This window comes from Nocardioides marinisabuli (assembly GCF_013466785.1).
Lineage (GTDB): Bacteria > Actinomycetota > Actinomycetes > Propionibacteriales > Nocardioidaceae > Nocardioides > Nocardioides marinisabuli.
Genome location: NZ_CP059163.1, coordinates 2,766,482 through 2,881,554 on the forward strand (window position 1 = coordinate 2,766,482; position 115,073 = coordinate 2,881,554).

Consider the following 115,073-nt stretch of genomic DNA (forward strand, 5'->3'; position numbering starts at 1 on the left):
GCTGGGCGTCGGCGCGCTCGTCCTGCTGACCGCGCACCGCCTGGCCGGCCCGCTCGAGGACGACATCGACGCGGCCGACGTGACGCAACCGTCCACGCCGTGAAGGCCTGCAGGACGCGTAAAGATCGCTAGGCTCCTGCTGTGGACGGGTCCGGGGAGTGGCGCTTCCTGGTCGTCGACGACCAGGAGGACATCCGCGACATCATGGTCCGGATGCTCACCCGCCTCGGGCACGTCGCCGACGAGGCCGCCGACGGCCAGTTCGCCGTCGAGGCGCTGGCCGCGTCGACGTACGACGTGATGCTGCTGGACCTGTCGATGCCTCGGATGAGCGGCGAGGACGTCGTGCGCTGGCTGCGCGAGCACCCCGACGTGGCCCCCGGCCTGCGGGTCGTGGTCGTCAGCGCCTGGGCGGGCGACAAGCGACCGGTGCTGCACGAGCTCGGCGTCGACGCCGTGCTGCCCAAGCCGTTCCGCAAGCAGCAGCTGCTCGACCTGCTCGACGAGCTCGCGCAGCCGCGCTGAGCCCACCGGAGCGCTCGATTCCGTGGTCGGGGTGAGCCCGGCCTCACTAGGATGAGGCCAGCCGCAGGGACGGGAGGGTCCAGGCGGTCGTTCTCGGGACCTCCGAGGACCCACTCTAGGGAGGGAGCACACCGATGTTGAAGCTGATCCAGAAGCGTCGTGCCGCACGCCAGGTCTCGGCGTTCTACATGTGGCGTCCGGGCCGCTGACCGCGACCCGACGCCGGACGGCAGGCGGATGACGTCTGTCCTCGAGCGCGGCACCGAGCAGGCCGACGGCCGGCTCGGTGCCGTGCTGCGTGCGGTGGGTCGCCCGCAGCCGGTGGCGCTGGGCCGCCACGGGCCCTGGGTGGTCACCACCCTCGAGCACGCGCGCTCGGTCCTCACCGACCCGGGCGCCTTCGACTTCCCGGTCGACGTGAGCCGTCGCTCCCTGCCCCGGGGACAGGAGCGCGACCGCGACGCCGGCTTCGTGCCGCTGCCCCGCGCCCGGACGGCGGTCGCCGCCGACGTCCTCGTCGACGAGCTGCGCGCGGCCGTCCGATCGGGCGCGGGCGCCGAGCACGACGCCATGCGGCTGCTGCGCCGTCCGGTCGCCCGCGCCACGGCCGCGGCGGTCCTCGACGGCGTCGCCGACCCCGAGCGCGACGCGGTCGCCGACGCCGTGCTCGCCTGGATCGACGCGCTGGCCCCGGTCATCGCGGCCGTGCGCCCCCCGTCTCGCTGGTCGCGGGTACGCCGCCACGAGGACGCGGCGCGCACCCGCCTCGAGTCGCTGCTCCGGGCCCTCGACGACCCGGAGCCGGCGCGCACGGCCACCATGCTGGCGGCCGGCACCCAGGTCCCCATCGCCGCCGGGGCGTGGCTGCTGGTGGCGCTGGCCGAGCGACCCGCGCTGCAGCAGCGGCTCGGCACCGGTGACCTCGAGCCGTCCTCGGTCGTCTGGGAGGTGCTGCGGCTGGCCCCGCCGACCTGGGTCACCGCCCGGGTCGCCCGTCGCGCCGTCGTGCTCGGGGGCGAGCGGGTGCCCGAGGGCGGGGTGGTGCTGGTCAGCCCCCTGCTGCTGGGTCGGCTCGCCGAGCTCGTGCCGGCCCACGAGCAGGAGTCCGGCGACACCCGAGGTGCCTTCGCCCCCGACCGGTGGCAGGACCCGCACGCCCGGCCCGGGGCCTGGCTGCCCTTCGGTGCCGGCCCGCACGCCTGCCCGGGCCGCAGCGTGGGCCTGGCCCAGCTGGTCGCGCTCATCACGTGGGCCGGTGGCGTGCACCTCGAGCTGGCCGCACCGGTACGCCTGGACCAGTCCCGCGGTATCTTTCCGCGACCGGCACGGTTGGCCGTCACGGCCCGCGACGAGGTGGAGGGGTGAGCAGCACGATGGAGCCCGCCCTCCAGGAGGTCGCCGAGGATGCCCGGCCCAGCGCCTTCGGCGTCCGCCTGGCCCAGCAGGTGCTCCTGGCCGAGACCGAGCTCGTCGCGGCGCTCGAGCAGCTGGCCGAGGTCGTCCTGGAGGACCCGCGCGTCGAGGTGCTCGCGGTCGCCCTGACCACCTTCAGCCCCACCGACCCCGAGCAGTGGTTCCACCTGGGGGAGCGTGCCTGGCTGCGCCAGTGGCAGCGCCCCGGCGCCCGGTGCACCGTGCTGCCCGGAGGCGCCCGCGACGCGCAGGACGCGCTCACCATGCCGTGGCTCTCCCAGCGCTCGCGGCGCGAGGCAGTCGTGGTGCGCGACGCCGAGCTGCTCCCGCCCGAGGCCGCCCAGGACGCCCGCGAGATGGCGCGCTGCCACGTGCGCGCCACCGTCAGCACCGCGATGCTCTCCGGCGGCTCCATGTTCGGCTCACTCTCGGTGGGCAGCGAGCAGCCGGGGGACTGGTCCGAGACGCTGGTGGCCGACCTGCGCCTGCTCAGCGCCGCCTTCACCGCACGGATGGCCGTGCAGGCCGCGGAGCGCTCGCTGGCCGACGCGATCGTGCGCGGCGACCAGGCCAGCGCGGTGCAGCAGCAGTTCTTCGCCGCCACCGGCCACGAGCTGCGCACCCCGATCAGCGCCGTGCTGGGCTACGCCGAGGTGCTCCAGAACGACGCCGAGGACCTCGAGGGCGTGCTCGACCCCGAGCAGCTGGCCGAGTTCGTCACCCAGGTCCGCAAGGACACCGGGGTCATCGTGAGCGCCGGCGAGCAGCTGCTCGCCATCGTCGAGGACCTGCTGAGCACCGCGCGCCTGCTCGGCGACGGGAGCCGCGGCCCGGTCGTGGTCTCCGAGGCCGTCCAGGACGTCGCCCACTGGGTCCGTACGCCGGCCGCGACCGCCGGGGTGGAAGTGACCTGCGCGATCGAGCCGGACCTCGCGGTCGAGGCGACCGCCTCGGGCGTGCGCCAGGTCCTCACCAACCTCGTCGGCAACGCCGTGGCCCACAACCGCCCCGGCGGCACGGTCACGGTCACCGCCGCCCGCACCCGCGGGGAGGCCGGCGAGCCCCGGGTGCGGATCAGCGTCAAGGACACCGGCCCGGGGCTCACCCAGCGCCAGCTCGACCAGGTCTTCGAGCCGTTCGTGCGCTTCGCGGAGGCAGGCGTGCGCGGCACAGGCCTGGGCCTGTCGTTGGCGCGCTCGGTCGCCGAGCGCGACGGCGGCTGGCTCGGCGTCGACTCGCGCCCCGGCGAGGGGTCGACCTTCTGGGTCGACCTGCCCGCCCCGCCCGACTGAGCAGCGGCTGCGCCGCTGGTCGGGCGGTGACGAGCCCCAGCGATGAGCGTCGTCGAGATCCCGGTGAGAACCGCGGTCGCCGTACGTCGTGTGGTCGCTGGGTTTCGGCGACGCTCGAGCCTTCGGCCCTCGCTGCTCAACCAACGGTGGGGCGACGCCGACCCGGCTGGTTCGAACGGGCCGACTCGGCGTACAGGAGCGCGGTCGTCGTACGCCGTGTGGTCGCGCCCGTTGGTCGAGCAGTGACGAGCGCCAGCGAGGAGCGTCGTCGAGACCTGGTGAGGTGCGCGGTCGCCGTACGTCGTGTGGTCGCTGCCCGTTGGTCGAGCAGTGACGAGCGCCAGCGAGGAGCGTCGTCGAGACCCCGGTGAGAACCGCGGTCGCCGTACGCCGTGGGGTCACCGGGTTTCGGCGACGCTCGAGCCTTCGGCCCTCGCTGCTCAACCAACGCTGGGGCCCTCGCTGCTCAACCCACGGTGTGGGGGCGGGTCCTAGAGGCGGGCGCCCATCCAGGCCTCGACGTCGTCGGCGCTGCGGGGGAGGGCGGCGGAGAGGTTGCGGTGCCCGTCGGCGGTGACCAGGACGTCGTCCTCGATGCGGACGCCGATGCCGCGCAGCTCCTCGGGCACCAGCAGGTCGTCCTCCTGGAAGTACAGGCCCGGCTCGACGGTCAGGACCATGCCCTCGGCCAGGGTGCCCTTGGCGTAGGACTCCGGGGCCGCGGCGCCGCAGTCGTGCACGTCCATGCCGAGCATGTGGCTGGTGCCGTGCAGGGTCCACCGGGCGTAGACCTTGCTGTCGGGGTCGAGGGCCTGCGCCGCGGGGACCGGCAGGAGCCCCATGTCCTCGAGCCCGTGGGCCAGCACCGTCATCGAGGCCGTGTGCACGTCGGCGAAGGGGGTCCCCGGGCGCACGGCCTGGATGCCGGCCTCCTGCGCGGCCAGGACCAGGTCGTAGAGCTCGCGCTGGGCGCCGGTGTAGGTGCCGTCGACCGGCAGCGTGCGGGTGACGTCGGCGGTGTAGAGGTTGTGGCCCTCCACGCCCATGTCGAGCAGGACCAGCTCGCCGGGGGTGATCGCGCCGGAGTTCTCGATCCAGTGCAGCGTGGTCGCGTGCTTGCCGCCGCCGACGATCGAGTCGTAGCCGATGTCGTTGCCCATGGCCCGGGCCCGGCGGAAGAAGGTGCCCTCGATCCAGCGCTCGCCGTACTTGAGCACGTTGGCCCAGTCGGAGACCGAGTCCTCGAAGCCCAGGGTGGTGGCGTCGCAGGCGGCCTGCAGCTCGGCGACCTCCCAATCGTCCTTGACCAGGCGCATCTCCGAGGCCACCCGCGCGAGCTCGCCGTCGAGGCCGGCGTCGCCGCCGACCAGCCGGTCGACCTGGGCGGACACGCCGCGGTGCACCCGGGTCTTGGGGGAGCTGACCGCGAGGTCCTCGGCGAGCCGGTCGACGTGGCGCACCTCGATGCCCAGGGAGTCGGAGATCTCGCGGGCCGAGGGGCGGCGACCCGCCCACAGCTCGCCGTACTGGCGGTCGCGGAAGAACTCGTCGCTCTCGCGCGAGGAGCGCGGACGGGCGTAGAGCACGGCCTCGCCGTCGGTCATGACCAGCACCGCGTCGGAGGTCAGGTTGCCGGTGAAGTAGGTGTGCGCGGTGTCGCTGCGGAAGCGGTAGTCGGTGTCGTTGGCCCGCACCTTGTAGGTGCCGGCCGGCAGCACCAGCCGCTCACCGGGGAAGGCCTCGACGAGGCGGGCGCGGCGCTGGGCGGCGAGGTCGGCCACCGGGTGGCGCGGCAGGTCGAGCTCGCGCTCGCCCCAGCCGGTGCGCATGAACTCCGAGTAGGCCGCGGGCACGGCCGGGTCGTGCGACTCGGTCTTGGGCTCGGCGGACTCCGGGGTGCTCTGCTCGCTCATGCACGCCATGCTACGTGCCGACCCGTCGAGCGTCGGTGCCGCTCGACGCCGCCACCGACGCCGCCACCCGGGCCTGCCGATAGGCTCTGCTGCCATGGTGCCGGCCCGTCGTGACAACGTCGCCTTCACCGTCGTCGTCACCGCCCTGGTCGTGCTCGGTGCGCTGCCGATCCTGCTGGTCATCGCCCTGTCCGGCGGCCCCGGCTCGCTGGTGCTCGCCACGGGTCTCGCGGCCCTGCCGGTGGGGCCGCTGGTGGCCTGCTACCTGTGGCTCGACCGGTACGAGCCCGAGCCGCGCTCGCTGCTGCTGCTGGGCCTGCTGTGGGGTGGTTTCGTGGCCACCGCCGCGGCCCTGCTCGTGCAGGGCGTCGGCGGCTTCTTCGTCGGGGTGACCGAGGCCGCCAGCCTCGCCGTGGTCGCCCCCGTGACCGAGGAGCTCTCCAAGGGCGCGTTCCTGGTGCTGCTGCTGTGGTGGCGCCGCGCCGAGCTGGACGGGGTCCTCGACGGCATCGTGTACGCCGGCATGGTCGGCATCGGCTTCGCCTTCGTCGAGAACATCCTCTACCTCGCCGCCGCCTACAACGGCACCGACGGGATGGGTCCCGGCGGCACCGAGGCGCTGACCGCCACCTTCGTGGTGCGCTGCCTCTTCAGCCCCTTCGCCCACCCGTTCTTCACCACCTTCATCGGCATCGGCGTCGGCCTGGCGGTGGGCTCGCGCTCCCCGGCGGTACGGGTGCTGGCGCCGCTGGGGGGCTACGTGCTGGCCGTCCTGGCCCACGGGCTGTGGAACGGCTCGACCATCTTCGGGGTCGGCAGCTTCGTGGTGGTCTACCTCGTGCTGATGTTCCCGGCGCTGGTCGGGCTCTTCGCGATCGCCGTGTGGGCGCGCCGCTCGGAGCGCACGATGCTGGCCGCCGCCCTCGGCGACGCGGCGCAGCGCGGTCTGCTGCCCGCCACCGACATCGGCTGGGTCGTCGACCTCGGGGCGCGTCGCCGGGCTCGCCGCCACGCCCGCCAGGCGGGTGGTGCCGCGGGCGAGGCTGCCATGCGTGACTACCAGCAAGCGGTGATCGAGCTCGGATTCCTGCATCATCGCTACCTGCGGGGCACCCCTCCGCCAGACTTCGCACTCCGAGGACAGCACTACGTCGCGCGTATCCGCGCCGTACGACCGTCCATCGCCTTCCCCGGACAGGTGGTTCCGACCCGATGACAGCCCCGCACGACGCCAGCCCCGACGGCCCCAGCGGCCCGAGCGGGGTCGACGACGCGCAGATGCTCACCGCGCTGGTGCGCCTGCGCGGCGCCCTCCAGGCCGCGACCCTGCCGCTCGACCTGCCCGGGGTCGAGGAGGTGCGCACCTCGCACCAGGAGATGGTCGACCAGCTCGAGGACTACGTGATCCCGCGGGTCATGACGATCGACGCGCCGCTGCTGACCGTCGTGGGCGGCTCGACCGGCGCCGGCAAGTCGACCCTGGTCAACTCGCTCGTGGGCCGTCGCGTCACCGAGCCGGGGGTGCTGCGCCCGACCACGCGCTCGCCGGTGCTGGTGCACCACCCCGACGACGGGCACTGGTTCGGCCAGGACCGGCTGCTGCCCGACCTGCGCCGGGTCGAGCACTCGACCAACGACCCCGACGCGCTCCAGCTGGTGGCCTCCGACACCGTCCCGCAGGGCCTGGCCGTCCTCGACGCCCCCGACGTCGACTCGGTCGAGGAGCGCAACCGCACCCTGGCCGCCCAGCTGCTCGCGGCCGCCGACCTGTGGCTCTTCGTCACCTCGGCCGCCCGGTACGCCGACCAGGTGCCTTGGGGCTTCCTCAAGCAGGCCGCCGACCGCTCGACGGCCGTCGCGGTCGTGCTCGACCGCACCGCGCCCGACGCGGTGCAGACCGTGTCGACCCACCTCGCCCGGATGCTGGCCTCGCGCGGGCTCAAGGACTCCCCGCTCTTCGTGGTCAACGAGGGGCCGGTCGACGAGGCGGGGCTGCTGCCGCCCGGTCACGTCGCCGACGTGCGCGGCTGGCTGGAGTCGCTGGCCGCCGACGCCGGCGCCCGGGCCGCGGTGGTCAAGCAGACCCTCGACGGCGCGGTCCGCAGCATCACCCACCACGTGCACCCCGTCGCCGACGCCGCGGCCGTGCAGGTCGACACCGCGGCCACGCTGCGCCACGAGGCGGAGCGGGCCTACGAGCGCGCCGCGGCCGACGCGGTCAAGGCGACCGCCGACGGCACCCTGCTGCGCGGCGAGGTGCTCGCCCGCTGGCAGGAGTTCGTCGGCACCGGCGAACTGCTGAAGTCGCTGGAGAACCGGGTCGGCTGGCTGCGCGACCGCGTGGTCAACGCCGTCAAGGGCAAGCCCCAGCAGGCCGAGCGGGTCACCGTCGCGGTCGAGTCGGGCCTCGAGCTGCTCATCCTCGAGCACGCCGAGCAGGCCGCCGAGCGGGCCGAGGCCGCCTGGCAGCAGCACGCCGCCGGCGTCGGCCTCCTGGCCCAGGCCGGGCCCGACATCGGCCGGGCCTCGCGCGACCTGCGCCGGCGGGCCGAGCGCGCCGTGCGCGAGTGGCAGGGCGACGTGCTCGAGCTGGTCAAGGCCGAGGGCGCCGACAAGCGCTCCACCGCGCGGTTCCTGGCCTTCGGCGTCAACGGGCTCTCGGTCGCGCTGATGGTGGTCGTCTTCACCCACACCGCCGGCCTGACCGGGGCCGAGGCCGGGATCGCGGGCGGCTCGGCCGCCCTGGGCCAGAAGCTCCTCGAGGCGGTCTTCGGCGACCAGGCGGTGCGCGGACTGGCCGAGCGGGCCCGGCGGATGCTCGAGGAGCGCATCACCGGGCTCCTCGACGCCGAGCGCCGGCGCTTCACCGACCTGGTCGACGCGCTGGGCCTGGCACCAGACGCCGCCGAGCAGCTGCGCCAGGCCGCGCGCCGCGTCGACGACGTCCGCTTCGCCGCCGCACCCAAGCCGGGTCGGCCCTGACCACGAGACTGCCGGCGCGGCCCCCTAGGGTGTCGCCCAGCACTGACCGCACGCTGAGTGGGAGAACATGACGTCCTTGCTCGAGGGGGCCAAGAAGCTGGTCACCCGTGGGACCGACACCGGCGCCCGCATCGATGGTCTCGCCGCCGCCGCCGAGGCGGCGCGCGGGCGGCTCGACGACGCCCTCGTCGACGACGCCGAGAAGGTGGTCGACCGGGCCACCAGCCGGCTGCGCCTCTCGGCCGCGCACACCGTGGTCGCGATCGCCGGCGCCACCGGCTCGGGCAAGTCCTCCACCTTCAACGCCCTGACCGGGCTGGAGCTGTCCGCGGTCGGCGTACGTCGACCGACCACGTCGTGGGCCACCGCCTGCGTGTGGGGCAGCGACGGCGCCGGTGAGCTGCTCGACTGGCTGGGCATCCCGCCGCGGCACCAGACCACCCGCGACTCCATGCTCGACACCCGGCGCGAGTCGCAGGCGCTCGAGGGCGTGGTCCTGCTCGACCTGCCCGACCACGACTCGACCGAGGTCTCCCACCACCTCGAGGTCGACCGCCTGGTGGCGCTGGCCGACATGCTCGTGTGGGTCCTGGACCCCCAGAAGTACGCCGACGCCGCGATCCACGACCGCTACCTGGCGCCGCTGAAGACCCACGAGGGCGTCATGGTCGTGGTGCTCAACCACATCGACACCGTGCCGGCCGAGGGCCGCGAGGCGATGCTGGCCGACGTACGCCGCCTGCTCGAGGCCGACGGTCTGGGCCGGGTGCCCGTGATCGGGATCAGCGCCCGCCAGGGCCTGGGCCTCGACGAGCTGCGCGGTGAGATCGAGTCGCGGGTGCGGGCCAAGAAGATGACCGCCGAGCGGATCGAGTCCGACGTGCGCGCCGCCGCGGCCCGCCTGCAGGAGGCCGGGGGTGCCGCGCCGACCCGCGCGCTGTCCGACCAGCGGGTGCACGCGATGCAGGACGCCTTCGCCGAGGCCGCCGGGGTGCCGACCGTGGTCGAGGCCGTCGAGCGCTCGACCCGGCTGCGGGCCGGCCGGGCGACCGGCTGGCCGCTGGTCTCGTGGACCAGCCGGCTGCGTCCCGACCCGCTCAAGAAGATGCAGCTCGACCTCGGCGGCTCCGCCAAGGCGCTGCGCGGTCGCGAGAGCGCGGTGCCCCAGACGACGTCGGTGCAGCGGGCCCGGGTCGACTCCGAGGTGCGCTCCCTGGTCGACGAGGCGACGCAGGGCCTCGGGCGCCCCTGGGCCGACGCGGTGCGCCGCGCCTCGGTGCATCGCCTGCCCGAGATCGGCGACCGGCTCGACGACGCGCTGCGCGGCGTCGACCTGCAGACCTCCCGCATCCCGGTCTGGGCCGGGGTAGTGCGGGTGCTGCAGTGGGTGCTGGTCGTCACCGCGCTGGTCGGCGGCGCCTGGACGGTGGCCACCGCCCTGTCCGGCACCCTCGACGACACCCCCGTCTACGCCGGGGTCGCGCTGCCGCTGCTCCTGCTGCTCGGCGGGGTCGGGCTCGGGGTGCTGCTGGCACTGGTGTGCCGGGGACTGGTGGCCGGCACGGCCAGACGGCGCGCCTCGGTGGCCGACACCCGGCTGCGCGAGGCGGTCGGCGCGGTCGCCCACGACCTGGTGGTCAGTCCCGTCGAGGCCGAGCTCGCGGCGTACACCCGCGCGCGCGGCGGGCTGTCGAAGGCGCTCGCCGAGCGCTGAGCGCGCGCCCCGCTCGCGCGGGGGCCCGGGCGGGGGACCCCGGGGAGCCGGGGCGGGGCCGAGCAACTAGGCTCGGAAACATGGCGGAATATGTCTTCACACTGCGCAACGTGCGCAAGGCCCACGGTGACAAGGTCGTCCTCGACAACGTCACCCTCTCGTTCCTTCACGGCGCCAAGATCGGCGTGGTGGGCCCCAACGGCACCGGCAAGTCGTCGCTGCTGAAGATTATGGCCCAGCTCGACCACGCCAACAACGGCGACGCGATCCTCGACCCCGGTGCGACGGTCGGGATGCTCCAGCAGGAGCCCCCGCTCACCGAGGGCAAGACGGTCCTCGAGAACGTCGAGGAGGCGGTCGCCGAGACCAAGGCGAAGATGGCGCGCCTCGACGAGCTCTACATGATGATGGGCGACCCCGACGCCGACCAGGACAAGGTCGCGACCGAGGCCGGCGACCTGCAGAGCGAGCTCGACGCGGCCAACGTCTGGGACCTCGACAGCCGGCTCGACCAGGCGATGGACGCGCTGCGCTGCCCCCCGGCCGACGCCGTGGTCGACAACCTCTCCGGTGGCGAGCGCCGCCGGGTCGCGCTGTGCAAGCTGCTGCTCCAGCAGCCCGACCTGCTGCTGCTCGACGAGCCCACCAACCACCTCGACGCCGAGTCGGTGCAGTGGCTCGAGGGGCACCTGGCCAGCTACCCGGGCGCCGTCCTGGCCGTGACCCACGACCGGTACTTCCTCGACAACGTCGCCCAGTGGATCCTCGAGCTCGACCGGGGCCAGGCGCACCCCTACGAGGGCAACTACTCCACCTACCTGGAGACCAAGAAGGACCGGCTCAAGGTCGAGGGGCAGAAGGACGCCAAGCGCGCCAAGATGCTCGAGAAGGAGCTGGAGTGGGTGCGCTCGAACCCCAAGGCGCGCCAGGCCAAGAGCAAGTCGCGGCTCGCGCGCTACGAGGAGATGGCGGCCGAGGCCGACCGGATGCGCAAGATCGACACCTCCGAGATCAACATCCCGGCCGGGCCCCGGCTTGGTGACGTGGTGCTCGAGGCCAAGGGCCTGACCAAGGGCTTCGAGGGCCGCACCCTCATGCACGACCTGTCCTTCTCGCTGCCCCGCGCCGGCATCGTCGGCGTCATCGGCCCCAACGGCGTCGGCAAGACCACCCTGTTCCGGATGATCACCGACCAGGAGCAGCCCGACGAGGGCTCGCTCGACGTGGGTCAGACCGTCAAGATCTCCTACGTCGACCAGAGCCGCGGCGGCCTCGACGCGACCAAGAACGTGTGGGAGGTCGTCTCCGACGGGCTCGACTTCATCAAGGTCGCGAACTTCGAGATGAACTCGCGCGCGTACGTCGCCTCGTTCGGCTTCAAGGGCCCCGACCAGCAGAAGAAGGCCAACGTCCTGTCCGGTGGTGAGCGCAACCGCCTCAACCTGGCGCTGACGCTGAAGATGGGCGGCAACCTGCTGCTGCTCGACGAGCCCACCAACGACCTCGACGTCGAGACCCTGTCCTCGCTCGAGGACGCGCTGCTCGACTTCCCCGGCTGCGCCGTGGTCACCTCCCACGACCGGTGGTTCCTCGACCGCGTCGCGACCCACATCCTGGCCTGGGAGGGCGACGAGGACGACCCGGCGAGCTGGTTCTGGTTCGAGGGCAACTTCGCGGCCTACGAGGAGAACAAGATCGAGCGCCTGGGCGTCGAGGCGGCGCGGCCGCACCGCGTCACCCACCGTCGCCTCACGCGCGACTAGCAGCCCGCTCGGCCCGCCGGCCGGGACCGCTCAGCGGCCCGGCTGGCGGATCTCCATCTCGGGGTGGCAGGCCACCAGGGCGTCGGAGACGGCGTTCATCACCCGTCCCATCGCCGCGAGGTCCTCGGCGGGCACGAGGTCGACGAGGTGGTCGCGCACGCCGTTGACGTGCACCGGTGCGCTCCGCTCCAGCAGCTCGCGCCCGGCGTCGGTCAACCAGCACATGATGCCGCGGCCGTCCTCGGGCGAGGAGCGGCGCTCGACCAGGCCGGCCCGCTCCATGCGGGCCACCGTGTGGGTGACCCGGCTGCGGCTGTGCGCCAGCGCGTCGGCGAGCTGCGCCATGCGCAGGCGCCCGTCGCGCTCGGAGAGGCGCACGAGGATCTCGTACTCGGTCAGCGAGAGCCCGCAGCCCTGCCGCAGGTCGTCGTCGAGCCGGTCGAAGAGCAGCGTCGAGCCAAGCACGAGCGCACGCCAGGCGTGCTGCTGCTCGGTGTCGAGCCAGCGCCCGGTGACGCGGGCGGGGGAGCTGTCGGTGCTGGTCACGCCCCACACTGTAGTGCGGCCCCCATGCCGCGCGGCACACCCAGGACGGGCGAGACCCCCGGCACCGAGGTGCCGGGGGTCTCGTCGAGCGGGCCGTGCGGCCCGGTTGAGCGGGTGGCTCAGAGACGCTCGAGGATGAGCGCCATGCCCTGGCCGCCACCGACGCACATGGTGATCAGGCCGGTGCTCTTGTCGTGCCACTCCAGGCTGTTGAGCATGGTGTTCTGCAGGCGGGCGCCGGTCATGCCGAAGGGGTGGCCCACGGCGATCGCGCCACCGTTGACGTTGAGGCGGTCCAGGTCGATGCCGAGGTCCTGGTAGGACGGCACCACCTGCGCGGCGAAGGCCTCGTTGATCTCGACGAGGTCGATGTCGCCGATGCTCATGCCGGCGTGCTTGAGGGCGTTGCGGGTCGCCTCGACCGGGCCGAGGCCCATGATCTCGGGGGACAGGCCGCTCACGCCGGTGGAGACGATGCGCGCCAGCGGCTTGAGGCCGAGCTCCTCGGCCTTGGTGTCGCTCATGATGACGACCGCGGCGGCGCCGTCGTTGAGGGCGCAGCAGTTGGCCGCGGTCACGACGCCGTCGGGACGGAAGACCGGCTTGAGGTCCTTGATCGCGTCGTAGGTGACGCCGGCGCGCGGGCCGTCGTCGGCCGAGACGACCGTGCCGTCGGGCAGCGTCACCGGGGTGATCTCGCGGGCCCAGAAGCCGTCGTTGATTGCCTTCTCGGCGAGGTTCTGGCTGCGGACGCCGAACTCGTCGAGCTCCTTGCGGTCGAGCCCGCGCAGCCGCGCGACGTTCTCGGCCGTCTGGCCCATGGCGATGTAGACGTCGGGCAGCGCGCCGTTCTCGCGGGGGTCGACCCAGTCCTGGCCGCCCTCGGCGAGCTTGTCGGTGCGGGCCTTGGCCTCGTCGAAGAGGTGGTTGTGGGTGTCGGGCCAGTGGTCCGAGGTGCCCTTGGCGAAGCGCGAGACGGTCTCGACGCCCGAGGAGATGAAGACGTCGCCCTCGCCCGCCTTGATGGCGTGGAAGGCCATCCGGGTGGTCTGCACCGAGGAGGAGCAGTAGCGGGTGATGGTCGCGCCGGGCACGTCGTCCATGCCGTTGAGGACGTTGACGACGCGCGCCAGGTTGTTGCCCGACTCGCCGCCGGGCAGGCCCACGCCCATGTAGTGGTCGTCGACGCTGTTGGGGTCGAGCGCCGGGACCTTGTCGAGCGCGGCCTTGATGATCAGCGCGCTCAGGTCGTCGGGACGCATGTCCTTGAGCGAACCCTTGTTGGCGCGGCCGATGGGCGAGCGGGCGGTGGAGACGATGACTGCCTCAGGCATGGATGGGGACCGGCTCTCTGTTCGGGGACGATGAAGTCGCTGCCACCCTAGTCGAGGGTCCGGTGCGGGTCGGCGGACGTGTCGCGGGTCTCCCCCCACGTGGGGTCCGGTCGGGCCGACGCGGACGTACTCTCGGTATGTCCGACGTCCCGCAGCAGAACCTGGAGCCCCACATGGTCACCGTCACCACCCCCGTCGCCGTCCTCTACGTCCTCACCCTCGCCGTCGCGGCGCTGGTCGGTGCCGTGGTCACGGGTGTCGCCGCCACCGCCCTCACCGGCCACCGCCGTCGCCGTCGTGCGGCCGGCCTGAGCATCCCCGTCTACTACCGGGGTCTCAGCGGCGCGCGCTGACCCGCGGGCGCCCGGCGGGTCTGGCACGATCGCCCGATGCGCCACCGCTACGAGTGCCCCGTGCGCTGGGCCGACCTCGACCTGCTCGGACACGTCAACAACGTCGTGTACGTCGACTACCTGCAGGAGGCGCGCGTCGACATGATGCGCCACCACCGGGGCGGTGCCGCCGCGCAGCAGTCGGCCGAGGGCCTCGTCGAGGGCCTGGTCGTGGTGCGCCACGAGGTCGACTACCGCACGCCCCTGCTGTTCCGGTTCGCGCCGGTGAGCATCGAGTGCTGGGTGGTGCAGGTGCGCGCCGCCAGCTTCACGATGGCCTACGAGATCTTCGACGAGCACCCCGACGGCAGCCGCACCGTCCACCTCACGGCCACGACCGTGCTGACCCCCTTCGTCTTCAGCCAGGAGCGGCCTCGGCGGCTCACGGCCGAGGAGCGCCTGGCGCTCGCCGCCTACGTCGAGGACCCCGGCCCGGGGGAGCGGGCCACCCGCACCCCGGCGCACCGCGAGGAGGCCGGGCACTACCCCGTGCACGTGCGCTTCAGCGACGTCGACGTCTACGGCCACGTCAACAACGTGCGCTACTTCGAGTACCTGCAGGAGGCCCGCATCTCGCTCCTGGCGCGCCTGTGGGACGACCCGGCCGGGGCGAGCCGCGCCTCGATGGTCCTGGCGCGCGCCGAGGTCGACTACAAGGTGCCGATCCTGCACCGCGAGGCGGCGTACGACGCCTGGTCGTGGGTCAGCCACGTCGGCACCAGCTCGGTGGTCGTCGAGAGCGAGATCTGCGACGGCGGGACCGTCCTGGCGCGGGCCCGGGTGGTGCTCGTCTTCGTCGACGCGGGCACCGGGCGCTCGGCGCCGCCGCCGGCGGCCCAGCGCGAGCCGCTCGCGGCGATGCTGGCTCGCGCCGGCTGAGCCGACCCGTCGAGCCGGTCGAGCGGTCGGGCGGGGCCCGTCAGTCGAGGGTGTTGACCATGAACTGGGCGGCGTGGGTGACGTAGTCCCAGAACGTCTGGCGCTGCTCCTCGGTGAGGTCGACCTCGTCGAGGGCGGCCCGGAAGTGCAGCAGCCAGTGGTCACGGGCCTCGGGGTTGACCGCGAAGGGGGCGTGGCGCATCCGCAGCCGGGGGTGGCCCCGGGTGTCGGAGTACGTGGTGGGCCCGCCCCAGTACTGCATCAGGAACAGCGCGAAGCGGTCCTCGGCCGGGGCCAGGTCCTCCTCGGGGTACATCGGGCGCAGCACCTCGTCGCCGGCCACGCCCTCGTAGAAGCGGTGCACGATCGCGCGGACCGTCGCCTCGCCCCCGATCTCGTCGTAGAACGTCACCGGCCCATCATCTCGCTGTCGGCCGCGGGCTCCTCCGAGGCACCCCGGGCGTCGCGCTCGTCGCGGTGCCACACCACCCGCTGCGGGAAGGGGATCTCGATGCCCTCGATGTCGAAGCGGGCCTTGATGCGCTGGCGCATCTCGCGCGCGACACCCCACTGCAGGCCGGGGGCGGTCTTGAGCGCCACCCGCACCGCGATGCCGTCGGCGCCCAGCTCCTGCACGCCCCAGACCGAGGGCTCCTCGATGACCTTGCCCTTGAAGTCCTCGTCGTCCCACAGGTCGTGGGCGACGTCCTCGAGCACCCGGCGCACCTCGACCAGGTCGGCGTCGTAGGAGACCGAGACGTCGAGCACGGTGCGGGCCCAGTTCTGGCTCATGTTGCCGACCCGGGCGATCTCGCCGTTGCGGACGTACCAGACGGTGCCGTTGATGTCGCGCAGCCGCGTGACGCGCAGGCTGACGGCCTCGACGGTGCCGATGGCCTCGCCCAGGTCGATCTCGTCGCCGACGCCGTACTGGTCCTCGAAGATCATGAAGACGCCCGAGAGGAAGTCGGTGACCAGGGACTGGGCGCCGAAGCCGACGGCCAGGCCCACGATGCCGGCGCTGGCGATGATCGGTGCGATGTTGACGCCGATCTCGCTGAGCACCATCGTGCCCACGATCGCCAGCACGAGGCCGGTGATGATGCTCTTGAGCAGGCTCCCCATCGTCTTGGCCCGCTGCACCCGGCGGGTGGCGTTGAGCGACTCGCTCGCCGCCTGCACCTTCGCGGCGCGGCCCTTGCGGAAGCGGTGCACCTGGTCGGGCAGCACCCCGTCCTGGGCGCGGGCCACGATCCGGTCCACCACGCGGTGCAGCACCCAGCGCAGCACGAAGCCGAGGAGGACGAGCCCCAGGACCGCCATCGGCTTGCCGATCAGCAGGTCGGCGGTGTTCGCGAGCTTGTCGCTGCCGGTCTGGCCCTTGACCCAGTTGCAGACCTGCTCGGACTCGTCGCACCGACCCTTGATCAGGGAGGACAGGGATACGAGGGGAACCATGCCTGCCAGTCAAACAGGTGGCCGGTGCCGACCCCCAACCCTGCACGTGTCGACCGGGTCACGTCCGGCGGGCCGACGGCTCTTCCCGGTCCCGCTCCCGGCCCGGGTGACCAGGGAGGTGGGCGCGGTTCGAGAGGTGGGTGGCGAGCCGATATCCTTCGGTCGTGAGCACCCTGATCACCTCCTCCGTCCTGGCCCGTCGTGCCCGCACGCTGCTGCTCGCGCTCGGCGCGGCCGGCACCGCCGTCGTGCTCAGCGCCGCACCGGCCGCCGCCGACGTCCCCGAGGGCTGGTCCGACCCGGCCGCCGTCGACCCGCTCGGCTGGCTGCTGGTCCTCGTCGGGCTGCCCGTGCTCGGCGCGCTCGTGCTGACGGCGCTGGTCTACGGCCCGCCGCTGGCGCGCGGGGAGCGGGTGGCGCCGGGTGCGCCGCCGGTCGAGAACCAGTGGATCGGCGGCCCGCGCCGGGCCACCGGTGAGCTCGCGGCCCCCGACAACGACGACTCGCAGGCGGGTGGCTCCAGTGCCCGCTGGTGACCCCTTCTCCTCCGCCGAGCACGCGGCGCTCGACGCGACGATCCGTCGCGCCGAGCAGCTGTGCCGCATGGAGATCTCGGTCTTCGTCGGCAACGCCGAGGGCGAGCCCCGGGCCTTCGCGACCAGCCTGCACAACACGCTCGTGGCGCCCTCGCGCAGCATCCTGATCATGGTCGACCCGACCCAGCGGTTCCTCGAGATCGTCACGGGCGGGTTCGTGCGGCGCACCCTCAGCGACCGCGAGGTCGAGCTGGCCGCCCTGCACATGCAGCAGGACTTCGCCGCCGGCGACCTCGCCGGCGGCCTGCGCCGCGGCATCGAGATGCTCGCCGAGCACGCGCGGCCCCCGCGCACCCTGCACGCCAAGGCCTGACAGCCGAGCAGTCACTTCTGAACCTTCGAGCGGTCACTCCTGACCGCCGAGAGGTTCAGACGTGACCTCTCGGTGGTTCAGAAGTGACCGCTCGGCCGTCAGCGGCGGGCGTCCCGCTCCTGGGCGGCCAGCGCGCGCAGCACGTCGGCGCGGCCCTCGAGCACGAAGCGCTGGGCGGCGGCGGGCGCCGCGGTGCGCTCGAGCCAGGCGTCGACCTCCTCCACCAGCTCCGCGCTCGCGAGCGGGCTGGGGAAGATGTAGTTGAGCACGGTCGAGGCGCGGTGGGTGCCCAGGTGGTCCCAGAGCGTCTCGGCGGCCTCGAGGTACTTGTCGGCGTACGGCGCCAGCACCTCCTCCTGGCCCTGGCGCATGAACGAGAGCACGATGGAGCGGGCGGTCTCGTTGGGCACGTCGGTGCGCTCGACCGCCAGCTCCCACGCCTCGGCCTTGGCGTCGGCGTCGGGACGGGCGGCGCGGGCCGCGGCGGCGTGCTCCTGGCCCGAGATGGTGGCGTCCCCGGCCAGCTCGTCCTCGATGCGCGAGCCGGCGCGGCCCGCGGCGGCCAGCGAGGTCACCAGCGACCAGCGCAGGTCCTGGTCGACGCTGAGGCCCTCGATCTCCCAGGTGCCGTCGAGCAGGCCGGCCACGTCGTCGAGGGCGCGGTCGCTGTGCGCCGCTCCCGCGTAGGAGCGCACGAAGGTCAGCTGCTGGTCACTGCCGGGCTCGGCGGCCAGCGCCAGCTCGCGCAGCCCGGTCTCCCAGCGCGCCAGCAGGGCGGCGCGCCCCTCGGGTGCGGAGTACGCCGAGGCCGCGGTCGCGGCGGTGCTCGGGATCCGGCTGACGCCCCAGGGGTCGGTCTCGCTGCCGATGTTGGCCAGCACCAGCTCGACGTAGTCGGTGGCGGCCATCTCGGCGTCGCGGGTCATGTCCCACGCCGCGCCCCACACCAGCGCGCGCGCCAGCGAGTCGTCGACGCGCGAGAGGCCCGCGATGGCGGTGGCCAGCGAGCGCTCGTCGAGCCGGATCTTGGCGTAGGTCAGGTCGGCGTCGTTGAGCAGCAGCAGGTCGGGCTGCGCCTCCCCGGCGAGATCGGCGATCTCGGTGAGCTCGCCCTCGACGTCGGTCTCGACGTAGCGGGTGCGCACCAGGCGGCCCTCGACCTCGTTGTAGAGGCCGATCCCGAGGCGGTGGCGACGCAGCTGCGGCCAGTCGGGGTGGGCGCCCTGGCGCACGGCCAGGCGGGTGTAGCGGCCCTCGGTGTCGAGGTCGAACTCGGCGCTGAGGGTGTTCACGCCGGCGGTCTGCAGCCACTCCTTGGCCCAGCCCGACAGCTCGCGGCCCGAGGACTTCTCCAGCGCGGCGAGCAGGTCGGCGAACTCGGAGTTGCCGTAGGCGAAGTCCTTGAAGTACTGCTGCAGCCCGCCGAGGAAGTCCTCGAGGCCGACCCAGGCCACCAGCTGCTTGAGCACCGAGGCGCCCTTGGCGTAGGTGATCATGTCGAAGTTGACCTCGACGGCCTGGAGGTCGTGGTTGTCGGCCGCGATCGGGTGCGTGCTGGGCAGCTGGTCGGCGCGGTAGCCGGTCTGCTTGCGCGCGTTGGCGAAGCCGGTCCAGGAGTCGGTGAACTCCGTGGCCTCCACCTCGGCGTGGTAGCAGGCCCACTCGGCGAACGACTCGTTGAGCCACAGGTCGTCCCACCACTTCATGGTCACCAGGTCGCCGAACCACATGTGGGCCATCTCGTGCAGGATCACCGAGCAGCGGAACTCGTAGAACGAGCGCGGCTGGCGCGAGCGCGGCAGGTACTCGTCGCGCAGCGTCACGGCGCCGGCGTTCTCCATCGCGCCCATGTTGTACTCCGGCACGTAGAGCTGGTCGTACTTGCCGAAGGGGTAGGGGAAGTCGAAGGCCTCCTCGAAGAACGCGAAGCCCTGCCGGGTGATGGTCAGGACGTCGTCGAGGTCGCGCTCGAGGTACTCCACCAGCGACTGGCGGCAGTAGTGGCCCAGCGGGATGGTGCCGTGCTTGCCCTCGTAGGAATCCTGGACCTCGTGGTACTCGCCGGCGATCAGCGCGGTGATGTAGGTCGACATCGGCTTCGTGGGCTCGAACTCCCACACGGCGCGGCCGTCGCCGAGGCCCTGCGGCTCGGGGGTGGGGGAGTTGGAGACGACCTTCCAGTCCTGGGGCGCGGTGACCCGGAAGCTGAAGACCGACTTGAGGTCGGGCTGCTCGAAGGTCGTGTAGACGCGCCGGGCGTCGGGCACCTCGAACTGCGAGTAGAGGTAGACCCGGTCGTCGGCGGGGTCGACGAAGCGGTGCAGGCCCTCGCCGGTGTGGGAGTAGGTGCAGTCGGCCCGCACGACCAGCTCGTTGTCGGCCGCGAGGTCGTCGAGCGCGATCCGGCTGTCGGCGTACGCCGTCGCGGGGTCGAGGCTGCGCCCGTTGAGGGTGATCTCGTGGACGGTCGCGTCGACGAGGTCGGCGAAGGTGGCCGCCCCCGGCTCGCTGCAGGTGAAGGAGATGGTGGTCGTGGACGCGAAGGTCTTCTCGCCCGTCGTGAGGTCCAGGTCGATGGAGTACGACGTGACGTCCAGGAGGGCGGCGCGGGTGGCGGCCTCGTCCCGGGTGAGGTTGGTTCCAGGCATGGCGCCGATCATCGCACCGCCCGGCCCCGGGACCGCAACCAGATAGGCGGAGCACCCCTGGCCGCGCCGGGCCCGGCGTGGCAGGGTCTCCTGGGGCGGGTGAGTCCTGCTGCGACCGGTGTGACAAAAGTGAAAAAAATTGACTCGACCGGCGTGTCGGTGCTTGACGTGGGGTTTAATCCCCACTCGTGATGATGACTCGGGATGCGCTGCGCGCTGTGACGAGCCGACCCCCCGGGCCGGGCGCCCGTCGGGGCGCGGGGCGCCTGGCGGGGCTGCTGCTCGCGCTGGCCGTCTCCTTGGTGGTCCTGCCGGCCGTGCCGGCGCAGGGCTACTCGACCTACCTGTGCACCGGCTACGCCTCGTGCGAGTCGAAGGGCTACTCACACGCCGGCTACCGCACCGCGGGCCAGCAGATGTACTGGCGGATGTACGCCGGGCACAACTGCACCAACTACGTCGCCTACCGCCTGGTGCAGAACGGGATGCCCAACGAGCGCCCGTGGACCGGCAGCGGCAACGCCACCAACTGGGGCGAGGCCATGAAGCACCTGGTCGACGGCACCCCGGTCGTCGGCTCGATCGCCTGGTGGCGCGCCGGGGTGCCCGGCGGCGGGTCCGTGGGCCACCTGGCCTACGTCGAGCAGGTGGTCTCGCCCGACGAGATCATCGTCTCGGAGGACTCCTGGGGCGGCGACTTCCACTGGCGCCGCATCACCACGTCGGGCTCGGGCTGGCCGACCGGCTTCATCCACTTCCGCGACCAGCAGGTCGAGGCGCAGGAGGCGCCCAGCATCACCGGCGACGCCGCGGTCGGCGCGACCCTGCGCGCCACCCCGGGCAGCTGGAAGCCCGCGAGCAGCACGCGCCTGCAGTGGTACGCCGGCAACACCCCGATCGCCGGCGCCGACGAGGAGACCTTCACCCCCACCGCCGCGCAGCGCCGCAACCGCCTCTCGGTGGCCGTCGTGGCCACCAAGAAGGGCTACGCCGACGGCACCGCGACGTCCTCGCGCACCAGCAAGGTCAAGCCCGGCACCCTCACCACGCGCAGCGCGCCCACCGTCACCGGCACCGCCCGCGTCGACGAGGTCCTGACCGCGACCCGCGGCGGCTACGAGCCGACCCCCGAGCAGACCGGCCTGCAGTGGTACGCCGACGGCTCGCCCCTCGAGGGGGCCACGACGGCGCGGCTGCGGCTGACGCCGGAGCTGGTCGACAAGCGGGTCGAGGTGCGCGAGACCGCGACCCTCGACGGCTACCGCACCAGCACCGTCGCGGTCGACGCCGGCCGGGTGGCGCCGGGCGTGCTCGTGGTGTCGGAGCCCTTCACGCTCACGGGCAAGGCCCGCCTGGGCAAGACCCTCGAGGTCGGGCGCGGCACCTACGCCCCCGCCGACGCCGAGGTCACCTACACCTGGCGCCGCGACGGCCAGGTCGTCACCGGCTCCTCCGTCGGCGCCGGCGGACGCCGCTACTCCCTCGGCGAGGGCGACGTGGGCCGGGTCCTCGAGGTCACCGTCGAGGTCTCGCGACCCGGCTACACGACGTACACCGGCGTGCTGGGCACCGACGGCCCGGTCACCACCCGCTCGTCGATGGTGGTCGACGCGGTCGGGCGCACGCGCAAGGTGGTGGCCGACGTGTCCGTCACCGCCGCGGGGGTCGCGGAGCCCGGCGGGGTGGTGCGGCTGCTGGTCGGCGACCGCGAGAAGGTCGCCGAGCTCGAGGGCGGTGTCGTGCGGCTCCGGTTGGCCCGGCTCGACCCCGGCACCCACCGGGTGCGGGTCGTCTACGACGGCACCGACGTGGTCCGGCGCTCGCGCGAGGTCGTGCGGGTCGAGGTGCCCCGGCGCTGAGGCGACGGTCGGGGAATAGCCGGGCGGGGCAGGTGATTGAACCTTCCATGACTTCCGAGACCGCCACGGCGTCCAGCACGTCCACCACCTCCACGGCCGACTTCTGGTTCGACCCCCTCTGCCCCTTCGCCTGGATCACCTCGCGGTGGGTCCTCGAGGTCGAGAAGGTGCGCGACGTCGAGGTCAGCTGGCACCTGATGAGCCTGTCCTACCTCAACGAGGGCAAGGACGTGCCCGAGGAGTACCGCAAGGCGCTGGAGAAGGGCTGGGGCCCGGTGCGCGTCGCCATGGCCACCTGGCAGCGGCACGGCCAGGACCAGCTGCTCCCGCTCTACAGCGCCATGGGCACCCGCATCCACGACGACGGGCGCGGCCCCGAGCGCGACGTGGTCGTCGACGCCCTCGCCGAGGTGGGGCTGCCGTCGTCGCTGATCGAGGCGTGGGACGACGCGTCGTACGACGACGCCATCCGCGCCTCGCACCACGAGGGCATGGACCAGGTCGGCGACGAGGTCGGGACCCCGACCATCGCGATCGACGGCACCGCCTTCTTCGGCCCCGTGCTCACCTCGATCCCGCGCGGCGAGGAGGCCGGCCGGGTCTGGGACGGCGCGGTGCTGCTGGCCGGCTACCCGCAGTTCTTCGAGCTGAAGCGCTCGCGCACCGCGGAGCTCGACTTCAGCTGAGGCTGGGTCGGCCGGGTCAGCCGGCGGTGTCGAGGGCGGCCAGCTGCGACTGCTTGCGCTGCAGCGCCTCGCGGTGCTCGGGGCGGGCGTCGACCAGCAGGTCGTCGAGCATCGCGCGCAGGCGTCGGGGGATCTGCAGGCTGTCCGCGCCCCAGTGGGCGATCTCGTCGACCGCGAGGTCGAGCAGCTCGGCGAACGTGACCTCGCGCGTGACCAGCCGGGCCGTCCCGTCCCCGTCGAGGTGCACGGGGTAGGGGTCGGACTCGGCGGCGATGCGGTGCAGCAGGTCGTGCAGCTGGTCGACGACCTGCACGGCGGTCGTCGGGTCGTTGATGCCGGGGGAGAGGGCCCGCTCGGCGATGTCGACCAGGCGTCGCAGCCCGAAGGAGATGTCCTGCTGCAACGACCGCTCGCGGGCGAGGTCGAGGTGGCGACCCAGGACCCGGGTCCAGTCGACGTCCGTGCCGCGGCCGCCGTGCACCATCGCCAGCGGGCGCGACTCGACCAGGAACGTGCCGAGCGGGTGCAGCAGCTCGACCCGTACGTCGTGGCGCTGCGCGGCCGCGGCGACCTGGTCGACGTCGACCGCGTCGAGGTAGCCGCTGCTGCGCGCCAGCACCACCTGCTGGTGCCCCAGGTAGGGCAGGTCGGGCGGGCCGTCGGGCATGCGGGTGCGGGCGCCGCGCCCGCGCTCGAGCAGGCCGCGCGTCTCCGCGGCGCTGCGGTGCAGGATGTTGGAGATGCCCACCGAGGCCGTGATGTGGTTGATGAACATCAGGAACATCGCCACCGCCGCGACGACCAGCGCGAACGCCAGGGTCACCGCCAGCTGCGGGACGGGGCTGTCGCCCGCGTCGGCAAGCGACCTCAGCACGGTCAGGGCGTAGACGAAGGTGGCGGTGAAGACGCCCAGCGTGTGCTGGGTGACGCGGTCCTGCAGGAAGGTCTGCAGCACCCGGGGCGAGAACTGGCTGCTGGCCAGCTGCAGGACGACCATGGTGTTGGAGAAGACCAGCCCGGTCACCGAGATCATCGCGCCGGCGATGCTGGACAGCACGCTTCGCGCGCCCTCGACGTCGCCGGGGAAGAGGAAGGGCAGCAGGTCGGACAGGCCGGTCGAGTCGAGCCGGGGGACCACCAGCCCGAGCGCGATCGCGCCGAGCGACCACAGGGCCGGGACCACCCAGAACGGGCGCACCAGCCGGCTGGCCAGGCGGGCGAACCAGCCCCGCCCGGCCTGGCGGCCGGAGGGTGCGGCAGGCACGGGGCTGGGCTGCGGCTGCGGGGTGCTCACCGCCCCATTCCTACCGCCTGGGGGTCGGGGCGGCAGTGACAGGGGATCGACACTGTGACGGCAGTGACGCATGATGTCAGTGATGTCTAGCCCACCGCTGCCGCGCCGCACCCTGGTCACCCGGGCCGCGGCCCTGTCGACCGTGCCCGCCCTCGGTGCCCTCGCGGGACCCCTCGCGCCGCCCGTCTCGGGTGCCACCACCACCCGTTCCGGCGGCGTGACCACCCACGAGATCAGCCTCGGCGGGCAGCGGCTCGCGCGCAGCGGGACGGGGCGCTGGGCCACCGGTCGCCTCGACACCGCGACGTACCGGATGCTCGCGCTGACCTGGAGCGGCGCAGCACCGGGCCTGCGGGTGCGCACCCGCAGCGGTGGCCGGTGGTCGTCGTGGCAGGCGCTGCGCGTTCTGCACGACGGGCCCGACGCCGGCAGCGGCGAGGACAAGGGACGCCGCGGCACCGACCCGCTGTGGCTGCCCGAGGCCGACGGCGTCGAGGTGCTCGTCGTCGGACGGCGACCCAGCGACCTCCGCCTGGTGCTGATCCACGCCGAGCAGCGCGCGCAGGACGCACGGGTGCGTCCGTCGCTGCCCGGCGCCCGCGCCGCCGCCAAGGACGAGCCCACTGACGAGCCCACCGGCGAGCCCACCGACGAGCCGGCCGAGGAGGGCGACGCCACGGCCCGCCGTCCGAGCCGCTCGCCGCGACCGCGGCTGCTGAGCCGCAGCGACTGGGGCGCCGACGACTCCTGGCGCGACGGCAAGCCGGTGATGTGCCGCACCATCCACCAGGTGCACGTGCACCACACCGCCAGCGGCAACGACTACAGCCGCGGCGACGTACCGGCCCTGATCCGCTCCATGTACCGCTACCACACCCAGTCGCTGGGCTGGTCCGACATCGGCTACAACTTCCTGGTCGACAAGTTCGGCCGCACCTGGGTCGGGCGCGCCGGGGGCCCGGGGCGCCCCGTGCGCGGCGCCCACACGCTGGGGTTCAACAACACCTCGATGGGCGTCGCGGTCATCGGCAACCTCGAGACCACCGGGGTCACCTCCAAGACGGTCACCGCCCTGGTCAAGCTCGCGGCGTGGAAGCTCGACAAGTACCGCCGTCGCCCCTCGGGCAAGGTGCGGGTCTACTGCACCGGCAGCGACAAGTACCGGCGCGGCTGGGTCAAGCTGCGCGTCATCGACGGCCACCGCGACACCAACGACACCGCCTGCCCGGGCCAGTCGCTCTACGCCAAGCTGCCCGCGATCCGGCGCCGCACCCGCAAGCGCGCCAAGAAGTACGGCGGCACCGGCTGAGCCGGCGCCCTGCCCGACTCACACCCCGCCGACGTAGGTCCCCGAGCCCGCCGCCGCGATCGCGTCCTTGACCGCCTTCGCCACCCAGGCGACCTCGGCGTCGTCGGCGACGTCGCGGGCCCGGGCCCGCACCCGCGAGGCCCGCATGCCCTGGTGGTCGACGACCTTGTGGCGCGCCCGACGGCGTGCAGCAGCGCGACGAGGGCCGCCGTACGCGGGTCGGGCCCGGCGCCGCCGACCAGCACCGAGGTCAGCTCGCGCCGCAGCACGGCCTCGCGGGTGCCGTCGCGCTCGGGCCAGCGGGTGCGGTGGAACAGCCCGAGCACGGTGTCGTCGCGCCGCTCGAGCACCCCCTGCTCGACGAGGCGCCCGGCCAGCGGTTCCTCGACCCCGCGCCCGAGGCGGGTCACCAGGTGCTGCGGGCTGCGCTCCTTGTGGGCCACCTCGGTCCAGGCCGCCGCGAGCAGGGCGTCCGTGGGGGCGTCGGTGCCGAGGGCGCGCACCGTCCGGCGGCGCAGCAGCCCGCCGTGCTCGACGACCTCGACGCGCCCGGCCCGGTCGAGCTCGACGAGCAGCGCGCCCCCCAGCGCGGGCACCAGGTAGGTGCTGCCGTGGGGTGCTCCCGAGGCGTCGTCGAGCAGCAGGAGCAGCAGGTCCTCCGCGACCGACGTGGTCATGACCTCGACGGTAGCCGCACCGCCGCACCGGGTCGACGGACGCACTCCTAGGATTCCCCCCATGAGCAGAGTCCTGTCGGCAGTCGCCTGGCCCTACGCCAACGGTCCGCGCCACATCGGCCACGTCGCCGGTTTCGGTGTGCCCTCCGACGTGTTCAGCCGCTACATGCGCATGGCCGGCCACGACGTTCTGATGGTCTCGGGCTCCGACGAGCACGGCACCCCGATCCTGATCGCCGCCGACGAGGCCGGGGTCGCCCCCCAGGAGCTCGCCGACAAGAACCACCGGGTCATCGCCGAGGACCTCGCGGCGCTCGGCTGCACCTACGACCTCTACACCCGCACCACCACGCGCAACCACCACGCGGTGGTGCAGGAGCTGTTCCTGGGCGTGCACGCCAACGGCTACTTCGTCGAGCAGACCACGCACGGCGCCATCTCGCCCTCGACCGGGCGCACCCTGCCCGACCGCTACATCGAGGGCACCTGCCCGATCTGCGGCGCCGGCGGCGCGCGCGGCGACCAGTGCGACACCTGCGGCAACCAGCTCGACCCCGCCGACCTGGTCGACCCGGTCTCCAAGATCAACGGCGAGACGCCGGAGTTCATCGAGACCCAGCACTTCTTCCTCGACCTGCCGGCGCTGGCCGAGGCGCTGGGGGAGTGGCTCGACGAGCGCGAGGCCACCGGCCTGTGGCGGCCCAACGTGATCCGCTTCAGCCAGAACATCCTCAAGGAGATCCGGCCGCGGGCGATGACCCGCGACATCGACTGGGGCATCGCGGTGCCGCTCGACGGGTGGCGCGAGCAGCCCACCAAGAAGCTCTACGTCTGGTTCGACGCCGTCATCGGCTACCTCTCGGCCTCGATCGAGTGGGCCCGGCGCAGCGGCGACCCCGAGGCCTGGCGCCAGTGGTGGAACGACCCCGAGGCGCTGTCCTACTACTTCATGGGCAAGGACAACATCACGTTCCACTCCCAGATCTGGCCGGCCGAGCTGCTGGCCTACTCGGGCAAGGGCGAGCGCGGGGGCACCACGCACTCCTACGGCGAGCTCAACCTGCCCACCGAGGTGGTCAGCTCGGAGTTCCTGACCATGGAGGGCCGCAAGTTCTCCTCCTCCAAGAAGGTCGTCATCTACGTGCGCGACCTGCTCAGCCGCTACCAGCCCGACGCGTTCCGCTTCTTCGTCGCCTCGGCCGGCCCCGAGAACCAGGACTCCGACTTCACCTGGGCCGAGTTCGTGCGCCGCACCAACGACGAGCTGGTCGCCGGCTGGGGCAACCTGGTCAACCGCACCGCGACGCTGATCGCCAAGAACTTCGGCGAGATCCCCGCGGCCGGCCCGCTGGAGCCGCAGGACGAGGAGGTGCTCGCGGTCGCGGAGGCGGCCTTCGGCCTCGTCGGCGACCTGCTGGAGCGGCACCGCCTCAAGGCCGCCATCGGCGAGGCGATGCGGGCGGTGGGCGTGGTCAACAAGTACGTCTCCGACTCCGAGCCCTGGAAGCTGAAGGGCGACGACCAGCGCGAGCGGCTGGCCACGATCCTGCACGTGGTCGCCCAGTGCGTGGCCGACCTCAACCTCGTGCTCGCCCCGTTCCTGCCGTTCTCGGCCAACGCCGTCGACCGCGCGCTGGGGGGCACCGGCGAGATCGCGCCGATGCCGCGCATCGAGGAGGTCGAGGACCTCGACGGCGGGCCCGGCTACCCGGTCATCACCGGCGACTACACCACCGCCCCGGCCTGGCGGCGCCACCCGATCGTCGTCGGCACCCCCGTCGAGAAGCCCACCCCCGTCTTCACCAAGCTCGACCCCGCGGTCGCCGAGGAGGAGGTCGCGCGCCTCGCCGAGGCCTGACGGCCGAGCGGTCACTTCTGAACCATCGACCGGTCAGATGTGCACCCTCGACCGGTCACCGGCGGCCGCCAGCTGCGCGCGTACGTCGGGGTGGCGGGCAGCCAGGTGGGTGACCACCACGAGCACCGCGAGCGCCACGCCGGCCACCGGGTGCCCGGTGACGAGGAGCGACACCACGGCCCCGGTGAGGACCAGCACCTTCGCGACCGGGGTCAGCACGGCGCCGCGCCACCGGGCACGGGGTGAGGCGGTCAGCGCCCACAGCGCGACCACCAGCAGCGGGAGCAGCCACACCCACAGCCAGGCGGGCGACCACGTCCACCCCAGGACGCCGTACGACGCCCACGCGAGCAGCTCGACCACGAGGAGCAGCGCCAGCACCGACCAGACCATGCGACCAGTCTGCTCCCGGCCAGGACCGAGGGTGCGGAAGTGACCGGTCGGTGGTTCACAAGTGACTGCTCGGCAGTAGGTTCGGGCCATGACCGCGGAGATGTACCTCCCCAGCTTCTACGTCAAGCAGAAGTTCGCGATGACCACGAACCGCTACGAGCTCGTCGCGGCCGGTCCCGACGGGTCCGAGGGGCAGCTGATGGGGCTGGCCCAGCAGAAGCGGCTGGCCTTCAAGGAGGAGGTCACGTTCTACGCCGACGAGTCGAAGGCGCGTGCGGTCTTCAGCTTCAAGGCCCGCAAGCGGGTCGACCTCAACGCCGGCTACGACGTGCTCGACGAGGCCCAGCAGCAGATCGGCTTCTTCCGCAAGGACTTCGGGGCGAGCCTGCTGCGCTCGACCTTCCACGTCGAGGGGCCCGGCTACACCGGCACCGGCCAGGAGCGCAGCCAGCTGACGGCGCTCGTACGGCGCTTCGCCGACGTGCCGTTCCTGTCGATCCACTTCGACTTCACCGCCCCCGACGGGGCGCCGCTCATGAGCGTGGAGCGCCAGTTCCAGCTGCGCGACCGCTACACCGTCACCGTCCCCGACCAGCGCGTCGACTTCCGGGTCGCGGCCGCGATCGCCGTGGGCCTCGACGCCCTGATGCAGCGCTGAGGAGTCCACGTGCTCTACCCACAGGCCCGCCGCTCGGTCGAGGCGGCCGCACTGACCCCGAAGGTCTTCGAGCCCGACTTCGACATCGAGGAGTCGCGCCGCCAGGCCCGTGAGCTGGCCGCGAGCCTGCCGCGCGAGGACGTCGAGCAGGTGCTCGACGTCGACGCCGGCGGCGTGCGCTGCCGGCTCTACCGGCCACGCGACGCGCGCGAGGGCACCCTGGTGCACCTGCACGGCGGCGGCTTCGTCTTCCACGACATCGACGTGCACGACGCCGCGGCGCGCCGCCTGGCCAACCGCAGCGAGGTCACGGTGCTCAGCGTCGACTACCGCCGCCCGCCCGAGCACCGGTTCCCGGCGGCCCCCGACGACGTCGACACGGTGCTGGGCTGGCTGGCCCGCGAGGGTGCCGAGCACGACCTCTCCGGACCGCTCTACGCCCACGGCGACAGCGCCGGGGCCAACCTGGCGCTGGTCGCCGCGCTGCGCCACCCCGGCCGCTTCCGCGCGCTGGCGCTGGTCTACCCGTTCCTCGACCCCGAGGCGGGCTTCGAGAGCTACCGCACCGCCGCCGACGGCTTCGACCCGCGCGAGGCGCAGTGGTACTGGCAGCAGTACGCCGCCACCCCGGCCGACCTGCGGCACCCCGACCTCGCGCCGCTGCGCTCCGACCGGCTCTGGACGCTGCCGCCGACCCTGGTGACCACCGCCGAGCACGACCCGCTGCGCGACGAGGGCGAGCACCTCGCCGCCCTGCTCGCCGACGCCGGGGTGGCGGTCGTGGCGACCCGCTACCTGGGCCAGGTGCACGGCTTCTGGCGCCACCCCGAGGTCTTCGACGCCGCCGAGCCGATGACCCGCCAGGTGGCCGCGTTCCTGGGGATGTACCCCTAGACCGACCGGCTCCGCGGGCTCTGGGATGATCCCGCCATGCGCGTGCACCTCGGCTCCGACCATGCCGGACTCGACCTCAAGGCCCACCTCGTCGCCTGGCTCACCGAGCACGGCTACGAGCCCGTCGACCACGGTCCGTTCGTCTACGACGCCCTCGACGACTACCCCGTCTTCTGCCTGCGCGCCGCGGAGGCCGTGGCCCGTGAGCGCGCGGCCGGGCAGGACTCGATGGGCGTGGTGATCGGCGGGTCGGGCAACGGCGAGCAGATGGCGGCCAACAAGGTCGAGGGCATCCGCTGCGCCCTGGCCTGGTCGGAGGAGACCGCCCGGCTGGCCCGCGACCACAACGACGCGCAGGTGGTCTCCGTCGGCGGCCGGATGCACAGCCTCGAGGACATGACCCGCTTCGTCGAGATCTTCCTCGCCGAGCCGTTCAGCGGCGACGAGCGCCACGTGCGCCGCATCGGCCAGCTCTCGTCGTACGACGCCACCTCGGTGCTGCCCCCGCTGCCCGAGTCGGCGCGGGGCCTGGGCCCCGACGAGGGGAACGATGCCTGAGGGGCACACCCTCCACCGGTTGGCCGGTCACCTCGACGCGGCCTTCGCCGGCCGCCGGGTGGGCGTCTCCAGCCCGCAGGGCCGTTTCGCCGCCGCGGCCGAGGACCTCGACGGGCAGGTGCTCGAGCACGCCGAGGCGTGGGGCAAGCACCTCTTCCTCGCCTTCCCCGGCGCGCGCTGGGTGCACGTGCACCTCGGCCTCTACGGCAAGCTCGACGTGCACCCCGACGTCGACGACGTGCTCGCCCCGGTGGGCCAGGTGCGGTTGCGGCTGGTGGCCGACGACGCGCGCGGCCGGGCGTACGCCGACCTGCGCGGGGCCACCGCCTGCGAGCTGCTCACCGACGCCCAGCGCGACGCGGTGCTCGAGCGCCAGGGGCCCGACCCGTTGCGCGCCGACGCCGACCCCGACCTGGCCTGGGAGCGGATCCGCCGCAGCCGCGCCCCGATCGGGGCGCTGCTGATGGACCAGTCGGTGCTGGCGGGAGTCGGCAACGTCTACCGCGCCGAGGTGCTCTTCCGGCACCGGCTCGACCCGCAGCGCCCCGGGCGCACGCTGCGCGTGGGGCAGTGGCAGGCCCTGTGGGAGGACCTGGTGGTCCTGATGACCGAGGGGGTGCGCACCGGGCGCATCGACACGGTGCGCCCCGAGCACGAGCCCGAGGCCATGGGGCGGGCGCCGCGCCGCGACGACCACGGCGGCGAGGTCTACGTCTACCGGCGCACCGGCCAGCCGTGCCTGGTGTGCGGCCGGGCCGTGCGCACCAACGAGATGGTCGGGCGCAACCTGTTCTGGTGCAGCCGTTGTCAGCCCACCTTCCGCTCCCGAGCCCTACGATGAGGGCCACCAGCGGGGGAGGACGGAGCATGGACGCGGCGTTCGACCACTCCCGCCCCGGGCCGGCCAGGGCCGGTCTCGACCGGCTGCGCCTGATGTGGCGTCGCGGTCGCGTCCGCCGGTTCCGCGCGGTCGGGCTGCTGTGCCTGCTGGCCTCGCTGCTGGTGCTGGGCGTCGCGCTGGTGCCGGCGATCTTCCCCATCACCTCGCTGATGGTGCCGCTCCTGCTGGGCAGCCTGGTGCTCAACCCCCGTCAGCTGCCGTGGTTCGTGGCGTGGATCGTGGTGCTGGCGACGACCACCCTGGTGCTCCAGCAGGAGGTGTCGACCCGGATCGTCGCGGTGGCGGTCATCGAGGCCCTGATGGTCGCGATCGTGCTGGTGACCGCGCGGCGGCGCTCGAGCCTCGGCGTGGCGGGCAACACGGGGGAGTCGATGTTCGTCGACCTGCGCGACCGGCTGCTCAACCAGGGCGGCATCCCGTCGCTGCCGCCGGGCTGGCTGGTCGAGTCGGCCCTGCGCTCGGCGTCGGGCACTCCCTTCGCCGGCGACTTCCTGGTCGCCACCGTGCTCGACGACGACACCCGGCTCGAGGTGGTGGTCGTCGACGTGTCGGGCAAGGGGGACGCGGCCGGCACGCGTGCGCTGCTGCTCTCGGGCGCCTTCGGCGGGATGCTCGGGTCGCTGGCGCCCCAGGACTTCCTCCGCGCCGCCAACGACTACCTGATGCGCCAGGGCTGGGAGGAGGGCTTCGCGACCGCGGTGCACCTCTCGCTCGACCTGCGCACCGGGCGCTTCGCGGTGTGCAGCGCCGGCCACCCGCCGGCCGTGCAGCGGCACTCGGGCTCGGGCCGCTGGGCGGTGCTGCCCAGCGCCGGTCCGGTCCTCGGGCTGGTCGACGAGGCCGAGTTCGAGGTCGCCGAGGGGGTCCTGGGCCCCGGCGACGCCGTGATCCTCTACACCGACGGCATGGTCGAGCGGCCCCGCCGCGACATCGAGATGGGCCTCGACCGGATGCTCGGGCAGGCCGAGACGCTGCTGCGCGGCAGCTTCGTGGGCTCGGCCGAGCGGCTGGTCTCCTCGCTGGGTTCCCCCGACGACGACCGCGCCATGGTGGTCGTGCACCGGCGCTGAGCCCGCCGTGCCGCGCCCGGCGGCGAGGGCGCCGGTTGTGGCCGCGGCCGGGCCGTGTGGCACGATGACTGAGCAGATCGCAGGCTGGCGCGCGCCCTCGTCCGGGCGGGTCGACGTCGACGATCACGCGCGCGGATGTAGCTCAATGGTAGAGCCCCAGTCTTCCAAACTGGCTACGCGGGTTCGATTCCCGTCATCCGCTCCAAGGAGCCCCTGGCGGCCTCGCGACGCGAGCCGGAGGGGGCGCTTTGGCGGGGCGTAGCGTAGTGGCTAGCGCGCCTGCTTTGGGAGCAGGAGACCGCAGGTTCGAGTCCTGTCGCCCCGACGTCCCACCGCGAACCACCTGTGCCGACACACCCACCGAACCATGAGGAGACACCCTGTGAAGAGCGCCGTCGAGACCTTGAGCCCGACCCGGGCCAAGCTGACCGTCGAGGTGCCCTTCGAGGAGCTCAAGCCGAGCCTCGACGCGGCCTACAAGGCGATCGCCCAGCAGATCAACGTCCCCGGCTTCCGCCGGGGCAAGGTGCCGCCGATGGTCATCGACCGTCAGGTCGGCCGCGGCGCGGTCCTCGACCAGGCCATCAACGACGCCCTGCCCAAGAAGTACGTCGAGGCCCTCCAGGAGAACTCGCTCGAGCCGCTCGCGCAGCCCGAGATCGAGGTCACCAAGCTCGAGGACAACGACCACATCGAGTTCACCGCCGAGGTCGACGTCAAGCCGCAGATCGACCTCCCGGCCTACGAGGGCCTCGAGGCCCAGGTCGAGGACATCGAGATCAGCGACGAGGACGTCGACGAGCAGGTCCAGTCGCTGCGCGAGCGCTTCGGCACCCTCGCCGACGTCGAGCGCGCCGCCGCCGAGGGCGACTTCGTCGTGCTCGACCTCAAGGCCATGAAGGACGGCGAGGTGCTCGAGGGCGCCGAGGTCACCGGCATGAGCTACCAGGTCGGCAAGGGCGGCATGATCGACGGCCTCGACGAGGCCCTGGTCGGCATGAAGGCCGGCGACGACAAGACCTTCACCTCCCAGCTCGTCGGCGGCGACCTCGTCGGCGAGGAGGTCGAGGTGGCCGTCTCGGTCAGCCAGGTCCAGGAGCAGGAGCTGCCCGAGCTCGACGACGAGTTCGCCCAGCTGGCCTCCGAGTTCGACACCTCCGAGGAGCTCGTGGCCGACGTCCGCTCGCGCCTGGGCAACGGCAAGCGCCTCGAGCAGGCCGCCGAGGCCCGCGACGCGGTGCTCGAGGCCCTGCTCGAGAAGATCAGCGTCCCGCTGCCGGAGACCATGGTCACCGACGAGCTCAACGCGCGCCGCCAGAACATCGAGCAGCAGCTGATGATGGCCGGCATCACGATGGAGAAGTACCTCGAGGACGAGGAGCAGACCCAGGAGGAGTTCGAGGCCGAGCTCGACCGCCGGGTCCGCGACGCCGTCGCCGCGCAGTTCCTGCTCGACGAGATCGCGAAGAAGGAGGAGCTCGGCGTCGACCAGCAGGAGCTCTCCCAGCACCTGATCCGTCGCGCCCAGCAGTCCGGCCAGGACCCGCAGGAGTTCGCGAACCACATGTTCGAGCACAACCACATCCCCGAGCTGGTGCAGGAGATCCTGCGCGGCAAGGCGCTGGCGGTGCTGGTGGAGTCGGCGACCGTCAAGGACGCCTCGGGCAACGTGCTGGAGCTGAAGAACCTGCAGCCCGACGGCACGATCATGGAGCAGCCCGCCGAGGAGCCGGAGGCCGCCGAGGCGACCGAGGCCCCCGCCGCCGAGGCGGACGCCGAGGCTGGCACCGAGAACGACACCGAGGACGCCCAGGCCTGAGCCTGACGCCCCTCGTCCACGACCCGCCCGAGCACCGCTCGGGCGGGTCGTGGCGTTGCAGGGGGCAGAGTCCCCACTATTGAGTGAACGCCTGTCCACTCACGGCGCTACGCTGTCACCATGACGACCACCGCCGCGCCCGCGCCGACCGGCCCCACGCTGCTGGACCTGGCGTCCCTGGCCTGCGAGGTCGCCGACGGGCTGGTCGTGCGCAGCGTGCGCGACACCCACACCGCCTGGCTCGACCGGGTGCACGGCCTCGGGCGACGGGTGACGGGCGCGGGTGGCCCCGGCGTCGTCGAGACCGTGCACCGCGGCATCGCCGGCGCCGTGTACGGCGGGCTCGGGCTCGGGCTGCGGGCCGCCTCGCGCGGGCTCGACACGGTCGCGTCGACCGGCGCCGGCCCCCGCCTGGAGGGGAGCGCCGAGGGCCGCTTCGTCAGCGCGGCCGTCAACGGCCTCATCGGCGACCGGCTGCTGCGCGAGCGCCCGCAGATGGCGATCGCGACGGCGGTGCGCCACGAGGGCCGCGACGTGGTCCCCGACACCGAGGGGCTGGCCGCCGCCTTCCCGGGGGCCACCGGGCGGGTCGTGGTGCTGCTGCACGGGCTCTGCGAGAACGAGTCCTACTGGGGCCGGCACCGCGAGCGCACCGGCACGACGTACGCCGAGGACCTCGCCGGGCGCGGCTGGACCCCGGTCCTGCTGCGCGCCAACACCGGTCTGTCGCTGCGCGAGAACGGCGCGGCGCTGACCTCGCTGCTCCAGCAGGTCGTCGACCACTGGCCCGTCGAGGTCACCCGCGTCGCGCTGGTGGGGCACTCGATGGGTGGGCTGGTGATGCGGGCGGCCGGCGCGGTGGCGGTGGGGGCCGACGGGTCCGCCGCCCCGTGGACGCGGCTGGTCAGCGACGTCGTCACGCTCGGCACGCCCCACCTGGGTGCCCCCGTCGCGTGGGGGATCGGGCACGGCAGCCGCGGGCTGTCGCTGCTGCCCGAGACCGCCGCCTTCGGCCGGCTGCTCGACTGGCGCTCGGTGGGCGTGCACGACCTGGTCGCCGGGCTCGCCGAGGACGTCGCGCCGCTGCCGCACGCGCGCTACCGGCTGGTCGCGGCCACCCTGAGCGCCTCCGAGCGGCACCCGGTCGGCCAGGTGGTGGGCGACCTGCTGGTGCGCCCGCGCTCGGCGTACGGGCGCGACCGCAGGGGCGGCGAGCTCTTCCCCGGCGCGACGGTGCTGCACGTCGGCAGCAGCGACCACTTCGACCTCCTCAACCACCCCGAGGTGCTGCAGGCGCTGCGCGGCTGGCTGGACTGAGCCCGCGGCGTGCGGTGGACCGGACCAGCCGGACCTCGAAATCCGCTGTCGGCGAACAGGGTGGGGTTGCCCGTGGAACTGTCCGTCCTTCGGGCTAGTGTCGGCGACGTGAACCAGAACTCCAGCTCCGCAGGCCGCGACACCGCCTCCGACCACTGGATGGGTGGTGGCGGCGGGCTCAACGTCCTCGACGACCACATCTACCAGCGTCTGCTCCGTGAGCGGATCGTCTTCCTCGGCTCCGAGGTGCGCGACCAGAACGCGAACGCGATCTGCGCGCAGCTGCTGCTGCTCTCGGCAGAGGACCCCGAGGCCGACATCTTCCTGCACATCAACTCGCCCGGCGGCTCCGTCGACGCCGGCATGGCGATCTACGACACCATGAACTACATCCCCAACGACGTGGCCACGGTCGGCATGGGCCTGGCCGCCTCGATGGGCCAGTTCCTGCTCTGCGCGGGCACCAAGGGCAAGCGCTACGCCCTGCCGCACGCGCGGATCATGATGCACCAGCCCTCCTCGGGCATGGGCGGCTCGGCCTCGGACATCAAGATCCAGGCCCAGCAGTCGCTGCACATCAAGAAGGTGCTGCTCGACCTGATCGCCGAGCACACCGGCCAGCCGATCGACCAGGTCGTCGCCGACGCCGACCGCGACCGCTGGTTCACCGCCGACCAGGCCAAGGACTACGGCCTGGTCGACCAGGTCATCAAGAGCGCTCGCGAGGCGGCCGACGACGGCCGCCCGGCCCACACGAAGTGACGGGAGCACCGCACACCATGAACTACTACATCCCGCAGTGGGAGGAGCGCACCTCCTACGGCGTGCGCCGCATCGACCCCTACGCGAAGCTCTTCGAGGAGCGCATCATCTACCTCGGGACGCCGATCTCCGACGACGTCGCGAACGCGGTGATCGCCCAGCTGCTCTGCCTGCAGTCGATGAACCCCGACCAGGAGATCAGCATCTACATCAACAGCCCCGGTGGCTCCTTCACCGCGCTGACGGCGATCTACGACACGATGAACTTCATCAAGCCCGACGTGCGCACGGTCTGCCTGGGCCAGGCGGCCTCGGCCGCCGCGATCCTGCTGGCCGCGGGCACCCCGGGCAAGCGGATGGGCCTGCCCAACAGCCGCATCCTCATCCACCAGCCCTACACCGAGGGCACGTTCGGCCAGACCTCCGACATCGAGATCCAGGCCAACGAGATCATCCGGATGCGCGAGCTGCTCGAGAAGATGATCAGCGACCACTCCGGCCGTCCGGTCGAGGAGGTCAGTCGCGACATCGAGCGCGACAAGATCCTCACGGCCGAGCAGGCGGTGGAGTACGGCCTGATCGACTCGGTCCTGGAGTCGCTGAAGGCGCCGGCCCTCACCTGAGGTCCACAAGACGAGGGGACTCCCCGTGTCCTGGCCCGTACGGGCCGGTCCGGGGAGTACCTTCGACCAGATCGGCAATTCTGCAAGCAGCACGACCCGGGCGTCCCGTTCGCCCGAGGGGATCGAGGAGGGTGACCCGGTGGCACGGATCGGTGACGGCGGAGACCTGCTGAAGTGCTCGTTCTGCGGCAAGTCGCAGAAGCAGGTGAAGAAGCTCATCGCCGGACCCGGCGTCTACATCTGCGACGAGTGCATCGACCTGTGCAACGAGATCATCGAGGAGGAGCTCAGCGAGGGCACCGAGGTCGGCATGGGCGAGCTGCCCAAGCCGCGCGAGATCTTCGACTTCCTCAACTCCTACGTGATCGGCCAGGAGCAGGCCAAGAAGTCGCTGGCGGTGGCGGTCTACAACCACTACAAGCGCGTCCAGGCCGGCCTCGCGCCGGCCGGGGGCAAGCACGCCAAGGACGAGGTCGTCGAGGTCGCCAAGTCCAACATCCTGGTGATCGGCCCGACCGGCTGCGGCAAGACCTACCTGGCCCAGACGCTGGCCCGGATGCTCAACGTCCCGTTCGCGATCGCCGACGCCACCGCGCTGACCGAGGCCGGCTACGTCGGTGAGGACGTCGAGAACATCCTGCTCAAGCTGATCCAGGCGGCCGACTACGACGTCAAGAAGGCCGAGACGGGCATCATCTACATCGACGAGATCGACAAGGTGGCCCGCAAGGCCGAGAACCCCTCGATCACGCGCGACGTCTCCGGCGAGGGCGTGCAGCAGGCGCTGCTGAAGATCATCGAGGGCACCACCGCCTCGGTGCCCCCGCAGGGCGGGCGCAAGCACCCGCACCAGGAGTTCATCCAGATCGACACCACGAACATCCTGTTCGTGGTGGGCGGTGCCTTCGCCGGGCTCGAGCACATCATCGAGCAGCGGGTCGGCAAGAAGACCCTCGGCTTCACCGCCGAGGTCCGCAAGGAGGCCGACCGCACCGAGGACGACCTGCTCGCGCTGGTGCGTCCCGAGGACCTCACCAAGTTCGGCCTGATCCCCGAGTTCATCGGCCGGCTGCCGCTGATCGCGAGCGTCTCCAAGCTCGACCGGCCCGCGCTGGTGCAGATCCTGACCGAGCCGCGCAACGCGCTGGTCAAGCAGTACCAGAAGCTCTTCGAGATCGACGGCGTCGAGCTCGAGTTCACCGCCGAGGCCATCGACGCGATCGCCGACAAGGCGATGGAGCGCGGCACCGGCGCGCGCGGCCTGCGCGCCATCATCGAGGAGGTCCTGCTCCAGGTGATGTACGACGTCCCCTCGCGCGGCGACGTCGCCAAGGTCATCCTCAACGCCGAGGTGGTCGCGGGCCAGCAGAGCCCCGAGCTGGTGCTGCGCGAGGCCGAGACCAAGAAGAAGAAGTCGGCCTGAGCCGCACCCCCACCACGCAGAGCAGCGCCCCGCCCGGAGTCCCGGTCGGGGCGCTGCTGCGTGCGGGGGTGCTCAGTCCTGGGCGACCGGGGCGAGCTCGGCGGCCACGCCGATCTCGGTGGCCGACCCGTCGACGGTGAAGACCAGGTCGCCCACGATGCGCCCGGTGCGGCGCAGGTCGTCGGCGGCCAGCTCGGCCGCGCGCACCTGGGCCTCGGGGCCGGTGACCTCGACGCGGCCCAGCTCGGCGCGCATCGAGACCTTGGCCTGCGACTTGGCACCGCGGATGCCGGCCAGGGCGGCCGCGACGGCGTCGACCACGACGGGGTCGGCGGCGGCCGCGGAGCCTAGGTCGATCTCGGTGGGCCAGGAGGCGCGGTGGATCGAGCCCTCCTGCCACCACGACCAGACCTCCTCGGTGACGTAGGGCAGGAACGGCGCCAGCAGGCGCAGCTGCACCTGCAGGGCGATGGCCAGCGTGGCCTTCGCCGAGGCGGTGGCCGCGCCGCCGTCCTCGGTGTAGGCGCGCTCCTTGACCAGCTCGAGGTAGTCGTCGCAGAACTCCCAGAAGAACTTCTCCACCGACTCCAGGGCGCTGGTGTAGTCGTAGGCGTCGAAGGACTCGGTCGCCTTGCGCACCACCAGGGCCAGGCGGCCCAGCAGCGCGCAGTCGACCGGCTCGGAGACCTCGAAGGCGTTGCACGAGGTCGCGCCCACGTTGCCCAGCACGAACTTGGAGGCGTTGAGGACCTTCATGGCCAGGCGGCGCCCGACCTTCATCTGGGCCTCGTCGAAGGGGGAGTCGAGACCCGGACGGGCCATCGCGGCGCGCCAGCGCACCGCGTCGGCGCCGAACTTCTCGAGGATCTCGGTCGGCACGACCACGTTGCCCTTGGACTTCGACATCTTCTTGCGGTCGGGGTCGAGGATCCAGCCCGAGAGCATCGCGTGGGTCCACGGCGTGCGGCCGTGCTCGTGGTGGGCGCGCACCACGCGGCTGAAGAGCCAGGTGCGGATGATGTCGTGGCCCTGGGTGCACAGGTCCATCGGGAAGACCCGCTCGAAGAGGTCGGGGTCGTCCTCCCAGCCGCCGGCGATCTGCGGGGTCAGCGACGAGGTCGCCCAGGTGTCCATCACGTCCGGGTCGCCGATGAAGCCGCCGGGCTGGTTGCGCTGCGCCTCGTCGTACCCGCGCGGGGCGTCGGTGGACGGGTCGACCGGCAGCTCGGCCTCGGAGGGCAGCAGCGGGTGCTCGTAGTCGGGCTCGCCCTCGGCGTCGAGGGGGTACCAGATCGGGAAGGGGATGCCGAAGAAGCGCTGGCGCGAGATCAGCCAGTCGCCGTTGAGCCCGCCGACCCAGTTGTCGTAGCGGTGCTTCATGTGGGCCGGCAACCAGGTGATCTCGTCGGCGCGCGCGAGCATCTCGCCGCGCAGGTCACCGTCGCGCCCGCCGTTGCGCAGGTACCACTGGCGGGTCGCGACGATCTCGAGCGGCTTGTCGCCCTTCTCGAAGAAGTTGGCCATCCGCTGGGTGGGCTTGGGCTCGCCCTCGAGGTCGCCGACCTCGCGCAGCATCGCGACCATCTCCTCGCGTGCCGAGAAGGTCGTCTTGCCGGCCAGGCGCTGGTAGGACTCCTCGGCCGCGGCCAGCCACGGCGGGGTCTCGCGGGTGAAGCGGCCGTCGCGGCCGATGACGGTGCGCACCGGCAGGTCGAGCTCGCGCCACCAGGTCACGTCGGTGAGGTCGCCGAAGGTGCAGCACATGGCGATGCCGGCGCCCTTGTCCATCTCGGCGCCCGGGTGGGCCAGCACCGGCACCTCGACGCCGAAGACCGGCGAGGTCACCGTCGAGCCGAAGAGCGGCTGGTAGCGCTCGTCGTCGGGGTGCGCGATCAGCGCCACGACGCTGGGGATCAGCTCGGGGCGGGTGGTCTCGACGTGCACCGGGGTGCCGTCGGGGGCGTGGTAGGCCACCCGGTGGTAGGCGCCGGCGTACTCGCGCGCCTCCAGCTCGGCCTGTGCGACGGCGGTCTGGAAGGTGACGTCCCACAGGGTGGGCGCCTCCTGCAGGTAGGCCTCGCCGCGGGCGAAGTTGCGCAGGAACGCGCGCTGGCTGACGGTCTGCGCCTTCGGGCCGATGGTCGTGTAGTGCTGCGACCAGTCGACCGAGAGGCCCAGGGTGCGCCACAGCGACTCGAAGACCTCCTCGTCCTGGGCGACCAGCTCCTCGCACAGGGCGATGAAGTTGGGCCGGCTGACCGGCACCTGCTTCTTGGCGTCGGGCTTGGCCGGCGGGGCGAAGTCGGGGTCGTAGGGCAGCGAGGGGTCGCAGCGCACGCCGTAGTAGTTCTGCACCCGGCGCTCGGTGGGCAGGCCGTTGTCGTCCCAGCCCATCGGGTAGAAGACCGACTTGCCCTGCATGCGCTGGTAGCGCGCGACCAGGTCGGTGTGGGTGTAGGAGAAGACGTGGCCCACGTGCAGGCTGCCGCTGACGGTCGGCGGGGGAGTGTCGATGGAGTAGACGTTCTCGCGCGGCTGGCTGCGGTCGAAGGCGTAGGTGTCCTGCTCCTTCCAGCGCGCCGCCCAGGTCGACTCGAGACCCTCGAGCGCCGGCTTGTCCGGTACGACGAGGGCACGCGCGTCGGTGCTCGTCGTGTCGGTGGCCTGCGGTGTGGTCTCGGTCATGGGAGGAATCCTATGAGTCGCGGCTCGGCGGGTGCGAACCCGCGTCCCGCCCGAAACCGGCGTGCGGGCCTCGTCGGGCAGCCCCTAACCTCCGCTCGTGACGTCCTACCGCTTCGAGAGCACCGACGACCCCGCCGCCTTCCTGGACCGGGCGGGGGAGCACCTGGCGCTCGAGCCGGTGCTGGCGACGGTGCTGGCCGGGTCGGCCCACGGGGCGGTCGAGAGCGGTGCCGGCGCGCCGCCGCACCCGCGGTGGTGGGTCAGCGTGCTCGACGCGGCCGGGAGGGTCGTCGGGGCAGCGATGCGCACCGCGCCGTTCGTGCCGCACCCGATGTGGGTGCACCTGATGCCCGACGACGCCGCCGTGGCGCTGGCCCGCTGGGTGCACGAGCGCGGCGACGACGTCAGCGCCGCCAACGGGGCGCTGCCCTCGGTGCGGGTCTTCATGGACGAGCTGGCCCGCGCGCGGGGGACGACGGCGTACGTGCACGAGCACCTGCGGCTCTTCGAGCTGCGCGAGCTCGTCGACCCCCGCCCCGCACCCGGGCGGGCCCGGGTCGCCGGCCCCGACGACCTCGACCTGGTCGCGGCCTGGGCCGCGGCGTTCTCGGTCGACGCCGACGAGCAGGGCGGGCGCGAGCCGGAGCCCGGCGAGCACCTCGACCGGGCCTGGACCCGCGACCGGCTCGCGAGCGGGCTGCTGTGGGTGTGGGAGGTCGACGGGGTGCCGGTGCACTTCAGCGCGCGCACGCCCGCCCGCTTCGGGGTGTCGCGGATCGGGCCGGTCTACACCCCGCGCGAGCACCGGGGGCGCGGCTACGCCAGCGCCCTGGTGGCCCACCTCAGCCGCGCGGTGCTCGACGAGGGCGCGAGGCCCACGCTCTTCACCGACCAGGCCAACCCGGTGTCGAACCGCGTCTACCAGGCGCTGGGCTACGAGGCGGTCACCGACACCGCGAACCTGAGGCTCGCCGCGCCGGTCACCACACCAGCACGGGCTTGACGACCCGCCCGGCGAGCACGTCGGCGACCGCGTCGTTGATCTTCTCGAACGGGTAGGTGGTGACCAGCCCGTCGAGGTCGAAGCGACCCGCGTCGCGCAGCGCCAGCAGCCGGGGGACCATCTCGAGGGGGTCGGAGTCGCCCTCGATCGACGACATCACCCGCTTGCCGCCCTGGAGCAGGTCGATCGCGTCGAGCTGGTACTCCTCGGGGCCCAGCCCGAGCGCGACGAGGGTGCCGCGCGGCGCCAGCGCCTGCTGGGCCTGCTTGACCACGGCCGGCACCGCGGTGGTGTCGATGGCGTACGTCGACCCGGCACCGCCGGTGAGCTCCTTGACCCGCGCGACCACCTCGGCCGGCTCGAGGCCGGTGGCGTCGACGGGGGTGGCGCCCAGGCGCTCGGCCTCGGCGAGACGACCGGCCGCGAGGTCGACGGCCAGCACCGTGCCGACGCCCTCGGCCACCGCGGCCGCGACCGCGGCGAGCCCGACGGCGCCGGCGCCGTACACCGCCAGGGAGTCCTGCGCCCCGGGGGACAGCACGTTGAGCACGGTCCCGGCGCCGGTCTGGAAGCCGCAGCCGTAGGGCGCGGCGAGGGTCAGGTCGAGCTCCGGGTCGACGACCACGCAGTTGTCGGCGTGGGCGATCGCGTGCCGCGCGAGGCTGGACTGGCCGAAGAACGAGCCGAAGACGGGGGAGCCGTCGAGGCTCATCGTCGTAGAGCCGTCGGCGCGCATGCCCATGTAGTTGAGCAGCAGCGACTGCTCGCAGTAGCCGACGTCGCCCTGGCGGCACGGGCCGCACTCGCGGCAGGAGCGGAAGGAGAGCACCACGTGGTCGCCGACGGCGATGCCCTCGACGGCCGGGCCGACGGCCTCGACGACACCGGTGCCCTCGTGGCCGAAGACGTTGGGGAACATCTCGTCGGGCAGGAAGTGGCGCATCGTCAGGTCGGTGTGGCACAGGCCGGTCGCGACGATCCGCACCAGCACCTCGTCGTCGCGGGGGTCGTCGATATCGACCTCCGCCAGCTCGAAGTCGCCGCCCTGCCGGGTCACCATCGCCACCGTCGTCCTCATGGGCAGAACTAGAACGTGTTACAGACTCGGGGTCAAGGGGCCCACGTCCCTAGACTGGACCGGACATGAGTGAGACACCCTCCCTGCCAGACGACGAGACCGTCGTGCCCCGCGCCGCCGAGACCTTCCGCGAGGTCGAGGACGCCCTGCTCTCGCGCTGGCCCGAGACCCGGCTCGAGCCCTCGCTGGAGCGCATCGAGGCCTTCCTCGAGCTGCTCGGCGATCCCCAGCGCTCCTTCCGGATGGTGCACCTGACCGGCACCAACGGCAAGACCTCCACCTCGCGGATGGTCGACGCGCTGCTGCGCGCCCTCGAGCTGCGCACCGGCCGCTTCACCAGCCCCCACGTCGAGACGATGAACGAGCGGATCAGCGTCGACGGGGAGCCCCTCGACGACGAGGCCTTCGTGCGCGCCTTCAACGAGATCGCGGCGTACACGCACCTGGTCGACGAGGACCAGCCGCACCCGTTGTCGTTCTTCGAGACCGTGGTGGGCATGGCGTACGCCGCCTTCGCCGACGCCCCCGTCGACGTGGCCGTCGTCGAGGTCGGCATGGGCGGCTCGTGGGACGCCACCAACGTCGCCGACGCCGACGTGGCCGTCGTGCTGCCGATCGCCGTCGACCACGCGCGCTACCTCGGCGGCACCACCGAGGCGATCGCCCACGAGAAGGCCGGCATCATCAAGCCCGGCTCGACGGTCGTGATGGCCCAGCAGGACCCCGAGGCCGGCGCGGTGCTGATGGCCCGGGCCGCCGAGGTCGGCGCCACGGTGGCCCGCGAGGGCCTGGAGTTCGGCGTCGTCTCGCGCACCCCCGCCGTCGGCGGCCAGATGGTCTCGCTCCAGGGCCTGCGGGCCCGCTACGACGAGGTCTTCCTGCCGCTCTACGGCGCCCACCAGGCCCAGAACGCCGCCGTCGCGCTGGCGGTCGTCGAGGCCTTCGCCGCCGCCGGGCCCGACGCGCAGGCCCTCGACGCCGACCTGGTGCGCGCGGCCTTCGCCGAGGTCACCTCGCCGGCGCGCCTGGAGGTGGTGCGGCGCAGCCCCACCGTCGTGCTCGACGCCGCCCACAACCCGCACGGGGCCGAGGCCGTCGGCGCCGCGCTCGAGGACTCCTTCACCTTCGAGCCGCTCATCGGCGTGCTGGGCGTGATGGGCGACAAGGACGCCGAGGGCCTGCTGGTCGCCCTCGAGCCGCACCTGGCCCACGTGGTCTGCACCCAGAACTCCTCCGACCGCGCGATGTCGGCCACCGCCCTGGCCGAGACCGCCGTCGAGGTCTTCGGCGAGGACCGCGTCACCGTCGTGCCGCGCCTGGTCGACGCCATCGACGCCGCCGCCGCGCTCGCCGAGGCCGGCGAGGCCGTCGGCTCCTCGATCGGCTCCGGGGCGGTGCTGGTCACCGGCTCGGTCGTCACCGCCGGCGAGGCCCGCACCCTGCTGACCCGCGGGCGCCGCGCGCCCGGCACCCCCCGCGAGGAGGACCCGTCGTGAAGCGGTCGCCCCGTCGCGGCATGTGCGCCGCGATCCTCTCCCTCGAGGCCGTCACCCTGGGCCTGACCACGCCGGTGATGATCTCGCTGACCGACGTGCCGACCTCCGTGGCGCTGCTCGTCGGGCTCGGCCTCGCCGTCGTGTGCCTGCTCCTGGCCGGCATGCTGCGCTCGGAGTGGGCCTACACCGCCGGCTGGGTGGTGCAGGCCGCGGCCGTCGGGCTGGGCTTCGTGATCCCGCTGATGTTCTTCCTGGGTGGCGTCTTCGCGCTGCTGTGGGGCACCGCCGTGCTCCTGGGGCGCAAGATCGAGCGCGAGCGGGCGGCGGCGTACGCGGCGTACGAGGCCGAGCAGGGCTGACCCCAGCCAGGCAGCCAGCCGACCAGGCAGCTAGCCGCGCAGGGCGGTGGCGACCGCCGCCAGCGCCCGGTCGAGCTCGGCGTCGGTGCAGCCGCCGAAGCCGAGCACCAGCCCGCTCAGGGCCCTCGAGCGGCAGTAGTCGTCGAGCAGGGGCACGTCGAACCCGACGCGCCGGGCCGCCTGCTGGGCCCGGCGGGCGAGCGCCGCCGGCAGCGGCACGGCGGCGTACATCCCCGCCACCGGGCCGTCGAGGTGCTCGCCCAGCGCGTCGACGACCCGCGCGGCCCGGGCCGCGTAGGTGCGCCGCGCGAACGGACCACGCGGTCGACGTACCCCTCGCGCAGCAGGGAGAGGTAGGCGCGCTGCACCGGCCAGGGCGCCGCGTCGTGGGTGCGCTCGCGCCGCTCGTCGACGGCCGCGCCCAGCGCCGCCGGCGGCACCAGCCAGCCCAGCCGCAGGCTCGGCGAGACCGACTTGCTGGCGGTGCCCAGGTAGGCGACCCGCTCGCGGTCGAGGCTGGCCAGCGCCGGGATGGGCGCGACGTCGTAGCGGAACTCGGAGTCGTAGTCGTCCTCGACCACCACGGCCCCCGCGTCGCCCGCCGCGCCCAGCAGCGCCAGACGGCTGGCCCCCGTCATGGTCGCGCCCAGCGGGTGCTGGTGGGCCGGGGTCACGTACGCCGCCGCGAGACCGCGCAGGTCGGCCCCGGCCGCGCCGGGCGGCAGGTCGACGACCCGCCGGCCCGCCGCCTCGACGGTGGCGACGGCCGCCCGGTAGCCGGGGTCCTCGACCCCGACGGGGCCGGGGGCCAGGGCGCCGAGCAGGTGGCGCAACCCGTCGGTGGTGCCGGTGGTCACCCGCACCTCGTCGGGGTCGACGGCCAGGCCGCGGGTGCGGGCCAGCCGCGAGGCCAGCTCGGCCCGCAGCTCGGGGAGGCCGCGGGGGTCGTCGTACCCGCGCGGTGGCGTCGCGGCGGCGACGTCGCGCCAGGCGCGGCGCCACAGCGCCTGGTGCCGGGGGTCGATCCAGGGGGTGCCGGTGTCGAGGCGCACCGGCTCGGGCGTCCCGGCCGCCGCGGCGGGGGAGCGCGCGGGTGCGGGGCTGGCCTGGCTGCGGCCGGCGGCGACGAAGGTGCCCTGCCCGTGCCGCCCCTCGAGCCACCCCTCGGCCACCAGCTGCGCCCAGGCCTGCTCGACGACGCTGCGGGCGACCCCGAGGTCGGCGGCGAGCGCCCGGCTGCTGGGCAGGCGGTCGCCGGGGTGCAGCCGCCCGTCGGTGACCCGCGCACGCACCGCGTCGGCCAGCTGCACGCCCAGGGGCACGGCGGTCCCGCGGTCGAGCCGGACGGCGAGGAGGGGCATCGTCAGTGGCCTGTCTGAATAGTCGGGTATTGGCCCTCGTGGGCGAGCCACTGGGTGGGGACCATGGTGACATGACGACCCCGCCGCCTTCGCCGCTCGCGCCGCTCTCGCCCACCGACCGCACCACCGCCACGCGCGGCCGGCACCGGATGGTCGAGGACCGCGCCGCCCTGCACGCCCTGCTCGCGGAGGCGATGGTGGCGCACCTGGGGCTGGTGGTCGGCGAGGGCGACGAGGCGCACCCGGTCGTCCTGCCGACGGCGTACGCCGCGGACCCGGAGGGCCCCGACGAGGGCGGCACCCTCTACCTGCACGGCTCGGTCGCCGCGGGCTGGCTGGCCCCGGTGCTCGCGGGCCAGGTCTGCGTCACCATCACCCTGCTCGACGGCCTGGTCGCTGCCCGCTCGGGCTTCCACCACTCGATGAACTACCGCAGCGCGGTGGTCGTGGGTCGCCCTCGGCTGGTGCGGGACGAGGCCGAGCGGGCCCGGGCCCTCGACCTCGTCGTCGACCAGGTGGTGCCCGGCCGGTCGGCCACCCTGCGCCCGCACACCCGCAAGGAGCTGGCCGCCACCGCCGTCCTCGCGCTGCCCCTGGTCGAGGCGTCGCTGAAGGTGCGCAGTGGGGGACCGGTCGACGACGAGCCCGACGTCGCCGCGGGCGTGTGGGGAGGCCACGTGCCCCTGCGGCTGGTGGCCGGCGACCCGGTCCCCGACGCCGACGCGGCCGGGCTGCCGGTGCCCCGCGACGTGGCCGCACGCGCGGCGGCGCTGGGGGATCGGTAGGGTCGCGGCCATGACCGAGCGCACCCTGGCCCTGATCAAGCCCGACGGCGTCCGCCGCGGCCTCACCGGCGAGATCGTGCGCCGCATCGAGGCCAAGGGCTACACCCTCGCGCGCCTCGAGCTGCGCGAGGCGACCCCCGAGCTGCTCGCCGAGCACTACGAGGAGCACCAGGGCAAGCCGTTCTACGAGCCCCTGGTCGAGTTCATGCTCTCCGGCCCGGTCGTGGCGATGGTCCTCGAGGGCGAGCGCTGCATCGAGGGCTTCCGCTCGCTGGCCGGCGCCACCGACCCGACCGCCGCCGCCCCCGGCACCATCCGCGGGGACCTGGGTCGCGACTGGGGCCTGAAGGTGCAGCAGAACCTCGTGCACGGCTCCGACGCCCCCGAGACCGCCGAGCGCGAGATCGGCATCTGGTTCCCCGAGCGCTGACCCGGCGCAGATCTCGCGCCCACCCGGCGCAGATCTCCCGCTCACCCGACCCGGCCCGACACTTCGGGCCGGGTCGACGCGATATATGGGCCGGGTCGACGCGATATATGGGCCGGGTGGGCGTTGTGACTGGTGTGGCGCGTGGTGCCCCGGCGTGGCGTCCGGGATCTGTGGTAGGTGCTCCTTAGGCTCGGGACCGGGTCGTACCGGGATCGTGCGCGCGGGACGGCCTACCTTCCCCGGTCAGCACTCGCGCACGAGGGACCACGAGGCGCACCCGCCATGGCGAACAGCTTCTTCGGCCGAGACATGGCCGTCGACCTCGGCACCGCCAACACGCTGGTCTACGCCCGCGGGCGCGGGGTGCTGCTCGACGAGCCCAGCGTGGTGGCGCTCAACTCGACCACCGGCGAGATCCTCGCGGTGGGCCACGAGGCGAAGCGGATGATCGGGCGCACCCCCGACAACATCACCGCCATCCGCCCGCTCAAGGACGGCGTCATCGCCGACTTCGAGGCCACCGAGCAGATGCTGCGCTACTTCATCCAGCAGGTGCACCGGCGCAGCGCCTTCGCCAAGCCCCGCATGGTCATCTGCGTGCCCAGCGGCATCACCGCCGTCGAGCAGCGCGCGGTCAAGGAGGCCGGCTACCAGGCCGGCGCCCGGCGCGTCTACATCGTCGAGGAGCCGATGGCCGCGGCGATCGGTGCCGGGCTGCCCGTGCACCAGGCCACCGGCAACATGGTCGTCGACGTCGGCGGCGGGACCACCGAGGTCGCGGTCATCAGCCTCGGCGGCATCGTGACCAGCCTGTCGATCCGCACCGCCGGCGACGACCTCGACGCCGCGATCGTGGCGTGGATGAAGAAGGAGTACTCCCTCATGCTCGGCGAGCGCACCGCCGAGGAGGTCAAGATGACTCTCGGCTCCGCGTTCCCGCTGCCCGACGAGCCCGAGGCCGAGATCCGCGGCCGCGACATGGTCTCGGGGCTGCCGCGCACCGTCGTGGTCTCCAGCGCAGAGGTGCGCCAGGCCCTCGAGGAGCCGCTGCACGCGATCGTCGACGCGGTGCGCACCACCCTCGACCAGACCCCGCCCGAGCTGGCCGGCGACATCATGGACCGCGGCATCGTGCTGACCGGCGGCGGCGCGCTGCTGCGCGGCCTCGACGAGCGGCTGCGCCACGAGACCGGCATGCCCGTGCACGTCGCCCCCGACCCGCTGAGCTCGGTGGCGCTGGGCGCCGGCAAGTGCGTCGAGGAGTTCGAGGCGCTGCAGCAGGTGCTCGTGACCGACCCGAGGCGCTACTGATGGCCCTGCTCGACCGCGTCTCCACCCCCCGTCGCGCCCCTGGTACGCCGCGCGGCGACCAGCCCGGCCGCCCGCGGCGCACCCGGTCGCTGATGGCGCGCCACGAGCGTCGCGAGCGCCGCTGGGGAGCCGGCCCGGGCGGTCCCGGCGCCGAGGCACCCCGCCCGTCGCGCTCGCTGCTGGTCGCGCTGCTGCTGGCCACCGCGAGCGTCACCACCCTCGACCTCGCCGCCGGCGACTCCTCGCCGCTCGACCCGGTGCGCGGCGTGCTCGCCGACACCCTCGGGCCCGCCCAGAGCGCGACCACCGCCGTGGTGCGCCCCTTCACCGCGGTCGGCGGCTGGTTCGAGAGCAACGGCTCGCTGCGCGAGGAGGTCGCCACCCTCGAGGCCGAGAACTCCGCGCTGCGCTCGGAGCTCAACACCTCCGCCTACGACCGCAACCGGCTCGCGGAGTACGACGGCCTGACCAGCGTCGCCTCCGACCTCGGCTACTCGCTGGTGCCCTCCCGCGTGGTCGGCGTCGGCCCGGCCCAGTCGTTCTCGAGCACCGTGACCATCGACGCCGGCACCGACGCCGGCGTGCAGCCCGACATGACCGTGGTCAACAACGACGGCCTCGTCGGCCGGGTGCTCAGCGCCGGGCGCTCCACCGCGACCGTGCTGCTGCTGGTCGACCCCGAGTCGACCGTCGGGGCCCGGGTGGGCGACTCGATGGAGATGGGCTTCCTCAGCGGCCGCGGCGTCATCGGCGACGAGGGCCGCCTCGACCTCGAGCTGGTCGACGACTCCTCGGTGCCCGCGCGCGCCGACAGCGTCGTGACCTGGGGCAGCGAGGGCGGCGCGCCGTACCTCGCCGGCATCCCCGTCGGCCGGGTCACCAAGGTCTACTCCTCGCTGCGCGAGACCGCCCAGCGCGCGGTCATCGACCCGTACGTCGACTTCGGCGCCCTCGACCTGGTCGGCGTGGTGGTGCCCACCGGCACCCGCAGCGACCGCGGCATCATCGGCGCCGACGGCGAGATCGAGGGAGGCGGCCGGTGAGCGCGCTGCGCGCGGTCGTCGCCGCCCTCGCGGTGAGCCTGGCGCTCGTGCTGCAGGTCTCGGTCTTCGGGCCGCTGGCCTGGGAGGGCGTGGTGCCCAACCTGTGCCTGCTGGTGGTCGTGGCCGGGGCGCTGACCCGCGGCCCGCAGTTCGCGATGGTGCTGGGCTTCGGGCCGGGCTGCTGCTCGACCTCGCGCCGCCGGCCGACCACGTCGCCGGCCGCTGGGCGCTCGCGCTGCTGCTGGTGGGCTACCTCGTGGGGCGGGTGCGGCCCGAGTCGCGTCCCACCGCCACCACCGTGGTGGCCACCGTGGCCGCCGCCTCGTTCGTCGGCACCTCGGTCTTCGCGCTCAGCGGCGTCGTGCTCTCCGACCCCGTCGTCGGGGTGGGGGAGACGCTGTCGGTGCTCGCGGTCTCGCTGGTCTGGGACGTGCTGCTGACCCCCTTCGTGCTGCCCCCGCTGATGGCGCTGTTCCGCCGCCTCGAACCCGTCCACGCCCTGTGAGCTGCTCTGTGAGGTCCTGCTGATGCGTGCTCCCACCCGCGGCGAGGAAGCCACCGGCACCCGCCGCTCGCGGCTGCGGATCGTGGTGATCCAGGCCCTCGTGCTCTCGCTCTTCGCGACCCTGCTGGTCCGGCTCTACTACCTGCAGGTCGTCACCGGCGAGGAGTACACCGCGCAGGCGGCCTCGCAGTCGGTGCGCGACATCGTGGTCCAGCCCCAGCGCGGCCTGATCGTCGACGACATGGGCCGTCCGCTGGTCACCAACCGCACCGCCTGGGTCGTCTCGGTCGACCGCACCCTGCTGGGCAGGATGGGCGGGCGCGACCGGCGCGAGGTGCTCAACCGCGTCGCCACGGTCACCGGCGAGGAGCGCGGCACCCTCGAGAAGCGCCTGGTCACCTGCGGTGACGAGGGCTCGGTCAGCGGCACCTGCTGGAACGGCTCGCCCTACCAGCCGGTCCCGGTGGCCACCGACGTCGAGCGCGGGGTCGCGCTCAAGATCCTCGAGCAGCCCGAGGACTACCCGGCCGTGCTCGCCGAGCAGCAGACCGTGCGGGCCTACCCGCGCCCCTACGGCGTCAACCTGGCCCACGTGCTGGGCTACCTGAGCCCGATCACCGAGGACGAGCTCGACCGGGCCGAGTCCGACGGCGACGCGAGCGTCAACGGCGCCTCCTCGGTCGGTCGCGCCGGCGTCGAGAAGCAGTACGACGCCTGGCTGCGCGGGATGCCCGGCTACCAGTCGGTGGCCGTCGACTCGATGGGCCGCGTGCTCGGCGAGGACAGCGAGACCGAGGCGCGCCCCGGCGACACCCTGGTCACCTCCATCGACGCCCGCGTGCAGGGCGTCGTCGAGGAGCAGCTCGCCGAGACCATCAAGACCGCCCGCGCCACCACCGACACCGTCACCGGGCGCCGGTACGCCGCCGACTCCGGCGCCGCGATCGTGCTCGAGGCCGACACCGGCCGGGTCGTGGCGATGGCCAGCCAGCCGACGTACGACCCGGAGGTCTGGGTCGGCGGGATCTCCGACAAGGAGCTGGCCACCCTCTACTCCGAGGCCGCCGGGACCCCGCTGCTCGGGCGCGCCACCCAGGGCCAGTTCGCGCCCGGCTCGACCTGGAAGCCGTTCATGACCGCCGGGGCGCTGAGCAACGGCTACGACACCGACCAGCTGCTCAACTGCTCCTCGGCGTTCCGGGTCGGCAACCGCGACTTCAAGAACTACGAGTCCGGCGCCTACGGCTACATCTCCTTCGCCAAGGCGCTCGAGGTCTCCTGCAACACCTTCTTCTACCGCATCGGCTACGACTACTGGCGCCGCCTGGGCTCCGACGTCGACGACGTCGACGCCCGCGACCCGCTGGTCGAGGCCGCCAAGGACTGGGGCTTCGGCGGCGAGACCGGCATCGACCTGCCCGGCGAGGCCTCGGGCCGCATCGCCGACCGGCAGTGGAAGCGCGACTACTACGAGTCGATGAAGGACTACTACTGCGGGATCTCGAAGAAGCCGCAGGACGCCGACACCTCCGACTTCGTCTACAAGTTCGCCCGCGAGTTCTGCATCGAGGGCTTCGCCTACCGCGCCGGTGACGCCGTCAACTTCGCCATCGGCCAGGGCGACACGATCGTCACCCCGCTGCAGCTCGCGCGGGCCTACGGCGCGATCGCCAACGGAGGCACCCTCTACGAGCCCCGCGTCGCCAAGGCGGTCGTGGACCCCGACGGCAAGGTGCTGCGCACCATCGACCCCGAGGTGCAGGGCACCGTCGACCTGCCGGAGAAGACCTTCGGCTACATCGACCAGGCGCTGGCCGGCGTGACCCGCCAGGGCACGATGTCGTGGCGGATGGTCGGCTTCCCGCTCGAGGAGGTGCCGATCCGCTCCAAGACCGGCTCGGCCGAGGTCTACGGCAAGCAGTCGACGTCGTGGGTGGCCTCCTACTCCGAGGACTACGTCGTGGTGATGATGGTCAGCCAGGGCGGCACCGGCTCGGGCACCTCCGGCCCGGCGATCCGCGCCATCTGGGAAGCGCTGTACGGCGTCGAGGGCGACCAGGTCCGACCCGCGCAGGCCGCCATCCCGGGCACCACCCCGCCCACCGAGCTGCCGACCTTCACCCGGGACGGCTCGGTGCTGCCGCCCGCCCGGTCGAGCAGCAGGAAGAAGGACCAGCGGTGAGCGCCGGCGTGCGGCTGCGGGCCGCCGGCGGCACCCGGCCCCGGTTCCGCTGGCGGGGCCTGGACTGGGTGCTGCTGGGCGCCGTGCTGGCGCTCGTGGTGGTCGGCACCCTGCTGGTGTGGTCGGCCACCTCGACGCGCGACGACCTGACCGGCGGCAACCCGCGGGCCTACCTCGAGAAGCAGCTGTTCAACATCTCGGTCGGGCTGCTGCTGATGGCCGCCGTGGTGGTCGCCGACCACCGGTGGGTCCGCGTGGCGGCACCGGTGGTCTACCTGGCCTCGCTGGTGGGGCTGGTGCTGGTGCTGGTGATGGGCTCGACGATCAACGGGTCGCGCTCCTGGCTGATGCTCGGCGGCATGTCGGTGCAGCCGGCCGAGTTCGCCAAGCTCGCGGTGATCATCGGCATGAGCCTGGTCCTCGCGCACCGCGCCGCCGGGCGCTGGCGCCCCAAGGTGGGCCTGGTCGAGGTGGTGCTGATGCTGCTGATCGCCGCCGTGCCCGCCGTCCTGATCCTGCTCCAGCCCGACCTCGGCACGATGCTCGTGCTCACCGCCACCGTCGTCGGCGTGCTCGCCGTCTCCGGGGCCCCGCGCCGCTGGCTGGCCCTGCTCGGCGCGGGTGGCGTGACCGCGGCCGTGGTCGCGGTCGCCGCCGGGGTGCTGAAGGACTACCAGGTCGACCGGTTCATGGCCTTCACCAACCCCGACCTCGACCCCCGCGGCGCCGGCTACAACGTCGAGCAGGCCCGGGTCGCCGTCGGCAACGGCGGCCTGTTCGGCCAGGGTCTCTTCAACGGCTCGCAGACCCGCTCCGGCTTCGTGCCCGAGCAGCACACCGACTTCGTCTTCACCGTGGCCGGCGAGGAGCTCGGCCTGGTCGGCGCCGGTCTCGTCGTGGTGCTCCTGGGCCTGGTGATCTGGCGCGCCCTGGCGATCGCCACCCGCACCGAGGACGTCTTCGGCCGGGTCGCGGCCGCCGGCATCGCCTGCTGGTTCGGCTTCCAGGCCTTCCAGAACATCGGGATGTGCCTGGGCATCATGCCCGTCACCGGCGTGCCGCTGCCGTTCGTGTCGTACGGCGGCTCATCGATGTTCGCGGGCCTGCTCGCCGTCGGTCTGCTGCAGAACATCCACCTGCGCGCCACCGAGCCCGCACCGCGGCGCTACTCCGCGCCGCGGGTGCTGGTCACGGCGCGCTAGGGCATGACCGAGAAGAACAGGAACGTCGCGAAGAGCACCAGGTGCAGCACGCCCTGCAGGGTCTTGGCCCGTCCGGGCGCGACCGTCAGGGTCGAGACCGCCACGGTGACCGCCAGCAGCACGATCTGCAGGCGCTCGAGGCCCAGCACCAGCTCGCCGTCGAGCCAGATCATCACCACCGCGATCGTCGGGATGGTCAGGCCCATCGCCGCCATGGCCGAGCCGTAGGCCAGGTTGAGGCTGTTCTGCACCCGGTCGCGCGTCGCGTTGCGCAGCGCGGAGATCGACTCGGGGGAGAGCACCAGCAGCGCGATCACCACACCGACCACGGTGTAGGGCAGGCCCAAGGAGGAGACGGCGTCCTCGATGGTGGGGGAGAGGATCTTGGCGAGGCCCACCACGGAGACCAGCGAGACCACCAGCAGGCCCAGGCTCAGCAGCGCCGCGCGGTCCGAGGGCGGGTCGGCGTGGCCGTCCTCGTCCTCGTCGAGCAGGCCGGTGACCCGGCCCTGGTCGTCGGAGGAGACCGGCAGGAAGAAGTCGCGGTGACGCACGGTCTGGGTCAGCACGAACGCGCCGTAGAGCACCAGCGAGGCCACCGAGACGAACGCCAGCTGCGAGGGGGAGTACGACAACCCCTCCGCGCTGACGGTGAAGCCCGGCAGCACCAGGCACACCACGGCCAGCACGACGACCGTCGAGAGCGCCGAGCCGGTGCCCGTGGCGTTGAAGCTGACCAGGTGGTGGCGCAGCGCGCCGACCAGCAGCGAGATGCCGACGATGCCGTTGAGGGTGATCATCAGCGCCGCGAAGACCGTGTCCCGGGCGTAGGTGCTGGCCCCGTCGCCGCCGCCGATCATCAGCATCACGATCAGGCCGACCTCGATGACGGTGACCGCGACGGCCAGGATCAGCGAGCCGAACGGCTCGCCCACGCGGTGCGCGACCACCTCGGCGTGGTGCACCGCGGCGACCACCGCCCCCACCAGGGCGAGCGCGACCGCGACCAGCACCGGCCAGGCGTCGTGGTTGGCCCAGGTGGCCGCCAGCAGCACGAGGGCCACCACCGGCACGATCGTGGTCCAGCTGACGGGGCCTCGCACCGCGGGGTCGCTCATGTGCGAAGCATAGGGAGACGACGAAATGGCCCGCTGCCCGGCGTCGCCGTACCCTGGACCCTTCCCCACCGTTCGCCGAACCACCGCTTGCGAGGTTGCTGCATGTCCGCGTCCACCGTCGAGACCACGCGCCAGGCCGGTCGCTCCGTCTTCGCCGACCTGGAGCCGCACCTGCCCAGCGTCTCGAAGCCCATCCAGTACGTCGGCGGCGAGCTCAACTCGACCGTCAAGGAGTGGGACTGCGCCCCCGAGGGCGAGACCGTGCGCTGGGCGCTGATGTACCCCGACGCCTACGAGGTGGGCCTGCCCAACCAGGGCGTGCAGATCCTCTACGAGGTGCTCAACGAGCGCGACTGGATCGTGGCCGAGCGCACCTACGCGGTGTGGCCCGACATGGAGGCGGTGCTGCGCGAGCACCGCATCCCGCAGTTCACCGTCGACGCGCACCGCCCCGTGGGCGACTTCGACGTGCTGGGCCTGAGCTTCTCCACCGAGCTGGGCTACACCAACATGCTCAACGCCCTCGACCTGGCCGGCATCGCGCTGCACGCCGTCGACCGCGGCGAGCACGACCCGGTCGTGCTGGCCGGCGGCCACGCCGCGTTCAACCCCGAGCCGATCGCCGACTTCGTCGACGCCGCCGTGCTGGGTGACGGCGAGGAGGTCGTGCTCGCGATCTCCGAGGTCGTGCGCGAGTGGAAGGCCGAGGGCCGCCCCGGCGGCCGCGACGAGCTGCTGCGCCGCCTGGCGGTGACCGGCAACGTCTACGTCCCGAAGTTCTACGACGTCGTGCACGCCGAGGACGGCTCGATCGAGGCCGTCGTGCCCAACAAGCCCGGCGTGCCGTTCCGGGTCAAGAAGCACACCCTGATGGACCTCGACGCCTGGCCCTACCCCGCCAAGCCGCTGGTGCCGCTGGCCGAGACCGTGCACGAGCGCTTCAGCGTCGAGATCTTCCGCGGCTGCACCCGCGGCTGCCGCTTCTGCCAGGCCGGGATGATCACCCGCCCGGTGCGCGAGCGCTCCATCGAGACCATCGGCGACATGGTCGAGAACGGCATCCGCAAGTCGGGCTTCGAGGAGGTCGGGCTGCTCTCGCTCTCCAGCGCCGACCACACCGAGATCGGCGACGTCGCCAAGGGTCTGGCCGACCGCTACGAGGGCTCGAACGTCTCGCTGTCGCTGCCCTCGACCCGCGTCGACGCCTTCAACATCACCCTGGCCAACGAGTTCTCCCGCAACGGGCGCCGCTCGGGGCTGACCTTCGCCCCCGAGGGCGGCTCGGAGCGGATGCGCAAGGTCATCAACAAGATGGTGACCGAGGAGGACCTGATCCGCACCGTGGCCGCTGCGTACTCGCACGGCTGGCGCCAGGTGAAGCTCTACTTCATGGTGGGCCTGCCCACCGAGACCGACGACGACGTGCTGCAGGTCGCCGAGCTGGCCAAAAAGGTCATCGCCAAGGGCCGCGAGGTCTCCGGGCGCAACGACATCCGCTGCACCGTCTCGATCGGCGGGTTCGTGCCCAAGCCGCACACCCCGTTCCAGTGGGCCGCCCAGCTCGACCACGAGACCACCGACGAGCGGCTGAAGAAGCTGCGCGACACGGTGCGCGAGGACAAGAAGTACGGCCGCGCGATCGGGTTCCGCTACCACGACGGCAAGCCCGGCATCATCGAGGGACTCCTCTCGCGCGGCGACCGTCGCGTCGGGCGGGTCATCGAGCAGGTCTGGCGCGACGGCGGCCGCTTCGACGGCTGGAGCGAGCACTTCTCCTACGACCGCTGGGTCGAGGCGGCGACCACCGCCCTGGCCGGCACCGGCGTCGACCTCGACTGGTACACCACCCGCGAGCGCACCATCGACGAGGTCCTGCCCTGGGACCACCTCGACTCGGGCCTCGACAAGGACTGGCTGTGGGCCGACTGGGAGGACGCCCTCGACCCCGACTCCGTCGACGTCGAGGACTGCCGCTGGACCCCTTGTTACGACTGCGGCGTGTGCCCCGAGATGGGCACCGAGATCCAGGTCGGCCCCACCGGCCAGAAGCTGCTGCCGCTCTCCGTGGTCTGACCCGGCGCGAACTTCGCGCCGACCCGGCGCATATCTCGCACCGACCCGGCGCGAACCGACCGCGAGGAGCGCTCAGTCGACCAGCAGCGGCTCGTCGAGCGGCGAGCCGTCGGCGTTGTAGAGGACGCAGGCGACCGTGTCGCCGGCGACGGGCTCGGCCGAGTCGGTGATGGTCAGCAGGTCGATGCCGGGGCCGACGAGCTCGACCAGGTCGGGGTCGTCGAGCACCAGGCTCTGGCAGATCTCGGCGACCGGCGAGTCGGCGTACGCCGCGGCCTGCTCGGCGTTCAGCGTCAGGGTGCCGACCACCTCGGCGTCGTGCTCGTCGGTGCAGTCCTCGATCGTGATGAAGCCGAAGCCCTCCTCCTCGACATCGGCGCCGACCAGGTTCTCGGCGCTGATGCAGTCCCCGACCGCCAGGTCGTTGACGTCCTTGAAGGTGTTGAGGCCGAAGACCACCGCCAGCCCGATGCCCACGACCGTCGCCAGCATCACCAGCGAGCTGATCACGATGCCCGCGATGGCCATCCCGCGGCCGTGGGCGCGTCCGTCCTTGCTGCGCCCCAGCACGATGACGCCCAGGACGATCGAGACGATGGCGGCCACGAACGGCACGCAGATCAGGAACGACAGCACCAGCGAGGTGATGGCGAGCGCCTTCGAGGGCGGGCCCTCCTGGCGCGGGTCCCCGCCGCCGGGGAACGGCTGGCCGTAGGGCTGGTGCGTCGGCGGGGGCGGGTAGCCCTGCGCGTACGGCGGCTGCGCGGGCGGCTCGCCGTACGGCGACGGGCCGGGCTGGCCGGGCTGGCCGGGGTGGCCGGGACCCTGCTCGGGCTCCTGCGGGCCCTCGGGCGGCGTGCTGCTCATGCGGGTGCGCTCCTTCGTGCGGCGTGCTGCTCCAGCTCGTCCTCGAGGAGCCGGGGGCCGGAGAGCCAGGTGGCCAGACCCAGCATGGGTACCACGAGCACGAGCAGCAGCGTCAGCGGGATCGTCCACTCGCCGGTCGCGTCGTAGAGCAGCCCGACCACGAACGGGCCCGCGGCGGCGAGCAGGTAGCCGGCGGATTGGGTGAACGCCGAGAGGGCCGCGGTGCCCTCGGCGGTGCGGGCGCGCAGCCCGATCAGGGTCAGGATCAGTGGGAACGTGCAGGCACCGATGCCGGCGAGCACCGCCCAGAGGACCGCCCCGGCCCCGGGGGCCACCAGCAGGCCGACGTAGGCGAGCGGGTAGCAGGAGATCACCGGCAGCAGCACCCGGCGCTGGTGGTGGGAGCGGGCCAGCAGCGGCGGCAGCAGCCACGACAGCGGGATGCTCACCCCGGCCAGCAGGCCCACGAGCGCGCCGGCTGCGGCGGGGGAGTAGCCGGCGTCGCGCCACAGCTGCGCGAACCAGCCGAACATCACGTAGGCGTGCAGCGACTGCACGCCGAAGAACGCCGCCATCGCCAGCCCGAGCCGGGTGCGCGCCACCTGCGCGACGGTGATCGGGCCGCCGGGCGTCGGCGCGACCCGGTCGTGGCGGGCCAGCAGCAGCCAGGGCAGCAGCGCCAGCCCGGCGAGCACCGCCCAGGCGCCCAGCCCGCCGCGCCAGCCGCCGAGGGCCTCGGAGAGGGGGACGGTCAGCAGCAGCGCAGAGGTCAGCCCGATGGCCAGGGCGGTGGAGTAGACGGCCGTCACGGCGCCGATCCGCTCGGGTGCGTGCCGCTTGACCAGGGAGGGCATCAGCACGTTGGCCATGGCCATGCCGGCCACCGCGAGCAGCGAGAGGGCCAGGAAGACCAGGCCCGAGCCCGTGACGGCGCGCCCCGCGAGCCCGACCACCACCGCGACGAGGGCCACCAGGGTCACCCGGTGCAGCCCGCCGCGGGCCGCGGCACCCGGCGCCAGCGCACCGAAGACCGCGAAGGCCAGCACGGGCAGCGTCGTGAGCAGCGAGGCCTCCGGCGCCGACAGCGACAACCCGTCGCGCACCTCCGCCAGCACCGGTCCCACGCTCACCGCGGCCGGGCGCAGGTTGAACGACAGCAGCACGAGACCGACCAGGAACAGCCACCCACCACGACGAGACACCCGTGGATCGTCGCACCCGGGGCCACACCCCACGGGCCCGCGTGTGTGCCCCGGGACCTCATGGCATGGACGCGCTCTCACAAATCTGGCTCCAGGCATTGACGGTGACCGCCGTCACCTGCCACTCTCATGCCCGCAACCAGGTGAGAGCGCTCCCACAAAGTGGAGCAGCCCACCGCACCCACCCCAGCATTGGAGCGATCGTGCGCCACGTCCCCAGCAAATCCACCGCGGCCCTCGCGGCCCTCGCCGTCCTCGGGGCCGGTGCCCTGAGCTCCTGCGGCTCCGACTCGGCGGCCGACTCCGACGGCACCGTCACCCTGTCGGTCGCCACCTTCAACGAGTTCGGCTACGAGGAGCTCTTCGAGGAGTACGAGGAGCTCAACCCGGGCATCGAGATCGAGCACCGCAAGGCCGGCACCGCGCCCGAGCACCAGGACAACCTCTACACGAAGCTCGCGGCGGGCTCGGGGCTCTCCGACATCGAGGCCATCGAGGTCGACTGGCTCGCCGCGCTGGTCGAGCAGTCCGACGCCTTCGTCGACCTCTCCGACCCCGAGGTGGAGGGCCGGTGGCTGGACTGGAAGAGCGAGGCGGCGACCACCCCCGACGGCAAGCTGATCGGCTACGGCACCGACATCGGCCCCGAGGCGGTCTGCTACCGCGCCGACCTGTTCGAGCAGGCCGGCCTGCCCAGCGACCGCGAGAAGGTGGCCGAGCTCTTCACCACCTGGGACGACTACTTCGAGACCGGCCGCGAGTTCGTGGGCGAGCAGCCCGGCACGGCCTGGTACGACGCCTCCGGCGGCATCGCGCAGGCGATGGTCCAGCAGATCGAGTACTCCTTCGAGGACGCCGAGAACAACGTGATCGCGGCCGACAACCCCGAGGTCAAGGAGGTGTTCGACACCGTCACCGGCCTCTCGGAGGAGGGGCTGTCCACGGGCCTGACCCAGTGGAGCGAGGACTGGACCGCGGCCTTCCAGAACGACGGCTTCGCCACCATGGCCTGCCCCGGCTGGATGCTCGGCGTCATCGAGGGCAACGCCTCCGGTGTCGAGGGCTGGGACATCGCCGACGTCTTCCCCGGTGGCGGCGGCAACTGGGGCGGCTCCTACCTGACCGTGCCGACCCAGTCCGAGCACCCCGAGGAGGCCACGGCGCTCGCGGCCTGGCTGACCGCCCCCGAGCAGCAGATCAAGGCCTTCGAGTCCAAGGGCACCTTCCCCAGCCAGACCGAGGCGCTCAGCGACCCGGTGCTGACCGGGTCGGTCAACGAGTTCTTCAACGACGCCCCGACCGGCGAGATCCTGGCCGAGCGCGCCGAGGCCGTGGAGTTCATCCAGCACAAGGGCCCGCGCTACGCCGACGTGAACACCGCCTTCCAGCAGGCCATCCAGCGCGTTGACGAGGGCAAGGAGTCGCCCGACGAGGCCTGGGACTCCTTCCTGGCCGACCTCGAGCGGATCCGCTGACCCGATGACGACGCTCCAGCGCGACAGCCGGACCGGGGGCCCCGTCCAGGGGCCCCCGGCCCGGGGGCGGGCCGGCTCCCGGCTCCTCTCGGCGGAGAGACGCTCCCGGTGGGACGTGAAGTTCTCGCCCTACCTCTACATCTCGCCGTTCTTCGTCCTCTTCGCGGTGGTGGGCGTCTTCCCGCTGCTCTACACCGCCTACGTCTCGGTCCACGACTGGGACCTGCTGGGTGGCCAGGGCGCCTTCGTGGGGCTCGACAACTTCGCCCGGGTGCTCGAGGACCGCTACTTCTGGAACGCCCTGCGCAACACCCTGAGCATCTTCCTGCTCTCCTCGGTCCCGCAGATCCTGATCGCGATCTGGCTCGCGTTCCTGCTCGACACCCACCTGCGGGCCCGGACCTTCTGGCGGATGAGCATCCTGGTGCCGTTCGTGGTCGCGCCCGTGGCCGTCTCGCTCATCTTCGGCAACCTCTTCGGTGACCGCTACGGCCTGGTCAACGAGATCCTGCAGGTGGTGGGCCTGGACGCGGTGCGCTGGCACGTCGACACGCTGCCCAGCCACCTGGCGATCGCCACGATGGTCAACTGGCGCTGGACCGGCTACAACGCCCTGATCTTCCTCGCGGCCATGCAGGCGATCCCGCGCGACGTCTACGAGGCGGCCGACATCGACGGCGCCTCGAAGTTCCGCCAGTTCCTGCACATCACGGTGCCGATGCTGCGCCCGACGATCATCTTCATCGTCATCACCTCCACCATCGGAGGCCTGCAGATCTTCGCCGAGCCACGGCTCTTCGACAACGCCGGGCTGGGCGGCTCCGACCGGCAGTACCAGACCGTGACCATGTACCTGTGGGAGCTCGGCTGGCGGGTGCGCGACCTCGGCACGGCCGCCTCGGTCGCCTGGCTGCTGTTCCTGATCATCATCGTCTTCGCGCTGGTGAACCTCGTGCTCACCCTACGCATCGCGACCAGCGGAGGTCCCCGATGACCCGTCGTCCCGGCATGCTCACCTACGCCCTGCTGATCGCCTTCGTGCTCGGCTCGTCGTTCCCGCTCTACTGGTCCTTCCTGGTCGGCTCGCACGACGCCGACGTGATGAACCAGCGGCTGCCCCCGCTGCTGCCCGGCGGCAACTTCCTCGAGAACGCCTCGCGGGTCTTCGAGACCGTGGAGTTCTGGAAGGCGCTGCTCAACAGCGTGCTCGTCTCCTCGGTGGTGACGGCCTCGGTCGTCTTCTTCTCGACCCTGGCCGGCTTCGCCTTCGCCAAGCTGCGCTTCCGCGGCCGCGACGCGCTGATGGTCTTCGTGGTGGCCACCTTGGCGATCCCCACCCAGCTGGGCGTCATCCCGCTGTTCATCATGATGGCCAAGCTCGGGTGGACCGGGTCGGTCTGGGCGGTCATCGTGCCCGCCCTGGTCTCGGCCTTCGGCGTGTTCTTCATGCGCCAGTACCTCGTCGACGCCCTGCCCGACGAGCTGATCGAGTCGGCGCGGGTGGACGGCTGCTCGATGCTGCGCACGTTCTGGCACGTGGCCGTGCCCGCGGCCCGGCCGGGAGCAGCCGTGCTCGGGCTCTTCACGTTCATGTTCACCTGGACCGACTTCTTCTGGCCCCTGATCGTGCTGCCCGCCAGCAACCCGACCGTCCAGATCGCCCTGCAGCAGCTGCAGAGCGGCTACTACGTCGACTTCAGCCTGGTCCTCGCCGGTGCGGTGCTCTCCACGATCCCGCTGCTGGTCCTGTTCGCCCTCGCCGGGCCGCCACCTGGTCTCCGGCATCATGCAAGGAGCTGTCAAGGGATGACGACCCCCGCGCCCCGCCCGACCCCGACCACCTTCCCCGCCGACTTCGTGTGGGGGGCCGCCACCGCGGCCTTCCAGATCGAGGGGGCCACCGACGAGGACGGGCGCACCGACAGCACCTGGGACGCCTTCTGCCGGGTGCCCGGCGCCGTCATCGGCGGCGACACCGGCGAGCGGGCCTGCGACCCACTACCACCGGCTCGAGGAGGACGTGGCGCTGATGGCCTCGCTCAACCTCGACGCCTACCGCTTCTCGGTGGCGTGGCCGCGCGTGCGCCCGGACGGCGGCCCGCTCAACCCGGCCGGGCTGGCCTTCTACGACCGCCTCGTCGACCGGCTGCTGGAGCGCGGGATCCTGCCCTGGGTCACGCTCTACCACTGGGACCTCCCGCAGGCCCTCGAGCTGCGCGGCGGGTGGACCGACCGCGACACCGTGCACCGCTTCACCGAGTACGCCGTCTCGGTCCACGAGGCGCTCAGCGACCGGGTGGACCTGTGGACCACGCTCAACGAGCCCTGGTGCTCGGCGTTCCTGGGCTACACCGGCGGCCAGCACGCCCCCGGCCACCAGGACGAGGCGTCGGGCCTGGTGGCGGCCCACCACCTGCTGCTGGCCCACGGCGCGGCCACCGGGGAGATCCGGCGCCGCCAGCCCGACGCGCGTCTCGGGATCACCCTCAACCTGTCGCCGGTCACCGCGCTGGACCCGCAGGAACCCGCCGACCGCGACGCCGCGCGGCGCATCGACGGCTTCCAGAACCGTGTCTTCCTCGACCCGCTGCTGCGCGGGTCCTACCCCGAGGACCTGCTGGCCGACACCGCCCACCTGGGCTGGCAGGACGCCGTGCGCGACGGGGACCTGGCCACCATCGCCGCGCCGATCGACGTGCTGGGCATCAACTACTACACCAGCGCCCACGTCTCCGCCGGCCGGACGCAGGCGCCCCCGCGCCGGCCGCGGCCGTGCCCGCCCGCCCGACCCGCCTCGCCGTACCCCGTCTCCGACGACATCGCCTTCCTGGGCCGCGACCTGCCCACCACCGCGATGGGGTGGGAGGTCCAGCCCTCGGGGCTGCGCGACCTGCTGGTGCGGCTGCGCGACGACTACGCCGGGCTGCCCCGGCTCTACATCACCGAGAACGGCGCCGCGTACGACGACCGCCGCGACGGCGACGGCGAGGTGCGCGACGCCGACCGGATCGCCTACGTCGACGCGCACCTGCGCGCGCTGCACGAGGCGATGGAGGCCGGGGTCGACGTCGGTGGCTACTTCGTCTGGTCGCTGCTCGACAACTTCGAGTGGGCCTACGGCTACGACAAGCGCTTCGGCATCGTCCACGTCGACTACGACACCTTCGAGCGCACGCCCAAGGCGAGCGCGCGCTGGTACGCCGGCATCGCGGCCACCGGCACCCTGCCCCGGGGGTAGCGTGGCACCGTGACGACGACCGAGCGCCGGCCGGGCGGTGCCGCGCCCACGCTCGAGGAGGTCGCGCGCGAGGCCGGGGTCTCGCGGGCGACCGCCTCGCGGGCGATCAACGGCGAAGCCGGGTGAGCCCCCGGGCGCAGGCGGCGGTGGCGGCCGCGGTCCGGACGCTGGGCTACACCCCCAACCCGGCCGCCCGGTCGCTGATGACGCGGCGCACCGACTCGGTGGCGGTGGTCGTGCCCGAGCCCGACGAGCGGGTCTTCTCCGACCCGTTCTTCTCCCTCACCCTGCGCAGCGTGCACCGGGTGCTCGACGAGCACGGGCTGCAGCTCGTCCTGCTGCTGGCTCGGCGGGGCACCGCCTCCGAGCAGACCCTGCGCTACCTCAGCGGCCGCCCGGTCGACGGTGCGCTGATCACCTCCCACCACCGCGACGACGGGCTGGCCGGCCGGCTCGCCGACCTGGGGCTGCCCTGCGTCTTCGGTGGGCGCCCCTGGGACGACACCGACCGGGTCTCGTGGGTCGACGTCGACCAGGTGGCCGGCGGCCGGATGGCGGCCGAGGCGCTGCTGCAGCGCGGTCGGCGGGTGCTGGCGACCGTGACCGGCCCGGAGGACATGACGGCCGCGGCCGACCGGCTCACCGGCTGGCGGGCCGCGCTGGGGGAGGCCGGCGTCGCCGCCGACCGGGTCGCGGTGGGCGACTTCACCGAGGTCGGGGGAGAGGCCGCCGCCCGCGAGCTGCTGGCCCGCCACCCCGACGTCGACGGCGTCTTCGCCGCCTCCGACCTGATGGCCGCCGGCGTGCTGAAGGTCCTGGCCGAGCTCGGGCGACGGGTCCCCGAGGACGTGGCCGTGGTGGGCTTCGACGACCTGGGCGGGGCCGAGACGACCACGCCGACGCTGACCACGGTGCACAACCCCGTGGCCGCCATGGCCGAGGAGGCGACGCGGATGCTGCTGCGCCAGATCGGCGGCGAGGGCCCCGCCTCCCCGGTGCGGGTCGTGATGCCGACCCGTCTGGTGCGGCGCGAGAGCTGCTGAGCCCGGGTCCGGCCCGCCCGTCGGTGCCGCACGGCAGGATGGCGGCGTGCGACAGGTCAGCGACGACGAGCGGCGGCCCGGCTGGGGCGACGGCACGCGGTGGCGCCCGTCCACCGGGCGCCCGACGCGGCCGGCGCGACCCGCTCGGTGGTGGCGCTGCACGCCACCGAGCCCGCGACCGTCCACCTCTCCCTGCAGGCCCGCGTGGAGGGCCTCGGGACCGGTGAGGTCGACCGGGCCCTGCACGACGAGCGCAGCCTGGTGCGCCAGCTGGCGATGCGGCGCACGCTGTTCGTCTTCCCCCGCGACCTGCTGGGCGCCGCCTGGGGCAGCGCCTCGGCCGGGTCGCGGCCACCGAGCGCGCCCGCCTGGTCAAGGACGTCGAGTCCGCGGGGGTGGCCGCCGACGGGGCGCGGTGGCTCGACGGCGTGCGCGCCGGGTGCTGGAGGTGCTGGGCGCCGAGCCCGAGGGGCTCACGGCCCTCGACCTGCGCCAGCGCGCCCGGGGCTCGAGGCGCGCCTCGGCGGCGGGGCGACGTACGCCGGCAGCCGGGTGCTGACCTGGCTCGGGGCCCGGGCCGAGGTGGTGCGCGGGCCACAGCACCACCCACTGGCGCCAGTCGCGCCCGCGCTGGACGCTGACGGCCACTGGCTGGGCGACCCGCCCCCGACCTGCGGCTCGGCCGAGGGGTACGTCGAGCTGGTGCGGCGCTGGCTGCTGCGCTTCGGGCCGGGCACCGAGGCCGACCTGGTGTGGTGGCTGGGCGCCACCAAGGGCGCCGTGCGGGCGTCGCTGGCCGCGCTCGGGGCCGTCGAGGTCGGTGTCGGGGCGGGGGAGCGGGCCTACCTGCTGCCCGACGACGTCGAGGAGGAGGCACCGGTGGAGCCGTGGGCGGCGCTGCTGCCGGTGCTCGACCCCACCGCGATGGGCTGGCGGCAGCGCGACTTCCACCTCGGCCCGCACCAGCCGCGGCTCTTCGACCGCAACGGCAACGCCGGCACCACCGCCTGGTGGTCGGGGCGGGTCGTGGGGTGCTGGGTGCAGGACGGCGACGGCGCCGTCGAGGTGAGGCTGGTCGAGGACGTGGGGGCCGAGGCCCGTGCGGGGCTCGCCCGCGAGGCGGCGCGGCTGGGCGACTGGTTGGACGGACAGCGGGTCGGCACGGTCTACCCCTCGCCGCTGATGCGCGCCGACCCGGCGGACCTCACGCACCCGGTGGTGCGCGCCTGAGTCGCCGGGTGGTCACGGCGACGGAAGAAGTAAAGGTGCAGGTTTGTGCAGCGCACGAACCTGAGGTGACCGGCGCGCCCCACCGCTGATCGTCCGGCCCTACTGTCCTCAGCACCGCGCCGACCGGCACGGGAGCCACGGGAGAGGTCCCGCGGCGACCTCATCTCTCGGGAGTCCATCCATGACAACCTCGTCCTCGCGCCTGCGCCGTCTCGGCGCCGGCACCGCCGCCGCCGTGGCCCTCGCCGGCCTCACTGCGCTCAGCCCCACCGCGGCCCAGGCCGCCCCCGACCGCGGCGGCCGCGCCGACGACCGGCCCGCCCCCGTCGTGGGCCAGGGACGCGCCTCGGCCGTCCCGGGCGACTACATCGTGGTGATGGAGGAGCGGGCGACCGCCTCCGCCGCCGCCGACGCGCGCCAGGCGGCGCGCGACAACGGTGGTCGCGTCAAGCAGACCTACGGCACGGCGCTCAACGGCTTCTCCGCGCGGCTCCCGCAGCGGGCGGTCGAGGCGCTGCGCAACCGTCCCGGGGTCGCCTACATCGAGGCCGACCAGACCCTCTCGATCGACGCGACCCAGACCGGGGCGACCTGGGGCCTGGACCGCATCGACCAGCGCGACCTGCCGCTCAACGGCACCTACACCTACACGCCGACCGGCAGCGGGGTCACTGCCTACGTCATCGACACCGGCATCCTCGCCGGTCACACCGACCTCGGCGGACGCGTGCAGTCCGGCTACACCGCCATCAACGACGGCCGCGGCACCAGCGACTGCAACGGCCACGGCACGCACGTCGCGGGCACCGTCGGCGGGACGACGTACGGCGTGGCCAAGCAGGTCACCCTGCGGCCCGTGCGGGTCCTCGACTGCGCGGGCAGCGGGTCGACCTCCGGGGTCATCGCCGGCGTCGACTGGGTGACCTCCCACCACAGCGCCGGCGCCCCCGCCGTCGCGAACATGAGCCTGGGCGGCGGGGTGTCCTCGGCGCTCGACCAGGCGGTCAACAGCTCGATCGCCGACGGCGTCACCTACGCCGTGGCGGCCGGCAACGAGAACACCAACGCCTGCAACGGCTCGCCCTCGCGCGTCGCCGCGGCGATCACCGTCGGCTCCACCACCAGCACCGACGCCCGCTCGTCGTTCTCCAACTACGGCAGCTGCCTCGACCTCTTCGCGCCCGGCTCGAGCATCACCTCGGCCTGGCACACCTCCACCACCGCGACCAACACGATCTCGGGCACCTCGATGGCCACCCCGCACGTCGCCGGTGTGGCCGCCCTCTACCTCCAGGGCGACCCGAGCGCCGCCCCGAGCACCGTCACCAGCGCGGTCCTGGGCAGCTCGACCAGCGGCAAGGTCACCGGGGCGGGCACCGGCTCGCCCAACCGGCTCCTGACCTCGCTGCTCAGCAGCGCCCCGACCGAGCCGCCGGCCCCGTCGGGCAACTTGCTGGCCAACCCCGGCTTCGAGTCCGGCGCGACCGCCTGGTCGGCGACCTCGGGGGTCATCACCAACGACGCCGGCGCCCCGGCGGCCAGCGGCTCCTGGAAGGCATGGCTCACCGGCTACGGCACCACCCGCACCGACACCCTGACCCAGCAGGTGAGCGTCCCCGCGGCCGGCAGCGCCTCGCTGTCGTTCAAGCTCTACGTCAGCAGCGCGGAGACCACCACGACCCGGGCCTACGACACCCTGCAGGTCCAGGTCGTCTCGGGCGGCAGCACCACGACGCTGGCCACCTACTCCAACCTCGACGAGGGCACGGGCTACGTCACCCGCACCCTCGACGCCTCCGCCTTCACCGGCAAGAGCGTCACGGTGCGCTTCGTCGGCACCGAGGACTCCTCGCTGGGCACCAGCTTCGTGGTCGACGACACCGCGCTCACCACGGGCTGACCACCTCTGCCCACTGCCCCCGGCCGTCCGACGGCCGGGGGCAGGGTGCGTCCGCCCCGGCGATGCGGGCCCACCCGGGGGACCTCACCTACCCTGTCGTGCGTGCGTGACCAGCCCGAGCAGCAAGCCCCGCCCGTCCAGCGCCTGCGCATCCGCTACGCGAAGAGGGGGCGGCTGCGCTTCACCAGCCACCGCGACTTCTCGCGCGCCTTCGAGCGCGCGGTCTTCCGCGCCCGGGTGCCGATGGCCTACTCCTCGGGCTTCAACCCGCACCCGCGCATCTCGTACGCCGGCGCGGCACCGACCGGCTCGGCCAGCGAGGCCGAGTACCTCGAGATCGGCCTGGCCCAGGTGGTCGACCCCGCCGACATCCACGCCGAGCTCGCCGAGGCGCTGCCGACCGGGCTCGACGTCCTCGAGGTCGTCGAGTCGCCCGGCGGCTCGCTGGCCGACCGGCTCGAGGCCAGCCACTGGCGCCTCGACATCGCCGCCCTGCCCGAGGAGGCGGCCGCCGCGGTCAGCACCTTCATGGCCACCGAGTCGGTGCTGGTGGAACGGATGATGAAGAAGGGCCTGCGCGAGTTCGACTGCCGCGCGGCGGTGGTCTCCCTGACCAGCAGCCCGCGCGAGGAGGGCGCCTCCCTCGACCTGGTGCTGCGCCACGGGGTGCCCTCGGTGCGGCCCGACGACGTGCTGCGCGGCCTGGCCGCCGTGGCCGGCCTGGAGGCGGGGGCGCGCCGCTGCTGACCCGGCTCGCGCAGGGCCCCCTCGAGGACGACGGGAGCGTCGGCGACCCGCTGGCCGCGACGACATGACGCCCGCGGGGTCGTGGTGTGCGATACTCGCCACGGTCCCCGACCTGCGGTCGTACCCGACGAGGGCGCACTCCAGCGCCCGCCCCGACGGCACAGCTGCGGTCGTCGACCCGACGACGTTCTCGCCGGTCCTCCCAGCTGGAGGGCGGCACACCAGGGAACCGGTCGTCGCCAGACCGCGACGCGGCAGGCAGGCCCGGTGACAGCGAGTCAGCCACCTCCATCCGGAGGAGAGCCCGGCGACCGCGGAAGGTGACGGTCGTGACCGTGGTGACGCAACGCGGAGGGTGTCGTCGCCACCGAAGGCTTTGCGTCGCCCCCGCACCGCGGGGGACGACGTCTGACGAGTCCGGCACCCGCTGGCGTGCCGGGCAGAGGAGCACCACATGCCCGACGAGAACCAGGTCGGCCAGGAGCCGACCACGGACGCCCCGGCGCCCACGGTCACCACCACCACGCGCACCCGCAAGAGCGCCGCCAAGAAGGCCCCGGCGAAGAAGTCGGCCACCAAGCAGGCCACCTCACCGGCCACCGAGCAGGCCGTCGCCGAGGTCGCCGAGGGGGCCGAGACCCCCGCCAAGGCGCCGGCGCGCAAGACGACCAGCCGGGCCAGGAAGGCCGCCGCCCCGGTCGGTGAGCAGCTCGAGCTCGGCGAGGGTGTCGAGGCGACCGAGGCACCGGCCCCCGCCAAGAAGGCGGCTGCGAAGAAGACGGCGGCCAAGAAGGCGCCGGCGAAGAAGGCCGCAGCCAAGAAGACGACCGCCAAGAAGGCCGCCGCCGCGACGCCCGACGAGACACCCGCCGAGACGCCCGCCGTCGGCGAGGAGACCGCCGCCAAGCCCGTGGTCAAGCGCACCACCCGCAAGTCGACCACCAAGAAGGTCGCGGCCCCGTCCGCCGACGCGCCTGCCGCGCCGGCCGCCGCACCGGTCGTCGAGACCCCGGCCCCGTCCGCCGCCGACAGCGGCGCCGCCGCGGCGCCGCTGTTCCAGGCGCCCGCCGTGACCACCACGACGCGCACCGCAGCGCCCGCAAGGCGACCACCCCCCGCGCGGCCGAGCCGGTGGCAGCCCCGGCCGAGGCCCCGCGGACGCCGCGACGACCGACGAGGCCCAGGAGGGCGCCGGGAGCGCCGCCGCCCCGGCCGCGCGCACCACCACCACGACCACCACGCGTCGTACCCGCTCGCGCGCCGCCCAGACCAAGGACGAGCCCAAGGACGAGCCCAAGGACGACCCCCAGGCCGTGACCGGCGACGAGGACGAGGACGAGACCGCGCAGCCGGTCGAGCCCGCCGACCAGCCCGCCGACAAGCCTGCGCAGGCCGGCGACGCGGACACCGACGACGACGCCGACACCGACAGCGACGACGACAACGACAGCGACGACGACAACGAGGGCCAGGGCTCCGGCACCGGCCGTCGCCGCCGGCGCCGCGGGGGTCGTCGCCGCCGCAAGTCCGGCGACGGCGGTGGCGAGGGCGGCCAGCAGAACGGCGGCCGGGACAACCAGGACGACCAGGACCAGGGCGGCCAGAACCAGGGTCAGAACCAGGGCGGGCGCAACCAGGACCGCAACCAGGACCGGAACCAGGGCCAGAACCAGGGCCAGAACCAGGGTGGCGGCCGCCACCAGGGCGACCAGGCCAAGGGCGGCGACGGGTCCGAGCAGGACGGCTCCGAGACCGAGCAGTCCGCCAAGGGCCAGAACCAGAACCAGGGCGGCCAGGGCGGCCAGGACGGCGACGAGGGCGGCAGCAGCAGCTCGCGCCGGCGTCGGCGCCGTCGCCGCTCGGGCGAGGACGGCGGCGAGGGGGGGACGACCCGGCCAACACCGTCACGCGCGTGCGCAGCTCGCGCACGGTGAGGACCAGATCACCGCGGTGTGCTCCGGCTCGACGCGCCGCCAAGAAGCAGCGCCGCCGCGAGGGCCGCGAGGCCGGCCGGCGCCGCGCCCCGATCGCCAGCGAGGCCGAGTTCCTGGCCCGCCGCGAGGCCGTCGACCGCACCATGGTGATCCGCCAGCGCGACGACCTGACCCAGATCGGGGTGCTCGAGGACAAGGTGCTCGTCGAGCACTACGTGGCCCGCGAGTCGCAGACCTCCCTGATCGGCAACGTCTACCTGGGCCGGGTCCAGAACGTGCTGCCCTCCATGGAGGCCGCGTTCATCGACATCGGCAAGGGCCGCAACGCGGTCCTCTACGCCGGCGAGGTCAACTGGTCGGCGCTGGGCCACAAGGACGGCCAGCCGCGCAAGATCGAGTCGGTGCTCTCCTCGGGCCAGTCGGTGCTGGTGCAGGTCACCAAGGACCCGATGGGCCACAAGGGCGCGCGCCTGACCAGCCAGGTCAGCCTGGCCGGCCGCTTCCTGGTCTACGTGCCCGACGGCACCACCAGCGGCATCTCCCGCAAGCTGCCCGACACCGAGCGGGCCCGCCTCAAGGCGCTGCTCAAGGAGATCGTCCCGGACTCCGCCGGCGTCATCGTGCGCACCGCCGCCGAGGGGGCCAGCGAGGACGAGCTGACCCGCGACGTCGAGCGGCTCAAGGCGCGCTGGGAGGACATCGAGAAGAAGACCAAGGGCAACGGTCCGCAGCTGCTCTACGGCGAGCCCGACCTGACCCTCAAGGTCGTGCGGGACCTCTTCACCGAGGACTTCTCACGGCTGGTCATCGACGGCGACGAGGCCTGGGAGACCGTGCAGAGCTACGTCAGCCACGTCGCCCCCGACCTCGAGGAGCGCCTCGAGCGCTTCGAGCCGGCCACCGAGGGCAAGCACGCCGGCAAGGACGTCTTCGGGGTCTACCGCCTCGACGAGCAGATCGCCAAGGGCCTGGACCGCAAGGTCTGGCTGCCCTCGGGCGGCTCGCTGGTCATCGACCGCACCGAGGCGATGACGGTCGTCGACGTCAACACCGGCAAGTTCACCGGCTCGGGGGGCAACCTCGAGGAGACCGTCACCAAGAACAACCTCGAGGCGGCCGAGGAGATCGTGCGCCAGCTGCGGCTGCGCGACATCGGCGGCATCATCGTCGTCGACTTCATCGACATGGTGCTCGAGTCGAACCGCGACCTGGTGCTGCGCCGGATGGTCGAGTGCCTGGGCCGTGACCGGACCCGCCACCAGGTCGCCGAGGTGACCTCGCTGGGCCTGGTGCAGATGACCCGCAAGCGGATCGGCACCGGGCTGGTCGAGGCCTTCAGCGAGCAGTGCGAGCACTGCCAGGGCCGCGGCATCATCACCCACGACCAGCCGATCGAGCCCAAGCGCGGCGGCGAGGACGAGGGTCGCCGCAGCGGCGGACGTCGTGGCGGCAAGGGCTCCGGCGGCGGCGACAACGGCGGTCGCAGCGGCGGCAACGCCAACGGTGGCGGCGGCAACGGTGGCGGCCGGGGCAAGGGCGGCGCCCAGGGCGAGGACACCTCGGTCTCGGCGAAGGCGCCCTCGCCCAAGGACGTCGCCGCCATGGCCCGCCACGAGAACGCCGAGCAGGACCAGCCGGCCGACGAGCAGCCCGAGCAGGCCCCGGAGCAGGAGCAGGCCCCGAAGCAGGAGCAGGCCTCCAAGCGGAAGCGGGAGCGGGCCCCGAAGCAGGAGCCGAAGCAGGAGCAGGCGCCCGACCCGGAGCCGGAGCCCGAGCCCACGCAGCCCAAAGGAGCCGAGGCGCGGCCCGCTGCGGCGGCTCAGGACGGCGTTGAGCAGGACGAGCAGGCGGCACCCGCCGGCACCCGGGTCGTGACCCGTACGCGTCGTGCGGCGACCCGGCCCGCCGGGCAGCCGACCACGGCGGGGGAGCCGGTCGTGATGTCGGCGCCCCCGGCGGCGGCGTCCACCGAGGCCGAGCCCGCCGCCCCCGCGGCGGCCCCGGCCCCCACGGTGGTGACCCGCACCCGCAGCCGCGGACGCACGGCGTCCTCGGCGGGCACCGGTGCGGAGCCCAGCACGCAGGACGGCAGCGAGGCCGGCACCGAGGAGAACGTCGCCCACGTGCCTGTGAAGAAGGGCGCCCGCAAGCGCTGAGACACCGGTGCCGAGCAGGAGCCGGGCTCGCGTTTTGCTCCTGCTCGGCCCCGTCCGTAGTATTGCCCTTCGGTGCGCCTACGCGTGCCGTCTCTGCGTGGCACCCCCACTGACGAGGCATCTCCTCGGAGGTGGCCCGCTAGCGGGTGGGCAGCCCCAGACCGAAGACACATCCAGAGTTCGACGAAGGAGACCGCGGTGTACGCGATCGTGCGCGCTGGCGCCACCCAGCAGAAGGTTGCCGTGGGCGACGTCATCGAGATCGACAAGGTCACGACGGCCGTCGGCGAGACCCTGACGCTCCCCGTCCTCATGGCTGTCGACGGTGAGAAGGTCACGGCCAACGGCCTCGACAAGGCCGCGGTGACCGTCGAGGTCCTCGGCGCCACCAAGGGCCCCAAGATCATCATCCAGAAGTACAAGAACAAGACCGGCTACAAGAAGCGCCAGGGTCACCGCCAGAAGTACACCCAGGTCAAGGTCACCGACATCTCGCTCTGAGCCTCCGGCTCGAGCCTGCTGCAGGCCCTCCCCGAACGAATCCAGGACTAAGGAACACGACATGGCACACAAGAAGGGTGCGGCGTCCACCAAGAACGGCCGCGACTCGAACTCCCAGCGCCTCGGCGTCAAGCGCTTCGGCGGCCAGCTCGTCAACGCCGGTGAGATCATCGTGCGCCAGCGTGGTACCCACTTCCACCCGGGTTCCAACGTCGGCCGTGGCGGCGACGACACCCTGTTCGCCCTCGAGGCCGGTGCCGTGGAGTTCGGCACCCGTCGGGGTCGCAAGGTCGTCAACATCGTCCCGGGCGAGTGACCTGAGGCGACCACGTCTGCGCCGGTCCTGACCGGCAGCTGTCCAGGAGGGCGCCCCCACCCGGGGCGCCCTTCGGCATTTCCGCACCATCCTGAGCACCACCTGAGCTGCACCAGCCCCGAGGAGCACCACCATGGCCGTCCCCACCTTCGTGGACCGCGTCACGCTGCACGTCAGCGCCGGACGCGGCGGCAACGGTGTCGCCTCGGTGCACCGCGAGAAGTTCAAGCCGCTCGGCGGCCCCGACGGCGGCAACGGCGGGCCCGGCGGCTCGGTGATCCTGCGCGTCGACACCGACGTCACCACGCTGCTCGACTACCACCACAGCCCCAAGCGTCGTGCCGAGCACGGCGGCCACGGGGCCGGTGACCACCGCAACGGCGGGCACGGCTCCGACCTGGTGCTGCCGGTGCCCGACGGGACCGTGGTCAGCGACGCCCGCGGCAACGTGCTGGCCGACATGGTCGGGCCGGGCACCGAGCTGGTCATCGCCCAGGGCGGTCGCGGAGGTCTCGGCAACGCCGCGCTGGCCTCCTCCAAGCGCAAGGCCCCCGGCTTCGCCCTGCTCGGCGAGCCCGGCGACGAGCTCGAGATCGTCCTCGAGCTCAAGGTGGTCGCCGACATCGGCCTGGTGGGCTTCCCCAGCGCCGGCAAGTCGAGCCTGATCGCTGCGATCTCGCGGGCCCGGCCCAAGATCGCCAACTACCCCTTCACCACCCTGGTGCCCAACCTGGGCGTCGTGACCGCCGGTGACCTGACCTTCACCGTCGCCGACGTGCCCGGCCTCATCGAGGGCGCGAGCGAGGGGCGCGGCCTGGGCCACGACTTCCTGCGCCACATCGAGCGCTGTGCGGCGATCGTGCACGTCATCGACACCGCCTCCATCGAGCCGGGCCGCAACCCCGTCGACGACCTCGACGTCATCGAGAACGAGCTCGCGCGCTACGGCGGGCTCGAGGACCGCCCCCGCCTGGTGGCGCTGAACAAGGTCGACGTGCCCGACGGCCGCGACCTCTCCGACATCACCATCGACGAGCTGCGCGAGCGGGGGCTCAAGGTCTTCCCGATCTCGGCCGCCTCCGGCGAGGGGCTGCGCCAGCTGACCTTCGCGATGGGCGAGATCGTCGCTGCGTCGCGCGCCGAGAAGGAGGTCGTCGAGGCCCAGCGCATCGTGCTGCGACCGCCCAGCGCCGACGGCGGCGACGACTTCACCATCACCGAGACCGGCGACGGCTGGCGGGTGCGCGGCACCAAGCCCGAGCGCTGGGTGCGCCAGACCGACTTCAGCAACGACGAGGCGGTCGGCTTCCTCGCCGACCGGTTCAACCGCCTGGGCATCGAGGAGCGACTGGTCAAGATGGGCGCGGTCGAGGGCGACACCGTGCTCATCGGCCACCCCGACAACGCTGTGGTCTTCGACTTCCAGCCCGGCATCGAGGCCGGCGCCGAGATGCTGGGGCGCCGCGGCGAGGACCAGCGCTTCGACGACTCCCGCCCGGCCGCACGCCGCCGTCGCGAGATCGACGAGGCCATGGAGGGCCGCGAGGAGAACGAGACCCGCGCCGACGTGGCACGCCGCCTCGACGCCACCAGCACCGCCAAGCAGAAGCGTGGCGGCGCGAGCGGCCCGACGTCGTACGAGATCGGCACGCCCGCCGACCCCGACTGGGAAGAGTCGGACCCCGGCGCGGGCACGGACCAGGAGTGAGCCGGCGATGAGCCTGCGCCCGGAGGTCACCGGGGCCCGACGTGTCGTGGTCAAGGTGGGCTCGTCGTCGCTGACCACCGCCTCCGGTGGCATCGACCCCGACCGGGTGCGCTCGTTGGTCGACGTGGTCGCCGCCGCCCGCGAGCGCGGCGCCGAGGTCGTGCTGGTCTCCTCGGGCGCGATCGCGGCCGGCCTGGCCCCCCTGGGCCTGCGGCGGCGTCCCTCGGGCCTGGCCGCCCAGCAGGCCGCCGCCTCGGTCGGCCAGGGCCTGCTGGTGCACCGCTACACCGAGGAGCTGCGCCGCCACGGCCTGATCGCCGGGCAGGTGCTGCTGACCGTCGACGACGTCACCCGCCGCGCCCACTACCGCAACGCCGCGCAGACCTTCACCCAGCTGCTCGAGCTGGGCGTGCTGCCCATCGTCAACGAGAACGACACCGTGGCCACCGGGGAGATCCGCTTCGGCGACAACGACCGGCTCGCCGCGCTCGTGGCGCACCTGGTCCACGCCGACCTGCTGGTGCTGCTCTCCGACGTCGACGGGCTCTACGACGCCGACCCGCGCACGCCCGGCAGCCGGCTGCTGGGCGACGTGCACGGCCTCGACGACCTCGACGGGGTGCGGATCGGGCGCACCGGGGCCGCGGGCCTGGGCACCGGCGGCATGGAGACCAAGGTGCAGGCCGCCCGCATCGCCACCGGCGCCGGCATCCCGGTCGTGCTGACCGCCGCCGACCGGGCCGCCGAGGCGCTCACCGGCGCCCCGGTCGGGACCCTGTTCCACCCCACCGGCAAGCGCCGCCCCAAGCGGCTGCTCTGGCTGGCGCACGCCACCGAGCCGCTGGGCACCCTGCACCTCGACGACGGGGCCGTGCGGGCCGTCGTGGAGCGCCGGGCCTCGCTGCTGGCCGCCGGTGTCACCGGGGCCTCCGGCAGCTTCGTGGCCGGCGACCCCGTCGACCTGGCCGGCCCCGACGGCGCCGCCGTGGCGCGCGGGCTGGTCAACTTCGACGCCGACGAGGTGCCGCTGCTGCTGGGCCGCTCCAGCCACGACCTCAAGCGCGACCTCGGCGCCGCCTACGAGCGCGAGGTCGTGCACCGCGACGACCTGGTGCTGCTCTGAGATGAGCAGCCGACGCGTCCTGTGGTGGGTGCTGCTCCTGGCGAGCCTCCTGCCGGCCGCGGCCCTGACCGTGCTGCGCCTGGGGGCGTGGGAGGCGGGGCCGGCGATCCGCCTGGTCTCCTTCACGCCGTACGCCGTCGTGGCCTACGCCGTCGCGCTGGTGCTGCTGCTCGGCGTGGCCCGCCGCACCCGCGGGGCGCGCCTGGCCGCCCTCGGCGTGGTGGCGGCGCTGGTGCTGCACGGCTCGTGGCTGGCGCCGCTGGTCGTGGGCTCCCCGGCCTCGGCGACCGCGGGGGAGGCGGCGGGCGACGAGCGGGTGGTCGTGATGAGCAGCAACCTGCTGATGGGGCGCGCCGACGCCGCCCAGGTGGTGCGCACCGCGGTGGAGGGCGACGTCGACGTCCTGGTGCTGCAGGAGGTGACCCGCCGGTCGCTGGCCGGGCTGGAGGCGGCCGGGCTCGACGAGCTGCTGCCGCACCGCATCGGCTTCCCGGTGACGGGGGAGCGGCCCTTCGCCGACACCGTCGGCACCATGGTCTTCGCCCGGCAGCCGCTCGGCGAGCCGCGTCCGCTCGGCACGGTGCTGCAGTCGTGGGAGGTCGAGGTCGACGGGCTGGTGCTGCTGGCCGTGCACCCCTCGGCGCCCACCGACCCCGAGGGCTGGGTGCGCGACCACGACCTGCTCCGCGAGGCGGCCCGCGAGAGCGGCGCCGACCTGGTCGTCGGCGACTTCAACGCCACCCTCGACCACGCCCCGGTGCGCCGGCTGGTCGACGACGGCTACCGCGACGCGGTCGAGCAGAGCAACGGCGGCTGGCAGCCGACCTGGCCGGCCAACGGCCTCTTCGCCGGCCTGCCGGTGCTGCTGGTGCAGATCGACCACGTGCTCACCGGCCCGGGCCTGGTCGCCGACTCGGCGCGCACCGTGCGCATCGACGGCACCGACCACCGTGCGCTGCTGGTCGAGGTGCTGGTGGCGGCACGTAGGCTGGGCCGGTCATGAGCACGCCCGTCTACCTCGACCACGCAGCGACGACGCCGATGGTGCCGGTCGCGTTCGAGGCGATGACCGGGCAGCTGGCCCACGCCGCCAACCCCTCCTCGCTGCACGCCTCGGGCCGGCGCGCGCGCCGGGTGGTCGAGGAGTCGCGCGAGACGATCGCGCGGTCGCTGGGCTGCCGGCCCGGCGAGGTGGTGCTCACCTCCGGCGGCACCGAGGCCGACAACCTCGCGGTGAAGGGCATCTACTGGGCGCGCCGCGCCGAGGACCCCCGCCGGGTGCGCATCCTCACCACCGCGGTCGAGCACCACGCCGTGCTCGACCCCCTCGACTGGCTCGCCGAGCAGGGCGGCGCCGAGGTCGAGCTGCTGCCCGTCGACGCCGACGGACGCCTCGACCCCGGGACCCTGCGCGCCAGCATCGAGCGCGACCCCGCCAGCGTGGCGCTGGTCTCGGTGATGTGGGCCAACAACGAGGTCGGCACCCGCCAGCCCGTCACCGACGTGGTCGCGGTCGCCGCCGAGCACCGCATCCCGGTGCACACCGACGCCGTGCAGGCCCTGGGCGTGCTGCCCGTCGACTTCGCCCGCTCCGGCGTCGACGCGATGACGGTGAGCGGGCACAAGGTCGGCGGACCGCACGGCGCCGGCGCCCTCGTCGTACGACGCGAGGTCGGGGTGGTCCCGCTGGTCCACGGCGGCGGGCAGGAGCGCGACATCCGCAGCGGCACCCTCGACGCGCCCGCGATCGCCGGGTTCGCCGCCGCCGTCGAGCTGGCCGTCGCCCGCCAGGGCGAGCACGCGGCGCGGATGGCGGGGCTGCGGAAGCGGCTGGTCGACGGGGTCCTGCAGGTCGTGCCCGACGCGGTGCTCAACGGTCCGGGCCCCGACACCTGGGACGCCGAGCGGCTGCCCGGCAACGTGCACCTGTCCTTCCCCGGCTGCGAGGGCGACTCGCTGCTGATGCTGCTCGACGCCCGCGGCATCGAGTGCTCGACCGGCTCGGCCTGCTCGGCCGGGGTGCCGCAGGCCTCCCACGTGCTGCTGGCGATGGGCCGCAGCGACGCCGCCGCCCGCAGCTCGCTGCGGTTCTCGCTGGGCCACACCTCCACCGAGGCCGACGTCGAGGCCCTGGTGGGCGCGATCGGTGCCTGCGTCGAGCGGGCCCGGGGGGTCCGGCTCTGATGCGCGTCCTCGCCGCCATGTCGGGCGGCGTGGACTCCGCGGTCGCCGCGGCCCGCGCCGTCGAGGCCGGCCACGACGTCACCGGCATCCACCTGGCCCTCTCGCGCAACCCGGCGTCGTACCGCTCGGGGGCGCGGGGCTGCTGCACCATCGAGGACAGCAACGACGCGCGCCGGGCCGCCGACGTGATCGGCATCCCCTTCTACGTCTGGGACATGTCCGAGCGCTTCCACGAGGACGTCGTGGAGGACTTCATGGACGAGTACGCCGCCGGGCGCACCCCCAACCCGTGCCTGCGCTGCAACGAGAAGATCAAGTTCGCCGCGGTCCTCGACAAGGCGCTCGCGCTGGGCTTCGACGCGGTCGTGACCGGGCACTACGCCCAGCTGCGCACCGGCGACGACGGGCTGGTGGAGATGCACCGCGCGATCGACCACGGCAAGGACCAGTCCTACGTGCTCGGGGTGCTCGACCAGCGCCAGCTGCGCCACTCGCTCTTCCCCCTCGGCGGCTCCACCAAGACCGACGTGCGCGCCGAGGCCGCCGAGCGCGGGCTGCTGGTCGCCGACAAGCCCGACAGCCACGACATCTGCTTCGTCGCCGACGGCGACAACGCCGGCTGGCTGCGCGAGAAGCTCGGCGACCGGGCCCCCAACCACGGCGGGGTCGTGGTCGACGACGCCACCGGCGAGGAGCTCGGGCGCCACGACGGCACCTACGGGTTCACCATCGGCCAGCGCAAGGGCCTGCGGATCGGTCGCCCGGCCCCCGACGGCAAGCCCCGCTTCGTGCTCGACATCGAGCCCGTCAGCGGCACCGTGCGGGTCGGGCCGCGCGAGCGGCTCGCGGTGCACCGGCTGCGCGGCATCCGCCCGCGCTGGTGCGGCACCCCGCCCACCCGGCTCGAGGGCCCGGCGGTGAGCGTGCAGCTGCGCGCCCACGGCGCCGAGCTGCCGGCCCGGGTCGTGGTCGACGACGGCGAGGAGCTCGAGGTCGTCGTCGAGCTCGGCGAGCCGGCGTACGGCATCGCGCCCGGGCAGGCGGTCGTCGTCTACGACGGCAGCCGGGTCGTCGGCTCGGCCACCATCAGCGAGACCACCAGCAGCACCCCAAGCAGCACCCCCAGCAGCACCCGAGGAGACACGTGAGCGTCCTGGCCACCGCGATCGGCTCGATGCCCGGCGAGGACAGCGGCGGGGCCGCCTACCGCGAGGCGGTCAAGGTCGTCCTCGACTCCCTGCCCGACCTGGCGTGCGTGCCCGAGCTGCCCGGGCGCGGACCGGCCGCCACGATGACCGGGCGCACCCTGGCCGTCGTCGAGGGCCTCGACGTCGACCTGCAGCCCGCCGGGTGGCGGCTCACCGGCTCCTCGGGCAGCCCCGGCCTCGACCACCGCCGCACCCGCAGCCTGCTGGCCCAGGACCTCGACGCCGTCGAGGAGCTCGGCCAGGGCTACGCCGGCACCGTCAAGCTCCAGCTCGCCGGCCCGTGGACGCTGGCGGCCACCGTCGAGCGCCCGCGCGGCGACGTCGTGCTCGGCGACCACGGGGCGCGGCGCGACCTCGCCGCGGCGCTGGCCGAGGGGCTCGGCGCCCACGTGCGCGACGTGCGCCGACGGATGCCGAGCGCGGCCGCGCTGGTGGTCCAGCTCGACGAGCCCGCCCTGGCCTCGGTGCTCGCCGGCGCGGTGCCGACCGCGTCGGGCTTCGGCCGCCACCGCACCGTGCACCCGCCCGAGGCCTCGGCCCTGCTCGAGACCGTCATCGGGGCGGTCGTGGCCGAGGGCGCCGAGCCGTGGGTGCACTCCTGCGCCGCCGGCACCCCGCTGGCGCTGCTGCGCGGCGCCGGGGCCCGCGGCCTGCTCGTCGACGCCGACCGGCTCGGCGCCGCCGACCACGACGTGCTCGCCGAGGCGCTCGAGGCCGGGACGCCGTGGTGCTGGGGTGGTGCCGAGCACCGACCCCGACGGCCCGAGCGGCTCGGTCACCGACACCGCGCTCACCCAGCGCGTCGTGCGCTGGCTCGACATGCTCGGCCTCGACCCCGCCTCGGGCCGCCTCGGCGTCTCGCCGGCCTGCGGCCTCGCCGGGGCGTCGTACGACTGGTCGCGGCGGGCGCTGGCCCTCAGCCGAGCCGTCGCCGACAACCTGACGAACCTGGGGTAGTCCCGGGCGAGCGACCCTCCGGGGTCGTCCGTGCCGGCAGCTCCCGCACGCGCCCGCGCTGGTCGAGCAGTGACGAGCGCCAGCGAGGAACGTCGTCGAGACCCGGTGAGCTGGGCGTCGACGGTGACCGCTCGCCGTACGCCGCGTGCTCACGGGGTTTCGACGGGCGCTCGAGCCTTCGGCCCTCGCTGCTCGACCAACGGCGGGGGAGACGCCAGGGGTGTCCCCGGCACCGGGCAGGATGTCCCTCATGAGCGACCCCACCCCCGCCGGAGACGAGGCGCGCGAGGAGCACCGCCGGCTGGCCGAGGAGATCGGCGACGCGCGCTGGCGCTACTACGTGCTCGACGACCCGACGATCGACGACGCCGACTTCGACGCCCGGATGCGGCGCCTCGAGGAGCTCGAGGACGCGTTCCCGGAGCTGCGCACCCCCGACTCGCCGACCCAGCAGGTCGGGGGAGCGGTCTCGACGCTCTTCACCGCCGTCGACCACCTCGAGCCGATGCAGAGCCTCGACAACGCGTTCTCCTACGAGGAGCTCGAGGCCTGGCACGAGCGGCTGCGCCGCGACGGCGTCGACGACCCGCCGCTGCTGTGCGAGCTGAAGGTCGACGGCCTGGCGATCAACCTGCTCTACGAGGAGGGTCGTCTGGTGCGGGCGCTGACCCGCGGCGACGGCCGCACGGGGGAGGACGTCACCCCCAACGTCAAGACCATCGACACCATCCCGCACCGCCTCACCGGCACCGACGAGTTCCCGGTGCCCGAGCTGGTCGAGGTGCGCGGCGAGGTGTTCCTGCCGGTCGCGGCGTTCGAGCGCCTCAACGAGGCGATGACCGAGGCGGGCAAGCCCGTGTTCGCCAACCCGCGCAACGCCGCCGCCGGCTCGCTGCGCCAGAAGGACCCCCGGGTCACCGCGACCCGGGCGCTGGGCATGGTCTGCCACGGCGTCGGCGCGCGCCGGGGCTTCGAGCCCGTCTCGCAGTCCGAGGCGTACGGCGCCCTGCGGGCCTGGGGCCTGCCCACCAGCGAGCGGGCCACGGTGCTGGCCACGCTCGCCGAGGTCGAGGCGCTGATCGCCCACCACGGCGAGCACCGCCACGACGTCGAGCACGAGATCGACGGCGTCGTGGTCAAGGTCGACGCGGTCAGCGACCAGCGGCGCCTGGGCTCGACCAGCCGCGCCCCGCGCTGGGCGATCGCCTTCAAGTACCCGCCCGAGGAGGTCAACGCCGAGCTGCTCGACATCCGCGTCAACGTCGGGCGCACCGGCCGCGTGACGCCGTACGGCGTCATGGTGCCGACCCGGGTGGCCGGCTCGACGGTCGAGAACGCCACGCTGCACAACGCCCACGAGGTGCGCCGCAAGGACGTGCGCCCGGGGGACACGGTGATCCTGCGCAAGGCCGGCGACGTCATCCCCGAGATCCTGGGCCCGGTGCTGGCGCTGCGGCCCGAGGGCCTCGAGCCGTGGGTGATGCCGACGCACTGCCCGGCCTGCGGCACGGCGCTGGCCGAGCAGAAGGAGGGCGACAAGGACCTGCGCTGCCCCAACCACGAGCAGTGCCCCGCCCAGGTGCGCGAGCGGGTCTTCCACGTGGCCGGGCGCGGCGCCTTCGACATCGAGGGGCTGGGCTACGAGGCCGCCTCGGCCCTGCTCGAGGCGGGCGTGATCACCAACGAGGGCGACGTCTTCGCGCTGACCGCGCAGGACCTGCTGCGCACCGAGCTCTTCACCCGGGCCGCCAAGCGCACCGAGGCCGACGACGCCACCGACGGCCGGGTGCTCTCGGCCAACGGCCAGCGGCTCCTCGACCACCTCGACCGTGCCAAGCAGGTGCCGCTGTGGCGGGTACTGGTCGGGCTGTCGATCCGCCACGTCGGACCGACCGCCGCGCGGGCGCTGGCCCAGGAGTTCGGGTCGATGCAGCGCATCCGCGAGGCCAGCGAGGAGGACCTCGCCGCCGCCGAGGGGGTCGGCCCCACGATCGCGACCGCGGTCATCGAGTGGTTCGCGGTCGAGTGGCACTGCCGCATCGTCGACGCCTGGGAGGCGGCCGGGGTCACGATGGCCGACGAGCGCGACGAGTCGGTGCCGCGCACCCTCGAGGGCCTCACGGTCGTGGTCACCGGCTCGCTGGTCGACTTCAGCCGTGACTCGGCCAAGGAGGCGATCCTGTCGCGGGGCGGCAAGGCCGCGGGCTCGGTGTCGAAGAAGACCGACTTCGTCGTGGTCGGCGACAACGCGGGCTCGAAGGCCGAGAAGGCCGAGCAGCTGGGGGTGCCGGTCCTCGACGAGGACGGCTTCAAGTCGCTGCTCGAGCAGGGCCCCCCGGAGGCCTGAGCGGCCCCCGGGGAGCCCGGAGGGAGCGGTCGGCTCAGGCGGCGAGCTTGGCGCCGATGCGCAGGGCCCGCTCGACGAGGTGGTCCATGGCGGCGAGGTCGTCCTTGTCGAGCTCGGACGAGGCGCCCGTGACCTTGCCGACCCCGTAGGGGTTGCCGTCGGTGAACTTGATCGGGTCGGTGTAGCCCGGGGGCACGATCACGCCGCCGAGGTGGACGAAGGTCGTGAGCATCGACAGCAGGGTGGTCTCCTGGCCGCCGTGCGCGGTCTGGCTGGCGGTGAAGCCGGCGTAGACCTTGTCGGCCAGGGCGCCCTGCTGCCACAGCGGGCCCAGGGTGTCGATGAAGGACTGCAGCTGGCTGGTGACGCTGCCGTAGCGGGTGCCGGAGCCGAGGAGGACCACGTCGGCCCAGGCCAGGTCCTCGGGCTCCGCGACCGGGCGGTCGGCCACCGCGGCCCGGTGCGCTGCCCAGCCCTCCACCGACGACCAGACCTCCTCGGGCGCGGTCTCGGCGACGTGGCGCAGCCGCACCTCGGCCCCGGCCTTCTCGGCGGTCTGCGCCGCGCGCTCGGCCAGCGCGTGCACGGTGCCGTAGGAGGAGTAGTAGACGATCGCGATCTTGGTCATGCGGACGCTCCCGGGAGGTCGAAGGAATGTTGATTCTTCAACTTCGACGGTAGGTGGTGCGTCGCCGCGGATCGCCCACCCCCGGGGGTGGGCCTCAGCCCGCGAGCATGGTCAACGCGACCGGGAAGTCGCGCAGCTCGTGGGCCAGCGCGTCCCACAGCCGGTCCACGGCCGCAGGGTCGCCGCCGCGGCCCGCCACGACGTCGCGCAGCCAGGCACGGGCCTCCGAGAGCACCGTGGGGTCGTCGCAGAGCAGGGCGCTGGCCACCGAGTCGACGACGTGGGAGGTGTGGGTGGCCAGGACCACGCGCCAGTCGTCGGGCGGCAGCGCCAGGTTGCCGAGGTCGAGCGCGGCCAGCACGTCGCCAACGATCCGGTCGGCCCCGGCCTGCACGGCCCGTGCCTCGGCCGCGCCCGGGTGGTGCAGCGCGGGGGCGGCACCGACGTGGCGGGGCAGCTCGGCCAGCACCTCGAGGGCGCGCGCCGGCGACTCGGCGTACGCCGTGGCGCCGAGCGTGCGCCAGCGTCGCGCGTCGGTGAAGGCCCGCCCGCCGACCACCACGGGGGTGCCGGTGCCACGCACGGCCTCGACCTGGCGGCGCAGGCGGGGCAGCGACGAGGAGAGCGACGCGCTGAGCAGCACGGCCCGCGGGCCCCGGTCGAGGATCGTGGAGACCAGCTCGTCGCGCGAGGTGGAGGCGCCGGTGTGCACCGCGTCGAGCCCCCGCGCGCGCAGGACGGTGGTGAGCACCAGCGCCGGCATCGCGTGCCACTCGCGCTCGGCGCAGGCGACGAGCAGCAGCGGGCCGGGGCCCACGTGCAGGGTGTCGGCGAGGCGTCGGACCACGGCCTCGGAGACGGCCGTGGCCGCGTGCTCCTGCGCGACGCTCCAGTCGTTGGCCGCCCAGCGCTCGCCGACGCGGCGCTGGGCCTCGACGACGACCTGCTCGAGGAAGTCCTCGACCCCGAGACCGGCCTCGAGCGCGCGGGCGGCGACGGCGTGCGCCGCGTCGGTGTCGGCCGCGGAGACCGCGGCCCAGTAGTCCTCGCGGTGGGCCGCGCCGACCTCGTCGGTCAGCGTGCTCATGCGCCCGCCCCGACCTCGCGGTGCAGGACCACGAGCGCGATGTCGTCGTGCGCGCGCTCGCCCAGGTGGTCGGAGACGGCGACGGCGACGGCCTCGGCGACGGCGGCCGCCGGCATGCCGGCCACCGCGGCCAGCGTCGCCTCGAGCCGCTCCTGGCCGAAGAGGTCGTGCACGCCGCGGGCCTCGGTCACCCCGTCGGTGTAGAGCACCAGCGTGTCGCCGGGGTCGAGGCAGGCGGTGGTCTCCGGGAAGTCGGCGCCGTCCAGCAGCCCCAGCGCCACGCCCTGGCCCTCCTGGGCCTCGACGGACCCGTCGGCCCGGACGATCAGGGCGTCGGGGTGGCCGGCGCCGGCCAGGGTGACCTCGAGCCGGTCGCCGTCGCGGGTCAGGCGTCCGCACACGGCCGTGGCCAGGCGCTCGCTGAACTCGTCGTCCTGGTCGGCCTCGAGCACCAGCACCCGGTTGGTCAGCGCGAGCACCGCGCCCGGCTCGCGGTGCACCAGCGAGGAGGTGCGCACCGCGTTGCGGATGCGCTTGGCGTGCACGGCCGCCTCGACGCCCTTGCCGGTCACGTCGCCGCACAGCAGCATCAGGTCGTCGGGGTGGGCGGGGTCGCTGAGCACGTCGAAGAAGTCGCCGCCGACCGCCTGGGACTCGTGGGCCACGCGCACGTGGGTGGCGATCTGCAGGCCCGGCACCTCCGGCACCCGGCCGGGGGCCAGCGAGCGGCGCAGCACGTCGGCGACGTAGCGGCTCTCGGCGACCAGCAGGGTCGCGTCGAGGCCGACGCCGATGCGGTCGGTCAGGTCGCCCAGGAAGGCGTGCGAGCCCGAGAAGTCACCCCCGCGGTCGCGGCCGACGACCAGCGAGCCCAGGGTGCGGCCCCGCGCGGTCAGCGGCAGCACTACCAGCAGCTCCACCTCGCTCAGCTCGAGCCGGGCGGCGAGGTCGGGGTCCACGACCACCGAGCGGAGCGCCTCGCGCCGCGCCGACCCGTGGCGGGGCAGGACCACCTCGGTGGCCAGACCCGTCTCCATGGTGGCCGCGGCGTCGCGGGGGAGCGGGTCGGCCAGGGGCCTGCGCACCGTGGTCGGCTCGTCGACGTGGGTGCCGCTGCTGACCAGGTGGTGGGGACCGGAGCGGACGACCACCTGGGCGACGTCGACGACCTCGTCGAGCAGCAGCTCGACCAGGGCCTCGAGGCCCCGGTCGGGGTTCTGGACGGCCGAGACGCTGCGCGAGAGGCGCAGCAGGAACTCGGCGCGGCTGACGGCCTGGGCCAGCCGTGCGCGCGGCTCGGCGGATCGTGAGTCGGCGAGCAGACGCGCAGGACGTTCCCGCGTCGTCGCCGTCATCGAGCCTCCATGCTGCCGTTGCCTGCGACCACAGTAAGGAACTCGTGGGTGAAGTGCCCGTTCCCGGGCCCCGACCCACCCGGTCGGGTGGTCGGGCGCCGGCCTCCTAGGATGGCGCCCATGCCCGAGATCACCCGAGACGAGGTCGCCCACCTGGCGACCCTGGCCCGGATCGACCTGTCCGACGACGAGCTCGACCACCTGGCACCCCAGCTGTCGGTCATCCTCGAGTCGGTCGCCTCGATCAGCGAGGTGGCCGGCGCCGACGTGCCGCCGACCTCGCACCCGCTGCCGCTGACCAACGTCTTCCGCGAGGACGTCGTCAGGCCCGGCCTGAGCGCCGAGGAGGCCCTCGCGGGCGCCCCGGCCTCCGAGGAGCAGCGCTTCATGGTGCCGCGGATCCTGGGGGACGAGCAGTGAGCATCGACCTGACCCGCGCCAGCGCCGACGCGATGGCGCGCGCCCTGGCCGCCGGCGAGACGACCTCGGTCGAGCTCACGCAGGCGGCGCTCGACGCGATCGCCGCCGTCGACGGCGCCGTGCACGCCTACCTCCACGTCGACGCCGAGGGTGCGCTCGCGCAGGCCGCCGCCTCCGACGCCCGCCGCGCCGCCGGCACCCCCGCCTCGGCCCTCGACGGCGTGCCCGTCGCGGTCAAGGACGTGCTGGCCACCACCGGCCTGCCCACCACCTGCGGCTCGAAGATCCTCGAGGGCTGGCTGCCGCCGTACGACGCCACGGTCGTGGCCCGGCTCAAGGCCGCGGGCCTGCCGATCCTGGGCAAGACCAACATGGACGAGTTCGCGATGGGCTCCTCCACCGAGCACTCCGCCTACGGCCCGACCCACAACCCCTGGGACCTCGAGCGCATCCCCGGCGGCTCCGGCGGCGGCTCGGCCGCGGCCGTCGCCTCCTTCACCGCGCCGCTGGCCCTGGGCACCGACACCGGCGGCTCGATCCGCCAGCCCGGCGCCGTCACCGGCACCGTGGGCGTCAAGCCGACGTACGGCGGGGTCTCGCGCTACGGGCTGGTGGCGATGGCCAACTCCCTCGACCAGGTCGGCCCGGTCACCCGCACCGTCCTGGACGCGGCGCTGCTGCACGAGATCATCGGCGGCCACGACCCGCTCGACTCCACCTCGGTCGACCAGCCGCTGCCCCCGCTGGTCGAGGCGGCCCGCCAGGGCGCGGCCGGCGACCTGTCGGGGCTCAAGGTCGGGGTCATCACCGAGCTGTCCGGCGAGGGCTACCAGGCCGGCGTGCTGGCCCGCTTCCACGAGTCCGTCGAGCTGCTGGTGCAGGCCGGGGCTGAGGTCGTGGAGGTGTCGTGCCCGAACTTCGTGCACGCGCTGGCGACCTACTACCTGGTGATGCCCTGCGAGGCGTCCTCCAACCTCGCCAAGTTCGACGCGATGCGCTACGGCCTGCGGGTGCTGCCCGAGGGCGTGGAGTCGCCGTCGGCCGAGGAGGTCATGCGCGCCACCCGCGACGCCGGCTTCGGCGACGAGGTCAAGCGCCGCATCATCCTGGGCACCTACGCGCTCTCCAGCGGCTACTACGACGCCTACTACGGCACCGCGCAGCGGGTGCGCACCCTGATCTCCCAGGACTTCGCGGCTGCCTTCGAGAAGGTCGACGTGCTGGTCAGCCCGACGTCGCCGACCACCGCCTTCAAGCTCGGCGAGAAGCTCGACGACCCCCTCGCGATGTACCTCAACGACCTCGCGACCATCCCCGCGAACCTCGCCGGCGTGCCGGGCATCTCGGTGCCCAGCGGCCTCGCCGAGGAGGACGGGCTGCCCACCGGGTTCCAGGTGCTGGCCCCCGCCCTGGCCGACGACCGGCTCTACCGCGTCGGCGCGGCCCTGGAGGCCGCGCTGGAGGCGCAGTGGGGCGGCCCGCTGCTCGACAAGGCCCCCACCCTGGAAGGAGCGGCCCGATGAGCGCCGCCGAGACCCTCGTGCCGTTCGACGACGTGCTGGCCGCCTACGACCCCGCCCTGGGCCTCGAGGTCCACGTCGAGCTCAACACCAACACGAAGATGTTCTGCGGCTGCCCGACGGCCTTCGGCGCCGAGCCCAACACGCAGGTCTGCCCGACCTGCCTGGGCCTGCCGGGCGCGATGCCGGCGGTCAACCGGGTCGCGGTCGAGTCGGCGATCCGGATCGGCCTCGCGCTGAACTGCGAGATCGCCGAGTGGTGCCGCTTCGCGCGCAAGAACTACTTCTACCCCGACATGCCGAAGAACTTCCAGACCAGCCAGTACGACGAGCCGATCGCGTTCGAGGGCTGGATGGACGTCGACGTCGACGGGGAGACCTACCGGGTCGAGATCGAGCGCGCCCACATGGAGGAGGACACCGGCAAGTCGCTGCACGTCGGCGGCTCCACCGGCCGCATCCACGGCGCCGACTACTCGCTGGTCGACTACAACCGCGCCGGCATCCCCCTGATCGAGATCGTCACCAAGCCGATCACCGGCATGGGGGAGAAGGCCCCGGCGGTGGCCCGCGCCTACGTGCAGCAGCTGCGCGACCTGATCGTCGCGCTCGGGGTCTCCGAGGCGCGGATGGACCAGGGCAACCTGCGCGCCGACGTGAACCTGTCGCTGGCCCCCAAGGGCTCCACGACGCTCGGCACCCGCACCGAGACCAAGAACGTCAACTCCTTCCGCTCGGTGGAGCGCGCGGTGCGCTTCGAGATGCAGCGCCACGCCGGCATCCTGGGCTCCGGCGGCTCGATCCTGCAGGAGACCCGGCACTGGCACGAGGACACCGGCGTGACCACCAGCGGTCGCGAGAAGTCCGACGCCGACGACTACCGCTACTTCCCCGAGCCCGACCTCGTCCCGGTGGCGCCCTCGCGCGAGTGGGTCGAGCAGCTGCGCGGCACCCTGCCCGAGAACCCGACGCAGAAGCGGGCGCGGCTGCAGGCCGACTGGGGCTTCACCGACCTCGAGATGCGCGACACCGTGGGTGCCGGGGCGTTCGGGCTGGTCGAGGCCACCGTGGCCGCCGGCTGCGCGCCGCAGGCCGCCCGCAAGTGGTGGCTGGGCGAGATGGCGCGACGCGCCAACGACTCGGGCGCCGACATCGCCGACCTCGGGGTCACCCCGCTCGACGTGGCCCGGGTCCAGGCCCTGGTCGACGAGGGGTCGCTCAACGACAAGCTGGCGCGCCAGGTCTTCGACGGGCTCCTGGCCGGCGAGGGCACGCCCGACGAGATCGTCGCGGCCCGCGGCCTGGCCATCGTCTCCGACGAGGGTGCGCTCAACGCCGCCGTCGACGAGGCGATCGCCGCCAACCCCGACGTCGCCGACAAGATCCGCGACGGCAAGCACGCCGCGGCCGGTGCGCTCATCGGCGCGGTGATGAAGCAGATGCGCGGCCAGGCCGACGCCGCCCGGGTGCGCGAGCTGGTGCTCGAGAAGCTCGCCTGACGGGCGCGTGCCGCCGCCGGGCCCCGGCGGCGGTACGCTCCGCTCACCAACTCCACATGCACGCCCTCGCAGGGGGAAGCCGGTCGAACTCCGGCGCTGACCCGCAACCGTGGGCCGTCCCAGGACGGCGAGCCGGAGCACCCTCGTGCGGCGTACCGATCACACGCTGTCGAGGACCGCAGCGGTGTCGCCCTCGCCGCGCGTGGGGTCGTCGCCGCTGCTCGCAGCGGAGAGGAACCCCGTGAAGCACCCCCTCACCCGTGGTGCGGCGCTCGTCGCCGGCACCGCCACGGCCCTGGCCGTCGTGGCCGCCGGCACGCCCGCCGTGGCCGGCACGGCTGACAAGCAGCAGGCCGCCGCCGACTGGCTGGCCGGCGAGCTCGACGGCGGTCTCGCCGTCGGGTCGTACACCGACCAGCAGGGCGCGACCGTCGAGTACGACGACTACGGCCTGAGCATCGACACCGGTCTGGCGCTGCGCGCCCAGGGCCTCAAGGCCCGCAAGATCGCGAAGATCAGCGACGCGCTCGCCGGCGCCGTCGACAGCTACACCCGGGGCGACGAGTACGACCCCGAGGGCGTGTACGCCGGTCCGACGGCCAAGCTGGCCTCCTTCGTGGTCCGCACCGGCGGGGACCCGGCCGCCTTCGGCGGCGTCGACCTCGTCGAGCGCCTCGAGGGCCTGGTCGCCACCCAGGCCCCGGTCGCCGGACGCCTGCAGGACTCCTCCTCCTACGGCGACTACGCCAACACCATCGGTCAGGCCTTCGCCGCCCAGGCGCTGCAGTCCGTGGGCGCCGAGCAGGCCGCGCCGGTGACGTCGTACCTGCTGCAGCAGCAGTGCGAGGTCGGCTACTTCCGGCTCTCGTTCGCCGCCGCCGACGCCCCCGAGCAGGGCTGCGACGCCGACCCCGGCGACCCCGAGCAGGGCGCCGACGTGACCGCGCTGGTGGTGCTGAACCTGCTCGAGATCGAGGACCCCTCGGCCGAGGTGCGCACCGCGGTCGACGACGCCACCGCGTGGCTGGTCAGCCAGCAGAGCGACGGCGGCGCCTTCGACGGCGGTCCCGACGCCGGGGTGAACTCCAACAGCACCGGCCTGGCGGGCTGGGCCCTCGGCGAGGCCGGCGTGTGCGGCAAGGCGCAGGGTGCCGCGCAGTGGGTGAAGAAGCAGCAGGCCGGCGGCCGGGACAAGGCCCTGGCCCAGGAGAAGGGCGCGATCGCCTACGACCGCGCCGCCTTCCTGACCGGCAAGAAGAAGGGCATCACCTCGGCGAAAGCCGACCAGTGGCACCGGGCGACCGCCCAGGCCGCCCCGGCGCTGGAGAACCTGCGCAAGGTGGAGTGCAAGGCGTGAGCCTGCGCCGCTCCCGCACCGGCTCGGTCCTGCTGTCCGCCGTCGTCGCGCTCGGCGCGGCGACGGCGGGGCTGGTGGCGGCCCCGCCGACGGCGAGCGCCGCCACCTGCAGCGACGCCGGCGGCGTCTCGGTCGTCGTCGACTTCAAGGGCCTCGGTGGCGGGCAGCAGACGGGCTGCGTCACCGGTGAGGGCGGCAGCAGCGCCGCGGCGATCTTCTCCGCGGCCGGGGTCTCGCTGACCCGGGCCCGCAGGCAGCAGGGCTTCGTGTGCCGGGTGCAGGACGTGCCCGCCGACGACCCGTGTGTCAACGCCTCGCCCGCCGATGCCTACTGGTCGCTGTGGTGGTCCGACGGCTCGTCGGGCTCGTGGAGCTACTCCAGCCTGGGCGTCGACCAGCTGGAGATCCCCGAGGGCGGCTCGGTCGGCTTCGCCTGGGACGACCAGTCGGGCCAGGTGCAGCCCGGCACCGCCCCGCCGACCAAGCCGGCCGCCGCGCCCTCGCCCAGCAGCTCGGGCGGCTCGGGGGGCTCCGGTGGCTCGGGCAGCACGGGCTCGACCTCGGGTGGCTCAAGCGGCTCGAGCGGCACGGGCTCGACGACCCCGGCGACGCCCGCGCCGTCCGGGGGCAGCGCCAGTGCCGGCGCCGCCGTCGAGGACGAGGCCACCACCGGGGCCGAGCAGCAGGGCCGCAAGAGGACGAAGCAGGACAAGGACGCGACGGGGCGGTCGAAGGCCGGGCGCGACGAGGAGCCCGAGGAGCCCGGGGAGAGCGCCGGCGCCGACGACCAGGACACCGTGGTCGACCTCGACGACACCGAGCCGGTCGCGGTGCCCGCGACCGACTCCGACGGGCTGCCGACCTGGGTCGCCCCGGCGGTGCTCGCCCTGCTGGGGCTGGGCCTGGCCGGCGTCGCGGTCGTACGCCGCCGTCGTCGGCTGTGAGGCTGGCATGCCGCCGTCGGGACCGGCGGCGGTATGCTGCACCCACCAACCACACCCGCGCACGTCGGGGGAAGCCGGTCGAAGTCCGGCGCTGACCCGCAACCGTAGGCCGCCCCAGGGTGGCGAGCCGGAGCACCCGCGTGACGCGCACCGATCACACGCTGTCGAGGACCGCAGCGGTGTCGCCCCTGCACCACCGGGTCGCCGCCGCGTGCAGCGGAGGGGAGCCCCGTGAGGAGCCAGAGCCGTCGAGCCCCGCTCGCCGCAGCCCTCGCCGTCGCCCTGCTGGGTGCGACCGCGTGCGGCGCGGAGGAGCCGGCGGCCCCCGAGGCAGCCCCCCGGGCCGAGCAGCCGCCCGAGGCCGCGCTGGCCGGCGACTGGTTGTCCGAGCAGCTCACCGACGGGGTCGTGCGCAACGAGCAGTACGACTTCGACGACCACGGCCTGAGCATCGACGTGGCCCTCGCGCTGCGCGCCCTCGGCCGCCACGAGGCCACCGTCGCGCAGGTCGCCGACGCGCTGGACGGTGCGGTCGAGGCCTACACCAGCGGTGGCACCGACGGCCTCTACTCCGGCGCGGTCGCCAAGCTGGCCTCGTTCATGACGCTCGCGGGGGAGGACCCGACCGACGTCGGCGGCGCCGACCTCGTCGAGCGCCTCGAGGGCCTGGTCAGCAGCCGGCCTGCCTCGGCCGGCCGCCTGCAGGACACCGCCCCCGGCGCCGACGTCTCCAACACCATCGGCCAGGCCTTCGCCGCCCACGCGCTCGCCGCGGCCGGCTCGGCGGCCGCCGAGCCGGTCACGGACTACCTGCTCGAGCAGCAGTGCGCCGACGGCTGGTTCCGGCTCCTGCTCACCGAGGACGCGCGGGCCGCTGACCAGTCCTGCGACGCTGGGGCGGCCGCGCGCACCGACGACCGCAGCGTCCCCGACACCGACGCGACGGCGCTCGTGGTCCTCTCGCTGCTCGAGCTCGAGGACCCCCCGCCGCAGGTCGTGGCGGCCGTCGACCGAGCAGCGGCCTGGCTCGTCGAGCAGCAGGCCGCCGACGGCAGCCTCACCGGCGAGCCGGCCAGCGGATCGACGGTCGCCAGCGCCAACTCCACCGGCCTCGCCGGCTGGGTGCTGGGGCGGCTCGGCTCCTGCGCCGAGGCCGCCCGCGCCGCGCAGTGGCTCAGCGACCTGCAGGTGCCGGCGGGTGAGCGCGAGGCCGGTGCGGTCGCCTACGAGGAGGCGGCGTACGACGCGCTGCCGGGCACCGGTCGCATCAGCACCCCCGAGCGCGACCAGTGGCGCCGCGCCACTGCCCAGGCGGCCCCCGCCCTGGAGCACCTCGAGCCCGGGCGCTGCGAGGCCGGGTCGTGACCAGCACCGCGAGCCCGGCGACGACCCCCGGGGCCCCCGTCGGCGGCAACGCCCGGTTGCCGCGCGACCTGCACCCGGTGGCCTGGTGGGTCTGGGCGATCGGCCTGGCCGCGGCCGCCTCGGGCACCACCAACCCGTTGAGCCTGCTGCTGCTGGTCGGCGTCGCCGCCCTCGTGGTCTCGGCCCGCCGCTCCGACCAGCCCTGGGCGGGCTCGTTCCGGCTCTACCTGTGGTTGGGGCTGGCGATCGTGGTGGTCCGGGTGCTCTTCCGCATCCTGCTCGGCGGTGGGTACGCCGGCGGGCCGGTGCTGCTCGACCTGCCCGAGATCCCGCTGCCCGACGCCGCCGCCGGCATCGCGCTGCTCGGCCCGCTGACCTCGCAGGCCCTGCTCGCCGGTCTGTACGACGGGATGCGGCTGGCCACCATCGTGGTGTGCATCGGCGCCGCCAACTCGCTGGCCAACCCCAAGCGGCTGCTGCGCTCGGTGCCCCCGGCGCTCTACGAGATCGGCACCGCCCTCGTGGTGGCGGTGACGGTGCTGCCGCAGCTGGCCGACTCGGTACGCCGGGTGCGCGCCGCGCAGGGCCTGCGGGCCGGCGCCGGTGGCCGCACCGGCCTGGTGCGGCGCTCGCTGGTGCCGGTCCTCGAGGACGCGCTCGACCGCTCGTTGGCGATGGCGGCCGGCATGGACGCGCGCGGCTACGGCCGCAGCCCCGAGCAGGGGCGTGGCGCCCGGCTGCTGACCGGGTCGCTGATGGTGGCCGGGCTGGTCGGGGTCTGCGTGGGCGTCTACGCCCTGCTCGACACGACCGCGCCGCGGGTGCTGGCGCTGCCGATGCTGGGCCTCGGCGTCGTCCTGGCGGTGGCGGGGCTGGCCACGGCCGGCCAGCGCGTCGAGCGCACCCGCTACCGGCCCGACCGCTGGCGCTGGCCCGACCTGGTCGTGGCGTCGAGCGGCGTCGGCGCCGGGGCGCTCGGCCTGTGGGTCGCCCGCGAGCAGCTCGCCATCGCCCACCCGCCGCTCGACGGCGTACCGACCGTGAGCGCCGCGGTGCTGCTGGCCACGGGCCTGGCCCTGGCCGGTGGGCTCGCGGCGCCCGACGCCGCCGTCCGGGGCGGGGGAGCGTCGTGATCGAGCTGCGCGGCATCCGCTTCGGCTACGCCACCGGGCCCGACGACGAGCGCCGCATCCTCGACGGCGTCGACCTGGTCGTCGAGGAGGGCGAGCTGGTGGTGGTCTCCGGCCCCACCGGCGTCGGCAAGTCGACCCTGCTCGGGGTCGTCACCGGGCTGGTGCCGCGCTTCTCCGGCGGCGTCCTCGAGGGCGACGTGCTGCTCGACGGCGAGAGCATCGTGCACCGGCCGCCGCGCGAGCGGGCCCACGCGATCGGGTACGTCGGGCAGGACCCGGCCCGCGGCTTCGTGACCGACACCGTGGAGGAGGAGCTGGCCTACGGGATGGAGCAGCTCGGCCTGCCCGGCGAGACGATGCGCCGTCGTGTCGAGGAGACCCTCGACCTGCTCGGCATCGCCGACCTGCGCTCCCGCGACCTGCGCACGCTCTCGGGCGGCCAGCAGCAGCGGGTGGCCATCGGCTCGGTGCTGACCATGCACCCCCGCCTGCTGGTGCTCGACGAGCCGACCTCGGCGCTCGACCCCACCGCCGCCGAGGAGGTGCTGGCCACGCTGACCCGCCTGGTGCACGACCTGGGTGTCTCGGTGCTCCTGGCCGAGCACCGCCTCGAGCGCGTGGTGCCGTTCGCCGACACCATGTGCCTGCTGCCCGGCGACGGGCGGCTGCTGGTGGGCCCGCCCGCCGAGCTGCTGCGCACCTCGCCGGTCGCGCCGCCGATCGTCGAGCTGGGCCGCGCCGCCGGCTGGTCGCCGCTGCCGCTGAGCGTGCGCGAGGCGCGCCGCGCCGCCAGGTCGCTGCGCCCCCGGCTGGTCGACCCGCCGGAGGAGCGCGCCACGGTGAGCCACGACCCCCGCACGGGCCTCGTGGCCCGCGGCCTGACCGTCAGCCACGGCGCGACCGTCGCGGTGCGCGAGGTCGACCTGAGCCTGCCGCCAGGCCGGGTGACCGCGCTGATGGGCCGCAACGGCGCCGGCAAGTCGTCGCTGCTGTGGGCGCTGCAGGGCACCGGTCGCCGCTTCGCCGGAGCCGTCACCGCGGCGGGCACCGACCCGGCCTCGGTCCAGCCCGCCGAGCGCAGGGCGTTGGTGGGCCTGCTGCCCCAGAACGCCGCCGACCTGCTCTACCTCGAGACCGTCGACGAGGAGCTGGACGCCGGCGACCCCGCCGGCTCCCCGGGCGCCTGTCGGGCCCTGCTCGACCGGCTGGTGCCCGGCATCGACGGCGGCGCCCACCCCCGCGACCTCTCCGAGGGCCAGCGCCTGGCGCTGGCCCTGGCCCTGGTGGTGGCGGCCCGCCCCGGGGCGGTGCTGCTCGACGAGCCCACCCGCGGCCTCGACTACTCGGCCAAGGCCGAGCTGGCCCGGGTGCTGCGGGCCCTGGCCGCCGAGGGGCACGCCGTCCTGGTCGCCACCCACGACGTCGAGTTCGTGGCCCAGGCCGCCGACGACGCCGTGGTGATGGCCGAGGGCGAGGTCGTCTCCTCGGGGCCGGCCCGCCGCGTGGTCGTCGAGTCGCCCGCCTTCGCGCCCCAGGTCACCAAGGTGCTGGGCGCGCCGTGGCTGCGCGTCGACGAGGTCGTCACCGCCCTGGAGCCGGCGTGAGCACCCCGGTGCTGACCCGCGTCGCAGCCGTGCCGCTGGGCCGGCGCTCGGCGCTCGTGCTCGCCCTGGCCTCGGTGGCCGGGCTGATGATGCTGGTCTGGCCGCTGCTGCTGCAGGTGCCCGAGGGCACCCGGGTCGACCCGCCGTTCCTCTTCCTGGCGCTGCTGCCCGTCGTGGTCGCGGTGGTGCTGGCCGAGGTCAGCGAGGGCGGCCTCGACGCCCGGGTGCTGGCGGTGCTCGGGGTGCTCAGCGCCGTCAACGCCCTGGCCCGGGCCATCTCCCCGGGCATCGCCGGGGTCGAGCTGGTCTTCTTCCTGCTGGTGCTCGGCGGCCGGGTCTTCGGGCCCGGGTTCGGGTTCGTGCTGGGCTGCACCAGCCTCTTCGCCTCCGCCCTGGTCACCGCCGGGGTCGGGCCGTGGCTGCCCTACCAGATGCTGGTCGCGGCCTGGGTCGGCATGGGCGCCGGCCTGCTGCCGCGCCGCCCCCGCGGGCGCAGCGAGATCGCGATGCTGGTCGTCTACGGGATCGTGGCGGCCTACGTCTTCGGCGCCCTGATGAACCTGTCGGGCTGGCCGTTCACCTTGGGGGTCGCGGTGCCCGGCCACGAGGGCGACCTCAGCTACGTCGCCGGTGCGCCGGTGCTCGAGAACCTGCACCGGTTCGCGATCTACACCCTGCTGACCTCGACCGGCGGCTGGGACACCCTGCGGGCGGTCACCAACACGGTGGCGATCGTGCTCCTGGGGCCCTCGATCCTGGCCGTCCTGCGCCGGGCGGCCCGCCGGGCCACCGTGACCGGCAGCGTGACGGGCAGCGTGACGGGGGTCAGGGACGGATCCTGAGGATCTTGTCGTCCTCGGCGCCCGGGCTGCCCCGGCCGTCGCGGTTGCTGGTGGTCACCCACAGCGACCCGTCGGGCGCCTCGGCGACGGTGCGCAGGCGGCCGTGCTCGCCCACCAGGTACGCCGTCGCCTCGCCGGCCCGGCGACCCTGGTCGTCGACCTCGACGCGCCAGAGCCGCTCGCCCTGCAGCGCGCCGAGCCACAGGTGGCCGCCCGCCAGCGCCAGCCCCGAGGGCGAGGCCTCCCCGGTGGGCCAGGTGACCTGCGGGTCGACGTACGCGTCCTGCTCGCCGACCCCCTCGACGGCCGGCCACCCGTGGTCCTCGCCGCCGTCGATGCGGTTGAGCTCGTCGGCGGTGCTGTCGCCGAACTCCGAGGCCCACAGCCGGTCGCCGACGAAGGCCAGGCCCTGCACGTTGCGGTGGCCCGAGGAGAAGACCGGGCTCTCGGGGCGGGGGTTGCCCGGGGCCGGCTCGCCGTCGGTGGTGATCCGCAGGATCTTGCCGCCGAGGCTGTCGGGGTCGGGGGCCCGGGAGGGTTCGCCGGCGTCACCGGTCGAGACGTAGAGGTGGCCGTCGGGGCCGAAGAGGAGCCGGCCGCCGTCGTGGATGAAGCCGTTGGGGATGCCGGTCAGCACCGGTTCGGTCTCGCCCAGCCGCATCCCGCGCAGCCGGGCCCGCACCACCCGGTTGTCCTCGGCGGTGCTGACGTAGAGGTAGAGCATCCGGTCGTCCTCGAAGTCCGGCGAGACCGCGACGCCCAGCAGGCCCGCCTCGCCCTGCGCGACCCGTTCCTCGACGGTGCCGGCCACGACCACTCGGTGCTGCTCGCCGCGCAGCAGCAGCACCCGGCCGCTGTCCCGCTCGGTGACGACCGCGTCACCGTCGGGCAGGAAGTCCAGACCCCACGGCACCTCGAGCCCGGTCGCGACGGTCTCGAGCAGCCGCGGCGCCCGGGCCGGGGCCGTGGACGTCGACGCCGTGGCGGAGGGGGAGGGGGAGTCGGACCCCGACCCGGTCGGGGTGGCCGGCAGCGGTGTGGTGTCCGGCGTCGTCTCGATGATCCGCACGTCGGTGCTGTTGCCCTCCTCCAGGCAACCGCCGAGCAGCACCGCACCCAGCAGGGTGCCGGCGAGCAGGGCCGGCCGGCGCCTCACCCGCACCGCTCGAGCAGCTCGAGGAGCAGGCGGTGCACCTCGTCGGGGTGCTCCAGCGGCAGGAAGTGGCTGCCGGGCAGCTCGTGGTACGCCGCCCCCGGCACCCGGGCGGCCGCCCGGGCCATGTCGCGCGCCCCGGCCAGCACGTCCCAGGTGCCGGCCACGAAGGTGACCGGCACCCGCAGGTGGCGCAGCGAGACCCGGGCGTGCTCGGAGGTGCGCAGCGCGAGGTGGAAGTACCAGTCGAGGGGGGTGGTCAGGAACTCGCGCACCGCCATCGCCGCGATGTCGGGGTCGCGCACCGGCAGCATGAAGCCGGTGTGGCTCAGGGCCGTGATCGTGCGCGGACCGATCGGCAGCCGCGTCGAGATCGGGGTGAGCGCGCAGCCGGCGTGCTTGGCCACACGGGCGGCGTTGACGGTCAGCAGCCGGGCCACCGGCCGCGGCAGCCGCAGCGGGGCGAGCATCGTGGCGAAGGTGTCGCCGGGCACCCCGGCCACGGCGAAGAGGCCGCTGACGCGCTCGGGGTGGCGCAACGCGAGCTCGAACATGGTGTTCACGCCCATCGACCAGCCCATCAGCACCGCCCGGTCGATGCCGAAGTGGTCCATCACGGAGAGCCCGTCGTCGACGATGTCCTCGATCCCGCAGTGGGACCTGTCGCGGGGGCGCTCGGAGCCGCCCACCCCGCGGTGGTGCCACGACACCACCCGCACCCCGCAGCCGGGGTCGAGCAGGGCCGGCCAGGCGTAGGCGCTGGTGCCGAGCCCGTTGCACAGCACGACCGTGGGGCCCTCGATGGTGCCCTCGGGGTCGTTGGTCCAGGCTCGCAGCCGGGTCCCGTCGTCGGAGATGACCTCGGAGAACGCGAGGGACGGCGTCGAGGTGCGGGCCTGGGAGGTCGGCATGCGCCGATTGTGCCGCACCGCGCGGGCGTCGGCCCGCGGGTGCTCAGAAGTGCTGCGCGCGCGGTGGGTGGTGGGGGTCGTGGTGCTGCTGCTGGCGGTGGTGGCGCGCGAGCTCGAGGCGCTCGAGGTAGGTCTCCACCTCGTGGCGCTCCACCCGGCGACGGGCGGCGTCGGTGCTGGCCACCATGGCGTTGTGCTGGGCGCGCTCCTGGGAGGCGACGGGCCAGCGGCGGGCGGCGTCGGCGAGCCCCAGGACAGGCAGGACGAGGTGGCGGGCGAGAGACATCGAGGGGCTCCCCAGGGGGTCGGCGAGACCCCGACACTAGGACGCGTGACCGACGCTGGGGAGACCGTGGCGTCAAGCCTGCGTGAACAGCCAGGTCAGCGACTCAGTCGAGGACCGGCACCCGGGCGCGCTGGGAGCGGGTGGCGCCGATGCTGGCCAGCACCACGCAGGCCACGGCGACGTACTGCACCGCCCCGAGCAGCTCGCCGAGCACGATGATGCCGGCGAGGGCGGCGGCGGCCGGCTCCAGGCTCATCAGGATGCCGAAGACGGCCGGGCGCAGGCTGCGCAGCGCGACCAGCTCGCAGCTGTAGGGGATCACCGACGACAGCAGGCCGACCGCGGCGCCGATGAGCAGCACCCGCGGGTCGAGCAGGTCGCTGCCGCCGGTGCCGACGGCGAAGGGCAGCAGCACCAGGGCGGCGACCGCGCTGGCCAGCACCAGGCCGTCGACGCCCTCCCAGTGCCTGCCGGTCTCGGCGCTGAGCAGGATGTAGGCCGCCCACGCGGCGCCGGCCAGCAGCGCGAAGCCGACGCCGGCCCAGGTCAGGTCGTCGCCGTCGAAGCCGAGCAGCGCGACCCCCACCCCCGCCAGCACCACCCAGACGAGGTCGCGGGCGCGGCGCGAGCCCAGCACGGCCAGGGTGAGCGGACCGATGAACTCGATGGTCACCGCCACCCCCAGCGGGATGCGGGCGAAGGACTGGTAGATCGACCAGTTCATCAGGCCCAGGCTGAGCCCGAACGCCACCACCACCGCCCAGTCGCGCCGGGTGCGTCCACGCAGGCGCGGGCGCACGACCAGGGCGAGCACCAGCACGCTCGAGGCCAGGCGCAGCCACACCATCGTGGTCGGGCCGATCTCGTCGAAGATCGACTTCGCGACGCTGGCGCCGAGCTGCACCGAGGCGATCCCGATGAGGACCAGCCACACGGGTGACACGGCCCGCGGCAGGGGCGACGATGAGTTCGGGCCGACCACGCGGTCAATGTACGGGTGGGACGTCGAGGAGAGGACAGCGACATGACGCAGCAGGGCAGGACGGTGCTGATGGTCGGCACCCGCAAGGGACTGTGGGTGGGGGAGTCCGACGAGCGGCGCCAGGAGTGGTCGTTCACCGGCCCCCACCACGACATGCAGGAGGTCTACTCCTGCCTGGTCGACACCCGGGTGCGCGACGAGCACGGCCGGCCCCGGTTGCTGGCCGGTGCCGCCTCGACGTGGTTCGGGCCGCAGGTGCAGGTCTCCGACGACCTCGGCGGCGCCTGGCACGAGGCGGAGCAGCCGCCGACCTTCCCCGACGACGTCGACGCCTCGGTCGAGCGGGTGTGGCAGCTGGTGGCGGGCAGCGAGCCGGGGGTGCTGTGGGCCGGCACCGAGCCGGGGGCGGTGTTCCGCTCCCGCGACGACGGCCGCACCTGGCAGCTCGAGCGCGCCCTGTGGGACCACCCGCACCGTCCGCAGTGGGTCGCGGGATTCGGCGGCCAGGCCTTCCACACCGTGCTGCCGCACCCCACCGACCCGGGCTCGGCGGTGGCGGCGCTCTCGACCGGCGGCGTCTACCGCACCACCGACGACGGCGCGTCGTGGCACCCGCGCAACCAGGGCATCCGGGCCGAGTTCCTGCCCGAGGGCGAGCAGTACCCCGAGTTCGGCCAGTGCGTGCACAAGGTCGCGCGCCACCCCGCCCGCCCTGAGCGGCTCTTCGCGCAGAACCACGGAGGTGTCTACCGCTCCGACGACGAGGGCGGCAGCTGGACCTCGATCGCCGACGGTCTGCCGGCCGACTTCGGCTTCCCGGTGGTGGTGCACCCGCACGAGCCCGACACGGCCTACGTCTTCCCCCTCGCCGGCGCCGACGGCCGCTACCCGCCCGGGGGCCGCGCCCGGGTGTGGCGCTCGCGCGACGCGGGGGAGAGCTGGCAGGAGCTGGGCGAGGGCCTGCCCGACAGCTTCTTCGTCGGGGTGATGCGTGACGCGATGTGCAGCGACGACCACGCCTCGGCCGGGCTCTACGTCGGCGCGCGCAACGGCAGCGTCTGGGCCTCCGCCGACTCCGGCGAGACCTGGCGCTGCGTCGTCAGCGACCTGCCCGACGTGGTCTGCGTGCGCGCCGCCTCCTACTGACCCGCCGCCGGCGTACGGCGGGCTGCTCGACCGCCGGGGTCACAGGGTGGCGGCGGGGACCCCTGCGGTGATCCGGCTGCCGTCGGCCCGGGTGCCGCCCAGCTGGGGGCGGTCGTCGAGCGGGTGCGGCAGGCGGGTGCCGTGGGCGTCGAGCTCGACGACCAGCGGCCGGTCGGGGCCGACCTCGTGCTCGGTGCCGCGCACGCTCAGCCGCACCGGGCCGGGCCCGTCGACGACCGCGACGCACAGGCGGTCGGGACGCACCTCGAGCGCCAGGCGGTGGCCCTGCCAGGCGAGCTGGCAGCGCAGCACCGGGAAGGCGTCGGGCAGGCGCGGGTCGAAGGTGAGGCGACCGCCGTGGTCGCGCATGCCGGCGAAGCCGTTGACCAGCGCCGCCCACACCCCGCCGGCCGAGGCGATGTGGAGGCCGTCGTCGGTGTTGCCGTGCAGGTTGGCCAGGTCGACGTGCAGCGCCTGGCGGAAGTAGCCCCAGGCCGCGTCGGCGTACCCGACCTCGGCGGCGACCACCGACTGCACCACCGCCGAGAGCGTGGAGTCGCCGGTGGTGATCGGGTCGTAGTACTCGAAGTCGGCGAGCTTCTCCTCGGCGGTGAAGCGGTCGCCCTGCAGGAACAGCGCCAGCACGACGTCGGCCTGCTTGAGCACCTGGAACCGGTAGATGACCAGCGGGTGGTAGTGCAGCAGCAGGGGGCGCAGCGAGTCGGGGGTCTCGGAGAGGTCCCACACCTCGCGGTCGAGGAAGGCGTCGTCCTGCGGGTGGATGCCCAGGCCCTCGTCGAAGGGGATGTGCATGCCCTTGGCGCAGCGCGCCCACTCGGCGACCTCGTCGTCGTCGAGCTCGAGACGGGCCCGCACCTGCTCGAAGTCCTCGGGGTGGTCGCGGCGCACCGTCTCGACCGCGGCCACGGCCTGCTCGAGGTTGTAGCGGGCCATCACGTTGGTGAACAGGTTGTTGTTCACGACGGTCGTGTACTCGTCGGGCCCCGTGACGCCGTGGATGTGGAACGACGGCGTGCCGTTGGAGCGCCAGAAGCCGAGGTCGACCCACATCCGGGAGGTCTCGACGAGCATGTCGATGCCGTCGCGCACCAGGAAGCCCACGTCGCCCGAGGCGGCGACGTACTGGATCAGGGCGTGGGCCACGTCGGCGTCGATGTGCACCTGCGCGGTGCCGGCGGCGTAGTAGGCCGAGGCCTCCTCGCCGTTGATGGTGCGCCACGGGTAGAGGGCCCCGCTCTGGGCCATCTCGCGGGCCCGGTGGCGGGCGGCGGGCAGCATCCGGCTGCGGAAGTGCAGCAGGTTCCGCGCCAGGTGCGGCTGGGTGTAGGTCAGGAACGGCGCGACGTAGATCTCGCTGTCCCAGAAGTAGTGGCCCTCGTAGCCCGACCCGGTGACGCCCTTGGCGGGCACCCCCTGCTGGTCGGCGCGGGCGCTGGCCTGGGCCAGCGAGAAGAGGTTGAAGCGGATCGCCTGCTGGATGGCGATCTGCTCGTCGGGCGCGTCCTCCTCGGTGACCTCGACGTCGGCGGCCGCCCAGAAGTCGGCGTACCAGTCGCGCTGCTCCTCGAGGTAGTGGTCCAGGCCGTGGTGGCGCGCCCGGTCGAGGGTGCGCTCGCAGCGGTCGGCCAGCTCGCGCACGGGCACGCCGCGCGAGGTGTGGTAGGCCACCGTCTTCTGCAGGCGCACCGGGTTGCCCTCGGTGGCCTCGACCCGGAAGACCATCTTGGTGAGGTCCTCGTCGGCACGCCGCACGACCTCGGTGGAGTCGTCGGTGGTGAGCACGTGGTCGGCGGCCACCGCGATGGTCATCCGCGAGTTCGCGCAGGTGTAGCCCAGCTCCATGCGCTGCTGCTGCGCCGAGTGCAGGCGCGGCACGAGCACCCGGTCCTCGAAGGCGGCCGCCTTGCGCGGGTCGATGCCCTCGCCCATGGCCGCGTGCGGGTCGTGGTACTCGTCGGTGCCGTCCTGGCGGTTCATCAGCTGCGAGGAGATGGTGATCGGCGCGTCGCCCTCGACCATCGTCACCGTCAGCCCGAGCAGGGCCAGGTGGCGCTGGGTCATCGAGACCATCCGCGTCGACTCGACCTTGACCCGCTTGCCCGACGGGGTGCGCCACAGCAGGGAGCGGCGCAGCACGCCGTCGCGGAAGTCGAGGGAGCGCTCGTAGCGCTCGAGGTCGGCGGTGCCCAGGATGAGCGGCTCGTCGTCGACGTAGACCTTCATCAGCTTCGCGTCGGGCACGTTGACGATCGTCTGGCCGGTCTGGGCGAAGCCGACGGCGGCCTCGGCGTGCCGGATCGGCCAGGTCTCGTGGAAGCCGTTGACGAAGGTCCCGTGGGCGTGGGCGTCGCGCCCCTCCTCGGGGTTGCCGCGCATGCCGAGGTAGCCGTTGGCGACGCTGAAGAGGGTCTCGGTGACCCCGAGGTCGTCGGCGCGGTGCGAGCGCTCGACCAGGCGCCACGGGTGCACCGGGAACCGCCCGCGGTCGATCGGGTCGTCGGTGACGAAGCGGCGGGTCACGCGTCGGCCCCCGAGACCAGCTCGGCGAGGTCGCCGACCACCAGGTGGGCCCCGGCCTCGCGCAGCACCTCGGCGCCGACGCCGCGGTCGACGCCGATGACCAGCCCGAAGCCGCCGGCCGCGCCGGCGCGCACGCCCGAGACGGCGTCCTCGAAGACCACGCAGCGCTCGACCTCGGCGCCGAGCTCGCGGGCGGCGTGCACGAACGTGTCGGGCGCCGGCTTGCCGGGCAGGCCGAGCTCGGTGGCGACGGCGCCGCTGACGACGGTGCCGAAGCGCTCGGCCAGGCCGGCCGCCTCGAGCACGGCCGGCGCGTTGGCCGAGGACGACACGACGGCCAGGGGCATGCCGAGCGCGCGCAGCTCGTCGAGCAGCGCGACCGAGCCGGGGTAGGCCTCGACGCCGTCCCGGGCCAGCACCGCGTTGAACGCGTCGTTCTTGCGGTCGCCCAGCTCGCGCACCTGCTCCTCGGTCAGCTCGATGCCGCGCGAGGCCACGAAGTCGCGCACCCCGTCGTAGCGGGGCTTGCCGTCGACGTGGGCGAAGTAGTCGGCGTCGGTGTACGCCGAGCGGTCGCCGTCGGTGCCCTCGTGGGACTCCAGGAAGGCGTTGAACATCTCCGCCCAGGCGCGCATGTGCACCTCGGCGGTCGGCGTGATCACGCCGTCGAGGTCGAGCAGCACGGCGTCGTGGTCTCTCCAGGTCACAGTCCTCACCCCTCGAGGCTAGGGCCCCGACCGGTGCGCGCGCAGATCGACGTACTGAGACGGGGCGATGGTGCGACGACCGTCACGGATAGCCTGGCCCCATGACCGGACCGTCCGAGCGCCCCGACCTCAAGCCCCGTTCCCGCGACGTCACCGACGGCCTCGAGCGTGCCGCCTCGCGCGGCATGCTGCGAGCGGTGGGGATGGGCGACGACGACTGGGAGAAGCCCCAGATCGGCGTCGCGTCGAGCTGGAACGAGATCACCCCCTGCAACCTGTCGCTGGACCGCCTGGCCAAGGCGGTCAAGAACGGCGTGCACGCCGCGGGTGGCTACCCGCTGGAGTTCGGCACCATCTCGGTCTCCGACGGCATCTCGATGGGCCACGAGGGCATGCACTTCTCGCTGGTCTCCCGCGAGGTCATCGCCGACTCCGTCGAGGTCGTGATGAGCGCCGAGCGCCTCGACGGCTCGGTGCTGCTCGCCGGCTGCGACAAGTCGCTGCCCGGGATGCTGATGGCCGCCGCGCGCCTCGACCTGGCCTCCGTCTTCATGTACGCCGGCTCGATCATGCCCGGCCAGGTCGACGGCGAGGACGTCACGATCATCGACGCCTTCGAGGCGGTCGGCGCGTGCCTGGCCGGCAAGATCACCCGCGAGGAGGTCGACCGCATCGAGCGGGCGATCTGCCCCGGTGAGGGCGCCTGCGGCGGCATGTACACCGCGAACACGATGGCTGCCGTCGGCGAGGCCCTGGGCATGTCGCTGCCGGGCTCGGCCGCGCCGCCGGCCGTCGACCGTCGCCGCGACGGCTTCGCGCACCGCTCCGGCGAGGCCGTGGTCGGGATGCTGCGCGAGGGCATCACCGCGCGCCAGATCATGACGATGGAGGCCTTCGAGAACGCGATCACCGTCGTGATGGCGCTCGGCGGCTCCACCAACGCCGTGCTGCACCTGCTCGCGATCGCCCGCGAGGCGGAGGTGCCGCTGACGATCGACGACTTCAACCGCATCGGCGACAAGGTGCCGCACCTGGGCGACCTCAAGCCGTTCGGCAAGTACGTCATGAACGACGTCGACAAGATCGGCGGCATCCCCGTGGTCATGAAGGCGCTGCTCGACGCGGGCCTGATGCACGGCGACGTGCTGACCGTCACCGGGCGCACCATGGCCGAGAACCTCGAGGCGCTGGCGCCGCCGGCCCTCGACGACGACGTGATCCGCAGCCTGCAGCGCCCGATCCACGCCACCGGCGGCCTGACCATCCTCAAGGGCTCGCTGGCCCCCGAGGGCGCGGTCGTGAAGTCGGCCGGCTTCGACGAGACCGTCTTCGAGGGCACCGCCCGGGTCTTCGACGGCGAGCGCGCCGCGATGGACGCCCTGTCGGCCGGCGAGATCAAGGCCCGCGACGTGGTCGTGATCCGCTACGAGGGCCCCAAGGGCGGCCCCGGCATGCGCGAGATGCTCGCCATCACCGGCGCCATCAAGGGCGCGGGTCTGGGCAAGGACGTGCTGCTGCTCACCGACGGCCGGTTCTCCGGCGGCACCACCGGACTGTGCGTGGGCCACGTCGCGCCCGAGGCCGTCGACGGCGGCCCGATCGCGTTCGTCCGCGACGGCGACAAGATCACCCTCGACGTCCTCAACCGCACCCTCGAGGTCGAGCAGGGCGACGACTGGGAGTCGCGCAAGGAGGGCTGGGAGCCCAACCCCCCGAAGTACACCCGCGGCGTGCTGGGCAAGTACGCCAAGACCGTCTCCTCGGCGGCCCACGGGGCGGTCACCGGCTGACGGCCGACCGGTCACTTTCGAACCTTCCACCGGTCACTTCTGAACCCGCGGGCGGGTGCGAAAGTGACTGCTCGATGGTTCAGAAGTGACTGCTCGGCTTGCTACCAGGTGTCGACGGTGCGGCCGGAGCCGACGAGGCGGCCGTCACGGGCCGCGGCGCCGATCACGGCGGCGAGCACCTGACGGGTCTCGGCGGGGTCGATGACGTCGTCGATCTCGAAGTGCCGGGCCACGTTGAGGGCGGTCGAGTGCGCCTGGGCGTACGCCGTGAGCTCGCGCACCTGCTGCTCCCGCTCGGCCTCGTCCTCGATCGCCTCGAGCTCGCGGCGCATCGACAGGCGCACCGCGCCCTCGAGGCCCATCGCCCCGAGGTGGGCGCCGGGCCAGGCCAGCGTCATCAGCGGCTGGTGGGTGCTGCCGCCGAGCATCGCCTGGGCGCCGAGGCCGTAGCCGCGGCGCAGCACCACGCCGACGAGCGGCACCTGCAGCTGGGCGCCGGCCACCAGCAGCCGGGAGGTGTGGCGCACCAGGCCGGTGCGCTCGGCGTCGGGGCCGACCATCATCCCGGGGGTGTCGACCAGCGACACGACGGGGAAGCCGTGCGCGTCGCACAGCTGGAGGAACCGGGCGGCCTTGTCGCCGGCGTCGGCGGTGATCGCGCCGGCCAGGTGCCGGGTGTCGTTGCCGAGCAGGCCGACGGTGCGGCCCTCGATGCGCCCCAGCGCGGTCAGCAGCTCGGGCGCGAAGTCGGGGCGCAGCTCGGTGACCGTGCCCTCGTCGCAGATCGTCTCCACCACCGGCCCCAGCTCGTACGACGTCCGCTCGCCGTCGGGCACGGCCTCGCGCAGCGGCGTCTGGTCGGGGACCTCCCAGGTCTCCTCGTCGCCCAGGAAGTAGCCGATGAGCGCGCGGGCGGCGTCGACCGCGTCGTCCTCGTCGACGGCGACGTCGACCACGCCGTTGGCGGTCATCACGTCGAGGGGGCCGACGTCGGCGGCCCGGACGTCACCGAGCCCGCCGCCGGCGATCATCGCCGGGCCACCCATGCCCAGCGAGGCGCGGGGCGTGGCGACGACCAGGTCGGAGCAGCCGGCGACGACCGCGTTGCCGGCGAAGCAGGGGCCCTCGACGACGGCGATGCGCGGCACCTTCCCCGACAGCCGGGCCCAGGCGGCGAAGGTGGTCACGTCGAGCGCGGAGACCAGCGGGATGTCGGTGTCGCCGGGGCGGCCCCCGCCGCCGGTGGCGAAGAAGACGCAGGGCAGGGCGAGGCGCTCGACGACGTCGAGCAGCCGGTCGGTCTTGCGGTGCCCGCGCATGCCCTGGGTGCCGGCCATCACCAGGTAGTCGTAGGACAGCACCGCGACCGGGCGGCCGTCGATGGTGGCCAGCCCGCCGACGATGCCGTCGGCGACGGTGCGGTCGAGCAGGTCGTCCATCGACCGCTTGTCCTCCTGGGCGGCGGTGACGAAGCGGCCGTACTCGACGAAGCTGCCGGGGTCGACGAGCGCCGCGACCTGCTCGCGGGCGGTGCGGCCGCCGCGCGCGTGCAGCGCCTCGACCGCCTCGGGGCGGGCGGCGTCCTCGGTCAGGGCCCGCCGCGCGAGCACCTCCAGCAGCTCGGGTCGGATCGACCCAGGACTCGAAGCGAGGGGGGACATGGCGGGGAGTCTAGGAGCGGGCCCGGTGGGGTAGACATGCGCCGTGACCTCCACCACCCACGAGACCGCCGCACGCCTGGACGCCGAGGACCCGCTGGCGTCGTACCGCGACCGCTTCGTCGGCTCCGAGACGCCGCTGGTCTACCTCGACGGCAACTCGCTGGGCCGCCCGCTGCGCACCACGGGGGAGCGGCTGCGCAGCTTCGTCGACCAGGAGTGGGGCGGCCGGCTGATCCGCGGCTGGGACGAGGCCTGGATGGACCTGCCGACCGTCGTCGGCGACCGGATCGGCTCGGCGTGCTTGGGCGCGGCCCCCGGCCAGGTGGTCGTGGGCGACTCGACCACGGTGCTGCTCTACAAGGCGCTGCGCGCCGGGGTCGCGGCCCGCCCCGGTCGCACCGAGGTCGTGCTCGACCGCGACAACTTCCCGACCGACCGCTACGTCGCAGCCGGGGTCGCCGACGAGCTCGGGCTCACGCTGCGCTGGATCGACGTCGACACCAGCGCCGGGGTCACCCTCGAGCAGGTGCAGGAGGTGGTCGGGGAGGAGACCGCGGTGGTGCTGCTCAGCCACGTCGCCTACCGCTCGGCGTGGCTGGCCGACGCGCCGGCGATCACGGCCGCGGTGCACGACGCGGGCGCGCTGGTGCTGTGGGACCTGAGCCACTCGGTCGGCTCGGTGCCGCTCGAGCTCGACGCCTGGGGTGTCGACCTGGCGGTCGGCTGCACCTACAAGTACCTCAACGGCGGGCCCGGCTCGCCGGCCTTCGTCTACGTCGCCGAGCGGCTGCTCGACGGGCTGCGCCAGCCGATCCCGGGCTGGATGGGCCACGCCGACCCGTTCGCCATGGGGCCCGGGTGGACCCCCGCGCCGGGCATCCGCCGGATGATCTCCGGCACCCCGCCGGTCGTCGGCATGCTCGCGCTGCAGGACATGCTCGCCCTCGTCGAGGAGGTCGGCATGGAGGCGGTGCGCGCCAAGTCGGTCGGTCTCACCGAGCACGCCCTCGCGCTGACCGAAGACCTGCTCGCCCCGCTCGGCGTCGGCCTCGCCACGCCCCGCGAGGCGCGGCGCCGCGGCGGCCACGTCACGCTCACCCACCCGGCGATGCGCGAGGTGACCGCGCGGCTGTGGGAGGTCGACGTGATCCCCGACTACCGCGACCCCGGCGGCCTGCGCCTGGGGCTCTCGCCGCTCTCGACGTCGTACGACGAGGTGGCGCGCGGGCTCGCACGGGTTCGCGACGTGCTGCTCGACCTGGGAGCCTCGGGCGCATGAGCCCCGACCCCACGCCCGAGGTCCGCTTCCCGCGCCCGCTCCGCCCCGGCGACACCATCGGGGTCACCGCGCCCTCCTCGGGGGTGCAGACCCCGCTGGCGGCGCGCCTCGACGTGGCCTGCGACCACCTGCGCCAGCGCGGCTACGAGGTGCGCCGCGGGGCCGTGCTGGAGACGCCCGACGGGGGAGTGGCGGCCCCGGCCGCCCAGCGCGCGGCCGAGCTGACCGCGATGCTCTGCGACCCCGACGTGCGCGCGGTCGTGCCGCCGTGGGGCGGCGAGCTGGCGATCCAGGTCCTCGACCACCTCGACTGGGACGCGCTGGCGGCCGCCGAGCCGACCTGGCTGGTCGGCTGGAGCGACCTGACCACGCTCATGGTGCCGCTGCTGACCCGGCTGGGCTGGGCCTCGCTGCACGGCGGCAACCTGATGGACACCCCCTACCGCCAGCCCGACGGGCTCGCGCACTGGGTGGACGTGCTCGAGACCGACCCGGGCGACCCGGTCGTGCAGTCCTCGCCGGGGCGGCACCGCACCGGCGGCTTCGCCGACTGGGAGGCAGATCCCGGCCTCACCGAGCAGCGCCTCGACGCCAGCGGCGCCTGGGAGGTCGTCGGCGGGGGTGGGCTCGACCTGACCGGCCGCCTGGTCGGCGGCTGCATCGAGGTGCTCGGCCCGCTGGTCGGCACGCCGTACGCCGACGTCGCGGGCTGGGGCCGCAGCCAGGTCGACGAGGGCCTGGTGGTCTACGTGGAGGCGGCCGAGCACGCCGCCTTCGACGTGTGCCGCGCGCTGCACGGCATGCGGATGGCCGGCTGGTTCGACGAGGCCGAGGCGGTGCTGGTGGGCCGCACGTCGGCCCCCGACAGCCCCGGCCTCACCCAGCGCCAGGCCGTCGTCGACGCCCTCGGCCCGCTGGAGGTGCCCCTGGTGCTGGGGGTCGACGTCGGCCACGTGCCGCCGAACCTGCCGCTGGTCAACGGCGCCTCCTGCCGGGTGGTCGTCGACCACCGCCGCAGCGAGATCACCCAGACGTGGGGCTGAGCGCGGCGACCGGCACCACCTCGACGACGTGGGCCAGCATCACCGCCTGACCGCTGACCGGCTCCATGTGCGGCGCCCCGCCGGGCACCACCTCGTTGACGTTGACCCCGGCGCGGGCGCGGGCGCGCGAGGCGCCGCTGGCGCGGTGGCCCCAGCCGTGCGGCACCACCACGACCCCGCGAGCGACGTCGGTGGTCAGCCGCGCCGGCAGCCGCACCGCACCGGCCTCGCCGCGCACCTCGACCTCGTCGCCGTCGGCGATCGCGCGCTCCTCGGCGTCGAGGGGGTGCAGCAGCGCGGTGTTGCCGTCGGGCTGCTCGATGTAGGGGTTGTTGTGCATCCAGCTGTTGTGCGAGCGCCGGTCGCGGCGCCCCACCAGCCGCAGCACGCCCGGGCGCGCGAGGTCCGCCTCCATGGCGGCCAGCCGCTCGAGGTCGGCGACCAGGTCGGCGGGGGCCAGGTCGACCAGCCCGTCGGGCGTCGCGACCCGGCGGCCCAGGAAGGTGCCCGGCTCGGTCGGGGGCAGCAGCACGCCCTCGGGTCGGCGCCGCAGCTCGCCGAGCGTGGTGCGCCGCCCCCAGCGCAGCAGCACCGCGAGCAGCTGCTCGAAGCCGACCTGCGGTGAGCCGGGCAGCCGGGCCAGCAGCCGGTTGAGCCGGGGGAGCAGGTGGGCCGGGGTGGTGCCCCACGGACGCACCCCCGAGGCCAGGGCCAGGTCGGAGAAGATCCGCCACTCCGTACGCCGCTCGCCCAGGGGCGCGACCACCGGCGGGGTCCACTGCGCGTGCGGCACCACCTGCAGCGACTGGTGGGAGGCCGGGAAGTCGCTGCGCTCGAGCATGTCGGTGGCCGGCAGCACGTAGTCGGCGTGCGCGGCGGTCTCGTTGCGGTAGAGGTCGACGCTGACGACCAGGTCGAGCCGCTCCAGCGCCGCGCCCAGCCGGCCGCCGGGCACCGAGTGCACCGGGTTGCCGGAGGTCACGAACAGCGCCCGGGTGCGGTCGGGGTGCTCGGTGGTGATCTCGTCGGCCAGCGCCGCGACGGGGAACGCGCCGGCGACCCGGTGCCAGCGCCCGTCGGTGGTGCGGTGCTCGTCGAAGCGGCCCAGGCCCACCAGGTCGGCCAGGCGCAGGGTGTCGAAGGCGCCGCGTGGCACCAGCAGCCCGCCGCGCCGGTCGAGGTTGCCCGTGAGGAGGTTGAGCCCCTGCACCAGCCAGGCGCAGATCGAGCCGAAGGGCCCCATGTTGACCCCGGTCGAGCAGTAGAGCGCGGCCCCGTCGGCGGCGGCGTACGCCGTCGCGAGCTCGCGGATGGTCGCGGCCGGCACCCCGGTCACGGCCTCGGCGCGCTCGGGGGTCCAGGGTGCGCCGGCGGCGACGAAGGCGTCGACGCCGCGGGCGACCGCGCGGGCCGGGGCCAGGTCGACGCCGACCTCGCGGGTCACCACGTGCAGCATCGCGGCCAGCAGGTAGGCGTCGGTGCCGGGACGGATCGCGACGTGCTCGCCGACGCGGCGCGCGGTCTCGGTGCGCCGCGGGTCGACGACCACGACCCGGCCGCCGCGCTCCTCGACCGCGCGCAGCACCCCGGCCGCGTCGGCGACCTGGACCACCGACATCTGGCTGACCAGCGGGTTGGAGCCCAGGCACATGAACATCTCGACGTGCGCGAGGTCCGGCACCGGCTGCACCAGCGAGAGCCCGTACATCTCGGTGGAGACGTGGAACTTGGTGTTGACGTCGATGGAGTGCGACGCGAAGACGTTGGGGGAGCCGAGCGCCTCGACGTACCCGGCCGACATCAGGGTGCCGGCCAGGGAGAAGAAGGTGGGGTTGCCCTGGTACATCCCGACCGCGCGCGGCCCGTGCTCGTCGACCAGCGCACGCACCCGGGCGCCGATCTCGCGGTTGGCCTGCTCCCAGCTGATCGGGACCAGCTCGCCGCCGACCCGCTTGAGCGGCGTCTCGAGGCGGTCCTCGTCGTGGTGCAGCGCGCCGAGGCCGAGTCCCTTGACGCAGCAGTAGCCCCGGGAGACGGGGTGCTCCCGGTCGGGCCGGACCTTGACGACCCGCTCGCCCCCGCCGACGCCGGGGGTGCCCTCGACGTCGACGACCAGGCCGCAGTGCACCTCGCAGATGCGGCAGAAGGTGCGCACGCTGCGGGTCATCGGACCGGCTGCTTCTCGGGACCGCGGGTGCGGGAGCGGTCCAGGAGCGCCAGGGCGCCGAGCAGCAGCACGAAGAGCGCGGTGATCGCGGCGCACGTGACGACGACCGCCGCCCAGCCCTCCTCGCGGTGGTCGAGGAAGGGGTAGGGTAACCAGCCGGTCACCAGTCCCACCACCAGGGTCCAGGCCAGCCAGCCGAGCGGCCAGGCCAGCGCCAGGGCCGCCGTACGACGGGTGACGCGCGGGCGGGGTCCGACGGCGACGAAGCCGACGAGCGCTGCCACCGGCACCACGAGGTGCAGCATCGCGTCGGCGAGCGCGTCGAGGCCCTCGAGGTCGAGCAGCGGGCGCAGCAGCACGAAGTGCACCAGCCCGGTGATGGTGATGCCGACCAGGGCGTCGAGGCGCAGCACCGGGCGGCCGGGTCGGGCGCTGCGGGCCAGGTGGGCGGCGGCCAGGGCGACCAGCAGGTTGCTCTGGATCGTGAAGTAGGAGACCAACCGGCCCAGGCGCACCTCCAGCGGTGGCACGGACTGCTCGTCGAGCACCCGCCCGCCCTGGAGGACCAGCACCAGCTGCAGCAGCAGGGCCGCGGTCGCCAGGACGGCGACCAGGGCGTGGAAGGACCGGTGCCTCGACGTCATGGGCCATGACCGTAGGGCATCTGGGACCATGGGGGCGTGGATCAGCGGATCAGCTTCATCACCCTGGGCGTGCGTGACCTGCACGCCTCGAGGACCTTCTTCCTCGACGGCCTGGGCTGGCAGGCCAGCCACGACGACGAGGAGGTGCTGATGCTGCGGGTCGGCGAGCACCTGGTGCTCTCGCTGTGGGACCGCTCGGCGATGGAGGCCGAGATCGGCCCGCTCGGCTCGGGCGCGGCGCCGCTGACGATCTCGCACAACGTCGCGACCCGCGAGGAGGTCGACGAGGTGCTCGAGCAGGCCCGGGTCGCCGGCGCCCGGGCGGTGCTGGCGCCCCAGGACCGCGCCTGGGGCGGCTACACGGGCTACTTCGCCGACCCGGCGGGCTACCGCTGGGAGGTCGCCTGGAACCCGGGACCGGTCGGCCAGGAGGTCCTGCCCTGAACGCCCGTGGCGCCAGCATGTGGGACCGACGTCTCGGATGCTGGGACGCGTGACAGACTGGCGTGACGAGGTGAGCGGCACCGGGATACCGTGCAGCCATGCGCCAGGACCTTCTCGTACCCACGCGACGCGTGAGCTGAGTCGGACCCGGCACCAGCCAGCGCGTCGCCCCTCGTTGCCCACCGGGCCGAGGGGTTTTTTCATGAGCGGACCACGCACGAGCAAGGAAAGCGGCAAGGGATGAGCACTGAAGCCTCAGGCACACAGATCACGGGCGCGCAGAGCCTGGTCACCTCGCTCGAGGCTGCCGGCGCGACCGACATCTTCGGCATCCCCGGCGGCGCGATCCTGCCCGCCTACGACCCGTTGATGGACTCCTCCATCCGCCACATCCTGGTGCGCCACGAGCAGGGCGCCGGCCACGCCGCCCAGGGGTACGCCGCCGCGACCGGCCGGGTGGGCGTCTGCATGGCCACCTCGGGGCCCGGTGCGACCAACCTGGTCACCGCGCTGGCCGACGCGCACATGGACTCGGTGCCGATGGTCGCGGTGACCGGGCAGGTGGGTGCCTCGCTGATCGGCACCGACGCCTTCCAGGAGGCCGACATCCGCGGCATCACGATGCCGATCACCAAGCACAACTTCCTGGTCACCGACCCCGACGAGATCCCGCAGCGGATCGCCGAGGCCTTCCACATCGCCTCCACCGGCCGCCCCGGCCCGGTGCTGGTCGACGTCGCGAAGTCGGCGCTGCAGTCGATGACGACCTTCCGCTGGCCCACCGAGCTGCACCTGCCGGGCTACCGCCCGGTGACCAAGCCGCACAGCAAGCAGATCCGCGAGGCCGCCCGGCTGATCCTCGAGGCCCGCCGCCCGGTGCTGTACGTCGGCGGCGGCACGGTCCGCGCCAACGCCTCGCGCGAGCTGAGGGTGCTCGCCGAGATGACCGGCATGCCGGTGGTGACCACGCTGATGGCGCTGGGTGCCTTCCCCGACAGCCACCCCCAGCACCTGGGCATGCCCGGCATGCACGGCACCGTCGCGGCCGTGGCCGGGCTGCAGAAGAGCGACCTGATCATCAGCCTCGGCGCGCGCTTCGACGACCGCGTCACCGGCAACCTCGACTCCTTCGCGCCCGGCGCCAAGGTGATCCACGCCGACATCGACCCGGCCGAGATCGGCAAGAACCGCTACACCGACGTCCCGATCGTGGGCGACTGCCGCGAGGTCATCTCCGACCTCGTGGTGGCCCTGCAGGCCGAGGCCGACGCCGGCCACACCGGCGACTACGAGGGCTGGGTGTCGTTCCTGGCGGGGGTCAAGAAGAAGTACCCGCTCGGCTACGAGCAGTCGCCCGCCGGCACCCTGGCCCCCCAGCACGTCATCGAGCGGCTCAGCGCCATCGCCGGGCCCGAGGCGATCTACACCTCCGGGGTGGGCCAGCACCAGATGTGGGCCGCCCACTTCGTGCAGTACGAGCACCCGCGCACCTGGCTGAACTCCGGCGGCCTGGGCACCATGGGCTACTCGGTGCCGGCCGCGATGGGCGCCAAGGTCGGTCGCCCCGAGGCCACCGTGTGGTCCATCGACGGCGACGGCTGCTTCCAGATGACCAACCAGGAGCTCGCGACCTGCGCGATCGAGAACATCCCGATCAAGGTGGCGGTCATCAACAACGAGTCGCTGGGCATGGTGCGCCAGTGGCAGACGCTCTTCTACAACGAGCGCTACTCCAACACGAACCTGCAGCGCCACGGCGGCCCCGTGCGGATCCCCGACTTCGTCAAGCTCGCCGAGGCCTACGGCTGCGTGGGCCTGGCGTGCGACGGCCCCGACGACGTCGACGCCACCATCGAGAAGGCCATGGAGATCGACGACGTGCCCGTGGTCGTCGACTTCCGCGTGCACCGCGACGCGATGGTCTGGCCG

97 protein-coding genes, 2 tRNA genes and 2 pseudogenes (2 of these 101 running past the window's edge) are annotated in these 115,073 nt (G+C 73.7%); 73 read left to right on the plus strand and 28 right to left on the minus strand.

The features are described from left to right. The 4 genes from H0S66_RS13270 to H0S66_RS13285 form a co-directional block, all read left to right on the plus strand. Positions 1 to 103: the 3' portion of a Na+/H+ antiporter NhaC family protein gene (locus H0S66_RS13270; protein ID WP_179615801.1), read on the plus strand. Its footprint begins 1,505 nt before the window's first position; 103 of the gene's 1,608 nt are visible here — the last part of the coding sequence; its start codon lies beyond the left edge, outside the window; it ends in the stop codon at positions 101 to 103. 38 nt (positions 104 to 141) lie between these two features. Then, a complete protein-coding gene (locus H0S66_RS13275) occupies positions 142 to 525 on the plus strand; it encodes a response regulator (RefSeq protein ID WP_179615802.1) in 384 nt (127 codons plus the stop codon). Between the two features lie 237 nt (positions 526 to 762). Next, entirely contained in the window at positions 763 to 1,890 is a 1,128-nt protein-coding gene (locus H0S66_RS13280) for a cytochrome P450 (protein ID WP_179615803.1), read from the plus strand. Beyond that, complete coding sequence (locus H0S66_RS13285) at positions 1,887 to 3,230, plus strand: sensor histidine kinase (protein WP_179615804.1); 1,344 nt, start codon at positions 1,887 to 1,889, stop codon at positions 3,228 to 3,230. Before H0S66_RS13280 ends, H0S66_RS13285 begins: the two co-directional genes overlap by 4 nt. Before the next feature lie 491 nt (positions 3,231 to 3,721). Here H0S66_RS13285 and H0S66_RS13290 read toward each other — a convergent pair whose 3' ends face one another. Continuing rightward, positions 3,722 to 5,143 (minus strand): aminopeptidase P family protein, encoded by a 1,422-nt coding sequence (locus tag H0S66_RS13290; RefSeq protein ID WP_179615805.1) that lies wholly within the window; start codon positions 5,141 to 5,143, stop codon positions 3,722 to 3,724. 94 nt (positions 5,144 to 5,237) lie between these two features. Here H0S66_RS13290 and H0S66_RS13295 point away from each other — a divergent pair, with 94 nt between their 5' ends. From H0S66_RS13295 to ettA, 4 genes are all read left to right on the plus strand, one after another. Beyond that, positions 5,238 to 6,359: a PrsW family intramembrane metalloprotease gene (locus tag H0S66_RS13295; RefSeq protein ID WP_179615806.1), complete on the plus strand. Its 1,122-nt coding sequence runs from the start codon at positions 5,238 to 5,240 to the stop codon at positions 6,357 to 6,359. Next, positions 6,356 to 8,125 (plus strand): dynamin family protein, encoded by a 1,770-nt coding sequence (locus H0S66_RS13300; protein WP_246305145.1) that lies wholly within the window; start codon positions 6,356 to 6,358, stop codon positions 8,123 to 8,125. The genes H0S66_RS13295 and H0S66_RS13300 overlap by 4 nt, the downstream gene beginning before the upstream one ends. 67 nt (positions 8,126 to 8,192) lie before the next feature. Then, positions 8,193 to 9,839: a GTPase gene (locus H0S66_RS13305; RefSeq protein ID WP_179615807.1), complete on the plus strand. Its 1,647-nt coding sequence runs from the start codon at positions 8,193 to 8,195 to the stop codon at positions 9,837 to 9,839. An 80-nt stretch (positions 9,840 to 9,919) separates the two neighbouring features. Further along, complete coding sequence (ettA, locus tag H0S66_RS13310; protein ID WP_179615808.1) at positions 9,920 to 11,602, plus strand: energy-dependent translational throttle protein EttA; 1,683 nt, start codon at positions 9,920 to 9,922, stop codon at positions 11,600 to 11,602. Between the two features lie 30 nt (positions 11,603 to 11,632). On the opposite strand, the gene H0S66_RS13315 is transcribed toward ettA, so the two are convergent. Both H0S66_RS13315 and H0S66_RS13320 read right to left on the minus strand, forming a co-directional pair. After that, entirely contained in the window at positions 11,633 to 12,148 is a 516-nt protein-coding gene (locus H0S66_RS13315) for a MarR family winged helix-turn-helix transcriptional regulator (protein ID WP_179615809.1), read from the minus strand. Positions 12,149 to 12,267: 119 nt separating this feature from the next. Further along, on the minus strand, positions 12,268 to 13,482 hold the full coding sequence (locus tag H0S66_RS13320) for an acetyl-CoA C-acetyltransferase (protein ID WP_179615810.1): 1,215 nt from the start codon (positions 13,480 to 13,482) through the stop codon (positions 12,268 to 12,270). 137 nt (positions 13,483 to 13,619) lie between these two features. Between H0S66_RS13320 and H0S66_RS13325 the strand changes: the two genes are divergently transcribed. Beyond that, the gene (locus H0S66_RS13325; protein WP_179615811.1) at positions 13,620 to 13,835 is read left to right on the plus strand and encodes a hypothetical protein; all 216 of its coding nucleotides are present in this window, start codon (positions 13,620 to 13,622) and stop codon (positions 13,833 to 13,835) included. A 36-nt stretch (positions 13,836 to 13,871) separates the two neighbouring features. Then, complete coding sequence (locus tag H0S66_RS13330; RefSeq protein ID WP_179615812.1) at positions 13,872 to 14,753, plus strand: acyl-CoA thioesterase; 882 nt, start codon at positions 13,872 to 13,874, stop codon at positions 14,751 to 14,753. 40 nt (positions 14,754 to 14,793) lie between these two features. Here H0S66_RS13330 and H0S66_RS13335 read toward each other — a convergent pair whose 3' ends face one another. Then, positions 14,794 to 15,165, minus strand: a complete 372-nt coding sequence (locus tag H0S66_RS13335; protein ID WP_179615813.1) for a globin — start codon at positions 15,163 to 15,165, stop codon at positions 14,794 to 14,796. Beyond that, complete coding sequence (locus H0S66_RS13340) at positions 15,162 to 16,211, minus strand: mechanosensitive ion channel family protein (RefSeq protein ID WP_179615814.1); 1,050 nt, start codon at positions 16,209 to 16,211, stop codon at positions 15,162 to 15,164. Before H0S66_RS13340 ends, H0S66_RS13335 begins: the two co-directional genes overlap by 4 nt. A 164-nt stretch (positions 16,212 to 16,375) precedes the next feature. Between H0S66_RS13340 and H0S66_RS13345 the strand changes: the two genes are divergently transcribed. Continuing rightward, positions 16,376 to 16,747 carry a hypothetical protein gene (locus H0S66_RS13345; protein ID WP_179615815.1) on the plus strand — a complete coding sequence of 124 codons (372 nt, stop codon included), beginning with the start codon at positions 16,376 to 16,378 and terminating at the stop codon, positions 16,745 to 16,747. Further along, positions 16,734 to 17,120, plus strand: coding sequence for a DUF5130 family protein (locus H0S66_RS13350; RefSeq protein WP_179615816.1), 387 nt, complete (start codon positions 16,734 to 16,736; stop codon positions 17,118 to 17,120). Before H0S66_RS13345 ends, H0S66_RS13350 begins: the two co-directional genes overlap by 14 nt. A gap of 98 nt (positions 17,121 to 17,218) precedes the next feature. Here H0S66_RS13350 and pepN read toward each other — a convergent pair whose 3' ends face one another. Beyond that, entirely contained in the window at positions 17,219 to 19,768 is a 2,550-nt protein-coding gene (gene pepN, locus H0S66_RS13355) for an aminopeptidase N (protein WP_179615817.1), read from the minus strand. A 218-nt stretch (positions 19,769 to 19,986) separates the two neighbouring features. Between pepN and H0S66_RS13360 the strand changes: the two genes are divergently transcribed. Both H0S66_RS13360 and H0S66_RS13365 read left to right on the plus strand, forming a co-directional pair. Beyond that, positions 19,987 to 21,627 (plus strand): CHAP domain-containing protein, encoded by a 1,641-nt coding sequence (locus tag H0S66_RS13360; RefSeq protein WP_179615818.1) that lies wholly within the window; start codon positions 19,987 to 19,989, stop codon positions 21,625 to 21,627. A gap of 47 nt (positions 21,628 to 21,674) precedes the next feature. After that, a complete protein-coding gene (locus tag H0S66_RS13365; RefSeq protein WP_179615819.1) occupies positions 21,675 to 22,313 on the plus strand; it encodes a mycothiol-dependent nitroreductase Rv2466c family protein in 639 nt (212 codons plus the stop codon). 16 nt (positions 22,314 to 22,329) lie between these two features. Here H0S66_RS13365 and H0S66_RS13370 read toward each other — a convergent pair whose 3' ends face one another. Next, complete coding sequence (locus tag H0S66_RS13370) at positions 22,330 to 23,607, minus strand: DUF2254 domain-containing protein (RefSeq protein WP_179615820.1); 1,278 nt, start codon at positions 23,605 to 23,607, stop codon at positions 22,330 to 22,332. A gap of 82 nt (positions 23,608 to 23,689) precedes the next feature. On the opposite strand from H0S66_RS13370, the gene H0S66_RS13375 reads away from it, so the two are divergent. Next, entirely contained in the window at positions 23,690 to 24,916 is a 1,227-nt protein-coding gene (locus tag H0S66_RS13375; RefSeq protein ID WP_179615821.1) for an N-acetylmuramoyl-L-alanine amidase, read from the plus strand. On the opposite strand, the gene H0S66_RS13380 is transcribed toward H0S66_RS13375, so the two are convergent. Next, the gene (locus H0S66_RS13380; protein WP_180923625.1) at positions 24,847 to 25,593 is read right to left on the minus strand and encodes a GOLPH3/VPS74 family protein; all 747 of its coding nucleotides are present in this window, start codon (positions 25,591 to 25,593) and stop codon (positions 24,847 to 24,849) included. The two genes, H0S66_RS13375 and H0S66_RS13380, sit on opposite strands and share 70 nt — an antisense overlap. Before the next feature lie 61 nt (positions 25,594 to 25,654). On the opposite strand from H0S66_RS13380, the gene metG reads away from it, so the two are divergent. Next, the gene (metG, locus tag H0S66_RS13385) at positions 25,655 to 27,451 is read left to right on the plus strand and encodes a methionine--tRNA ligase (RefSeq protein WP_179615823.1); all 1,797 of its coding nucleotides are present in this window, start codon (positions 25,655 to 25,657) and stop codon (positions 27,449 to 27,451) included. A gap of 33 nt (positions 27,452 to 27,484) precedes the next feature. Here metG and H0S66_RS13390 read toward each other — a convergent pair whose 3' ends face one another. Continuing rightward, entirely contained in the window at positions 27,485 to 27,844 is a 360-nt protein-coding gene (locus tag H0S66_RS13390) for a DUF2568 domain-containing protein (RefSeq protein WP_179615824.1), read from the minus strand. 88 nt (positions 27,845 to 27,932) lie between these two features. Between H0S66_RS13390 and H0S66_RS13395 the strand changes: the two genes are divergently transcribed. The 12 genes from H0S66_RS13395 (at position 27,933) to clpX (ending at position 37,869) form a co-directional block, all read left to right on the plus strand. Next, positions 27,933 to 28,502, plus strand: a complete 570-nt coding sequence (locus tag H0S66_RS13395) for an LURP-one-related/scramblase family protein (RefSeq protein WP_179615825.1) — start codon at positions 27,933 to 27,935, stop codon at positions 28,500 to 28,502. A 9-nt stretch (positions 28,503 to 28,511) separates the two neighbouring features. Beyond that, entirely contained in the window at positions 28,512 to 29,396 is an 885-nt protein-coding gene (locus tag H0S66_RS13400) for an alpha/beta hydrolase (RefSeq protein WP_179615826.1), read from the plus strand. A 36-nt stretch (positions 29,397 to 29,432) separates the two neighbouring features. Beyond that, a complete protein-coding gene (locus tag H0S66_RS13405) occupies positions 29,433 to 29,954 on the plus strand; it encodes a ribose-5-phosphate isomerase (RefSeq protein WP_179615827.1) in 522 nt (173 codons plus the stop codon). Continuing rightward, positions 29,947 to 30,795, plus strand: coding sequence for an Fpg/Nei family DNA glycosylase (locus tag H0S66_RS13410; RefSeq protein ID WP_179615828.1), 849 nt, complete (start codon positions 29,947 to 29,949; stop codon positions 30,793 to 30,795). The genes H0S66_RS13405 and H0S66_RS13410 overlap by 8 nt, the downstream gene beginning before the upstream one ends. A gap of 26 nt (positions 30,796 to 30,821) precedes the next feature. Beyond that, a complete protein-coding gene (locus H0S66_RS13415) occupies positions 30,822 to 31,925 on the plus strand; it encodes a PP2C family protein-serine/threonine phosphatase (protein WP_246305147.1) in 1,104 nt (367 codons plus the stop codon). Positions 31,926 to 32,056: 131 nt separating this feature from the next. Beyond that, positions 32,057 to 32,130, plus strand: a tRNA-Gly gene (locus H0S66_RS13420). A gap of 47 nt (positions 32,131 to 32,177) precedes the next feature. Beyond that, positions 32,178 to 32,250 (plus strand) — tRNA-Pro (locus tag H0S66_RS13425). Between the two features lie 57 nt (positions 32,251 to 32,307). Beyond that, positions 32,308 to 33,744 (plus strand): trigger factor, encoded by a 1,437-nt coding sequence (gene tig, locus H0S66_RS13430; RefSeq protein ID WP_179615829.1) that lies wholly within the window; start codon positions 32,308 to 32,310, stop codon positions 33,742 to 33,744. Positions 33,745 to 33,864: 120 nt separating this feature from the next. Further along, complete coding sequence (locus H0S66_RS13435) at positions 33,865 to 35,061, plus strand: esterase/lipase family protein (protein ID WP_179615830.1); 1,197 nt, start codon at positions 33,865 to 33,867, stop codon at positions 35,059 to 35,061. A 159-nt stretch (positions 35,062 to 35,220) separates the two neighbouring features. Further along, positions 35,221 to 35,823: an ATP-dependent Clp protease proteolytic subunit gene (locus tag H0S66_RS13440; RefSeq protein ID WP_179617394.1), complete on the plus strand. Its 603-nt coding sequence runs from the start codon at positions 35,221 to 35,223 to the stop codon at positions 35,821 to 35,823. Positions 35,824 to 35,840: 17 nt separating this feature from the next. Then, entirely contained in the window at positions 35,841 to 36,446 is a 606-nt protein-coding gene (locus H0S66_RS13445) for an ATP-dependent Clp protease proteolytic subunit (protein WP_179615831.1), read from the plus strand. A 139-nt stretch (positions 36,447 to 36,585) separates the two neighbouring features. Next, entirely contained in the window at positions 36,586 to 37,869 is a 1,284-nt protein-coding gene (clpX, locus tag H0S66_RS13450; protein ID WP_179615832.1) for an ATP-dependent Clp protease ATP-binding subunit ClpX, read from the plus strand. Positions 37,870 to 37,941: 72 nt separating this feature from the next. Here clpX and valS read toward each other — a convergent pair whose 3' ends face one another. Next, complete coding sequence (gene valS, locus H0S66_RS13455; RefSeq protein ID WP_179615833.1) at positions 37,942 to 40,554, minus strand: valine--tRNA ligase; 2,613 nt, start codon at positions 40,552 to 40,554, stop codon at positions 37,942 to 37,944. A 97-nt stretch (positions 40,555 to 40,651) separates the two neighbouring features. On the opposite strand from valS, the gene H0S66_RS13460 reads away from it, so the two are divergent. Next, positions 40,652 to 41,557, plus strand: coding sequence for a GNAT family N-acetyltransferase (locus H0S66_RS13460; protein ID WP_179615834.1), 906 nt, complete (start codon positions 40,652 to 40,654; stop codon positions 41,555 to 41,557). Here the strand turns inward: H0S66_RS13460 and H0S66_RS13465 are convergent. Then, a complete protein-coding gene (locus tag H0S66_RS13465) occupies positions 41,535 to 42,635 on the minus strand; it encodes an NAD(P)-dependent alcohol dehydrogenase (RefSeq protein WP_179615835.1) in 1,101 nt (366 codons plus the stop codon). The two genes, H0S66_RS13460 and H0S66_RS13465, sit on opposite strands and share 23 nt — an antisense overlap. Before the next feature lie 65 nt (positions 42,636 to 42,700). Here H0S66_RS13465 and folC point away from each other — a divergent pair, with 65 nt between their 5' ends. Both folC and H0S66_RS13475 read left to right on the plus strand, forming a co-directional pair. Continuing rightward, positions 42,701 to 44,131 carry a bifunctional tetrahydrofolate synthase/dihydrofolate synthase gene (folC, locus tag H0S66_RS13470; RefSeq protein WP_179615836.1) on the plus strand — a complete coding sequence of 477 codons (1,431 nt, stop codon included), beginning with the start codon at positions 42,701 to 42,703 and terminating at the stop codon, positions 44,129 to 44,131. Beyond that, the gene (locus tag H0S66_RS13475) at positions 44,128 to 44,490 is read left to right on the plus strand and encodes a DUF4233 domain-containing protein (protein ID WP_258016906.1); all 363 of its coding nucleotides are present in this window, start codon (positions 44,128 to 44,130) and stop codon (positions 44,488 to 44,490) included. Before folC ends, H0S66_RS13475 begins: the two co-directional genes overlap by 4 nt. Positions 44,491 to 44,520: 30 nt before the next feature. Here H0S66_RS13475 and H0S66_RS20535 read toward each other — a convergent pair whose 3' ends face one another. Together H0S66_RS20535 and H0S66_RS13480 are read right to left on the minus strand one after the other, a co-directional pair. Then, positions 44,521 to 44,646, minus strand: a complete 126-nt coding sequence (locus H0S66_RS20535; RefSeq protein ID WP_258016907.1) for a hypothetical protein — start codon at positions 44,644 to 44,646, stop codon at positions 44,521 to 44,523. After that, complete coding sequence (locus H0S66_RS13480; RefSeq protein WP_258016908.1) at positions 44,607 to 45,851, minus strand: aminotransferase-like domain-containing protein; 1,245 nt, start codon at positions 45,849 to 45,851, stop codon at positions 44,607 to 44,609. The genes H0S66_RS20535 and H0S66_RS13480 overlap by 40 nt, the downstream gene beginning before the upstream one ends. Positions 45,852 to 45,922: 71 nt before the next feature. On the opposite strand from H0S66_RS13480, the gene H0S66_RS13485 reads away from it, so the two are divergent. The 7 genes from H0S66_RS13485 to rodA all read left to right on the plus strand — a co-directional run bounded on the left by H0S66_RS13485 (position 45,923) and on the right by rodA (position 53,309). Further along, a complete protein-coding gene (locus H0S66_RS13485; RefSeq protein WP_179615838.1) occupies positions 45,923 to 46,636 on the plus strand; it encodes a pyridoxamine 5'-phosphate oxidase family protein in 714 nt (237 codons plus the stop codon). Between the two features lie 10 nt (positions 46,637 to 46,646). Continuing rightward, positions 46,647 to 47,066, plus strand: a complete 420-nt coding sequence (ndk, locus tag H0S66_RS13490) for a nucleoside-diphosphate kinase (protein ID WP_179615839.1) — start codon at positions 46,647 to 46,649, stop codon at positions 47,064 to 47,066. Positions 47,067 to 47,348: 282 nt separating this feature from the next. Beyond that, on the plus strand, positions 47,349 to 48,377 hold the full coding sequence (locus H0S66_RS13495) for a rod shape-determining protein (protein ID WP_179615840.1): 1,029 nt from the start codon (positions 47,349 to 47,351) through the stop codon (positions 48,375 to 48,377). Further along, positions 48,377 to 49,420 (plus strand): rod shape-determining protein MreC, encoded by a 1,044-nt coding sequence (mreC, locus tag H0S66_RS13500; protein ID WP_246305148.1) that lies wholly within the window; start codon positions 48,377 to 48,379, stop codon positions 49,418 to 49,420. The genes H0S66_RS13495 and mreC overlap by 1 nt, the downstream gene beginning before the upstream one ends. Positions 49,421 to 49,523: 103 nt before the next feature. After that, on the plus strand, positions 49,524 to 49,925 hold the full coding sequence (locus tag H0S66_RS13505) for a hypothetical protein (RefSeq protein WP_258016909.1): 402 nt from the start codon (positions 49,524 to 49,526) through the stop codon (positions 49,923 to 49,925). A 22-nt stretch (positions 49,926 to 49,947) separates the two neighbouring features. Further along, on the plus strand, positions 49,948 to 52,107 hold the full coding sequence (gene mrdA / locus H0S66_RS13510) for a penicillin-binding protein 2 (protein ID WP_179615842.1): 2,160 nt from the start codon (positions 49,948 to 49,950) through the stop codon (positions 52,105 to 52,107). Then, positions 52,104 to 53,309 carry a rod shape-determining protein RodA gene (rodA, locus tag H0S66_RS13515; protein WP_179615843.1) on the plus strand — a complete coding sequence of 402 codons (1,206 nt, stop codon included), beginning with the start codon at positions 52,104 to 52,106 and terminating at the stop codon, positions 53,307 to 53,309. Before mrdA ends, rodA begins: the two co-directional genes overlap by 4 nt. Here rodA and H0S66_RS13520 read toward each other — a convergent pair. Further along, positions 53,306 to 54,427, minus strand: a complete 1,122-nt coding sequence (locus H0S66_RS13520) for a calcium:cation antiporter (protein WP_179615844.1) — start codon at positions 54,425 to 54,427, stop codon at positions 53,306 to 53,308. The two genes, rodA and H0S66_RS13520, sit on opposite strands and share 4 nt — an antisense overlap. A gap of 102 nt (positions 54,428 to 54,529) precedes the next feature. Here H0S66_RS13520 and H0S66_RS13525 point away from each other — a divergent pair, with 102 nt between their 5' ends. After that, complete coding sequence (locus H0S66_RS13525) at positions 54,530 to 56,500, plus strand: TIGR03960 family B12-binding radical SAM protein (RefSeq protein WP_179615845.1); 1,971 nt, start codon at positions 54,530 to 54,532, stop codon at positions 56,498 to 56,500. 72 nt (positions 56,501 to 56,572) lie between these two features. On the opposite strand, the gene H0S66_RS13530 is transcribed toward H0S66_RS13525, so the two are convergent. Beyond that, positions 56,573 to 57,367, minus strand: a complete 795-nt coding sequence (locus tag H0S66_RS13530) for a DUF4190 domain-containing protein (protein WP_179615846.1) — start codon at positions 57,365 to 57,367, stop codon at positions 56,573 to 56,575. Beyond that, positions 57,364 to 58,569 carry an MFS transporter gene (locus H0S66_RS13535; RefSeq protein WP_258016910.1) on the minus strand — a complete coding sequence of 402 codons (1,206 nt, stop codon included), beginning with the start codon at positions 58,567 to 58,569 and terminating at the stop codon, positions 57,364 to 57,366. The genes H0S66_RS13530 and H0S66_RS13535 overlap by 4 nt, the downstream gene beginning before the upstream one ends. Before the next feature lie 203 nt (positions 58,570 to 58,772). Between H0S66_RS13535 and H0S66_RS13540 the strand changes: the two genes are divergently transcribed. The 19 genes and pseudogenes from H0S66_RS13540 to ligA all read left to right on the plus strand — a co-directional run bounded on the left by H0S66_RS13540 (position 58,773) and on the right by ligA (position 82,636). After that, positions 58,773 to 60,044 (plus strand): ABC transporter substrate-binding protein, encoded by a 1,272-nt coding sequence (locus H0S66_RS13540; protein ID WP_218876326.1) that lies wholly within the window; start codon positions 58,773 to 58,775, stop codon positions 60,042 to 60,044. 4 nt (positions 60,045 to 60,048) lie between these two features. Further along, positions 60,049 to 61,038, plus strand: coding sequence for a carbohydrate ABC transporter permease (locus tag H0S66_RS13545; RefSeq protein WP_179615848.1), 990 nt, complete (start codon positions 60,049 to 60,051; stop codon positions 61,036 to 61,038). 308 nt (positions 61,039 to 61,346) lie between these two features. After that, positions 61,347 to 61,976 (plus strand): annotated as a pseudogene (locus H0S66_RS20845) (carbohydrate ABC transporter permease); the annotation flags it as partial. Positions 61,977 to 62,073: 97 nt separating this feature from the next. Further along, a complete protein-coding gene (locus tag H0S66_RS13555) occupies positions 62,074 to 63,282 on the plus strand; it encodes a glycoside hydrolase family 1 protein (protein ID WP_338037208.1) in 1,209 nt (402 codons plus the stop codon). 9 nt (positions 63,283 to 63,291) lie between these two features. After that, the gene (locus tag H0S66_RS20545; protein WP_258016911.1) at positions 63,292 to 63,408 is read left to right on the plus strand and encodes a LacI family DNA-binding transcriptional regulator; all 117 of its coding nucleotides are present in this window, start codon (positions 63,292 to 63,294) and stop codon (positions 63,406 to 63,408) included. After that, the gene (locus H0S66_RS13560) at positions 63,405 to 64,325 is read left to right on the plus strand and encodes a LacI family DNA-binding transcriptional regulator (RefSeq protein WP_258016912.1); all 921 of its coding nucleotides are present in this window, start codon (positions 63,405 to 63,407) and stop codon (positions 64,323 to 64,325) included. Before H0S66_RS20545 ends, H0S66_RS13560 begins: the two co-directional genes overlap by 4 nt. A gap of 99 nt (positions 64,326 to 64,424) precedes the next feature. Next, a complete protein-coding gene (locus tag H0S66_RS13565) occupies positions 64,425 to 65,555 on the plus strand; it encodes a winged helix DNA-binding domain-containing protein (RefSeq protein ID WP_180923627.1) in 1,131 nt (376 codons plus the stop codon). Positions 65,556 to 65,736: 181 nt separating this feature from the next. Further along, positions 65,737 to 67,455 carry a S8 family peptidase gene (locus tag H0S66_RS13570; protein WP_179615853.1) on the plus strand — a complete coding sequence of 573 codons (1,719 nt, stop codon included), beginning with the start codon at positions 65,737 to 65,739 and terminating at the stop codon, positions 67,453 to 67,455. 102 nt (positions 67,456 to 67,557) lie between these two features. Further along, positions 67,558 to 68,202, plus strand: a complete 645-nt coding sequence (locus H0S66_RS13575) for a TIGR03936 family radical SAM-associated protein (protein ID WP_338037209.1) — start codon at positions 67,558 to 67,560, stop codon at positions 68,200 to 68,202. Between the two features lie 1,715 nt (positions 68,203 to 69,917). Beyond that, positions 69,918 to 71,602, plus strand: a pseudogene (locus H0S66_RS13580) (Rne/Rng family ribonuclease); the annotation flags it as partial. An 888-nt stretch (positions 71,603 to 72,490) separates the two neighbouring features. Further along, positions 72,491 to 72,793 (plus strand): 50S ribosomal protein L21, encoded by a 303-nt coding sequence (gene rplU / locus H0S66_RS13585; protein ID WP_179615856.1) that lies wholly within the window; start codon positions 72,491 to 72,493, stop codon positions 72,791 to 72,793. Between the two features lie 61 nt (positions 72,794 to 72,854). Next, positions 72,855 to 73,109 carry a 50S ribosomal protein L27 gene (rpmA, locus tag H0S66_RS13590; RefSeq protein ID WP_179615857.1) on the plus strand — a complete coding sequence of 85 codons (255 nt, stop codon included), beginning with the start codon at positions 72,855 to 72,857 and terminating at the stop codon, positions 73,107 to 73,109. A 133-nt stretch (positions 73,110 to 73,242) separates the two neighbouring features. After that, complete coding sequence (gene obgE / locus H0S66_RS13595; RefSeq protein WP_179615858.1) at positions 73,243 to 74,817, plus strand: GTPase ObgE; 1,575 nt, start codon at positions 73,243 to 73,245, stop codon at positions 74,815 to 74,817. 7 nt (positions 74,818 to 74,824) lie between these two features. Then, a complete protein-coding gene (proB, locus tag H0S66_RS13600; RefSeq protein WP_179615859.1) occupies positions 74,825 to 75,940 on the plus strand; it encodes a glutamate 5-kinase in 1,116 nt (371 codons plus the stop codon). 1 nt (position 75,941) lies between these two features. Continuing rightward, positions 75,942 to 76,943: an endonuclease/exonuclease/phosphatase family protein gene (locus tag H0S66_RS13605; protein ID WP_179615860.1), complete on the plus strand. Its 1,002-nt coding sequence runs from the start codon at positions 75,942 to 75,944 to the stop codon at positions 76,941 to 76,943. After that, a complete protein-coding gene (locus H0S66_RS13610) occupies positions 76,940 to 78,124 on the plus strand; it encodes a cysteine desulfurase family protein (RefSeq protein ID WP_179615861.1) in 1,185 nt (394 codons plus the stop codon). The genes H0S66_RS13605 and H0S66_RS13610 overlap by 4 nt, the downstream gene beginning before the upstream one ends. Continuing rightward, on the plus strand, positions 78,124 to 79,272 hold the full coding sequence (gene mnmA, locus H0S66_RS13615; protein WP_179615862.1) for a tRNA 2-thiouridine(34) synthase MnmA: 1,149 nt from the start codon (positions 78,124 to 78,126) through the stop codon (positions 79,270 to 79,272). Before H0S66_RS13610 ends, mnmA begins: the two co-directional genes overlap by 1 nt. Continuing rightward, a complete protein-coding gene (locus tag H0S66_RS13620; protein ID WP_258016915.1) occupies positions 79,269 to 80,543 on the plus strand; it encodes a uroporphyrinogen decarboxylase/cobalamine-independent methonine synthase family protein in 1,275 nt (424 codons plus the stop codon). The genes mnmA and H0S66_RS13620 overlap by 4 nt, the downstream gene beginning before the upstream one ends. Further along, on the plus strand, positions 80,540 to 82,636 hold the full coding sequence (ligA, locus tag H0S66_RS13625) for an NAD-dependent DNA ligase LigA (RefSeq protein WP_246305149.1): 2,097 nt from the start codon (positions 80,540 to 80,542) through the stop codon (positions 82,634 to 82,636). The genes H0S66_RS13620 and ligA overlap by 4 nt, the downstream gene beginning before the upstream one ends. A gap of 34 nt (positions 82,637 to 82,670) precedes the next feature. Here ligA and wrbA read toward each other — a convergent pair whose 3' ends face one another. The 3 genes from wrbA to H0S66_RS13640 form a co-directional block, all read right to left on the minus strand. After that, entirely contained in the window at positions 82,671 to 83,264 is a 594-nt protein-coding gene (gene wrbA / locus H0S66_RS13630; RefSeq protein ID WP_179615864.1) for an NAD(P)H:quinone oxidoreductase, read from the minus strand. A gap of 94 nt (positions 83,265 to 83,358) precedes the next feature. Further along, entirely contained in the window at positions 83,359 to 84,351 is a 993-nt protein-coding gene (locus H0S66_RS13635; protein WP_179615865.1) for a cobalamin B12-binding domain-containing protein, read from the minus strand. After that, the gene (locus H0S66_RS13640; protein ID WP_179615866.1) at positions 84,348 to 85,706 is read right to left on the minus strand and encodes a PP2C family protein-serine/threonine phosphatase; all 1,359 of its coding nucleotides are present in this window, start codon (positions 85,704 to 85,706) and stop codon (positions 84,348 to 84,350) included. Before H0S66_RS13640 ends, H0S66_RS13635 begins: the two co-directional genes overlap by 4 nt. 120 nt (positions 85,707 to 85,826) lie before the next feature. Between H0S66_RS13640 and gatC the strand changes: the two genes are divergently transcribed. The 9 genes from gatC (at position 85,827) to H0S66_RS13685 (ending at position 96,390) form a co-directional block, all read left to right on the plus strand. Further along, the gene (gene gatC, locus H0S66_RS13645) at positions 85,827 to 86,126 is read left to right on the plus strand and encodes an Asp-tRNA(Asn)/Glu-tRNA(Gln) amidotransferase subunit GatC (RefSeq protein ID WP_179615867.1); all 300 of its coding nucleotides are present in this window, start codon (positions 85,827 to 85,829) and stop codon (positions 86,124 to 86,126) included. Positions 86,127 to 86,158: 32 nt separating this feature from the next. Beyond that, complete coding sequence (gatA, locus tag H0S66_RS13650; protein WP_218877116.1) at positions 86,159 to 87,649, plus strand: Asp-tRNA(Asn)/Glu-tRNA(Gln) amidotransferase subunit GatA; 1,491 nt, start codon at positions 86,159 to 86,161, stop codon at positions 87,647 to 87,649. Beyond that, positions 87,646 to 89,145 carry an Asp-tRNA(Asn)/Glu-tRNA(Gln) amidotransferase subunit GatB gene (gatB, locus tag H0S66_RS13655; RefSeq protein WP_179615869.1) on the plus strand — a complete coding sequence of 500 codons (1,500 nt, stop codon included), beginning with the start codon at positions 87,646 to 87,648 and terminating at the stop codon, positions 89,143 to 89,145. The genes gatA and gatB overlap by 4 nt, the downstream gene beginning before the upstream one ends. 241 nt (positions 89,146 to 89,386) lie before the next feature. Beyond that, the gene (locus H0S66_RS13660) at positions 89,387 to 90,502 is read left to right on the plus strand and encodes a prenyltransferase/squalene oxidase repeat-containing protein (protein WP_179615870.1); all 1,116 of its coding nucleotides are present in this window, start codon (positions 89,387 to 89,389) and stop codon (positions 90,500 to 90,502) included. Further along, positions 90,499 to 91,446 carry a hypothetical protein gene (locus tag H0S66_RS13665; protein ID WP_179615871.1) on the plus strand — a complete coding sequence of 316 codons (948 nt, stop codon included), beginning with the start codon at positions 90,499 to 90,501 and terminating at the stop codon, positions 91,444 to 91,446. Before H0S66_RS13660 ends, H0S66_RS13665 begins: the two co-directional genes overlap by 4 nt. Positions 91,447 to 91,677: 231 nt before the next feature. After that, the gene (locus tag H0S66_RS13670) at positions 91,678 to 92,811 is read left to right on the plus strand and encodes a hypothetical protein (RefSeq protein ID WP_179615872.1); all 1,134 of its coding nucleotides are present in this window, start codon (positions 91,678 to 91,680) and stop codon (positions 92,809 to 92,811) included. Continuing rightward, entirely contained in the window at positions 92,808 to 93,944 is a 1,137-nt protein-coding gene (locus tag H0S66_RS13675; protein WP_179615873.1) for a CbiQ family ECF transporter T component, read from the plus strand. Before H0S66_RS13670 ends, H0S66_RS13675 begins: the two co-directional genes overlap by 4 nt. After that, the gene (locus H0S66_RS13680; protein WP_179615874.1) at positions 93,941 to 95,548 is read left to right on the plus strand and encodes an ABC transporter ATP-binding protein; all 1,608 of its coding nucleotides are present in this window, start codon (positions 93,941 to 93,943) and stop codon (positions 95,546 to 95,548) included. The genes H0S66_RS13675 and H0S66_RS13680 overlap by 4 nt, the downstream gene beginning before the upstream one ends. A gap of 86 nt (positions 95,549 to 95,634) precedes the next feature. Then, positions 95,635 to 96,390, plus strand: coding sequence for an ECF transporter S component (locus H0S66_RS13685; RefSeq protein ID WP_218877119.1), 756 nt, complete (start codon positions 95,635 to 95,637; stop codon positions 96,388 to 96,390). On the opposite strand, the gene H0S66_RS13690 is transcribed toward H0S66_RS13685, so the two are convergent. From H0S66_RS13690 to H0S66_RS13705, 4 genes are all read right to left on the minus strand, one after another. Continuing rightward, positions 96,374 to 97,546 (minus strand): PQQ-dependent sugar dehydrogenase, encoded by a 1,173-nt coding sequence (locus tag H0S66_RS13690; RefSeq protein WP_219633573.1) that lies wholly within the window; start codon positions 97,544 to 97,546, stop codon positions 96,374 to 96,376. The genes H0S66_RS13685 and H0S66_RS13690 overlap by 17 nt on opposite strands. Next, entirely contained in the window at positions 97,543 to 98,454 is a 912-nt protein-coding gene (locus tag H0S66_RS13695) for an alpha/beta fold hydrolase (RefSeq protein WP_179615875.1), read from the minus strand. Before H0S66_RS13695 ends, H0S66_RS13690 begins: the two co-directional genes overlap by 4 nt. Positions 98,455 to 98,497: 43 nt before the next feature. Continuing rightward, entirely contained in the window at positions 98,498 to 98,740 is a 243-nt protein-coding gene (locus H0S66_RS13700; RefSeq protein ID WP_179615876.1) for a hypothetical protein, read from the minus strand. Between the two features lie 103 nt (positions 98,741 to 98,843). After that, positions 98,844 to 99,722 carry an EamA family transporter gene (locus tag H0S66_RS13705; protein WP_258016916.1) on the minus strand — a complete coding sequence of 293 codons (879 nt, stop codon included), beginning with the start codon at positions 99,720 to 99,722 and terminating at the stop codon, positions 98,844 to 98,846. A 42-nt stretch (positions 99,723 to 99,764) separates the two neighbouring features. On the opposite strand from H0S66_RS13705, the gene H0S66_RS13710 reads away from it, so the two are divergent. Next, entirely contained in the window at positions 99,765 to 100,868 is a 1,104-nt protein-coding gene (locus tag H0S66_RS13710) for a WD40/YVTN/BNR-like repeat-containing protein (RefSeq protein WP_179615877.1), read from the plus strand. A gap of 39 nt (positions 100,869 to 100,907) precedes the next feature. On the opposite strand, the gene H0S66_RS13715 is transcribed toward H0S66_RS13710, so the two are convergent. Both H0S66_RS13715 and H0S66_RS13720 read right to left on the minus strand, forming a co-directional pair. Beyond that, a complete protein-coding gene (locus tag H0S66_RS13715) occupies positions 100,908 to 103,409 on the minus strand; it encodes a glycoside hydrolase family 65 protein (protein ID WP_179615878.1) in 2,502 nt (833 codons plus the stop codon). Continuing rightward, a complete protein-coding gene (locus H0S66_RS13720; protein WP_179617402.1) occupies positions 103,406 to 104,116 on the minus strand; it encodes an HAD family hydrolase in 711 nt (236 codons plus the stop codon). Before H0S66_RS13720 ends, H0S66_RS13715 begins: the two co-directional genes overlap by 4 nt. A gap of 101 nt (positions 104,117 to 104,217) precedes the next feature. Here H0S66_RS13720 and ilvD point away from each other — a divergent pair, with 101 nt between their 5' ends. Next, entirely contained in the window at positions 104,218 to 105,906 is a 1,689-nt protein-coding gene (gene ilvD / locus H0S66_RS13725; protein ID WP_179615879.1) for a dihydroxy-acid dehydratase, read from the plus strand. A gap of 101 nt (positions 105,907 to 106,007) precedes the next feature. Here the strand turns inward: ilvD and H0S66_RS13730 are convergent, their stop codons facing one another. Continuing rightward, positions 106,008 to 107,567 carry an acyl-CoA carboxylase subunit beta gene (locus tag H0S66_RS13730; protein ID WP_179615880.1) on the minus strand — a complete coding sequence of 520 codons (1,560 nt, stop codon included), beginning with the start codon at positions 107,565 to 107,567 and terminating at the stop codon, positions 106,008 to 106,010. A gap of 43 nt (positions 107,568 to 107,610) precedes the next feature. On the opposite strand from H0S66_RS13730, the gene H0S66_RS13735 reads away from it, so the two are divergent. Further along, entirely contained in the window at positions 107,611 to 108,846 is a 1,236-nt protein-coding gene (locus H0S66_RS13735) for a kynureninase (RefSeq protein ID WP_179615881.1), read from the plus strand. Further along, positions 108,843 to 109,889 (plus strand): S66 family peptidase, encoded by a 1,047-nt coding sequence (locus H0S66_RS13740; protein WP_179615882.1) that lies wholly within the window; start codon positions 108,843 to 108,845, stop codon positions 109,887 to 109,889. Before H0S66_RS13735 ends, H0S66_RS13740 begins: the two co-directional genes overlap by 4 nt. On the opposite strand, the gene H0S66_RS13745 is transcribed toward H0S66_RS13740, so the two are convergent. Together H0S66_RS13745 and H0S66_RS13750 are read right to left on the minus strand one after the other, a co-directional pair. Beyond that, positions 109,870 to 112,056 carry a molybdopterin-containing oxidoreductase family protein gene (locus H0S66_RS13745; RefSeq protein ID WP_179615883.1) on the minus strand — a complete coding sequence of 729 codons (2,187 nt, stop codon included), beginning with the start codon at positions 112,054 to 112,056 and terminating at the stop codon, positions 109,870 to 109,872. The genes H0S66_RS13740 and H0S66_RS13745 overlap by 20 nt on opposite strands. Next, positions 112,053 to 112,700, minus strand: a complete 648-nt coding sequence (locus H0S66_RS13750; RefSeq protein ID WP_179615884.1) for a Pr6Pr family membrane protein — start codon at positions 112,698 to 112,700, stop codon at positions 112,053 to 112,055. Before H0S66_RS13750 ends, H0S66_RS13745 begins: the two co-directional genes overlap by 4 nt. 36 nt (positions 112,701 to 112,736) lie before the next feature. Between H0S66_RS13750 and H0S66_RS13755 the strand changes: the two genes are divergently transcribed. Next, positions 112,737 to 113,144 carry a VOC family protein gene (locus H0S66_RS13755; protein ID WP_179615885.1) on the plus strand — a complete coding sequence of 136 codons (408 nt, stop codon included), beginning with the start codon at positions 112,737 to 112,739 and terminating at the stop codon, positions 113,142 to 113,144. A gap of 240 nt (positions 113,145 to 113,384) precedes the next feature. After that, positions 113,385 to 115,073 carry the 5' portion of an acetolactate synthase large subunit gene (locus H0S66_RS13760; protein ID WP_179615886.1) on the plus strand. Its footprint extends 81 nt past the window's final position, so only the first 1,689 of its 1,770 coding nucleotides appear in the window; it begins with the start codon at positions 113,385 to 113,387; its stop codon lies off the right edge, out of view.

Bases quoted from the DNA above. Each gene is read 5' to 3' on its own strand.
- pepN (WP_179615817.1), bottom strand. From the start codon at position 19,768: ATGCCTGGAACCAACCTCACCCGGGACGAGGCCGCCACCCGCGCCGCC.
- H0S66_RS13545 (WP_179615848.1), top strand. From the start codon at position 60,049: ATGACGACGCTCCAGCGCGACAGCCGGACCGGGGGCCCCGTCCAGGGG.
- obgE (WP_179615858.1), top strand. From the start codon at position 73,243: ATGGCCGTCCCCACCTTCGTGGACCGCGTCACGCTGCACGTCAGCGCC.
- H0S66_RS13435 (WP_179615830.1), top strand. From the start codon at position 33,865: ATGACGACCACCGCCGCGCCCGCGCCGACCGGCCCCACGCTGCTGGAC.
- H0S66_RS13610 (WP_179615861.1), top strand. From the start codon at position 76,940: ATGAGCACGCCCGTCTACCTCGACCACGCAGCGACGACGCCGATGGTG.
- ettA (WP_179615808.1), top strand. From the start codon at position 9,920: ATGGCGGAATATGTCTTCACACTGCGCAACGTGCGCAAGGCCCACGGT.
- gatC (WP_179615867.1), top strand. From the start codon at position 85,827: ATGCCCGAGATCACCCGAGACGAGGTCGCCCACCTGGCGACCCTGGCC.
- mreC (WP_246305148.1), top strand. From the start codon at position 48,377: ATGGCCCTGCTCGACCGCGTCTCCACCCCCCGTCGCGCCCCTGGTACG.
- H0S66_RS13325 (WP_179615811.1), top strand. From the start codon at position 13,620: ATGTCCGACGTCCCGCAGCAGAACCTGGAGCCCCACATGGTCACCGTC.
- H0S66_RS13555 (WP_338037208.1), top strand. From the start codon at position 62,074: ATGGCCTCGCTCAACCTCGACGCCTACCGCTTCTCGGTGGCGTGGCCG.
- ilvD (WP_179615879.1), top strand. From the start codon at position 104,218: ATGACCGGACCGTCCGAGCGCCCCGACCTCAAGCCCCGTTCCCGCGAC.
- H0S66_RS13695 (WP_179615875.1), bottom strand. From the start codon at position 98,454: ATGCCGACCTCCCAGGCCCGCACCTCGACGCCGTCCCTCGCGTTCTCC.
- H0S66_RS13415 (WP_246305147.1), top strand. From the start codon at position 30,822: ATGGACGCGGCGTTCGACCACTCCCGCCCCGGGCCGGCCAGGGCCGGT.
- folC (WP_179615836.1), top strand. From the start codon at position 42,701: ATGAGTGAGACACCCTCCCTGCCAGACGACGAGACCGTCGTGCCCCGC.
- H0S66_RS13495 (WP_179615840.1), top strand. From the start codon at position 47,349: ATGGCGAACAGCTTCTTCGGCCGAGACATGGCCGTCGACCTCGGCACC.
- H0S66_RS13290 (WP_179615805.1), bottom strand. From the start codon at position 5,143: ATGAGCGAGCAGAGCACCCCGGAGTCCGCCGAGCCCAAGACCGAGTCG.
- proB (WP_179615859.1), top strand. From the start codon at position 74,825: ATGAGCCTGCGCCCGGAGGTCACCGGGGCCCGACGTGTCGTGGTCAAG.
- mnmA (WP_179615862.1), top strand. From the start codon at position 78,124: ATGCGCGTCCTCGCCGCCATGTCGGGCGGCGTGGACTCCGCGGTCGCC.
- H0S66_RS13395 (WP_179615825.1), top strand. From the start codon at position 27,933: ATGACCGCGGAGATGTACCTCCCCAGCTTCTACGTCAAGCAGAAGTTC.
- H0S66_RS13320 (WP_179615810.1), bottom strand. From the start codon at position 13,482: ATGCCTGAGGCAGTCATCGTCTCCACCGCCCGCTCGCCCATCGGCCGC.
- H0S66_RS13380 (WP_180923625.1), bottom strand. From the start codon at position 25,593: ATGACCACGTCGGTCGCGGAGGACCTGCTGCTCCTGCTGCTCGACGAC.
- H0S66_RS13525 (WP_179615845.1), top strand. From the start codon at position 54,530: ATGTCCGCGTCCACCGTCGAGACCACGCGCCAGGCCGGTCGCTCCGTC.
- gatB (WP_179615869.1), top strand. From the start codon at position 87,646: ATGAGCGCCGCCGAGACCCTCGTGCCGTTCGACGACGTGCTGGCCGCC.
- wrbA (WP_179615864.1), bottom strand. From the start codon at position 83,264: ATGACCAAGATCGCGATCGTCTACTACTCCTCCTACGGCACCGTGCAC.
- H0S66_RS13375 (WP_179615821.1), top strand. From the start codon at position 23,690: ATGTCTAGCCCACCGCTGCCGCGCCGCACCCTGGTCACCCGGGCCGCG.
- H0S66_RS13295 (WP_179615806.1), top strand. From the start codon at position 5,238: ATGGTGCCGGCCCGTCGTGACAACGTCGCCTTCACCGTCGTCGTCACC.
- H0S66_RS13465 (WP_179615835.1), bottom strand. From the start codon at position 42,635: ATGAGGACGACGGTGGCGATGGTGACCCGGCAGGGCGGCGACTTCGAG.
- H0S66_RS13280 (WP_179615803.1), top strand. From the start codon at position 763: ATGACGTCTGTCCTCGAGCGCGGCACCGAGCAGGCCGACGGCCGGCTC.
- H0S66_RS13570 (WP_179615853.1), top strand. From the start codon at position 65,737: ATGACAACCTCGTCCTCGCGCCTGCGCCGTCTCGGCGCCGGCACCGCC.
- H0S66_RS13405 (WP_179615827.1), top strand. From the start codon at position 29,433: ATGCGCGTGCACCTCGGCTCCGACCATGCCGGACTCGACCTCAAGGCC.
- H0S66_RS13410 (WP_179615828.1), top strand. From the start codon at position 29,947: ATGCCTGAGGGGCACACCCTCCACCGGTTGGCCGGTCACCTCGACGCG.
- valS (WP_179615833.1), bottom strand. From the start codon at position 40,554: ATGACCGAGACCACACCGCAGGCCACCGACACGACGAGCACCGACGCG.
- H0S66_RS13635 (WP_179615865.1), bottom strand. From the start codon at position 84,351: ATGAGCACGCTGACCGACGAGGTCGGCGCGGCCCACCGCGAGGACTAC.
- H0S66_RS13520 (WP_179615844.1), bottom strand. From the start codon at position 54,427: ATGAGCGACCCCGCGGTGCGAGGCCCCGTCAGCTGGACCACGATCGTG.
- H0S66_RS13605 (WP_179615860.1), top strand. From the start codon at position 75,942: ATGAGCAGCCGACGCGTCCTGTGGTGGGTGCTGCTCCTGGCGAGCCTC.
- H0S66_RS13740 (WP_179615882.1), top strand. From the start codon at position 108,843: ATGAGCCCCGACCCCACGCCCGAGGTCCGCTTCCCGCGCCCGCTCCGC.
- H0S66_RS13485 (WP_179615838.1), top strand. From the start codon at position 45,923: ATGACGACCCCGCCGCCTTCGCCGCTCGCGCCGCTCTCGCCCACCGAC.
- ligA (WP_246305149.1), top strand. From the start codon at position 80,540: ATGAGCGACCCCACCCCCGCCGGAGACGAGGCGCGCGAGGAGCACCGC.
- metG (WP_179615823.1), top strand. From the start codon at position 25,655: ATGAGCAGAGTCCTGTCGGCAGTCGCCTGGCCCTACGCCAACGGTCCG.
- H0S66_RS13530 (WP_179615846.1), bottom strand. From the start codon at position 57,367: ATGAGCAGCACGCCGCCCGAGGGCCCGCAGGAGCCCGAGCAGGGTCCC.
- H0S66_RS13440 (WP_179617394.1), top strand. From the start codon at position 35,221: ATGGGTGGTGGCGGCGGGCTCAACGTCCTCGACGACCACATCTACCAG.
- H0S66_RS13700 (WP_179615876.1), bottom strand. From the start codon at position 98,740: ATGTCTCTCGCCCGCCACCTCGTCCTGCCTGTCCTGGGGCTCGCCGAC.
- H0S66_RS13745 (WP_179615883.1), bottom strand. From the start codon at position 112,056: ATGACCCGCAGCGTGCGCACCTTCTGCCGCATCTGCGAGGTGCACTGC.
- rpmA (WP_179615857.1), top strand. From the start codon at position 72,855: ATGGCACACAAGAAGGGTGCGGCGTCCACCAAGAACGGCCGCGACTCG.
- H0S66_RS13750 (WP_179615884.1), bottom strand. From the start codon at position 112,700: ATGACGTCGAGGCACCGGTCCTTCCACGCCCTGGTCGCCGTCCTGGCG.
- mrdA (WP_179615842.1), top strand. From the start codon at position 49,948: ATGCGTGCTCCCACCCGCGGCGAGGAAGCCACCGGCACCCGCCGCTCG.
- H0S66_RS13685 (WP_218877119.1), top strand. From the start codon at position 95,635: ATGATGCTGGTCTGGCCGCTGCTGCTGCAGGTGCCCGAGGGCACCCGG.
- gatA (WP_218877116.1), top strand. From the start codon at position 86,159: ATGGCGCGCGCCCTGGCCGCCGGCGAGACGACCTCGGTCGAGCTCACG.
- H0S66_RS13300 (WP_246305145.1), top strand. From the start codon at position 6,356: ATGACAGCCCCGCACGACGCCAGCCCCGACGGCCCCAGCGGCCCGAGC.
- ndk (WP_179615839.1), top strand. From the start codon at position 46,647: ATGACCGAGCGCACCCTGGCCCTGATCAAGCCCGACGGCGTCCGCCGC.
- H0S66_RS13390 (WP_179615824.1), bottom strand. From the start codon at position 27,844: ATGGTCTGGTCGGTGCTGGCGCTGCTCCTCGTGGTCGAGCTGCTCGCG.
- H0S66_RS13480 (WP_258016908.1), bottom strand. From the start codon at position 45,851: ATGCCCCTCCTCGCCGTCCGGCTCGACCGCGGGACCGCCGTGCCCCTG.
- H0S66_RS13365 (WP_179615819.1), top strand. From the start codon at position 21,675: ATGACTTCCGAGACCGCCACGGCGTCCAGCACGTCCACCACCTCCACG.
- H0S66_RS13730 (WP_179615880.1), bottom strand. From the start codon at position 107,567: ATGTCCCCCCTCGCTTCGAGTCCTGGGTCGATCCGACCCGAGCTGCTG.
- H0S66_RS13305 (WP_179615807.1), top strand. From the start codon at position 8,193: ATGACGTCCTTGCTCGAGGGGGCCAAGAAGCTGGTCACCCGTGGGACC.
- H0S66_RS13710 (WP_179615877.1), top strand. From the start codon at position 99,765: ATGACGCAGCAGGGCAGGACGGTGCTGATGGTCGGCACCCGCAAGGGA.
- H0S66_RS13640 (WP_179615866.1), bottom strand. From the start codon at position 85,706: ATGACGGCGACGACGCGGGAACGTCCTGCGCGTCTGCTCGCCGACTCA.
- H0S66_RS13330 (WP_179615812.1), top strand. From the start codon at position 13,872: ATGCGCCACCGCTACGAGTGCCCCGTGCGCTGGGCCGACCTCGACCTG.
- H0S66_RS13445 (WP_179615831.1), top strand. From the start codon at position 35,841: ATGAACTACTACATCCCGCAGTGGGAGGAGCGCACCTCCTACGGCGTG.
- H0S66_RS13340 (WP_179615814.1), bottom strand. From the start codon at position 16,211: ATGGTTCCCCTCGTATCCCTGTCCTCCCTGATCAAGGGTCGGTGCGAC.